The sequence below is a fragment of the Thermosipho africanus Ob7 genome (assembly GCF_003351105.1).
Classification (GTDB): domain Bacteria; phylum Thermotogota; class Thermotogae; order Thermotogales; family Fervidobacteriaceae; genus Thermosipho; species Thermosipho africanus.
The window spans coordinates 1-115,343 of the sequence record NZ_NKRG01000003.1; the positions used below are offsets into that span (position 1 = coordinate 1).

Annotated in this window: 121 protein-coding genes, 1 tRNA gene, 1 other RNA gene and 2 pseudogenes; 55 read left to right on the plus strand and 70 right to left on the minus strand. The window is 30.6% G+C overall.

The window, feature by feature from the left end:
• Window positions 1-243 precede the first annotated feature (243 nt).
• The 3 genes from OB7_RS03660 to OB7_RS03670 are packed head-to-tail and all read left to right on the plus strand — an operon-like array spanning window position 244 to window position 4,078.
• Complete coding sequence (locus tag OB7_RS03660; RefSeq protein WP_114702563.1) at window positions 244-1,662, plus strand: hypothetical protein; 1,419 nt, start codon at window positions 244-246, stop codon at window positions 1,660-1,662.
• A complete protein-coding gene (locus OB7_RS03665) occupies window positions 1,659-2,765 on the plus strand; it encodes a secretin and TonB N-terminal domain-containing protein (protein WP_114702564.1) in 1,107 nt (368 codons plus the stop codon). The genes OB7_RS03660 and OB7_RS03665 overlap by 4 nt, the downstream gene beginning before the upstream one ends.
• The gene (locus OB7_RS03670; RefSeq protein WP_114702565.1) at window positions 2,762-4,078 is read left to right on the plus strand and encodes an STN domain-containing protein; all 1,317 of its coding nucleotides are present in this window, start codon (window positions 2,762-2,764) and stop codon (window positions 4,076-4,078) included. Before OB7_RS03665 ends, OB7_RS03670 begins: the two co-directional genes overlap by 4 nt.
• A 50-nt stretch (window positions 4,079-4,128) precedes the next feature.
• Here the strand turns inward: OB7_RS03670 and OB7_RS03675 are convergent, their stop codons facing one another.
• The 7 genes from OB7_RS03675 to OB7_RS03705 form a co-directional block, all read right to left on the minus strand.
• A complete protein-coding gene (locus OB7_RS03675) occupies window positions 4,129-4,509 on the minus strand; it encodes a desulfoferrodoxin (protein ID WP_004102338.1) in 381 nt (126 codons plus the stop codon).
• Window positions 4,510-4,511: 2 nt separating this feature from the next.
• Window positions 4,512-4,691 (minus strand): HTH domain-containing protein, encoded by a 180-nt coding sequence (locus OB7_RS03680; protein ID WP_004102336.1) that lies wholly within the window; start codon window positions 4,689-4,691, stop codon window positions 4,512-4,514.
• Between the two features lies 1 nt (window position 4,692).
• The gene (locus OB7_RS03685) at window positions 4,693-5,211 is read right to left on the minus strand and encodes a ferritin (protein ID WP_114702566.1); all 519 of its coding nucleotides are present in this window, start codon (window positions 5,209-5,211) and stop codon (window positions 4,693-4,695) included.
• A gap of 14 nt (window positions 5,212-5,225) precedes the next feature.
• Window positions 5,226-6,392, minus strand: coding sequence for an FprA family A-type flavoprotein (locus tag OB7_RS03690; protein WP_114702567.1), 1,167 nt, complete (start codon window positions 6,390-6,392; stop codon window positions 5,226-5,228).
• 3 nt (window positions 6,393-6,395) lie between these two features.
• Window positions 6,396-6,554 (minus strand): rubredoxin, encoded by a 159-nt coding sequence (gene rd, locus OB7_RS03695; protein ID WP_004102330.1) that lies wholly within the window; start codon window positions 6,552-6,554, stop codon window positions 6,396-6,398.
• Window positions 6,555-6,637: 83 nt separating this feature from the next.
• Window positions 6,638-7,282: a peroxiredoxin gene (locus OB7_RS03700; RefSeq protein ID WP_004102328.1), complete on the minus strand. Its 645-nt coding sequence runs from the start codon at window positions 7,280-7,282 to the stop codon at window positions 6,638-6,640.
• A 2-nt stretch (window positions 7,283-7,284) separates the two neighbouring features.
• Window positions 7,285-7,695 (minus strand): Fur family transcriptional regulator, encoded by a 411-nt coding sequence (locus tag OB7_RS03705; protein ID WP_114702568.1) that lies wholly within the window; start codon window positions 7,693-7,695, stop codon window positions 7,285-7,287.
• Between the two features lie 256 nt (window positions 7,696-7,951).
• Between OB7_RS03705 and OB7_RS03710 the strand changes: the two genes are divergently transcribed.
• On the plus strand, window positions 7,952-8,983 hold the full coding sequence (locus OB7_RS03710) for an HD-GYP domain-containing protein (RefSeq protein ID WP_114702569.1): 1,032 nt from the start codon (window positions 7,952-7,954) through the stop codon (window positions 8,981-8,983).
• A gap of 65 nt (window positions 8,984-9,048) precedes the next feature.
• Complete coding sequence (locus OB7_RS03715) at window positions 9,049-10,626, plus strand: bifunctional aspartate carbamoyltransferase catalytic subunit/aspartate carbamoyltransferase regulatory subunit (RefSeq protein WP_114702570.1); 1,578 nt, start codon at window positions 9,049-9,051, stop codon at window positions 10,624-10,626.
• 29 nt (window positions 10,627-10,655) lie between these two features.
• On the opposite strand, the gene OB7_RS03720 is transcribed toward OB7_RS03715, so the two are convergent.
• The 8 genes and pseudogenes from OB7_RS03720 to OB7_RS03755 form a co-directional block, all read right to left on the minus strand.
• Complete coding sequence (locus OB7_RS03720) at window positions 10,656-11,711, minus strand: galactokinase (RefSeq protein ID WP_114702571.1); 1,056 nt, start codon at window positions 11,709-11,711, stop codon at window positions 10,656-10,658.
• Window positions 11,708-12,664, minus strand: a complete 957-nt coding sequence (gene galT / locus OB7_RS03725) for a galactose-1-phosphate uridylyltransferase (RefSeq protein ID WP_114702572.1) — start codon at window positions 12,662-12,664, stop codon at window positions 11,708-11,710. Before galT ends, OB7_RS03720 begins: the two co-directional genes overlap by 4 nt.
• A complete protein-coding gene (locus OB7_RS03730; protein WP_114702573.1) occupies window positions 12,664-13,587 on the minus strand; it encodes an alpha-galactosidase in 924 nt (307 codons plus the stop codon). The genes galT and OB7_RS03730 overlap by 1 nt, the downstream gene beginning before the upstream one ends.
• Before the next feature lie 13 nt (window positions 13,588-13,600).
• Window positions 13,601-16,880, minus strand: a pseudogene (gene lacZ / locus OB7_RS03735) (beta-galactosidase LacZ).
• Between the two features lie 12 nt (window positions 16,881-16,892).
• A complete protein-coding gene (locus OB7_RS03740; RefSeq protein ID WP_114702574.1) occupies window positions 16,893-17,891 on the minus strand; it encodes a LacI family DNA-binding transcriptional regulator in 999 nt (332 codons plus the stop codon).
• Between the two features lie 17 nt (window positions 17,892-17,908).
• Entirely contained in the window at window positions 17,909-18,721 is an 813-nt protein-coding gene (locus OB7_RS03745; protein ID WP_004102309.1) for a carbohydrate ABC transporter permease, read from the minus strand.
• Window positions 18,718-19,611: a carbohydrate ABC transporter permease gene (locus tag OB7_RS03750; protein ID WP_004102308.1), complete on the minus strand. Its 894-nt coding sequence runs from the start codon at window positions 19,609-19,611 to the stop codon at window positions 18,718-18,720. The genes OB7_RS03745 and OB7_RS03750 overlap by 4 nt, the downstream gene beginning before the upstream one ends.
• Window positions 19,612-19,667: 56 nt before the next feature.
• On the minus strand, window positions 19,668-20,918 hold the full coding sequence (locus tag OB7_RS03755; RefSeq protein ID WP_114702575.1) for an ABC transporter substrate-binding protein: 1,251 nt from the start codon (window positions 20,916-20,918) through the stop codon (window positions 19,668-19,670).
• A gap of 282 nt (window positions 20,919-21,200) precedes the next feature.
• On the opposite strand from OB7_RS03755, the gene metG reads away from it, so the two are divergent.
• The 20 genes from metG (at window position 21,201) to nuoF (OB7_RS03855) (ending at window position 39,905) form a co-directional block, all read left to right on the plus strand.
• Window positions 21,201-23,117 (plus strand): methionine--tRNA ligase, encoded by a 1,917-nt coding sequence (metG, locus tag OB7_RS03760; protein WP_114702576.1) that lies wholly within the window; start codon window positions 21,201-21,203, stop codon window positions 23,115-23,117.
• A gap of 13 nt (window positions 23,118-23,130) precedes the next feature.
• On the plus strand, window positions 23,131-25,551 hold the full coding sequence (gyrA, locus tag OB7_RS03765) for a DNA gyrase subunit A (protein ID WP_004102302.1): 2,421 nt from the start codon (window positions 23,131-23,133) through the stop codon (window positions 25,549-25,551).
• A complete protein-coding gene (locus OB7_RS03770; RefSeq protein WP_004102300.1) occupies window positions 25,544-25,921 on the plus strand; it encodes an archease in 378 nt (125 codons plus the stop codon). The genes gyrA and OB7_RS03770 overlap by 8 nt, the downstream gene beginning before the upstream one ends.
• A complete protein-coding gene (gene lexA, locus OB7_RS03775; RefSeq protein ID WP_004102298.1) occupies window positions 25,918-26,514 on the plus strand; it encodes a transcriptional repressor LexA in 597 nt (198 codons plus the stop codon). Before OB7_RS03770 ends, lexA begins: the two co-directional genes overlap by 4 nt.
• 13 nt (window positions 26,515-26,527) lie before the next feature.
• Entirely contained in the window at window positions 26,528-26,866 is a 339-nt protein-coding gene (locus OB7_RS03780; protein ID WP_004102296.1) for an STAS domain-containing protein, read from the plus strand.
• A gap of 13 nt (window positions 26,867-26,879) precedes the next feature.
• Complete coding sequence (gene rpiB, locus OB7_RS03785) at window positions 26,880-27,317, plus strand: ribose 5-phosphate isomerase B (protein WP_004102294.1); 438 nt, start codon at window positions 26,880-26,882, stop codon at window positions 27,315-27,317.
• A gap of 12 nt (window positions 27,318-27,329) precedes the next feature.
• Window positions 27,330-27,767, plus strand: coding sequence for a GatB/YqeY domain-containing protein (locus OB7_RS03790; RefSeq protein WP_004102292.1), 438 nt, complete (start codon window positions 27,330-27,332; stop codon window positions 27,765-27,767).
• Window positions 27,764-28,723, plus strand: a complete 960-nt coding sequence (locus OB7_RS03795) for an elongator complex protein 3 (RefSeq protein ID WP_114702577.1) — start codon at window positions 27,764-27,766, stop codon at window positions 28,721-28,723. The genes OB7_RS03790 and OB7_RS03795 overlap by 4 nt, the downstream gene beginning before the upstream one ends.
• Window positions 28,720-29,379, plus strand: a complete 660-nt coding sequence (locus OB7_RS03800) for an IF-2B domain-containing protein (RefSeq protein ID WP_114702578.1) — start codon at window positions 28,720-28,722, stop codon at window positions 29,377-29,379. The genes OB7_RS03795 and OB7_RS03800 overlap by 4 nt, the downstream gene beginning before the upstream one ends.
• 3 nt (window positions 29,380-29,382) lie before the next feature.
• On the plus strand, window positions 29,383-29,892 hold the full coding sequence (locus OB7_RS03805; protein WP_012580277.1) for a hypothetical protein: 510 nt from the start codon (window positions 29,383-29,385) through the stop codon (window positions 29,890-29,892).
• 12 nt (window positions 29,893-29,904) lie between these two features.
• A complete protein-coding gene (gene gltX, locus OB7_RS03810) occupies window positions 29,905-31,299 on the plus strand; it encodes a glutamate--tRNA ligase (protein WP_114702579.1) in 1,395 nt (464 codons plus the stop codon).
• A complete protein-coding gene (locus OB7_RS03815; RefSeq protein WP_004102246.1) occupies window positions 31,289-32,905 on the plus strand; it encodes a penicillin-binding transpeptidase domain-containing protein in 1,617 nt (538 codons plus the stop codon). The genes gltX and OB7_RS03815 overlap by 11 nt, the downstream gene beginning before the upstream one ends.
• Entirely contained in the window at window positions 32,898-33,665 is a 768-nt protein-coding gene (locus tag OB7_RS03820; protein ID WP_114702580.1) for an inositol monophosphatase family protein, read from the plus strand. The genes OB7_RS03815 and OB7_RS03820 overlap by 8 nt, the downstream gene beginning before the upstream one ends.
• Complete coding sequence (ftcD, locus tag OB7_RS03825; RefSeq protein ID WP_114702581.1) at window positions 33,662-34,567, plus strand: glutamate formimidoyltransferase; 906 nt, start codon at window positions 33,662-33,664, stop codon at window positions 34,565-34,567. Before OB7_RS03820 ends, ftcD begins: the two co-directional genes overlap by 4 nt.
• Before the next feature lie 169 nt (window positions 34,568-34,736).
• Window positions 34,737-35,228, plus strand: coding sequence for an NADH-quinone oxidoreductase subunit NuoE family protein (locus OB7_RS03830; protein ID WP_012580275.1), 492 nt, complete (start codon window positions 34,737-34,739; stop codon window positions 35,226-35,228).
• Between the two features lie 2 nt (window positions 35,229-35,230).
• The gene (locus OB7_RS03835; RefSeq protein WP_004102237.1) at window positions 35,231-35,605 is read left to right on the plus strand and encodes a (2Fe-2S) ferredoxin domain-containing protein; all 375 of its coding nucleotides are present in this window, start codon (window positions 35,231-35,233) and stop codon (window positions 35,603-35,605) included.
• A 13-nt stretch (window positions 35,606-35,618) separates the two neighbouring features.
• A complete protein-coding gene (locus OB7_RS03840; protein ID WP_004102235.1) occupies window positions 35,619-35,903 on the plus strand; it encodes a (2Fe-2S) ferredoxin domain-containing protein in 285 nt (94 codons plus the stop codon).
• 66 nt (window positions 35,904-35,969) lie between these two features.
• Complete coding sequence (gene nuoF / locus OB7_RS03845; protein ID WP_004102233.1) at window positions 35,970-37,778, plus strand: NADH-quinone oxidoreductase subunit NuoF; 1,809 nt, start codon at window positions 35,970-35,972, stop codon at window positions 37,776-37,778.
• A 28-nt stretch (window positions 37,779-37,806) separates the two neighbouring features.
• A complete protein-coding gene (locus tag OB7_RS03850) occupies window positions 37,807-38,295 on the plus strand; it encodes an NADH-quinone oxidoreductase subunit NuoE family protein (protein ID WP_114702582.1) in 489 nt (162 codons plus the stop codon).
• Window positions 38,292-39,905 (plus strand): NADH-quinone oxidoreductase subunit NuoF, encoded by a 1,614-nt coding sequence (gene nuoF / locus OB7_RS03855; RefSeq protein WP_114702583.1) that lies wholly within the window; start codon window positions 38,292-38,294, stop codon window positions 39,903-39,905. The genes OB7_RS03850 and nuoF (OB7_RS03855) overlap by 4 nt, the downstream gene beginning before the upstream one ends.
• A 54-nt stretch (window positions 39,906-39,959) precedes the next feature.
• Here nuoF (OB7_RS03855) and OB7_RS03860 read toward each other — a convergent pair whose 3' ends face one another.
• The 4 genes from OB7_RS03860 to OB7_RS03875 all read right to left on the minus strand — a co-directional run bounded on the left by OB7_RS03860 (window position 39,960) and on the right by OB7_RS03875 (window position 42,732).
• Complete coding sequence (locus OB7_RS03860) at window positions 39,960-40,334, minus strand: S1 RNA-binding domain-containing protein (protein ID WP_004102227.1); 375 nt, start codon at window positions 40,332-40,334, stop codon at window positions 39,960-39,962.
• A gap of 68 nt (window positions 40,335-40,402) precedes the next feature.
• Window positions 40,403-40,612, minus strand: a complete 210-nt coding sequence (gene rpmE, locus OB7_RS03865; protein ID WP_004102224.1) for a 50S ribosomal protein L31 — start codon at window positions 40,610-40,612, stop codon at window positions 40,403-40,405.
• A 73-nt stretch (window positions 40,613-40,685) separates the two neighbouring features.
• The gene (locus OB7_RS03870) at window positions 40,686-41,240 is read right to left on the minus strand and encodes a TetR/AcrR family transcriptional regulator (RefSeq protein WP_114702584.1); all 555 of its coding nucleotides are present in this window, start codon (window positions 41,238-41,240) and stop codon (window positions 40,686-40,688) included.
• A 43-nt stretch (window positions 41,241-41,283) separates the two neighbouring features.
• The gene (locus tag OB7_RS03875) at window positions 41,284-42,732 is read right to left on the minus strand and encodes a radical SAM/SPASM domain-containing protein (protein WP_114702585.1); all 1,449 of its coding nucleotides are present in this window, start codon (window positions 42,730-42,732) and stop codon (window positions 41,284-41,286) included.
• Between the two features lie 144 nt (window positions 42,733-42,876).
• Between OB7_RS03875 and OB7_RS03880 the strand changes: the two genes are divergently transcribed.
• Both OB7_RS03880 and OB7_RS03885 read left to right on the plus strand, forming a co-directional pair.
• Window positions 42,877-43,137: a type II toxin-antitoxin system Phd/YefM family antitoxin gene (locus OB7_RS03880; protein ID WP_004102218.1), complete on the plus strand. Its 261-nt coding sequence runs from the start codon at window positions 42,877-42,879 to the stop codon at window positions 43,135-43,137.
• Between the two features lie 12 nt (window positions 43,138-43,149).
• The gene (locus tag OB7_RS03885) at window positions 43,150-44,253 is read left to right on the plus strand and encodes an ABC transporter ATP-binding protein (protein WP_004102216.1); all 1,104 of its coding nucleotides are present in this window, start codon (window positions 43,150-43,152) and stop codon (window positions 44,251-44,253) included.
• Between the two features lie 47 nt (window positions 44,254-44,300).
• Here OB7_RS03885 and purB read toward each other — a convergent pair whose 3' ends face one another.
• A complete protein-coding gene (gene purB, locus OB7_RS03890) occupies window positions 44,301-45,578 on the minus strand; it encodes an adenylosuccinate lyase (protein WP_004102214.1) in 1,278 nt (425 codons plus the stop codon).
• 161 nt (window positions 45,579-45,739) lie between these two features.
• On the opposite strand from purB, the gene OB7_RS03895 reads away from it, so the two are divergent.
• The 3 genes from OB7_RS03895 (at window position 45,740) to OB7_RS03905 (ending at window position 47,026) form a co-directional block, all read left to right on the plus strand.
• Window positions 45,740-46,042, plus strand: coding sequence for an ArsR/SmtB family transcription factor (locus OB7_RS03895; RefSeq protein WP_004102213.1), 303 nt, complete (start codon window positions 45,740-45,742; stop codon window positions 46,040-46,042).
• Complete coding sequence (locus tag OB7_RS03900) at window positions 46,035-46,925, plus strand: cation diffusion facilitator family transporter (protein ID WP_114702586.1); 891 nt, start codon at window positions 46,035-46,037, stop codon at window positions 46,923-46,925. The genes OB7_RS03895 and OB7_RS03900 overlap by 8 nt, the downstream gene beginning before the upstream one ends.
• A gap of 24 nt (window positions 46,926-46,949) precedes the next feature.
• Window positions 46,950-47,026, plus strand: a tRNA-Pro gene (locus OB7_RS03905).
• A gap of 1,166 nt (window positions 47,027-48,192) precedes the next feature.
• Here the strand turns inward: OB7_RS03905 and OB7_RS10210 are convergent.
• The 3 genes from OB7_RS10210 to OB7_RS09975 form a co-directional block, all read right to left on the minus strand.
• Window positions 48,193-48,489, minus strand: coding sequence for a transposase (locus OB7_RS10210; protein WP_428843308.1), 297 nt, complete (start codon window positions 48,487-48,489; stop codon window positions 48,193-48,195).
• 10 nt (window positions 48,490-48,499) lie between these two features.
• On the minus strand, window positions 48,500-48,787 hold the full coding sequence (locus OB7_RS09970; protein ID WP_249031008.1) for a hypothetical protein: 288 nt from the start codon (window positions 48,785-48,787) through the stop codon (window positions 48,500-48,502).
• A 68-nt stretch (window positions 48,788-48,855) separates the two neighbouring features.
• The gene (locus OB7_RS09975; protein WP_249031009.1) at window positions 48,856-49,077 is read right to left on the minus strand and encodes an IS110 family transposase; all 222 of its coding nucleotides are present in this window, start codon (window positions 49,075-49,077) and stop codon (window positions 48,856-48,858) included.
• Window positions 49,078-49,712: 635 nt separating this feature from the next.
• Between OB7_RS09975 and OB7_RS03915 the strand changes: the two genes are divergently transcribed.
• Window positions 49,713-50,861, plus strand: a complete 1,149-nt coding sequence (locus OB7_RS03915) for an IS110 family RNA-guided transposase (protein WP_114702587.1) — start codon at window positions 49,713-49,715, stop codon at window positions 50,859-50,861.
• 197 nt (window positions 50,862-51,058) lie between these two features.
• On the opposite strand, the gene OB7_RS03920 is transcribed toward OB7_RS03915, so the two are convergent.
• From OB7_RS03920 to OB7_RS03925, 3 genes are all read right to left on the minus strand, one after another.
• Complete coding sequence (locus tag OB7_RS03920; RefSeq protein ID WP_004102089.1) at window positions 51,059-51,637, minus strand: hypothetical protein; 579 nt, start codon at window positions 51,635-51,637, stop codon at window positions 51,059-51,061.
• Window positions 51,638-51,705: 68 nt separating this feature from the next.
• Entirely contained in the window at window positions 51,706-51,873 is a 168-nt protein-coding gene (locus OB7_RS09825; protein ID WP_158301511.1) for a hypothetical protein, read from the minus strand.
• Between the two features lie 290 nt (window positions 51,874-52,163).
• Window positions 52,164-52,526, minus strand: a complete 363-nt coding sequence (locus OB7_RS03925; protein WP_012580267.1) for a hypothetical protein — start codon at window positions 52,524-52,526, stop codon at window positions 52,164-52,166.
• A gap of 563 nt (window positions 52,527-53,089) precedes the next feature.
• Between OB7_RS03925 and OB7_RS03930 the strand changes: the two genes are divergently transcribed.
• A complete protein-coding gene (locus OB7_RS03930; protein ID WP_249031010.1) occupies window positions 53,090-53,482 on the plus strand; it encodes a transposase in 393 nt (130 codons plus the stop codon).
• 333 nt (window positions 53,483-53,815) lie between these two features.
• On the opposite strand, the gene OB7_RS03935 is transcribed toward OB7_RS03930, so the two are convergent.
• From OB7_RS03935 to OB7_RS03980, 11 genes are all read right to left on the minus strand, one after another.
• The gene (locus tag OB7_RS03935) at window positions 53,816-54,067 is read right to left on the minus strand and encodes a hypothetical protein (RefSeq protein WP_004102077.1); all 252 of its coding nucleotides are present in this window, start codon (window positions 54,065-54,067) and stop codon (window positions 53,816-53,818) included.
• Between the two features lie 197 nt (window positions 54,068-54,264).
• Window positions 54,265-54,810 (minus strand): type II toxin-antitoxin system PemK/MazF family toxin, encoded by a 546-nt coding sequence (locus OB7_RS03940; protein WP_004102075.1) that lies wholly within the window; start codon window positions 54,808-54,810, stop codon window positions 54,265-54,267.
• Between the two features lie 311 nt (window positions 54,811-55,121).
• Window positions 55,122-55,283 (minus strand): hypothetical protein, encoded by a 162-nt coding sequence (locus OB7_RS09830; protein WP_004102073.1) that lies wholly within the window; start codon window positions 55,281-55,283, stop codon window positions 55,122-55,124.
• Window positions 55,284-55,326: 43 nt separating this feature from the next.
• Window positions 55,327-55,908 (minus strand): hypothetical protein, encoded by a 582-nt coding sequence (locus OB7_RS03945; RefSeq protein WP_232617912.1) that lies wholly within the window; start codon window positions 55,906-55,908, stop codon window positions 55,327-55,329.
• A gap of 323 nt (window positions 55,909-56,231) precedes the next feature.
• Window positions 56,232-56,420 carry a hypothetical protein gene (locus tag OB7_RS03950; RefSeq protein ID WP_041427221.1) on the minus strand — a complete coding sequence of 63 codons (189 nt, stop codon included), beginning with the start codon at window positions 56,418-56,420 and terminating at the stop codon, window positions 56,232-56,234.
• Between the two features lie 1,164 nt (window positions 56,421-57,584).
• On the minus strand, window positions 57,585-59,213 hold the full coding sequence (locus tag OB7_RS03955; RefSeq protein ID WP_114702589.1) for an ABC transporter permease: 1,629 nt from the start codon (window positions 59,211-59,213) through the stop codon (window positions 57,585-57,587).
• A gap of 13 nt (window positions 59,214-59,226) precedes the next feature.
• Window positions 59,227-60,192, minus strand: coding sequence for an ABC transporter permease (locus OB7_RS03960; protein ID WP_114702590.1), 966 nt, complete (start codon window positions 60,190-60,192; stop codon window positions 59,227-59,229).
• Window positions 60,193-60,261: 69 nt separating this feature from the next.
• Entirely contained in the window at window positions 60,262-62,001 is a 1,740-nt protein-coding gene (locus OB7_RS03965) for an ABC transporter substrate-binding protein (RefSeq protein ID WP_114702591.1), read from the minus strand.
• Between the two features lie 4 nt (window positions 62,002-62,005).
• Window positions 62,006-63,001: an ABC transporter ATP-binding protein gene (locus OB7_RS03970; protein WP_004102060.1), complete on the minus strand. Its 996-nt coding sequence runs from the start codon at window positions 62,999-63,001 to the stop codon at window positions 62,006-62,008.
• Entirely contained in the window at window positions 62,994-64,004 is a 1,011-nt protein-coding gene (locus tag OB7_RS03975) for an ABC transporter ATP-binding protein (RefSeq protein WP_004102059.1), read from the minus strand. Before OB7_RS03975 ends, OB7_RS03970 begins: the two co-directional genes overlap by 8 nt.
• Before the next feature lie 19 nt (window positions 64,005-64,023).
• The gene (locus tag OB7_RS03980) at window positions 64,024-64,629 is read right to left on the minus strand and encodes a hypothetical protein (protein ID WP_114702592.1); all 606 of its coding nucleotides are present in this window, start codon (window positions 64,627-64,629) and stop codon (window positions 64,024-64,026) included.
• Between the two features lie 127 nt (window positions 64,630-64,756).
• Between OB7_RS03980 and ffs the strand changes: the two genes are divergently transcribed.
• Window positions 64,757-65,019, plus strand: an RNA gene (gene ffs, locus OB7_RS03985) — signal recognition particle sRNA large type.
• A gap of 7 nt (window positions 65,020-65,026) precedes the next feature.
• Here the strand turns inward: ffs and OB7_RS03990 are convergent.
• The 21 genes from OB7_RS03990 to OB7_RS04090 all read right to left on the minus strand — a co-directional run bounded on the left by OB7_RS03990 (window position 65,027) and on the right by OB7_RS04090 (window position 83,112).
• Complete coding sequence (locus OB7_RS03990; RefSeq protein ID WP_114702593.1) at window positions 65,027-66,763, minus strand: ABC transporter ATP-binding protein; 1,737 nt, start codon at window positions 66,761-66,763, stop codon at window positions 65,027-65,029.
• A gap of 23 nt (window positions 66,764-66,786) precedes the next feature.
• Window positions 66,787-67,725, minus strand: coding sequence for a GAF domain-containing protein (locus OB7_RS03995; RefSeq protein ID WP_004102056.1), 939 nt, complete (start codon window positions 67,723-67,725; stop codon window positions 66,787-66,789).
• Complete coding sequence (locus OB7_RS04000; RefSeq protein ID WP_004102055.1) at window positions 67,722-67,961, minus strand: S4 domain-containing protein; 240 nt, start codon at window positions 67,959-67,961, stop codon at window positions 67,722-67,724. Before OB7_RS04000 ends, OB7_RS03995 begins: the two co-directional genes overlap by 4 nt.
• 96 nt (window positions 67,962-68,057) lie before the next feature.
• A complete protein-coding gene (locus OB7_RS04005) occupies window positions 68,058-69,686 on the minus strand; it encodes a peptidyl-prolyl cis-trans isomerase (RefSeq protein WP_114702594.1) in 1,629 nt (542 codons plus the stop codon).
• Window positions 69,683-71,191, minus strand: coding sequence for a lysine--tRNA ligase (gene lysS / locus OB7_RS04010; protein WP_004102053.1), 1,509 nt, complete (start codon window positions 71,189-71,191; stop codon window positions 69,683-69,685). Before lysS ends, OB7_RS04005 begins: the two co-directional genes overlap by 4 nt.
• Window positions 71,192-71,217: 26 nt before the next feature.
• On the minus strand, window positions 71,218-71,688 hold the full coding sequence (gene greA, locus OB7_RS04015; protein WP_004102051.1) for a transcription elongation factor GreA: 471 nt from the start codon (window positions 71,686-71,688) through the stop codon (window positions 71,218-71,220).
• 16 nt (window positions 71,689-71,704) lie between these two features.
• Window positions 71,705-72,160, minus strand: coding sequence for a transcriptional regulator NrdR (gene nrdR, locus OB7_RS04020; protein WP_004102050.1), 456 nt, complete (start codon window positions 72,158-72,160; stop codon window positions 71,705-71,707).
• A gap of 5 nt (window positions 72,161-72,165) precedes the next feature.
• Entirely contained in the window at window positions 72,166-73,083 is a 918-nt protein-coding gene (whiA, locus tag OB7_RS04025; RefSeq protein ID WP_114702595.1) for a DNA-binding protein WhiA, read from the minus strand.
• Between the two features lie 4 nt (window positions 73,084-73,087).
• Complete coding sequence (locus OB7_RS04030; RefSeq protein WP_012580263.1) at window positions 73,088-74,026, minus strand: gluconeogenesis factor YvcK family protein; 939 nt, start codon at window positions 74,024-74,026, stop codon at window positions 73,088-73,090.
• Window positions 74,026-74,865 carry an RNase adapter RapZ gene (rapZ, locus tag OB7_RS04035; protein WP_004102048.1) on the minus strand — a complete coding sequence of 280 codons (840 nt, stop codon included), beginning with the start codon at window positions 74,863-74,865 and terminating at the stop codon, window positions 74,026-74,028. The genes OB7_RS04030 and rapZ overlap by 1 nt, the downstream gene beginning before the upstream one ends.
• Complete coding sequence (gene murI / locus OB7_RS04040) at window positions 74,822-75,613, minus strand: glutamate racemase (RefSeq protein ID WP_004102046.1); 792 nt, start codon at window positions 75,611-75,613, stop codon at window positions 74,822-74,824. Before murI ends, rapZ begins: the two co-directional genes overlap by 44 nt.
• A complete protein-coding gene (locus OB7_RS04045; protein ID WP_114702596.1) occupies window positions 75,594-75,854 on the minus strand; it encodes a cell division protein ZapA in 261 nt (86 codons plus the stop codon). Before OB7_RS04045 ends, murI begins: the two co-directional genes overlap by 20 nt.
• Entirely contained in the window at window positions 75,835-76,080 is a 246-nt protein-coding gene (locus OB7_RS04050) for a hypothetical protein (RefSeq protein ID WP_004102043.1), read from the minus strand. Before OB7_RS04050 ends, OB7_RS04045 begins: the two co-directional genes overlap by 20 nt.
• A 4-nt stretch (window positions 76,081-76,084) precedes the next feature.
• Window positions 76,085-76,705, minus strand: a complete 621-nt coding sequence (locus OB7_RS04055; protein WP_004102041.1) for a site-2 protease family protein — start codon at window positions 76,703-76,705, stop codon at window positions 76,085-76,087.
• On the minus strand, window positions 76,689-78,044 hold the full coding sequence (locus OB7_RS04060) for a B12-binding domain-containing radical SAM protein (RefSeq protein ID WP_004102039.1): 1,356 nt from the start codon (window positions 78,042-78,044) through the stop codon (window positions 76,689-76,691). Before OB7_RS04060 ends, OB7_RS04055 begins: the two co-directional genes overlap by 17 nt.
• Window positions 78,025-78,774, minus strand: a complete 750-nt coding sequence (locus OB7_RS04065; RefSeq protein ID WP_004102036.1) for a type III pantothenate kinase — start codon at window positions 78,772-78,774, stop codon at window positions 78,025-78,027. Before OB7_RS04065 ends, OB7_RS04060 begins: the two co-directional genes overlap by 20 nt.
• Before the next feature lies 1 nt (window position 78,775).
• On the minus strand, window positions 78,776-80,284 hold the full coding sequence (locus tag OB7_RS04070) for an HD domain-containing protein (protein WP_114702664.1): 1,509 nt from the start codon (window positions 80,282-80,284) through the stop codon (window positions 78,776-78,778).
• 22 nt (window positions 80,285-80,306) lie between these two features.
• Window positions 80,307-80,921, minus strand: a complete 615-nt coding sequence (udk, locus tag OB7_RS04075) for a uridine kinase (protein ID WP_004102032.1) — start codon at window positions 80,919-80,921, stop codon at window positions 80,307-80,309.
• Between the two features lie 6 nt (window positions 80,922-80,927).
• A complete protein-coding gene (locus OB7_RS04080; protein WP_004102031.1) occupies window positions 80,928-81,476 on the minus strand; it encodes a metal-dependent hydrolase in 549 nt (182 codons plus the stop codon).
• A 2-nt stretch (window positions 81,477-81,478) separates the two neighbouring features.
• A complete protein-coding gene (locus OB7_RS04085) occupies window positions 81,479-82,495 on the minus strand; it encodes a polyprenyl synthetase family protein (RefSeq protein WP_114702597.1) in 1,017 nt (338 codons plus the stop codon).
• 2 nt (window positions 82,496-82,497) lie between these two features.
• Entirely contained in the window at window positions 82,498-83,112 is a 615-nt protein-coding gene (locus OB7_RS04090; RefSeq protein ID WP_114702598.1) for a HEAT repeat domain-containing protein, read from the minus strand.
• Between the two features lie 310 nt (window positions 83,113-83,422).
• Between OB7_RS04090 and hydF the strand changes: the two genes are divergently transcribed.
• The 6 genes from hydF to OB7_RS04120 all read left to right on the plus strand — a co-directional run bounded on the left by hydF (window position 83,423) and on the right by OB7_RS04120 (window position 88,755).
• Complete coding sequence (hydF, locus tag OB7_RS04095) at window positions 83,423-84,622, plus strand: [FeFe] hydrogenase H-cluster maturation GTPase HydF (RefSeq protein ID WP_004102027.1); 1,200 nt, start codon at window positions 83,423-83,425, stop codon at window positions 84,620-84,622.
• Entirely contained in the window at window positions 84,619-85,983 is a 1,365-nt protein-coding gene (locus OB7_RS04100; protein WP_004102025.1) for an aspartate ammonia-lyase, read from the plus strand. Before hydF ends, OB7_RS04100 begins: the two co-directional genes overlap by 4 nt.
• A 103-nt stretch (window positions 85,984-86,086) precedes the next feature.
• The gene (locus OB7_RS04105) at window positions 86,087-87,028 is read left to right on the plus strand and encodes a hypothetical protein (RefSeq protein WP_012580260.1); all 942 of its coding nucleotides are present in this window, start codon (window positions 86,087-86,089) and stop codon (window positions 87,026-87,028) included.
• Window positions 87,029-87,043: 15 nt separating this feature from the next.
• A complete protein-coding gene (locus tag OB7_RS04110) occupies window positions 87,044-87,406 on the plus strand; it encodes a GntR family transcriptional regulator (protein ID WP_012580259.1) in 363 nt (120 codons plus the stop codon).
• Window positions 87,393-87,959, plus strand: coding sequence for a hypothetical protein (locus OB7_RS04115; RefSeq protein ID WP_004102008.1), 567 nt, complete (start codon window positions 87,393-87,395; stop codon window positions 87,957-87,959). The genes OB7_RS04110 and OB7_RS04115 overlap by 14 nt, the downstream gene beginning before the upstream one ends.
• A complete protein-coding gene (locus OB7_RS04120; protein WP_114702599.1) occupies window positions 87,946-88,755 on the plus strand; it encodes an ABC transporter ATP-binding protein in 810 nt (269 codons plus the stop codon). Before OB7_RS04115 ends, OB7_RS04120 begins: the two co-directional genes overlap by 14 nt.
• A gap of 54 nt (window positions 88,756-88,809) precedes the next feature.
• On the opposite strand, the gene OB7_RS04125 is transcribed toward OB7_RS04120, so the two are convergent.
• Together OB7_RS04125 and OB7_RS04130 are read right to left on the minus strand one after the other, a co-directional pair.
• Window positions 88,810-89,652: a DUF4438 domain-containing protein gene (locus OB7_RS04125; protein WP_004102004.1), complete on the minus strand. Its 843-nt coding sequence runs from the start codon at window positions 89,650-89,652 to the stop codon at window positions 88,810-88,812.
• Between the two features lie 13 nt (window positions 89,653-89,665).
• Complete coding sequence (locus OB7_RS04130; protein ID WP_004102002.1) at window positions 89,666-90,979, minus strand: MATE family efflux transporter; 1,314 nt, start codon at window positions 90,977-90,979, stop codon at window positions 89,666-89,668.
• 132 nt (window positions 90,980-91,111) lie between these two features.
• Here OB7_RS04130 and OB7_RS09980 point away from each other — a divergent pair, with 132 nt between their 5' ends.
• From OB7_RS09980 to OB7_RS04155, 4 genes are all read left to right on the plus strand, one after another.
• Window positions 91,112-92,176 (plus strand): lysophospholipid acyltransferase family protein, encoded by a 1,065-nt coding sequence (locus OB7_RS09980; RefSeq protein ID WP_249031012.1) that lies wholly within the window; start codon window positions 91,112-91,114, stop codon window positions 92,174-92,176.
• Window positions 92,157-93,491, plus strand: coding sequence for a sodium/glutamate symporter family protein (locus OB7_RS04145; RefSeq protein ID WP_114702600.1), 1,335 nt, complete (start codon window positions 92,157-92,159; stop codon window positions 93,489-93,491). The genes OB7_RS09980 and OB7_RS04145 overlap by 20 nt, the downstream gene beginning before the upstream one ends.
• Window positions 93,492-93,623: 132 nt before the next feature.
• Window positions 93,624-94,655, plus strand: a complete 1,032-nt coding sequence (gene tdh, locus OB7_RS04150) for an L-threonine 3-dehydrogenase (RefSeq protein ID WP_114702601.1) — start codon at window positions 93,624-93,626, stop codon at window positions 94,653-94,655.
• A gap of 11 nt (window positions 94,656-94,666) precedes the next feature.
• Window positions 94,667-95,842 carry a glycine C-acetyltransferase gene (locus OB7_RS04155; RefSeq protein WP_004101993.1) on the plus strand — a complete coding sequence of 392 codons (1,176 nt, stop codon included), beginning with the start codon at window positions 94,667-94,669 and terminating at the stop codon, window positions 95,840-95,842.
• A 32-nt stretch (window positions 95,843-95,874) separates the two neighbouring features.
• On the opposite strand, the gene OB7_RS04160 is transcribed toward OB7_RS04155, so the two are convergent.
• Window positions 95,875-96,567 (minus strand): glycerophosphodiester phosphodiesterase family protein, encoded by a 693-nt coding sequence (locus OB7_RS04160; protein WP_012580257.1) that lies wholly within the window; start codon window positions 96,565-96,567, stop codon window positions 95,875-95,877.
• A gap of 111 nt (window positions 96,568-96,678) precedes the next feature.
• Between OB7_RS04160 and OB7_RS04165 the strand changes: the two genes are divergently transcribed.
• Window positions 96,679-98,190, plus strand: coding sequence for a GGDEF domain-containing protein (locus OB7_RS04165; protein WP_114702602.1), 1,512 nt, complete (start codon window positions 96,679-96,681; stop codon window positions 98,188-98,190).
• Here the strand turns inward: OB7_RS04165 and OB7_RS04170 are convergent, their stop codons facing one another.
• Window positions 98,191-99,180, minus strand: coding sequence for an alpha/beta hydrolase (locus OB7_RS04170; RefSeq protein ID WP_004101979.1), 990 nt, complete (start codon window positions 99,178-99,180; stop codon window positions 98,191-98,193).
• Window positions 99,173-100,072: an alpha/beta hydrolase family protein gene (locus tag OB7_RS04175; protein ID WP_012580256.1), complete on the minus strand. Its 900-nt coding sequence runs from the start codon at window positions 100,070-100,072 to the stop codon at window positions 99,173-99,175. The genes OB7_RS04170 and OB7_RS04175 overlap by 8 nt, the downstream gene beginning before the upstream one ends.
• 38 nt (window positions 100,073-100,110) lie before the next feature.
• On the opposite strand from OB7_RS04175, the gene OB7_RS04180 reads away from it, so the two are divergent.
• Both OB7_RS04180 and OB7_RS04185 read left to right on the plus strand, forming a co-directional pair.
• Window positions 100,111-100,548, plus strand: a complete 438-nt coding sequence (locus OB7_RS04180; protein ID WP_004101975.1) for a methylated-DNA--[protein]-cysteine S-methyltransferase — start codon at window positions 100,111-100,113, stop codon at window positions 100,546-100,548.
• Window positions 100,503-101,087, plus strand: a complete 585-nt coding sequence (locus tag OB7_RS04185; protein ID WP_004101971.1) for a nucleotidyltransferase family protein — start codon at window positions 100,503-100,505, stop codon at window positions 101,085-101,087. The genes OB7_RS04180 and OB7_RS04185 overlap by 46 nt, the downstream gene beginning before the upstream one ends.
• On the opposite strand, the gene OB7_RS04190 is transcribed toward OB7_RS04185, so the two are convergent.
• From OB7_RS04190 to OB7_RS04200, 3 genes are all read right to left on the minus strand, one after another.
• Complete coding sequence (locus tag OB7_RS04190) at window positions 101,078-102,235, minus strand: MFS transporter (protein WP_249031013.1); 1,158 nt, start codon at window positions 102,233-102,235, stop codon at window positions 101,078-101,080. The two genes, OB7_RS04185 and OB7_RS04190, sit on opposite strands and share 10 nt — an antisense overlap.
• A gap of 118 nt (window positions 102,236-102,353) precedes the next feature.
• Window positions 102,354-103,256: a right-handed parallel beta-helix repeat-containing protein gene (locus tag OB7_RS04195; RefSeq protein WP_004101969.1), complete on the minus strand. Its 903-nt coding sequence runs from the start codon at window positions 103,254-103,256 to the stop codon at window positions 102,354-102,356.
• 15 nt (window positions 103,257-103,271) lie between these two features.
• Window positions 103,272-103,625, minus strand: a complete 354-nt coding sequence (locus OB7_RS04200) for a hypothetical protein (RefSeq protein ID WP_004101967.1) — start codon at window positions 103,623-103,625, stop codon at window positions 103,272-103,274.
• Window positions 103,626-104,314: 689 nt separating this feature from the next.
• On the opposite strand from OB7_RS04200, the pseudogene OB7_RS09985 reads away from it, so the two are divergent.
• A pseudogene (locus tag OB7_RS09985) lies at window positions 104,315-104,860 on the plus strand (transposase); the annotation flags it as partial.
• A 171-nt stretch (window positions 104,861-105,031) separates the two neighbouring features.
• Here the strand turns inward: OB7_RS09985 and OB7_RS04220 are convergent.
• The 3 genes from OB7_RS04220 to OB7_RS04230 are packed head-to-tail and all read right to left on the minus strand — an operon-like array spanning window position 105,032 to window position 106,728.
• Window positions 105,032-105,646, minus strand: coding sequence for a phosphatase PAP2 family protein (locus OB7_RS04220; RefSeq protein ID WP_114702604.1), 615 nt, complete (start codon window positions 105,644-105,646; stop codon window positions 105,032-105,034).
• Between the two features lie 40 nt (window positions 105,647-105,686).
• Window positions 105,687-106,028, minus strand: a complete 342-nt coding sequence (locus tag OB7_RS04225) for a PadR family transcriptional regulator (RefSeq protein ID WP_004101963.1) — start codon at window positions 106,026-106,028, stop codon at window positions 105,687-105,689.
• A 25-nt stretch (window positions 106,029-106,053) separates the two neighbouring features.
• The gene (locus OB7_RS04230) at window positions 106,054-106,728 is read right to left on the minus strand and encodes an MBL fold metallo-hydrolase (protein WP_249031014.1); all 675 of its coding nucleotides are present in this window, start codon (window positions 106,726-106,728) and stop codon (window positions 106,054-106,056) included.
• 165 nt (window positions 106,729-106,893) lie between these two features.
• Here OB7_RS04230 and OB7_RS04235 point away from each other — a divergent pair, with 165 nt between their 5' ends.
• The gene (locus OB7_RS04235; RefSeq protein ID WP_114702605.1) at window positions 106,894-108,693 is read left to right on the plus strand and encodes a beta-N-acetylhexosaminidase; all 1,800 of its coding nucleotides are present in this window, start codon (window positions 106,894-106,896) and stop codon (window positions 108,691-108,693) included.
• On the opposite strand, the gene OB7_RS04240 is transcribed toward OB7_RS04235, so the two are convergent.
• A complete protein-coding gene (locus OB7_RS04240) occupies window positions 108,688-109,617 on the minus strand; it encodes an L-lactate dehydrogenase (protein WP_346252942.1) in 930 nt (309 codons plus the stop codon). The genes OB7_RS04235 and OB7_RS04240 overlap by 6 nt on opposite strands.
• 140 nt (window positions 109,618-109,757) lie before the next feature.
• Here OB7_RS04240 and epsC point away from each other — a divergent pair, with 140 nt between their 5' ends.
• The 7 genes from epsC to purL all read left to right on the plus strand — a co-directional run bounded on the left by epsC (window position 109,758) and on the right by purL (window position 115,209).
• Window positions 109,758-110,327, plus strand: a complete 570-nt coding sequence (gene epsC / locus OB7_RS04245) for a serine O-acetyltransferase EpsC (protein ID WP_114702607.1) — start codon at window positions 109,758-109,760, stop codon at window positions 110,325-110,327.
• Between the two features lie 17 nt (window positions 110,328-110,344).
• Window positions 110,345-111,202: a PLP-dependent cysteine synthase family protein gene (locus tag OB7_RS04250; RefSeq protein ID WP_114702608.1), complete on the plus strand. Its 858-nt coding sequence runs from the start codon at window positions 110,345-110,347 to the stop codon at window positions 111,200-111,202.
• A gap of 210 nt (window positions 111,203-111,412) precedes the next feature.
• Window positions 111,413-111,865, plus strand: coding sequence for a 5-(carboxyamino)imidazole ribonucleotide mutase (gene purE / locus OB7_RS04255; RefSeq protein WP_004101951.1), 453 nt, complete (start codon window positions 111,413-111,415; stop codon window positions 111,863-111,865).
• A gap of 14 nt (window positions 111,866-111,879) precedes the next feature.
• On the plus strand, window positions 111,880-112,566 hold the full coding sequence (locus OB7_RS04260; RefSeq protein ID WP_004101949.1) for a phosphoribosylaminoimidazolesuccinocarboxamide synthase: 687 nt from the start codon (window positions 111,880-111,882) through the stop codon (window positions 112,564-112,566).
• On the plus strand, window positions 112,542-112,790 hold the full coding sequence (purS, locus tag OB7_RS04265) for a phosphoribosylformylglycinamidine synthase subunit PurS (protein ID WP_114702609.1): 249 nt from the start codon (window positions 112,542-112,544) through the stop codon (window positions 112,788-112,790). The genes OB7_RS04260 and purS overlap by 25 nt, the downstream gene beginning before the upstream one ends.
• On the plus strand, window positions 112,787-113,419 hold the full coding sequence (purQ, locus tag OB7_RS04270; protein WP_114702610.1) for a phosphoribosylformylglycinamidine synthase subunit PurQ: 633 nt from the start codon (window positions 112,787-112,789) through the stop codon (window positions 113,417-113,419). The genes purS and purQ overlap by 4 nt, the downstream gene beginning before the upstream one ends.
• Window positions 113,416-115,209, plus strand: a complete 1,794-nt coding sequence (purL, locus tag OB7_RS04275) for a phosphoribosylformylglycinamidine synthase subunit PurL (protein ID WP_114702611.1) — start codon at window positions 113,416-113,418, stop codon at window positions 115,207-115,209. Before purQ ends, purL begins: the two co-directional genes overlap by 4 nt.
• Window positions 115,210-115,343 lie beyond the last annotated feature (134 nt).

A 115,343-nucleotide genomic window follows, 5' to 3' on the forward strand; every position in this document is an offset into this window, starting at 1 on the left:
ATCTTATAGGTTTTACCATCAATAGTATCGATCCTGATTTACCTGCTGGCGATTACCCTGTAGTTCTTAGCCTCACTTTCGTTCCTACCGTTTCTTTCTAGAGGTAAATATCATCTAAATGGGAAATCCCATATACCTTGAGTATATGGGATTTTTTGAACTTAACTTTGATTTAGAATTAACCGCGAAATTGATATAATTAATTATATGATACATTAAAATAAAAACATAGGGGGCATTCAAATGAAAAAAACACTTTTTACCATTTTAATCCTATTTGCTTTATTTTCTTCAATCGGCTTTGCTGTAACTATTTATCCCTTAGTAAACAGGCTAAATGTTGAAGCAAATCAAAGAACCATAGAGCTCACAATTAATGTTGCAAACAATAGTCCTAGTATAGCAGACGTTGACGTCGAAATATCAGATTTTGTAATAGAAGGCTCCAAATATCTCTATGAAATCCCAAATTATGCATTTAGTATTAAAGATTGGATTACAATTGAAAGCACACATTTAATTTTACAACCCGGTCAATCAATTGACTATCCAATAAAGATAAATATCCCTTCAGGCTTTAAAGGAGCACAAGCATTTGGTGCAATACATTTTAAACAAAAAGGAAAGCAATCAGAAGTTTTTGAGACAATTTTTGATTATATTTCACTTATAATATTAGATTTTCCAACTGTTAAAAATATCAAAGCACAAATTCAAGATGTGTCAATATACGATCTAACTACAACTGCTTCAAAAACTCTTATTGACAAGTATGGCAACTTTGGAACAGTTATTGATATCGATGTAAAAAATAATGGTAACGCAGTTTTAGCTCTTAATGGAGAAATGAGGCTTATCTCCAGAGAGATTAACAGAATTATCACTTCCATACCATTAAATAGTAATAATTTTGTTGTTTTTCCAGATAGGGCTAATAATTTTGAATTTTTTATTCCATATGTATTGCCAAAAGGAGATTTTGAAATACAAATGGATGGTATATCTCAAAATGTACGTGTTACAGCTTTTAAAAAGCTAAAAATCGAAGGAAAATCTTCTGATAGAGTTGCAGTAATGATTGATCCTGAAATAATTTTAATAAATGTAAAAAGAACAATTGAAAATTCAAAAATAACAATTCAAAACCTTTCGCCTTTATCAACTCAATTTGGCCTCTCTACAATTTCGAAAGCTATAAATATATTACCTGGTAAAATTAGATTATCTCCTTATTCAAAAATAAACGGTTTTGTAAAATTTGATAGTAGACTTGAAAAACTTAAAGATGGTGATAATGTTTTTAAAATTAATATCGATAGTGAAAATGAAATTAGTCTTTTTAAAAATCCAAAAATAGTCTTAAGATATGGTAACTTAGAACCAAATATTGAATCATTCATTACAGATATTGCAACAAATACGTTTGCTTTAAATGTAAAAAATACGGGAAATACAATATTAATTTTTAAGGTTATAAGAACTGAAAAACTTCAATCAAATGATTTAACAAATGAAATTATACTATTTCCAGGTGAAATTAAAAAAGTTTTTCTTGAAATACCTTACAATGAAATTATAAAGAACAGTACCTTTATAATGTACAAAATTTATGGAGAAACCGATTTCAAATACCAAAAAAATATAGGAGATGTTAAAAAATGAAAAAATATTTAGTAATCTTAATAATATCATTAATTACATTTGCTTTTTCTGTTGATATTTATTTTTATCAAACAGATATAAGAGATGCTTTAAATCAAATGGGAATGCAAGAAGGTGTTTCCATAATATATGATCCTTTAATATCTGGTTTCATAAGTGTTGAAGCTTACAACATAACTTTAGAAAAAGCTCTTGATTTAATGTTATTACCTCTTGGATATTACTGGACCAAAATAGACAATGTGTATTTTGTTGGTACTGCAAACCCTGATAGTCCTAATTTTGCACTAATTTCAAAAAAATATCTTTTAAATCTAAGGTTTATAACCTTTGATGACCTTTACAATGCTTTACCTAAGATAATGACAAATTATATATACAAAACACCCAATAAAAATCAAGTCCTAATATATGCCCCTGCAAAAATAGCATCACAAATTGCTGAAACAATAACTCTAATAGATAAACAAATACCTGTTGCAGAAATCCAAGTTAAAATAATAGAAATAGATGAATCCGATTTTAAAAAATTTGGCGTATCTTGGAACAACGAAGAAAACAATACTACATCTTACAATAATGGCAATTTACAATTATCTTTAAATCCTTTAAATGTAAATTTTAATATTATAATGGATACTTTGATAAGTTCTGGTAATGCAAAGGTTTTAGCAGAAGGAACACTAAAATTAAAATCAAATTCTACGTCACAAATTACAGGATATACAACTGTTGGTTTTACTCTTGGCAAAGATAACACTTATGTTGAAAAAAAGATCAACACTCAAATTATTATTTCTGGATATGTTTTTGCAGATCATGCAAATCTCACACTTAAATCCATTGTTGAATCTTTTATACAAAATTCTTCAACATTTACACCAGTTGGTGCCTCAGTTGAAACAAATTTAGATATAAAATACGAACAACCTTATTATATAGCTGGTCTATCTTTTGACTCAGTTACAAAACAAGATGGCGGAATCCCAGGTTTAAAAGATATTCCCATAATTGGTAATCTTTTTAAAAATAGTACATATACATCGAGAAAGAAAAATATTGTAATATTCATAAAAGCAAGATTGGCAGGTGAAGACCTATGAAAAAGATAATAATTGCTATATTAACATTGTTCTTAACAATTTATGCTTTTTCAATAACTAAGGATGTTTATTTTGAAAATATGGATATAAAAGATGCACTCATGCAATTAGGAACCCTATATAATACATCAATAATTTTTCCTGAAAACTTGAATGGAAAAGTTACAGTGGAACTCTACAATGTTTCAATTGAAACAGCATTAAATGTTATCCTTTCAAATTTTAATTATACATTTGAAAAAATTAATGATATATATTTTATAATAACTGATCAATCGATACTATATTACAAATCACATACATACACTCCAAAATTTAGATCTCCAGATGAATTATCAAAACTAATTCCATTTAAAAACTATATTGTAGGAAACGACATCATTGTTTATTGTCCAGATGATTTGTGGAATAATTACAAAAAACTTTTAGAAAATATCGACAAAGATGCAAAGAATAATACTATTATTTCTTATGCTATTTACTATATTAAAAACTCAGAATTAAAAAATTACAATATAGATACTAAAAAACTATTAGAAGCTCTTCCATATACAAGTAATTTTAATTACATATTGAATACTTTTGGATTTTTTACAGGAAATGATCCAAAAGTATCCGTTAAGGGTTCAATAAAATTAAATGCAAGTGTTAATAATTCAGAGATAATTTTTGAAATTTCCACCGAAAATGATTCAGCAAGTGCAAAATTTTCTGCTAATGAGGGAGAAGTAAGAAAAATTCTAGAAGGAAAATTTGGAAAATTTATTGTTATAACAAATATCAAAAAGATAAATTATGAATCTAGTAGTTATAAAATAGAAAAATTAAAACTCTCCCTTAAAAATTCCTTTAATTTAACATATTTTTCTAACCAAAATCTTTTAATGTCTATTTCAACTGAAAATTTATCAATATTTTTTGAAAAAAACACTTTTTCTTACTTAGGTGCAAAATTTAATCCTATTAACGATTTTTGGTTAGGTGGGAAAATAAATGTTCAAAAGGCTACTGAAACAAGCATCATTTTTGAAGATAAATTTTCAATTAATCCACTTTATTTAGAATTTAATATCGATAAACAGTTAAATCTAGAAAAAATGGAATTGAATAATATTCTTTCAAATTTATACATGAAATTTGGAATTGGATTAAAGTATTACATTGATAAAAATGTATTTATAGATATATCAGCCTTTTATGACTCTCTAGAAATTATTTCTGGAAGATTAAAACTTTTCCACAATAATTTTGGAGCAGTACTTTATATTGACCAAAATCTAAATTATGGTGGAGGTATATACATTAATTGGTAAAACAAAATCCCCCAGCAAATTAGCTGGGGGATAATTTTAATTTTTAAAAACTATTTTTTCCAAAGTCCGTGGACATTACAATATTCTCTTGCGTGTACTTCTTTTCCTTTTGCCACTTTAAACTCAGCCTCAGGTTTGTCACCCGGATTTAAGAACTTTCTATAAACTACTCCATCCACAATTAATTCTATCCATTCTATATAGTGTTTTTCTTCCATAGGATGAAGAGCATTTTCCCCAACTCTTACTCTATATCCATCTTCCAATTCCTCAATAAATGGTACATGTTTTTCTGTTGCTGTATCAGCTGTCTTTTCTTCTAGCAATTTCATAGGTTCTCCACAGCAAACCAATGTTCCTGCACCTTCATGAAGAACTTCTACTATATTACCACATTTTTCACATTTATATACTTGAATCCTTTTAGTCATACTCATCCCTCCTTTGGTGCATAATAACACCTTTTTGGACTTTCTATTTTTCCTTCTTTTTTAAGCTCACTAATGAGCTTACTAACTACTTTTGAATCTACACCCAATTTCTCGGCAATTTCTCCTGCTTTCATTGGTTTACCTTCCTTTTTTAAAACCTCTAATACTTTTTCTTTTTCCATATTATCCCTCCTTGTTCATATTAAGGGGGACATATTGTCTTTGTGCTAATTCTCTATCAAGCACGAATAAAGCATTTTTATCATCACCAACAAATTCCAATCTGGTTAATATATCCCTTGCATTTTCTTCTTCTTCAACCTGTTCATCAATATACCATTGTAAGAAATTAAATGTTGCTCTATCTTTCAACTCTTCAGCTATATCAACTAACTCATTAATTTTACTTGTAATATGTTGCTCGTGTTTGAGTACCTCTTCAAATGTATTTTTTATACTTCCAAATTCAAATGGTGGCTCTTTTATTTCATATAACTTAACTCTTGCACCTTGATTTACTAAATAATTATAAATCTTCATTGCATGATCTCTTTCTTCCATAGCCTGAACCATCATCCAATTTGCAAAACCTTTTAATCCCATGTCTTCAAAATACGCTGACATTGATAAATACAAATATGATGAATATAATTCTTCATTAATTTGCTTATTTAATGCTTCTGTCATTTTCTCTTTTAACATACCTATCTCCCCTTTTAATTTAAGTTTCTTTCAGCAATTTCTTTTGCTAAATGTTCTAATTTTTCATATCCTTCATTATCAACCAAACCCTTGACCGTTACTGGTTCTAATAGTTCAGCCTTTACATTTGATAACATTGACTTTATTTCATCGATAAACTTTCCGCCCCAACCATATGAACCTACTATTGCTAGATATTTTGTTTTTGGCCTTAAAGCATTTACTAAATAAATTGCTCCTGCGACAATTGGATGAACACCAGTTAAAACCATTGGTGTTCCAATGACAACTGTTGATGCTTCCACTAAATCAATTGCTATCTCTCCTATATCTGCATTTACAATGTTGTGTAATTTTACTTTTACTCCTTTGTCCATTAAACTTTCAACCAAATATTCCACCATTTTTCTAGTACTCTCATGCATTGAAACATACAATATAACTACCTCATTCTCAACTTCATCACTTATCCACTTTTTATATGCTTCAATAATCAACTTAGGATTTTTATAGACAGGCCCATGGCTTGGAGCTATCTTTTCAATATCGAGCATTTCGACCTTTTCAATGTTTTGTTTCATTGTAACTCTAAATGGCATCATAATTTCTGCATAATATCTTTTGGCCATCTCCAGCAATTTTTCACTACCAACCTGCTCAATTTCACTAGTTGCGTAATGAGAACCAAACAAATCACAACTAAAAAGTATTTTATCCTCTTTTAAATAAGTAACCATAGTTTCAGGCCAGTGAGTCCAAGGAGTAAATATAAACTTTAAAGTTTTATCTCCCAAAGATATTTCCTGACCATCTTCAATAGTTATCACATCTTCGTCTTTAATGTGAATATGAGTTTTTAAAAAATCTGCACATTTTTTATTTGTAACAACCTTTGCTCCAAATTTTTCTACAACTTTTCCAATTAAGCCAGAATGATCTTGCTCTGCATGGTTTGAAATTACATAGTCTATTTTTTGAATATTCAATTTCTTTAGATTATTCATGAATTCTTCTTCTTTTCTTGGCTCAACTGTATCAATTAGTGCTATTTTTTCAGTTCCTTTGATTATATAAGAATTATAAGTTGTCCCATTTGGTAGAGGTATTAATTCGTCAAAAAGTTCTCTATCCCAATCAATTGCTCCAACAAAGTATACATTTTCTGCTATTTTTCTAACCATATCTTATTCCTCCTCAAATTGATCCTTTGGCACCCCGCAAACTGGACATACCCAATCTTCTGGAAGTTCTTCAAATGGTGTTCCTGGCTCTATTCCATTATCAGGATCTCCAACCTCTGGATCATAAACATAACCACAAACTGTACAAACGTACCTTTTCATAAATATCCACCTCCAAAAATTCTCTAATTTATGGAGCGGGAGACTCCCGCCCCCACAAGTCCTATATATATTATACTACAATTTTACTTATTATTTAACTTTTTATGACAGAACCACCAATCAAAACATTCGTACTCCTTTGTCCTTTGTTCGGCATCTTTAACTGTTGATGCTGGTGGTACAATAGCTTCATCATTAACCAACTCATTATTTGGCCAATTTGCTGGTAAAGCTACTCCATTTTCATCAATTACTTGGAACCCTTTCACCATTCTTAATATTTCATCCATATTTCTACCAAGTTCTTGTGGATAATATAACACTGCTCTTAAAATACCCTTTGGATCAATTATAAAAACTGCTCTAACTGTATTAGTACCTTTTGCTGGATGAATCATACCAAGCATTTCTGCAATCTTCCCTCTATCATCAGCAATAACAGGGAATTTAATTTCAACACCTAGTTTATCTTTTATCCATTCGACCCATTTGATATGAGAAAATACCTGATCAATACTTAAACCAACCAATTCAGTATTTAATTTTTGGAACTCGTCAAATCTCTTTTGAAATGCTACAAATTCAGTTGTACAAACGGGAGTAAAATCCGCAGGATGGCTGAATAAAACAACCCATTTTCCCTTAAAATCGTCAGGAAATTTAATAACTCCTTTCGTAGTAACTGCTTCAAATTCTGGTATTCTTTCACCAATCAATGGTATGCCCATAACTACTCACCTCCGTTTAAACAATCTTTACAAATTCCAACTAAACAATACTGAATATTCATTACTTTATGACCCTCCACTGAGTCAATTTTTGGAACTTCTGGAAGAGATTCAAAAATATCGTAAACCTTCTTGCATTTAGTGCAATAAAAATGATGATGTTCTACAAATTCAAAATCATACCTTATAGATGAAGGAGTAATTATCTCTTTAATAACTTTCTTCTCGCTCAACAGAGAAACTGTATTATAAACAGTAGCTCTTGAGATCGCATGAATCTTTCCTTTCAAATGTTCGTATATTTCATCTGCAGATGGATGCCTTTTACTTTCAACAATAAATTTCAAAATTTCTATTCTTTGAACCGTTGGGCGAATATTTCTTTCCTTAAGCATTTCAGCATATCTTTTCAATGAACTCACTCCCATCTATACCAAGTACATTTTTATTATAAATCTATTTTTAGACATTGTCAAGTTTTTAATTATTTTTTATTAACATTTTGATTTACACTCAAAATTCTCATTAAAATAACTTTATTTGATAATCAAAAAAATTAATTAAAATTTATGTAATAAAAATTTGAAAAAAATGTTCCACAACTTTTAGTCAATTTATCTTTTGTAATCTTAACTTTAGTGTAAAATATTCATCGAAAGGGGGAAAAACGTGGCAATTATTTTAACCATTGTCTCAGTCTACGCCGTAGTAATAACGGCGCTTTTTCTAAAAAAGTCTTTATCTTCAAGTCGCTACAATATCAAAAGCTTAATCTATGATTTTAACGATTCATTGTCTGATAGTAGTAATGATTTTTCAAGCAAAGTCTTATCTTTCATTTCTAAAAATTTTTCTAAAATTGATTCTGGTGCAATTTTTCTTAAAAACGGTAACTCATTTATTGAACTTAACTCATTTGGGAATAAAATAGAAAATAATGACAAAATTTTCTTTTATAAAGACTATTATGTTAAAGAATTTTTCATAGACGAATCATATGCACTTAGAACCGTTTTTCACACTATCAAGAATCTTTCAAAAGAAGAAAAAGAAAAAATTGAAATTTTAACCGGATTAATTTCTTCGTCTGAGATTATCAAAAATTTAATCAAAAAGAATGGAAACTTCCAAATTGACCTTATGCTTTCTATGATAAAAATATTAGAATATTATGACAGATACACCCAAGGACATTCAATGAGAGTTGCAGAGATCTCGAAAAAAATTGCAGAAAAAATGAAACTTTCTCACAAAGAAATTTCTGACGCTTACTGGACAGGACTCGTTCATGATATAGGAAAAATTGCCATACCAACAGGTATTTTAAACAAAGAAGGAAAATTAACTAACGAAGAATTTGCAATAATAAAAAAACATCCAGTGTATGGTTATGAATTTCTATCAACATCTGAAACCCTTAAGGATATAGCAACTTATGTTTTTCATCATCATGAGAGATGGGATGGAAATGGTTATCCTACAGGTCTGAAAGGAGAGATGATCCCCATTATTTCAAGAATAATTGCTGTTGCTGATAGTTGGGATGCAATGATAAGTAAAAGGGCGTATAGAAATGCTTTACCTAAAGATTATGCATTACAAGAGATTATAAACAACTCTGGGAAGCAATTTGATCCTAGAGTGGTTAAGGCTTTCCTGGAAGTTATTGAGGAAGAAGAAGATAATATTTCCATTGCATAAAGAGCCAACTTTTAAAGTTGGCTCTTTTTTTATATTCATTATACATCAGGAGGTGTGGGGGGAAGATGAAAAACGACTTTCTTGGAAGAAGTCTTACAGTGATTGAAGATTTTTCAGTTGATGAACAAATGTTTTTGTATGCTCAAACTAGAAAGCTAAAAAAACTTTGGAAAGAAAAAAGCGACATTTCTGAATTCCAAATCAAAAAAAACGTAGGAATTTACATCGTCTTCGTAGAACCTAGTACAAGAACCAAAGAATCTTTCATTAACGCAGCAAGATTCCACAAAAATGTAAAAGTAAATATTTTTGATTCAGAACATTCATCTTTTAACAAAAAAGAAAGCTACTTAGACACCTTTAACATGTTGACAGGTTATAGTGACTACTCAATTTTTGTTTTAAGAACAAGACTTGAGGGAACATGTAAGTATTTAGATGAAAAAGTATCAGAGTTTGCTGAAAGAAACGGTATAGAAAAACCTGCATTTATTAACGCCGGTGATGGCAAGCACGAACATCCAACTCAAGAATTACTAGATGAATACACTTTTCTTGAACAAATGGATTTTGACAATTCTTTTATTCACATCGCTCTAGTTGGAGATTTACTTCATGGAAGAACTGTTCACTCAAAAGTTAACGGCTTAAAAATTTTTAAAAATGTTTTAGTTGACTTGATTGCACCTGAAGAAATATCAATGCCATCTCATTATATCAAAAAGATGAAAGAAAATGGTTTTGAAGTTAGAATCTTCGATTCCATTGAATCATATCTTAAATCTACTGATAAGGTAGCAAAAATATGGTACTTTACAAGGCTTCAGCTTGAAAGAATGGGAGAAGATATTTTAGAAAAAGAACATGTGCTAAGAAAAAGTGTAACCTTTAGAAAAGAATTTCTAGAAAATATACCACAAGATGTTAAATTTTATCATCCTCTTCCAAGGCATAAAATATACCCAACTATACCCACTTTTTTAGATAACTTACCTCTCAATGGTTGGGAACAACAGGCAATAAATGGATATTGGACTAGAACAGTTCTACTATCAATGCTTGGTGGAGCATTAAAAGCAAATTTTGATACGTCTTTTAACCCCCAAGAAACTGATGAAGATTTTATAATTCCTGCACCAATTGTAAATGGTACCAAAGGAGTTTCAAAAGAAGGAAAAAGAGGAATAAAACCGATTGAAAATGGAACAGTAATAGACCACATTGCGAAAGGAAAAGATAAAGATAAAATTTTTGAAACTATAGTAAAAATAAGAAAAATATTAAAATTATTTGATCTTGATAGTGCTGATGGAATATTCAAGTCAGAAAATGGAGAATTTAAAGGTTACATAAGTCTTCCAAACAGATACCTTTCGAAAAAAGAAATAAAAATGTTGTCCGCAATCTCTCCAAATACTACTGTAAATATAATCAAAAACTCTAGAGTTGTTGAAAAATACAGAATATTCTTACCACCTTTCATCTACGGATTCTCAGAATTAAGATGTAAAAATGAAAATTGTATTACAAATCCTGTAAATGGAGAAAATGCTGAAGCATTTTTTATAAGAAACAACGAGGGAGAGCTTGTATGTAAATACTGTGAAACGCCTCATTCGTTCGAAGAAATTTGGAATATCTAATTAATAAAGTGCCTGGATATCCAGGCACTTTATTTAATCTTTGTAACACCATCTGATGAATTTAATTTATAAAAGGTAGGTCTTATACTAAATCTTGAATAATATTCATTTTCTAATAACTTTTCAATACTTTCAAATGACCCTTCTTTCGAGATAACAATAACTCCTCCGCCAAAACCTCCTCCAACCATTCTTGCACCAATAATTCCGTCTTTTTCCTTTAAAAAGTCAACTATAAAATCTGTTTCGTCACAAGAAACTTCATACAAATATCTCAAACTTTCATGAGATTGATATAGATATTCTCCTATCTTCTCAATTTCATTTTCTTTTAAGGCTTTTACTGTCTTTAAAACCCTTTCATTTTCCTCCAATATATGTTGGACTCTTTTCAAAAGTGTACCATTCAATAATTTGAGATCTTCTCTTGTCACATTTCGAAAACTGTCTTTGCCAATTATTCCAAGAGCACTTTCACATTCTTGCCTTCTAAGGTTATATTCAGAGCTTGAAAGTTCATGCTTTACATTAGAATCAATCACAAAAATCTCATACCCTTTTAAATTAAGCGGGACAAATTGAAAATCTAAAGTCATTGTATCAAGAAATATTGCGTAATCTTTTTTTGAAAATGCTGAAGCAAATTGGTCCATTATTCCACAATTTACTCCAACAAAATTTGCTTCTGCCTCTCTTGAAATTTTAACAATATCTATTTTTGACAAATTCAAACCAAAATACTCAGATATAGCATAAGCAGATGCTACTTCAAGAGCAGCTGAACTTGAAAGCCCTGCACCAATAGGTATATTAGAATCAACCTTTATTTTAACAGGTTGAATTTTATACCCTCTTTTTTCAATTTCTTTAATAACTCCAACAACATAATCTGCCCAACTATTTGTTTTTTGCAAAGATGAAAGTTTAACTTCTTCATTCAAATTATTTGAGTAAAAACAAAACTTATCTGATTCTTCAATCTCAAGTTCTACATACCTATCGATAGCAAAAGGCAGTACAAACCCATCATTGTAATCTGTGTGTTCACCTATAAGATTAACTCTGCCAGGTGCTTTTACTTTCAAAACTCCACCTCCACTTCTCTCAACATTTTTGCAGCTTGTTCTGGCACTATCGGATTTATAAAGCTCCATGTTCCTGTTTCCACACTTGCCATCCACTTTAGTTTATCCTTATCTCTTTTCGGCGGGTTAAATTCAACGTGAAAATGAAAAATATCAGAGTAATCTTTAGTATTAAATGGAGCCTGGAAAAACATCATCATATAAGGAAATTCTTGATCAAATAATTTGTCATATTTTTTTGTAACAACTTTCAATATTCTTGCAAAATCTTTTTTCTCGTTCTCATTAAATTGTAGTAAATTTGAAATATGCCCTTTTGGATAAATGTGAACTTCGAATGGAAACCTTGCATAAAATGGAACTAATGCAACAAAAGTTTCGTTTTCATATACTAATCTTTCATTTGTTTCATTTTCTAAAATCTCACAAATTACACATTTTCCATTTTCATCAAACCATTTTTCCATTGCATTTAATTTAGCTTCTATTCTTTTCGGTATAAATGGAAAAGCATATATCTGGCCATGAGGATGCGGAAGTGATGCACCAACTTCTTTACCTCGATTCTCAAATATGAAAATATTTTTAACAAAATCATTTTTTGACAGTTCATATGTTCTATCAACCCACATATCAACCAATTTTTCTATCTGGAATATAGGCATCTTTGGAAAAGAGGAATCATGTTTTGAAGTATATACTACAACCTCACACACACCGTATGATTTCATTCGTTTAAAAAGCTTATTACTTTCTTTTATTTCTGGTGGATTCTTTCTTAACGAAGGATATCTATTTTCAAAAGCTACAAGATCATATGTTTCATCTCTAAATTCAACTCCTCCAGGACAAATAGGGCAATTATTTTTTGCAGGTTGAACCGGCCTTTTTTGCGTCTCAGCAGATATTATTACCCATTCATCGGTGAGGGGATTATATCTAATCTCCATCATTATAAATCGCCTCCATAAAAATTAAATATTCTTCCATCTTCTCTTATTAATTTTCTAGATTTTAAATTAATAAAATCTTCTTCCACAAATTTAGATACCTTTCTATCAAAATCCAAATAAATTTTTATTTTTCTTTTTTCCTTATTAATTGCTTCAAGAATATATTTACCATTATCGTAAGAAAAACTAACTATTTTTTTATTATTTTTAACATTATCAAACAAAACTTTCCATTCTCCTTCAAATTCTTCCTTTTCATCAAGAACAATAAAATTTCCAACATTACTGAAAAGATAATTTTCTTCAAATGATCCTTCCAAAACAAAACCGTCCAAATACTCAAAATCTTGAAGATAATTTTTTGATCTCGCAAATATTTTGCAATTTAAATCTTTTAAATTTTCAATCAAGTTTTTATCTATCTCCTCAAAATTAGAGTTAAATACAACCAATTTCCCATTTAAATTTTCAAAATTTAGGCCTTCGTTAAAAATTACAACATCTTTCATATTAAACTGACTTTTTTTACTTTTTAATTGACTTTCAATTAAATTTTTATATGTTTTAAGCAAATAACCTCTATCAGTATGTTTTAAAATCACAAAAGAATTTTCACAAGAAAAATCTTCAAATGATTTATGCTCATAATTAATAACAAAAGAAATATTTTCGTCGTCTTCTATAATTTCAATGCTTCCTTCTTTAGCACCTAAAAATCCAAACAAACCTTCGCTATTAATAGCAAAAAACGAATAAGGCTTTAAATCCGGTGCTTTTTTCATCTTAAAAACTTCAAAAATGCCTGCCTCACCCTTAATGCTCCAAGAAAAAATCCATCCAATACTAAAATTTTCTATCTTCCATTTTATTTCAAAGCCCTCTTTTTTCTCATAAAAATAACCATTTGAAAAGTTTGAAAACATTTAGAATCACTCCTTATAGTACATTTATTTTATAAATATTTCCGGAATTATTTACTAATAAATAATCTCCACTTTTTTCTATTTTTAATTCAAAGGTTTCATCTACTCGTGAGTAGGGTTTAATAAAAAACGTTTTTGAATAAACTATCTCATTTTCTAAAGTCAAAAATATATCCTTTTTTAAGGTCACAGGTGAATTATTTTTTAAGAACAACTCTATTTTAAATGGAGTATCTCTTTTTACACTTTTTGGAACGTTTAAATAAAATTCAAAATTTTCTTTAATCATTGGTATATTAATCCATTCCTTTTTTACATTTTGAGAAAAGTTAATTATGAATCTATAACTATATTCTTTAGGCCACAAAATATATTCTTTATGCGGTAATGCACCCCAGCTATCATCACCTCCAACTCCCATTTGTGCAAGATCTATATTTAATGTATAAAAATCCCTCTTTTTTAACTCATTTATATGTTCTGCTTTCTCTAAATCTTCCATTGAAAAAGGCCAAACACTAAAATTAACGTAGTTTTTATAACCTATAACATTTAAATTCATACTCTCATCTTTAAGTGAGAACCATCTAACATCACTTCTATTACCAGTTTCCTGAGGTCTAACATATTTATGATACATATTATCAATTTCTTTTAAATATATTCCAACAATACCACTATTTTTTCTATCACTATATGTCTCATGGGGACCTAACCCATACCATTCTACATGTTTAAATATCTTATTCAATTTTGCTTGCATACCAATTCTTGGAATTTCAACAGAATCTTTAGAAGGCTTCAAATAATAATCAACTAACATATCACCATTGGAAAATACAATATAAGTCAAACTTAGCCATGAGTACTCTGGAATTTCAAAAGTTGTCAGTACCACTACTTTTTCATAATCTTTTAAAATTTTGAAATCATGTAATCTCCTCAAATATGATGCTTTTTTCCATACTTTTAATCTTTCAGGCATTTTATTACCAATATCATTATCCGTCGGTGCTCGCCAGAAATTTGGTTTAAGTGCCTCTTTTAATATTTCTTTTCCATTAAAAATTATTTGTTCAAGCAATCCACTTGTCTTTGAAAAAATATATTCCACGTCATTTGCTAAAATATAAACTTTATTGCCATCTTCTTTAAAATCTAATTTTCCATTAAAACTTTTATTCATCACATATTCTGGATCTTTTAATTTAAACTGTTCATATGCAACTATGTGACCTTTTTGAGCCCACCTTTCATCATTTTCAAGGACAAAATAAATATCCAAATAATATTCACTGTTTTCCTCAAAATTACTTGGTACATTTATTTTTTCAACCTTTTCATCTCCAGGTTCAAGAGAAATTCTAAACTCTCCCTCAAAAATAACCTCTCCATTTTTTCTTAATTTCCAAATTCCTTTATAATTTTCTAAATTTGTAAACATAAATTTGTTTTTAAATAAAAATCTATTATCACCAAGGAACTTTATTTCCACATTTTGATATACTTTTTTTACTTCATGTAAAGAAGGATTGGGAGTTCTATCTGGTAAAAGAAGACCATTACAGCAAAAATTCTTATCGTTAGGATTATCTCCAAAATCTCCCCCATACGCCCAAAAAAGTGTTCCATTTTCATCTTTTTTTTCAATACCTTGATCTACAAAATCCCAAATACAACCTCCACATAAATATGGTTTTGATTCAATTATTTCCCAATAGTCTTTTAAATTGCCTACGCTATTCCCCATAGCATGAGAATATTCACACATAAAATATGGTTTTTCTCTTTTTTTAGATGAATATTCTAATAAATCTTCAACTTTAGGATACATTGCTGACGCCAAATCAAGATAATAAAAATCCGAAAGTCTATCAACACCTAACCCACAAAAATGAACTAATCTAGTATTATCTCTATTTTTAATTAAGAATGATGCTTTTTCAAAGTTTATTCCTGTACCAGCTTCATTTCCAAGTGACCAAAAAATAATACTCGGATGATTTTTATCCCTTTCTAGCATACGCCTTACTCTATCAAGATGAGCTTCTTGCCATTCTTCCTTCTCAGCAAGCGTTACATTTGGATCCCAACCAATTCCATGAGTTTCTATATTAGCTTCATCAATAACCAATAAACCAAAATAATCGCATAAATCATACCACTTTGTCTGATTTGGATAATGAGAAGTTCTCACAGTATTTATATTATGTTGCTTCATTATCTTTATATCTTCAATCATTCTTTCAATTGTAATTGAATGACCTCTTTTAGGATCAAATTCATGCCTATTTACTCCTTTTATATACAACTTTCTACCATTTAAAGTTAAAGTACCATTTTTTTTTCTCAACTTTTCTAAAGCCAAAGTTTACCTTTTTTTGATCTTCTTCTAATTCTACTTTTAATACATACAAATTTGGCGTCTCATGCGACCACTTCAATGGTTTTGATATATCAAAAGAAAAATTCAAGTCGTTTTCACCATAACTTAGGATATATTTCGAATCAATTAATATTTTTTCATCTTTAAACTTATCTAAAAGAGTTATCTTTAAATTTGTATCTTTCAAATTAGAGTTATTCATTATTTTTAAATCCACAAATAACTTACCGTCTCTATACAAATCATCTAAATCTGTTCTGATAAAGATATCTTTTATATACAGCTTTGGTAATGCATATATATATACATCTCTATAAATACCAGAAAGCCACCACATGTCTTGATCTTCCAAATAACTTCCATCACACCATTTTAAAACTTCTACCGAAATTGTATTTTCTCCAATTCTAATGTAATCGTTTATTTTAAATTCAGCATGAGATGCACTATCTTTGTTAAAGCCCACTTCTTTTCCATTAATGTAAAGATGTAAAAAAGATCTTGCACCTTCAAAATTAATAAATACTTCTTTATCATTCCAATCTTGTGGTATAAAAAATTTCCTTCTGTAAACTGCTGTTGGGTTATAATCTTTTGGAACATAAGGTGGAGCAATGTCAAATGGATAAACCACATTTGTATAAATTGGTTTAACTTTTCCAGTAAATTCCAAGTTTGATGGGACTTCTATTTCCTCCCAATCGTTATCGTTAAAATCTTCAGAAAAAAACTCTTTTAAAACTTCAAAAGGATTATTGAAAATCTTTATTTTCCATTTTCCGTTCAATGAAATATAATCATTTGGATATTCAAACTGCCCAGAAAATGGATTAAAATATGGTATGAATGATGAATGCGGCTCTTCTAATCCTTTTGAAACAAGTTTAGGATTTTCCCATACAAGCATTCAAACTACCTCCTATGCTGATTCTCTCTTTATTAGCTCTACATCCAAAATTTTCTGCTTTATGTTTTTTCTTCTACCACAAATTCTATTGTGCAACATTTTAAAAGATTCATACCCAAGTTCAAATTTTTTAATTCTAACTGTAGTAAGAGTAGGACACACAAAAGAAGAAAAGTAAATATCATCGTATCCAATCACAGCTACATCTTCTGGTATTTTTATTCCTTCCTCTTTTAAAGCTTTTATAGCTCCTATGGCAACTAAATCGTTATAGCAAAACAACGCATCAACTTTTTGTCCTTCCTTCAATATTTTTTTTACAGCTTTATATCCACCATTGATATCTATATCAGAGATTACCATATTATCTATTAATCCTACTTCATTCAAGGCTTTTTTGTAACCTTCATACCTCATTTTGGCAGGAGATTTAAACATGCTTCCATTAATCATTAGTATATTTCTTCGTCCCAAATCAATTAAATACTTTGTAGCTATATACCCACCTTTTTTTTCATCATTGTAAATTTCATCAACTTTGATATCTTCGAAATGTCTACCAACTATTACAAATGGAATATTTACTTTCTCATTTAAACGCTTTATATCTTCTGCTCTATCTTGAACAGGTGCGATTAAAAGTCCATCAACCCTTCTTTGAAGCAACGTCTTTATTGCGATTTCTTCATTCTCATACACTCTTTCCGTATTCATCAATATTATCTGATAACCGTATTTACGCGAAGCAGCCTCAATTCCCTTTAAAACTTCTGCATAAAATGGATTAGCACTATCTGCTAATATTACACCAACAATTTTTGTACTATTATTCCTCAGAGTTGATGCGGTTATGTTTTTTACATAACCCAAACTTTTAGCAATATCCAATATTCTCTTCTTTGTTTCGCTATTAATATCTGGTTTATCGTTTAAGGCTCTTGATACAGTATTTACAGACACACCTGCAACTTTTGCAATATCCTTAATTGTGACATACTTTTTTTGTTTCATTTAATCACCTCTTAATCTTATTGTTTTACCGAACCAAGGACACCTTGAACAAAATATTTCTGCAATGCAAAAAATACTATAATCATTGGTAATGTTGCTAATACAACAGCCGTCATTACAAGCGCAAAATCCGGTTTATACCCAGATGCCAAATTTGAAACAAAAAGAGTCATGGTTCTTTTTTCAGAACTTTGAATAATAACTAGCGGCCAAAGATAGGCATTCCAACTTGTCATAAAAGCATAAATAGCAGCTGCTGCATAAGTGGCTTTCATAGATGGAACAACAATTGAGAAAAATATTCTTAATTCACTAGCGCCATCAACCCTTGCAGCCATTATTATTTCCTTAGGATACTGTTGAAAATTTTGTTTAAAAAAGAAGATTAAAAAAACTGATGGAATCATCGGTAAAATAATTCCCCAAAGTGAATCAATTAAATTGAAAACATTCATCAACCTAAAAAGTGGAACCATTAAAGCTGCAAAAGGAATCATTAGAGTCCAAATAAAGATACCATATATTTTATTCCTAACTTTTGATTTATATATCTCAAAACCATAACCAGCCATTGAAGCCACTATTAAAGAACCTATTACAACAAAAACTGATACTTGAACTGAATTTAAAAGTACTCTCCAGAGATCATATTCTTTAAAAAGTTTATTTAAGTTTTCTAAAAGATGGGTTCCAAAAATCAACTTTCCTTTTATAACATCAACAGAAGTATTAGTGCTACCAACAATCATCCAATAGAATGGAAATATTGATAAAAATGCAGAAATAGATAAAAATAAATAGACAAAAAAAGTAGATATTTTTCTTTTCATTTTCTATCACCCGCCACTTTAAATTGAATAATTGCAAGAATAGCAGCAATCAAAACTATTATATAAGAAATTGCGGAAGCATATCCAAAATTTGGTACGTATTTAAAGCAAACGTTATAAATATAAACCGAAGGTGTAAGCAGTGAATTTCCTGGCCCCACACTTGAACCAGTTACAACACCTGCAGCTAAATTCATAGGTTCATCAAACAGTTGCAACGTTCCAATTGTAGACATTATCGTAGTAAATAAAATTATTGGTTTTAATAGCGGAATTGTTATCTTAAAAAACTGTACAGTTTTACTTGCACCGTCTATTTCAGCTGCTTCATAAATTTCTAAAGGAATATTTTGCAATCCTGCAAGATAAAACATCATATTATATCCTGTCCATCTCCAGGTCATTGCAATAATCAGTGTTACCTTTGCCCAAAACGGGTCAAGCAACCACCTTATAGGTTCTTTTATAATATGTAATGATAGCAAAATATTGTTAACAAGTCCCTGAGTTGAAAACATCATTTTAAATACTACACTATACGCCACCAAAGATGTAACTGCAGGCAAAAACAGAGCAGTTCTGTAAAAGCCTCTAAACTTTAATTTTGGATTGTTTAATAAAAAAGCAAAAATAAGAGCTAAAAATAACATAATAGGAACCTGAATAATAAATATTATAAAAATATTCTTTAATGACAGCAAAAAATTAGAATCCTGAAAAAGCCTTTTGTAATTTCCTAAACCAACAAAATGTTTTAAATATCCTCTTGTTGAAAAAGTTGATAAATATAACGAATAAATAATAGGGTATAAGATAAACAATAAAAGACCTGAAAGTGCCAAACTAATAAATACCCAACCCCATATATTTTCACTTTTTCTTATTTTCATTAAATCCCTCCTTGGTGCAGAAAAATGGGTGGGAGCGGCCCACCCAAATTTTAACTTTAATAACCAATTGTATTTAAAAATTGCTTTTCTGCCATCTCAAGTGCTTTTTCAATTGTAAGATTACCATTATAAACATCAGGCATAACACCCATTAATGCAGCATCTGCCTCGTAGGTAAATATTCCATAATCAACTGGTGGGATCTTATCCATCCAATCTGTAAAGTCAAGATAAATTCTTTGATATCCAAAGAATGGGTCAGGTTCTCTATATGCTGGCCCATTTTGTGCAGGAATCCATGAACCCACCGCTCCTCTTTCTATTAATATCTTTTGATAGAAATCGACGTCTTTAGCATAGATTTCTCTTAAAAAGTCTATTGCTACATCTTTATTTTCTGAATGTTCCAAAACATACCAACTTGAACCACCTAGATTTGATGCATTAACTGCACCAGGTAAATTTAACCTTGGAATAGGTAAAACTCCCCATTTACCACTTTGAGATTTTTCTGCTTTAATAGATCCAACAATCCAGACACCTGTAATAACAGAAGCTACATCACCATTGTTAAATGCTGCAACCCATTCGTTCCATCCAGAAACTTCCTTTGAAATACCTGAATCTTGAATTTCTTTATATAACCTTACTGCCTCTTTTAACACTGGATTGTCTTTAATATATGGCTTTCCATTCTTATCAAAATACCATGAACCTGCAGATTGGAGTAATATTCTCATTAATCCTCCATCGTATGGATCTCCTGCCATCATATATTTCCCCGTTTTTTCTTTTACTATCTTACCAAGTTCAATAAACTTATCCCAAGTAATATTTCTTAACTCTGATTCATCAATTCCTGCTTCTTTAAAATAATCTCTTCTATAAAACCAACCAGCAACTCCTGAGTCAAATGGAACACCATAAACTTTTCCATTCAAGGTCATCAACTTTACTTTGTATGGTGAAAATTCTTTAAAGTTAAATTTTTTTGTTAAATCCGCAAAAGATCCAGGATATGATTGAAGATATTTTTGAGCATTGTAATCTTCAATTAATACTATCTCAGGAAGTCCTTTCTTTACTCCAGAAGCCAATATAGTATTCAGCTTTTGTTCTACATCCGCCTTTGCCATACTTACAATTTCAAATTCAACATCAGGATGCATAGCTTTGTATCTCTCCGCAGCTTCTTGCATAATAGCTACATTAAAATTTGGATCCCAACACCAAATGGTTACCTTTGCAGCGACCCCTAAACTAACTAACACACTTAGTATTAATAAAACAAACAACACCTTTCTCATGCATACCCCTCCCTTGGTTTAAGATAACTTTACCGTTATCATTACCGGTAATGTTACCGATGATTATATTATAACACTTCCACATTCTTTAAAATTAATTCACTTATAATGATTTATGGCTAAATATTAACAATGAGAATAATTTTTTGTTATTTTACACTTTAAATCTCAAAATATTATAAACCCAAAAATTACTATACAAATGTTACAGAACAATTAAGATAAACCTTTGTATGGTATAATATTTTAGAATGAAAAGAGAACTTTTTTGGAGGTGAAGATGTGAAAAAATTCTATATTACAACGCCTATATACTATGTCAATTCTGAACCACATATTGGAAGTGCGTATACCACAATTATTGGAGACATTATAGCAAGATATAAAAGATTAATGGGATATGAAGTATTCTATCTAACCGGTACTGATGAGCATGGTCAAAAAATAATGCAAGCTGCTAAAAAACAAGGAAAAACTCCTCAGCAACTTTGTGATGAACTTTCTAAAAAATTCGAGCAACTTTGGAAAGATTTAAAAATTACAAATGATTATTTTATAAGAACTACGGATGAAGAACATATAAAAACCGTGCAATTTTTTGTCTCAAAAATGCTCGAAAACGGAGACATTTACAAAGGAAAATATAAGGGTTGGTATTGTGTACCATGTGAAACATATTGGAGCGAAGATGAAATAGAAAAAGATGAAAATAATAACCCAGTTTGCCCATCTTGTCATCGACCCTTAAATTTTGTAGAAGAAGAAAATTATTTCTTCAGACTTTCAAAATACACCGAACCTCTTTTAAAACATTTTAAAGAAAATCCAGATTTTGTTGAACCAGAATTTAGAAAAAATGAAATGTTAAAAATTCTAGAAGAGGGATTAAAAGATCTGTCTATAACAAGAACAACATTCGACTGGGGTATCCCAATGCCGAATGACCCCAAACATGTTATTTATGTTTGGGTTGATGCTCTTATTAATTATATTTCTGCAATAGGTTACGGCAAAGACGAAGAAACTTTCAAAAAATGGTGGCCTGCCGATTTACACCTTATTGGAAAAGAAATTAATAGATTCCACAGCCTTATATGGCCTGCAATGCTAATGTCCGTGGGACTTCCTTTACCAAAAAAGATATTTGCTCACGGTTGGTTAACAGTTAATGGTCAAAAAATTAGTAAATCACTTGGCAATGCTATTGATCCAAGAGAATTTGTCAAAAAATATGGAAATGATGTAATAAGATATTACCTTGCAAGAGATATTGTCTTTGGAAAAGATGGAGATTTTTCTGAAGAAAACCTAGTTAATAGATTGAACTCAGATCTTGCAAATGACTATGGTAATCTACTCCATAGAACACTTGCAATGGTAGTTAAAAACTTTAACTCAAAAATTCCAACTCCTTCTTCTTTAAATGAATCGGATAAAGAACTTATTGAAAAATTTAAAAACCTAAAAAAAGAATATACCGAATGCATGGAAAGTTATAAATTAACAAATGCCCTAGAAAGTATTTGGAGTTATATAAGAGATGTAAATAAATATTTCGATGAAAACAAACCTTGGGTACTTGCAAAAGAAGGAAATAAAGAAAGATTAGGAACTATTTTATACAATACCCTTGAAGCATTTATTAAAATCGCTTCTTTATTACTTCCATTTATGCCAGATTCTTCAACAGAAGTTTTTAGAAGGTTAGGACAAGAGTTTAATCCTGAATTTGTACTAAACACAGAATGGAACTCTCTTAAATCGGGCGCAAATGTAATACATGAAAAGCCGCTATTCCAAAAGATAGATATAAAAAACATTCAAAAAGTAGGAGAAAAAAAGCCTCAGCAAAAAATGCCTGAAAATACAATAGAACTTATTTCAATTGAAGATTTTAAAAAGGTAGATTTGCGTGTTGCTAAAGTTGTAGAAGCTGAAAAAGTAAAAAAATCAGAAAAGTTATTAAGATTAATTGTCGACCTTGGAGAGCTTGGTAAAAGACAAATAGTAGCAGGTATTTCAAAATTTTATACACCAGAACAGTTAATTGGTAAAAAAATAATAGTTGTTGCAAATTTAAAACCTGCTAAACTAATGGGAATAGAATCTCAAGGAATGTTACTCGCCGCAAAAATAAATGATAACTTAACTGTTTTAACAGTTGACAAAGATATTGATGAAGGCGCGAAAATTTCTTAGTGGAGGGACTTAAATGGAAATATATAGACCTATAGAAGAAGAATTAAAAGAATCCTATTTAAGCTATTCAATGAGCGTAATTATAGGAAGGGCTATTCCGGATGTACGCGACGGCTTAAAACCCGTTCAAAGAAGAATTTTATATAGTATGTACGAACTTGGAGTGACACATAATAAGCCATTTAAAAAATCAGCACGTATTGTCGGTGAAGTAATGGGTAAATATCATCCTCATGGCGATGCTGCAATCTACGATACAATAGTAAGAATGGCACAAGATTGGACGATGCGATATAAACTTATTGATGGTCAAGGAAATTTTGGCTCGATTGATAGGGATCCTCCAGCTGCAATGAGGTACACCGAAGCAAGACTTGCAAAGATTGCAGAAGAATTGCTTGAAGATATTGACAAAGAAACTGTTAATATGACTGATAATTTTGATGGGAGTTTAAAAGAACCTGAAGTATTACCATCAAAATTCCCAAATTTACTTGCCAATGGTTCAACAGGAATTGCAGTTGGAATGACAACAAATATTCCACCTCATAACATAACAGAACTTGTAAATGGATTAATTGCATTAATAAAGAATCCTGAAATTTCTATTGAAGAACTTATGAATTTTATACCTGGACCTGATTTTCCAACCGGTGGAGAAATTATAGGAAAATCTGGAATCAGGGAAATGTACACCACTGGAAAAGGTAGTTTTACAATTCGTGGAAAAGTACACGTAGAAGAAAAAAAGAAAAAGAAAAATATTGTTATAACGGAGATTCCTTTCAATATAAGCAAAGCTGATTTAATAAAGAAAATAGTTGAGTATGCAGAAAAATCGAGTCTTCCAATTAAAGATATTAGAGATGAATCCGACAAAGAAGGGCTTAGAATAGTTATTGAAATACCAAATGATACTAATGAAGAAATTATAATCAACAATTTGTATAAACATACCCAACTACAAAGTTCATTTCATTCACAACTCTTAGTTATAGACAAAGAGAAAAAGCCTGTTCTAATGAATTTAAAAGAATTAATGTGGGCTTTTGTAGAACACAGATTTGAGGTTGTAAGAAGAAGAGCTCAATATTATTACAAACAATACTCCAAAAAAGCCCATATTCTAGAAGGGCTAATTAAAGCTTCAAGATCAATTGACACCATTATTTCGGTGATTAGAAATAGTGAAGATCAAAACAGTGCTATACATGAATTAATAGATATGTTTAACTTTACTGAAACACAAGCAAAAGCAATCGTCGATCTAAGACTTGGAAGATTAACCAAACTTGAAATCTCAAAATTAATCGATGATTACAACGATCTTGTAAATAAGATGAAAGTTGAAAAAGAATTAATAGAAAACGATCAAAAAGTATATGAAAAAATAATCGAAGAACTTGAAGCAATTAAGAGCGAATATGGAGATAGCAGAAAAAGTATAATATTAGATCACGAAGAAAGAAAAATAGAGTTCAATGAATTAGAGCTTATTCCAGATAAAGAAGTAGTTTTATCGCTTACAAAAAAAGGTTACTTAAAAATGATGAGCCTTGACACATTTAAAACACAAAGACGTGGCGGAAAGGGCGTTACAGGCTCAAATTTAATGGATGATGATGCTATTATGGAGATTATTTATACTCATCTGCATGGAAAAACGTTATTCTTTACATCATATGGAAAAGTATATATTTTAAACAACTATCAAATAGAGGAAAATTCAAGAACAAGCCGCGGAAGACAAATAGCAAAATACCTAAATATTGGACAAGATGAAAAAATTCTCACAATGCTTTCTGTAGATAACTTTGAAGGCGAACTATTCTTTGTAACAAAAAATGGTAAAGCCAAAAGAACTTCGCTTAAAGAGTTTGAAAATATAAACTCAAGAGGAATGAAAGCAATAACATTTGATGGTGATGATTTACTTGTTTCTGTACAAAAAATTGATAATCCAGACCAAACTATATTAATTGCAACAAAAAATGGGTTGTGTATTAGATTCCCAATTTCTGAAGTTAGAACAATGGGAAGAAACGCAATGGGTGTTATTGGAATAAGGCTTTCAAATGATGATGCTGTAGTTAGTTCTTCACTTTTAATGGACGATGAACATTATCTTTTAACTGTAACAAGTAAAGGATACGGAAAGTTAACAGAAACTTCTCAGTATAGAATACAAAAGCGTGGTGGCCTTGGTATAAAAAATATTTCGGACATCTCTAAAGCCGGACATATTGTAGGTGTAACCCATGTTTTAGGAAACGAAAACATGATGATCTTTACAAAAAACGGTATGACTTTGAAAATTAATTTAGACAGTTTAAGACCTCTTGGGAGAGTCACAAAGGGAGTAAAATTAGTTAATCTATCCGAAGGTGATGAAATAGCAGACTTTGCTGTTATAAGAGGCGAGGATGATGTATAGGGAAATTGATCACACAGCAGATATTGCATTTGAAATAGTGAATGATACATTTTTAGGCCTTCTGGAAGATATTTTAAAAATAATCCATGATACATACAAGGTAGAAAATATAAATTGTAACATAGCTAAAGTTCAGGAATATGATATAAAAGAAAATGAAGATGGAGTATTTGATATTGTAAATGACTGGATTGCAGCTATAGAATTAGGATATTTTCCAGTAAAGATTGAAAAAGATAAAAAATACAAAACTACTTTTTGCTCATACAGTAAGATAGAAGGTGAAACTTTTAAAGCACTTACGTATCACAATCTAAAAATTGAAAAAAAAGCTAATAAGCTCTCAATAAAGGTGGTGTTTGATATATGAAAGAACTAACAAATCGTCAAAAAATGGTTTTAGATTTTATCACTAGCTACATTCAACAAAATGGTTATTCACCATCAATTAGAGATATTGCAAAACATTTTAAATTAACCCCTAGAGGGGCACATATACATGTTTTAGCTTTAGAAAAAAAAGGCTATATAACAAGGAATCCCAAAAATTCAAGATCAATTTCTCTTGTTAAAAGGCCCGAAACCGTTTCAATACCAGTTAAAGGAAAGATTTCAGCAGGGCAAGGAATTGAAATGTTTGAACTAGTAGATGAAGAAATAGAAATACCAGTCAGGATGATTAATGGATATGGAAATTATTTTGCGCTAAGGGTTGAAGGAACGAGTATGATAGAAGCACATATAATTGATGGAGATTATGTTATCCTTAAAAAGCAATATAGGATACCAAACGGTCAAATAGCAGCTGTCGTTTTCGACAACAAAGTCACTTTAAAAAGGTTTTATCATAAAAATGATAAGGTAGAACTTGTGCCGGAAAACAGCAGCATGTCACCTATAATTTGTGATGCAAAAGATGTTAAAGTAATAGGTAAACTTGTTGGGGTTATAAGAATATATTAAGGGGGTGAATTTCATGTACGAAGTTACTAAGTTAGAAAATATTCCAGTTGTCAAAATAACAGGAGAAATTGATATATCTAATGCTTACAAAATGAAGCAATTTATCCATGAAAATATTTTAAATAACGGAGAAAAGTATTGTATTTTGGATCTTTCACACCTTAAATACATTGATAGCTCTGGACTTGGAATTCTAGTAGGTCTTCACAAGAGTTTCAAACTTCAAGGCGGAGAAATTGTGCTTGTTAATATGAATGAAAATATTAAAAATCTTTTAAGACTTACTAGCCTAGATAGAGTATTAAATATAAAAGAAACAATAAAAGCCGCTATAGATTTTCTAAAAAGTTAATAGGAGGGAAAAAATGAAAATTGCAATAGGTTCGGATCACGCAGGTTTTGAGCTAAAAAATAAACTTGTAGATTATTTATCTAAAAAAGGAATTGAGATTATAGATGTAGGAACAAATAGTACCGAAAGTGTAGATTATCCTGATTATGCAAAAGAAGTTGGAAAACTTGTTGTAAATAAAGATGCTGATTTTGGAATACTCATATGTGGTACAGGCATTGGAATGTCAATTGCTGCAAACAAAATTAAGGGAATAAGAGCAGCTCTCTGTATGATACCTGAAATGGGAAAACTTGCAAGAAATCATAATAATGCAAACATATTGGTCCTTCCTGGAAGATTAATAGGATTTGAACTTGCAACATGGATTGTGGAAGAATTTTTGAATGCAGATTTTGAAGGTGGAAGACACGAAAGAAGAATAAATAAAATAGTAGAACTTGAAAAGTAAGGAGGTATTTTAATGCTAAAAGAAAAGATAATGCAAGACCTAAAACAAGCTATGAAAGAAAAAAACGAGATTAAAGTTAGGGTACTTAGGCTCTTAAATTCCGCTATAAAAAACTTTGAAGTAGAAAAAATAGGAGAAGCTAGTGACGAAGAAATTGAAAAACTAGTCTTAAAAGAAATGAAAAAAAGACAAGAATCAATTGAAGCATATAAAAAGGCAGGCAGGGAAGATTTAGCAAAAGAAGAAGAACAAGAATTAGAAGTTTTAAAAGGATATGCTCCAGAAATGTTAAGTGAAGATGAAATTAGAAAAATGGTAAAAGAAATCATTGAAGAATTAAACGCTACTCAAAAAGAGTTTGGCCTTGTTATGAAAAACTTAATGGCAAAAGTAAAAGGAAAAGCTGATGGCTCAGTTGTAAGTAAGATTGTAAAGGAACTTCTTCAATGATACTTTCAATTTTTTTACCAAACTTTGGTTGTAAAAGCAGATGCATTTTTTGTAATCAATATACTATGACGGGTGAAAAAATGCCAACAAAAAAAGAGTTAATTAATACTCTTTCTTTTTTTCTTGACAAATCACCTGAAGAAATTGCTTTTTATGGAGGGACTTTCACCGCAATCCCCCTTGAAAAGCAAAAAGAATTAATTGCTCTAGTGAGAAAATTTTATCCTGATACTCCAATACGAATTTCTACAAGACCTGATGAGCTAGATTATGAAAACTTAAAGTTTTTAAAGCAAAATAATGTTAAAACTGTTGAAATTGGTATACAAAGCATGTTTGACAATGTGCTCTCTGCAGCAAATAGAGGGCATAGTAGAAAAGATAACTTGAACGCCGTAAATTTGCTAAAAAAATTTGGTTTTGAAATTTCTGCACACTTAATGATAGGACTTTTGAATGACACCATAAAAAAAGATCTACTATCAATACAAGAACTTTTAAATCTTGGAGTAAAAATGTTCAGAATTCATCCTACAATTATATTCAAAAATACAGAACTTGAAAAACTATATTTAGAAGGAAAATACAATCCATTAACACTAGATGAAGCGGTAAACATTGCATCAGAAATGTTATTGTTAATTTATCAATATGAGGCTAAAGTAATTAGACTTGGATATTTTGTACCAGAAAACCAAAAAAATCAAATAGTAGCAGGACCATATCATCCATCTTTTGGAGATATGACAAAATCAAAAGCAATGAATAAAATTATTACAAGATTAAATATTAAAAAAGTCAAATACCCTAAAAAATTTGAAAGTTGGTTTAATTCATACGACAATAAACAATTAGAAATTGAAAAATATTTATCTGAATCTAACGAAATTTTTTTTGATAATCTCTCTTTAAAAGAAGCTTCTAAACGTAGCTTTAGAAGGGAGTTATTGGATTGATTGAAAATTTCAAAAAATTAACAATTCAAGGTTCACACGAAATTGCAGAATGGATACTTGAAAATATTAAAAATATAGAAGATAAAGAATCTATATTAAAGGAAATGATAAAATTAAAACCTGAAATGCAGGTTATTAAATGGATATACAAGATGATTAAAGAAAATAAAGATATAAATAATATAAAAGAAATACTTGATACAACTTTTGAAAATACTATTAAAAATGCCAAAAAATTTTTAAATTTTGACGCAAAAGTAATGACGATAAGTAATAGCAGAACTTTAGAATACTTTTTCAAAACTCACAACAAAAAATTAGAAATCTATATCCCTGAATCAAATCCAGGTGGAGAAGGAAAAATATTATACAAGAATCTATTAAACTACAAGAAAAATGTGTATCTTATTAACGATTTTGAAGTTCACAGATATATAGAAAATTGCGATTATGTAATTATTGGTGCAGACAGTGTAGGAGAAAATGGTGTCATAAATAAAGTGGGATCAAAACTTTTAGCTATACTTTCAAAAAATTTTGATAAACCTTTTTTTGTAATTGCTGATCAAACAAAATTTACCGAAGTTGTCACAGAAAAAGATAGAATGTTTGAAATTGTTCCAAATAATTTAATAACTGCGATTATAAGTGGGTGAAATATGTTTATTTTAAAAAAGAAGAAAAAAGATAAGCTAAACTTTTCAATTGCTTTTGTGAAAAATTTTGAAAATTTAAAGACAATTATAAAATCTATTAAAAAGCAAAAAATTGATGAAGTTTTTTTTATAATAGATAGAAATATAGAAAAGGATCACCTTAAAACCATTAAAAAAATAATAAAAGCTAATTTCAAAAATTATTCTATACTCTCAAAAAACTTTCAAAAATTCTCAAAAAATGTCGCAAAAGTTGAAAGACTAAACGTTTTTGAACTAAGAAGATTGCAAAATAAAAAGAAAATACTTTATTCTCAGCAATCAATACTATCTTGGAAAATTCCTCAGATGTTTCCATTTTATACTATAGCTTTTGAAGATAATACTTTGTATTTTTGTGCTTCTATTCCATTAACAAAAGATTCAAGTGGCTTTTTGTTAAGAAAGAAAATGGTAAGTGATTTTATATTTAATATTACCCTGGACTTAAAAATATTAGATGAACTATTTTAGGAGGATGATTAAATGTTTAGATTAAGATTTGCCCCAAGCCCTACGGGCTATCTTCATGTCGGAGGCGCAAGAACTGCATTATTTAATTGGATGTTTGCTCGAAAAAACAATGGAAAGTTTATAATCAGAATTGAAGATACAGATACAGAACGTTCTAAAAAAGAATTTGAAGAAAAAATATTAAATGCTCTTAAATGGCTTAAGATTGATTGGGATGAAGGTCCAGATGTTGGAGGCAATTTTGGACCTTATCGTCAAAGTGAAAGAATTGATATTTACAAGAAATATGTTGATATCCTTATAAGCGAAAAAAAAGCATATTATGCAGTCTATCACGGCCAAGAAGAAATTGAACAATCTTACGAATTTCCTGAAAAATATGCAAATAAAGAAAATTTTTCAATTGTTGTAAAATTTAAGGTTACAAAACAAGGAACTACAACCTTTAATGATCTGTTAAAAGGTAAAATGATATTTGACAACAATCTTGTAGACGATTTTATTATAATAAAATCCAATGGATTCCCCACATATAATTTCGCCGTTGTAATTGACGACCATTTAATGGAAATATCCCATGTATTTCGAGGTGAAGATCATCTTTCAAATACGCAAAAACAGATAATGATATATAATGCTTTTAATTGGCAACATCCTGTTTTTATGCATATTCCGTTAATTCTTGGAAATGATAGAACTCCTCTTAGTAAAAGGCACGGAGGTACTTCTGTTGATTTCTTTAAAGAAAATGGATTTTTAAATAAAGCTTTGCTAAATTATCTTGCAATTCTTGGATGGAGTACCTCAGAAGAAATATTTGATGTTCATGAAAAAATTAATGAATTCGATCCTTTTAAAATATCAAATAAATCTGTAATTTTTGATTATAAAAAACTCGAATGGGTTAACGGTCAACATCTAAGAAAAATTGATATAGAAATTTTAATAAATGAATTCTTAAATTATCTAAAAGACAAAAATATCTCCTTAGAACATAACAGCAAAAATTATATTAAAGAAGTACTTTTAATATGTAGAGAAAAGGTAAATACATTAGAACAACTAAAAGAAATTTCTATTCCATTCTTTTTTGATGACTATAGCTATGAGGATAGATACATTAAGAAATTTCTATTGAATGAAAACGCAGAAAAAATTTTAAAAAACGCTTTAGAAAGATTTGAAAAACTGCAAAATTACACAATTGAAAATGTAGAGGAAACACTAAGAAATATTTCAAGTGAACTTGAAATAGGAACCAAAAGAGTATTTCAAACTATTCGTGGAGCCCTACTTGGAAAACTAGTAACACCTGGTTTATTTGAATCAATTGTAGTTTTAGGAAAAGAAAAAACTCTCAAAAGACTCAAAAAAACTTTAGAATTAAGGGAGAAATATGAGGTATAAATTAGTTTTTACAATCTTTTTATCCTTTTTTCTAATACTTGTATTTTTTCTTTTCAAAATTCAAGTTATTGAGCATTCACAACATAAAGAATTTATTAATTCACTAATGCAAAAAACTATACTAACAAAAGGAAACCGTGGAACTATTTTTGATAGAAACGGTTTTAAAATTGCATGGAGCAAGAAAATTCCATATATTGAATATAACAGTAATATTGATATAGAATCTTTAAAGCCTTATTTAACAGATAAGCAGATACTTGATCTAATAAGCTCTGGAAAAGCTTATCTAGACAATTATCAAATATATGAGCTTGAAAAACTTGGGTTGTATATACATTACGAGGAAAAAAGATTCTATGTACCTGAAGCCTTCCACATTGTAGGATACGTTAACTCACAAGGAATTGGAAGTTCTGGAATTGAGAAAACATATGACAGCCTACTACAGGGAAAGATCGGTAGTGAATTAATTTTCTCAAGCCCTTCAGGAAAGGTAAAACAAAGAATAATTCAAACTGAACCGGAAAATGGGGAAGATATCACTTTAACTTTAGATCTTAATTTACAAAAATACATTTATGACGAAATGAAAAAAATTAACAATCCAGGTGCTGTAATAGTAGAAAATGTTAAAAATGGTGAAATTCTAGCTTTAGTTTCATACCCAAACTTAGAAGAAAATTTTTACGATATTGACAAATTCACCTGGCAAAAGATAGTAAACGATCCATCAAATCCTCTCTTAAATAGAGCTACAATGGGGCTCTATTCCCCAGGTTCTGCAATAAAACCACTAATTGCAATTGCCTATCTTTTATCAGAAAGTACTTCGGCTACTTTAAATTGTACTGGAAGATATGAATACAAATCAAGTTCTGGAAAAACTATTGCAATCTTCAATGATTGGCTTTTAAGCGGTCATGAGGAAACAGATCTAATCAAAGCTCTCAGAGTCTCCTGTAATGTATATTTTTATACAATTGCATTAGAGATAGGAATTGATAAAATTAAAAGTGTAGCAGATATATTTAAAATTTCTGATTTAACAAAAATTGACATTGAAGAAAAATCTGGAATATTCCCCTCGAGAGAATGGAAAGAAAAGCAGTTTAAAACTATATGGTATCCTGGAGATACAATATTAACAGGTATTGGTCAGGGATATATACTTTTAACACCTTTGGAAATTTTAAATTTCTATACAACAATTGCAAATAATGGTAAAACGCCAAGACCACATTTATTAAAATCAGAAAAAGTAGAATATACTAATGAAGTATCTTTACCCGATAAAATATGGTCTACAATCAAAGAAGGACTTCTTGAAGTTACCACTTACAACGATGGAACCTTGAAAAACCGTGGAACTGCATATTTAAGCTTTAAAGACGCGCCATACAAAATTGCTGGTAAAACAGGGACCGCAGAAGTTAGCAAAAGCAAAAAAGCACATTCATGGTTTGCAGGATTTGGCCCAATAGAGGATCCAACATACTCTGTAGTCGTCATGTTTGAAAATGGAGGAAGTGGTTCCGAAATGGCTGCACCTTTTGCAAGAAAAGTCTTTGATTATTTATTAAAAGGAGTTGAAAGTAATGAATAAGCTTGATTTGGCTATTAATATAGCAAAAAGTGCTGGATATTATATACTTCAATACTGGGGAAATGTCGACAATGTATATGAAAAAGAAAATTTTCAGGACCTTGTTACTGACTATGATAAGAATGCTCAGAATATGATAGTTTCAAAAATAAAAAAGTTTTTTCCAGAAGATGGGTTTATAGCAGAAGAAGGAAACCTTTATGAAAAAAGTAAGAACCTTTGGATAATAGATCCAATAGATGGAACTATAAATTACATACACGGTCTACCAAATTTCGGTGTTTCTATAGCATATTTCGAAAATGAAAAGCCAATTTTTGGAGTAGTTTTTAATCCATTTACTGAAGAGCTATTTGTTGGAATAAAAGATGAAGGTTCATTTTTAAATCACTCAAGACTAAAAATTACAAAAAATATAACTTTAAAAGAAAGTATTGGAAGTACAGGATTTCACAAAAACTTTACCGGTAAATTTATTTCAAATGTCGAAAACAAGGTTCAAAGAATAAGGATAATAGGAAGTGCAGCTTTATCTGCTTGTTATGTTGCTGCAAATAAATTTGATTTTTTTGTTGCAAAAAAAGCAAATTCATGGGATATTGCAGCTGCTTATATAATTGTCAAAGAAGCTGGTGGAAAAATAATTAACTTCAATGGAAATACGCCAAAATTATTTTCTAAAGATAGTTATATCTTTTCAAATCCAAGCATATCTGACGAAATTTTAGAATTAATTAAAAAACAGGAGGGGGAACTATGAAATTAATCGAATCTGTTCCAAATTTTAGTGAAGGAAGAAGAGAAGAAGTTGTAAGACAAATAATCGAAGAAGCTCAAAAGTACGAAAGAGTAAAGATCTTAGATTGGTCAATGGACTTTGATCACAACAGATCTGTTGTAACCCTCGTAGGAGAACCTGAAGAAATTGAAAATGCAATTTTTGACATGGTAAAAAAGGCAACTGAACTTATTGATTTAAGAAGTCATAGTGGAGAACATCCAAGAATGGGGGCAACTGATGTTATACCTTTTATTCCAGTAATGAATACAACCATGGAAGAATGTATAGAACTTTCTAAAAGAGTAGGTGAAAGAATAGGAAAAGAATTGAACATTCCAGTTTATTTATATGAAAAATCTGCAACTTCACCTGATAGAGAAAACCTCGCAAAAATAAGAAAAGGAGAATTTGAAGGATTTTTCGAAAAAATAAAGGATCCAAAATGGAAACCTGATTTTGGGCCAGATCAAGTTCATCCATCAGCCGGTGTTGTAGCAGTCGGTGCAAGAGAATACTTGATCGCCTTTAATGTAAACCTTGGTACAAACGATATAAAAATTGCAGACAAAATTGCAAAAGCAGTGAGACATATAAGTGGTGGATTTAGATATGTAAAGGCTATAGGAATTGAATTAAAAGAAAAAGGTATTGTGCAAGTTTCTATGAATCTTACCAATTACAAAAAATCACCAATATTTAGAGTCTTTGAAACAATAAAGAGAGAAGCACAAAGATATGGAGTACCAGTTTTAAATTCCGAAATAATTGGTATGATACCTTTAAAAGCTGCTATTGAGACAATGAAATGGTATCTCCAACTTGACGATTTTGACGAAGAAAGAGTCATAGAAAACAAAATTTTAAATACATTTTTTGAATAAGCCCAAAATCCCCCGAATTTAACGGGGGATTTTTAATATGTTCAATAAATATGAAAAAATAGCAAATAATTAAAAAATTGTTATTCTAAATATAACATTTTAAAAGTGAAATTTTTTACTTTTAGTGATATAATAATGTTGGGATGGTATTATAAAATAGGAGGTGGCCATGTTGGCGGTTTGTGAAAAACATGTCGAGCTCTACAAAGAGCTAGATGCTTATATTGAAGAACTAAAAGGAAAAAAAGGTATTTTAATTAATGTTCTCCACAAAGCTCAGGAACTTTTCGGCTGGCTTCCCCAAGAAGTTCAAGACCATGTTGCTAAAAAACTCAACATTCCTTCTTCAGTAGTCTACGGTGTTGTAACATTCTATAATTTCTTTTCCACAAAACCAAAGGGAAAAAACCAAATAAAGATTTGTCTTGGAACAGCCTGTTACGTTAAGGGTGCAGACAGAGTCATGGAAAGGTTCTTAAATGAACTTGGCGTTGAAGAATCAGAAGTTACAAAAGACGGTAAATTTTCAGTTCATGGCGTTAGATGCCTTGGTGCATGTAGTATGGCACCTGTTGTACTTGTTGGGGAAAAAGATTTCTATGGAAAAGTTACACCTGATATGGTTCCAGGGATAATTAAAAAGTACAAAGGGGAGGGGTAATAATGGGTAAAATAAAAAGTTTAGAAGAACTTATGAAAATCAAAGAAAATACATTAAAAAATGTAAAAATGCGTGAAGAAGGAAAAAGAGGAAGAATAATAGTTGCAATGGGAACTTGTGGAATTGCTGCCGGTGCTAAAGATACTTTAAAAGCAATTGTCGAAACATTAAGTGAGCTAAATATAGACGACATATCAGTTGTTCAATCTGGTTGTATGGGACTTTGTGAAGTTGAACCAACAATAAAAGTTGAACTTGATGGTGAAATTCCAGTAATATATGGACACGTTACTCCAGAAAATGCAAAGAGAATTATTAAATCACATATTGTAGCAGGAGAGCAGGTTGGAGAATTAATAGTGAAAAGAGGAGAGTAATTGGAGGGATAAAATGTCTCAAAATAAAAAAATCTTGGTTTGCACAGATGGTTGTTGTTCAACTAATGGAAAAATGATTAAAAAAGTGCTTGAAGAAAAAATCAAACAATACAACCTTCAAGAAAAAGTTACTATTGAAGAATCTGGTTGTATGGATGCATGTAATTTTAAACCAGTAATCTCAATTCTCCCTGACAAAATTATTTATAAAGAACTTACTCCTGAAGCAGTTGAAAAAATCGTCAAGGAACACCTTATTAACGGAAAAATTGTAGAAGAGTATTTATTAAAAAGATAATTTTTTGACATAGTAATAGTAAGGACTTGGAGTCATATAAGTAAAAAATAAGGAGGTCTGAAAAAAATGCCTTTAACTACCAATACAATACTTATTTGTGCTGGTGGTGCTTGTATTTCCGCTGGTGAAGAAAGTGTAAAAGATGTTCTCGAAAGAAAAATAAAAGAATACAATCTTCAAGATACAATAAACATTGTTGAAACTGGTTGTATGGGTGCATGTAGTTTAGGCCCAATTATGGTAATTCATCCAGAAGGTGTTTACTATCAAAAATTAACACCTGAAGCAGCTGAAAAAATTGTTGAAGAACACCTACTTAAAGGAAGAGTAGTAGAAGAATATTTATACAAAGGTGATAAGGGAAAAATAGTTCCACAGCCACAAAAAGAGATTCCATTCTTTTCAAGACAGGTTAAAGTTGCTACTCGAAACGTCGGTATTATTGATCCTTTAAGCATTGATGAATACATCGCCCGCGACGGTTATTTTGCGCTTCACAAAGCCTTAAAAGAAATGACACCAGAACAAGTAATTGAAGTTGTAAAAGAAAGTGGTCTTAGAGGTAGAGGTGGAGCTGGATTTCCAACAGGACTAAAATGGGAATTTGCAAGAAAATCACCAGGTGATGAAAAATATATGATCTGTAATGCTGATGAAGGTGACCCTGGTGCATTCATGGATAGGTCAATCCTTGAAGGAGATCCTCATTCAATAATTGAAGCAATGACAATCGCTGCATATGCAATTGGTGCTACAAAGGGATTTGTTTACGTTAGAGCTGAATATCCAATTGCAATTGAAAGACTTACAGTTGCATTAAATCAAGCTAGAGAATATGGCTTTCTAGGTGAAAATATCCTTGGAACAGATTTCTCATTTGATATTGAAATTAGAATTGGTGCTGGTGCTTTTGTTTGTGGTGAAGAAACAGCATTAATGCATTCAATTGAAGGAAAAAGAGGTCAGCCAAGAGTTAAACCACCATTCCCAGCACAAAAAGGACTTTGGGGAAAACCAAGTAATATAAACAACGTTGAAACACTTGCTTGTGTTCCACCAATTATATATCATGGCCCTCAATGGTTTAGACAATGGGGAACTGAAAAATCTCCAGGAACTAAAGTTTTTGCATTAGCAGGTAAAGTTAAAAATACTGGGCTTGTTGAGGTTCCAATGGGGATCACTTTAAGAGAATTAATATATGAAATTGGTGGTGGATCACCAACTGGTAAAAAAATTAAAGCAGTTCAAACTGGTGGGCCAAGCGGTGGTGTTATACCTGAAGAATATTTTGATACTCCAGTAGATTACGAATCACTACAACAACTTGGTGCAATAGTTGGTTCAGGCGGTATGATTGTTCTTGATGAAGATGATTGTATGGTTGACGTCGCAAAGTTTTTCCTCGAGTTTACTGTTGATGAATCATGTGGAAAATGTACCCCATGTAGAGAAGGAACAAAGAAAATGTATGAAATCTTGGACAAAATAACAAAAGGCGAAGGAACGGAAGAAGACATAGAAATATTGGAAAATCTTGCCAATGTAATTAAAGATTCATCACTCTGTGGTCTTGGCCAAACTGCACCAAACCCAGTTCTATCAACTCTTAGGTATTATAGAGATGAATATCTTGCACATGTTAGAGACAAAACTTGTCCGGCAAAGAAGTGTAAAGATTTAATTAGCTATGTCATTAATCCTGAAAAATGTGTTGGTTGTACAGCATGTGCTAGAGTATGTCCAGTAAATGCTATCAACGGAGAAGTCAAAAAAGTTCACGAAATTGATCAAGATGCTTGTGTAAAATGTGGAAGCTGTATTGAAGTATGTAGATTTGGAGCAATTAGTAAAGTAACTCCTGCTGTACAATAAAATCTTGGGATAAAGGGGGTCGCGCTTTATGCTCGCAAAGGAAGAAATTAAAAAAATTGTTCACGAAGCCAAAAATGAACGTTTGGAAGAACAAGATATTTTGATATATATTTTGCATAAAATTCAAGAAAAGGTTGAAAATAATTATATACCAGAATATGCTGCTGAAGTAGTCAGTGAAGAATTAAAAATACCCACTTCAAAAATATATGAGGTATTAACCTTTTATTCAATGTTTTCAACCAAAAAAAGAGGAAAATATGTAATAAGAGTATGTACAAGTCTACCTTGTCATGTTGCAAATGGAAGAGAAATTATAAACACACTAAAAGAAGAATTAAAAATTGATTTTAATCAAACAACGAGTGATGGTCTTTTTACACTAGAAGAATCTGGGTGTTTGGGACTGTGCGGTGTTTCCCCAGTTATTATGATTAACAATGAATACTATGGTGACCTCACCCCCCAAAAAGTCAGAGAAATTATTAACAATCTCAAAGGGGGTGAATCTTTATGAAGCCAATAACAATCCTTGTATCGGTTGACAGTAATAGTATTCTTTTAGGAGCAAAAGAATTTGTTAAAGTTTTTAAAAATCTAATCGAAGAATTTAATCTATCTAATTTGGTCGAAGTTTTAGAAACTGGAACCATGGGAAATTATTCTGGAGTTACAGTTGCAATCATGCCAGATAATGTTTATTACAGTGTTAGTTCAGTAACCGATGTAAAGAAAGTATTTGAAGAACACATATTAAAAGGTAGAAAAGTTCTTGATCTTGAAATATCACCAAATGAACTAATATCTAAAAAGGAAAGTATTACAAAAGAATATAAGATAGTTACTAGAAATATTGGAAAAATTGACCCAAAAAATATTGATGAATATATTGCAAATGATGGATATTTTGCACTCGCAAAGGCATTATCAATGAAACCTGAGGAAATAATCAATGAAATTAAAGAAAGCGGACTTAGAGGAAGGGGAGGAGCAGGTTTTCCAACTGGATTAAAATGGGAATTTGCATACAAAACTGATGCAGATCAAAAGTACATTGTTTGTAATGCCGATGAGGGTGAACCAGGAACGTATAAAGATAGATTAATAATGGAAGGTGACCCTCATAGTGTTATTGAAGCCATGATAATTGCCGGCTATGCTGTTGGCGCAACAAAAGGTTATATTTACATTAGAGGAGAATACTATGGCTCCATTGAAAATATTAAAAAAGCTATAAACGATGCATATGAATATGGATTTTTAGGTGAAAACATACTCAATAGTGGTTTTAATTTTGATCTTTCAATACGTCTAGGTGCAGGGGCATACATTTGCGGAGAAGAAACTGCATTGCTTGAATCAATTGAAGGACATGCTGGAAGACCTAGGTTAAAACCACCATTTCCACCTCAAAAGGGGTTATTTGGAAAACCAACGGTTATTAATAATGTAGAAACTCTTGCCAATGTACCACAAATAATTCTTAATGGTGCTGAATGGTTCAAGCAAATTGGAACAGAAAATTCACCTGGTACTAAGGTGTTCTGTTTTGCAGGTAATTTAAATAATAGAGGAATTGTCGAACTACCGATGGGTGTAACTGTAAAGGAACTTTTAATATATGCTGGTGGAATTTCTGGTGGAAAACTTAAAATGGTTCAAACTGGTGGAATTGCCGGAACCTTCATAGATGAAAGTAAATTAGATGTTCCACTTGATTATGATTCATTCGCAAAATACGGTGTAAGCCTTGGTTCAGGAGTCATACTAGGTGTTAATGATTCACATTGTGTTGTTGATATTGCTAAAAATGTAATGGAATTTTTCAGACATGAATCATGCGGAAAATGTACACCTTGTAGAGAAGGAACAAAAATTGCTGTAGAAATTCTTGAAAAAATGTCAAAATTTGAAGCAACTATGGATGATCTAGAACACTTGATTGAAATATCAAATGTAGCAAAAGAAGCGGCTTTGTGTGGATTGGGTCAAAGCTTCCCAGTACCATTACTTTCATTAATAGATAACTTTAAAGAAGAATTTGAAATGCACATAATTGATAATGTCTGTCCAGCAAACCTATGTAAAAAAGTTGAAAAGAAAAAATCAAGAAAATTAACTATCTAAAATAAAATTAATGTTAATAAAAACAAAACGCCCACTTTAAGTGGGCGTTTTTAATTATCTTCTTTCTTTTTTTCCTCTTTTTTTATCAAGTCTTCTTCTGTATTCAGAAAGCTTTCTATCACTATCTTTCATAAACTTTGCAAGCTTTTTTTCAAAATCATTGTTTACTTTCTTTTCTTCGCTTTTTCCTTCACTGCTGTTAGCTGAAGTATCTTTTAGAGTTAATTCCCATTTCCCATCTCTAGTTTTTCCTACAATTTTACCTTCGATTTCTTGCCCTAGTGATAAGTGATCACTCACTGACTTAACATATGTAGGTGCAATCTTTGAGATATGTACAAACGCCTTTTCTCCATCCTCTAGTTCAATGTTAGCTCCAAACTTTAGTATCTCCACTACTTTTCCCTTTACTACTTGCCCAACTTCCATACACGCAAAACCTCCCTATGGTTTAAAAAAATAATTTGGGAGCTAATGCTCCCCGCATTATAGCCACATTAATCTAAATTATATTTTTTCTTGAATTTTTCAATTCTTCCTTCTGTATCAACTATCATTCCTGCTGCGCCTGCACCTTTGTAGAATGGATGACAACTTGAACACACGTCAATTCTCACATTTTCTTTTGCACTGTAAAATTTGTGTTCTGCTCCACAAGCACATTTTACTGTTATCAATTTCATCTCTGGGTGAATTCCCTTTTTCAATTTACTCACCTCTCCTAATTATTTTATCATTTTTATCATTAGTATTATACCACATAAATCGTTTATGTAAAGTTTACGTATTATCTTTAAGTAAAATTTTTATTAACATATTCTCCACTGATTTTAACAATCCTTTTCTTGGTAACGAATCAACACTTGCAATCATATCTGTAGCAGCTTTTGGGTCTACTTCCTCATTAATTATTTTTTTCTTCTTACCTTCAACTATCAAACTTTCAATCTTTCCCAAAAAACTTTCGTATTTTTCCCTAGCATTTTTCCAATTTTCTTGATCTATAACCTTTGTCTTCTCACGACGCAAAAGATCAGAAATTGCCTTCTTGCTTGTCAAAAAATCAATATACCTTTTCAAAAAATTTTTTATCCTTGCAACATAAGAAGAATCACTCTCGTCGACTCCAAATAATTCGTTTTCCAACTCTTCAATAGATTTAATCCATACCTCTTCAAAAAGTGCTTCTTTACTTGGGAAATAATAATAAATTAAAGATTTTCGCACACCTGCAATCTGTGCGATTTCATCAATGCTTACAGCATCATATCCTTTTTCCGAAAATGCTTTTTTAGCAGCCTCTAAAATCAATATCTTCGTGTTTTTCCTTGCCATTAATACACCTCTTAAAGCGGGGGGAAATAACCCCCCGCGTTAATTATAATTCTAACTTTTTATCAACTTTGAGTGCTTCTTCTCTATTTGCGTATCTCTTCATTCTTGTCTCATAGTTGTAAATTCCTCTATTTACAGGGTATCTTTCGACATAACCATGTTCGTACCACAGTTTATCTGCATATTGTTTCCATTCTTCAGCAAGTTTATCTATCTCAGGTGCTAATTCCGTAATTACTTTTTCTGATCCTTCATGTTGTGGAATTGCATCAAAATGTTTTACCATTGCTCTAAACACTTTTGGATTATCAATAATAGGACATGGTCTGAAAAGATTATTTGAGAATGGAATCATTCTCTTATATGCTTCAAAGAATGGAGATTTAAATATTTCAAGCAATGTTTTTTCTCTTATACTATCTTTTGCAAATTGTTGGAAAACACATGGTTCAACATAACCCTTTGCATTTACGTGGAAATATTTTGAACCAGCTGATAAACATCCGTGTGTTAAGAAACCATGGTTCCAAAAATCTGCAACAAACGCAAACCTTCCACTTAATCTTACTTCATCTGTTTTAAAGAACCTTTCGTATCTCTGCTTTGGAGTAGGCACAAGATCCATTGATGGATTCATTCCCACTGGCATGAATTGGAATACCCAAGTATATGCTACACCATTTTCAGCAAGAAAATCCCAAAATTCATCTTTCATTATAACATCATGGTTCTTTCTAGTAGCAGTAACACTTGCTCCAAATGGTACACCATATCTTCTTAGTCTTTCCCATGTATTTTGAATAGCATTGAATACACCTTTACCTCTTCTCCAATCTGTTTCTTCCTCAAATCCTTCAACTGAAATTGCTATAGTAGCATTCCCAAGTTCTGACAATTTTTTAGCTTTTTCTTCATTAATCAAAATTCCATTGGAGTAAATCATAAAGTAGTGTTGATCAAATTCTTCTAAAATTTCAAGAAGATGTGGCCAATAGAAAGGTTCTCCACCAGTAATAATCCAGAAGAAAATTCCAAGCTCTTCACCTTGTTTTAAAATGCTTCTTACTTCTTCTTTTGAAAGTTCATACTTTCTTCCATAAAGCCCTGCATAACATCCAATACAATTCAAATTACATGCATATGTAGGACTTATAACTCCAAGTTTTGGAAGAACAACTTTCTCCTTTTCCATATTTTTTTGTCTCAAAGGTTCACCAATTGCCCATTCGTTAATAATAAGGTTGTTGATAATCTTTTCAGTACACTTTGGGCTTGACTTTTGGAAAATCTCTATCCACTTTTTGATCATAGGATGTTCTTCTTGAGCCATTAAACCTAATTTCTTCAAACCACTTTTTGCAGGTTCTTTACTCAAAGCTCCAACTGTAAACAATAACTTTGCAAAAGATTGAGTATCTGCTTTTCTCACAAATGAGTTAATCATCTTCCCCGCTTGCCTATAAATCATACCTTTTATTCCGCCTACAGCCATCCTAACACCTCCAATTTTTATTGACCGTTCAGTCAAATTTTACACCTATTTCCTTAATTTTTTGTTTCTTTAAAGTAACAATTTAATTTTGTGTTATTCTTTTCTAAAAAAATGACTATAATTATAGTCAAGGAGGGATTGTATTTGAATTTAAAAAACAAAAATATTTACTATAGCATTGCTGAAGCAAAAGCAAAATTTTCAAAAGTAATAGATGAATCTCGTGAAAATAATGTAATTATAACTAAAAATGGAAAACCTGTTTCTGTAATCATAGACTTTGATAAATTTGAAAAAATAGTAAGTTTTTTAGAAAATGTATGGGAATTATACTTACTTGAAATAGGTGATCCCTCAAAATTTAAAGATTTAAATATAAATGATCTTTTTTCTGATAATGATTAGGAGGTGTAAAAGATGGCAAAGGTTGAGTTAGAACACGTATGGAAAATCTATGATGGAAAGGTAGAAGCTGTAAAGGATGCAACATTCACAATAGAAGACAAGGAATTTGTAGTGCTTCTAGGTCCATCTGGTTGTGGAAAAACTACCACTTTGAGAATGATTGCAGGGCTTGAAGAAATTACAAAAGGTACATTAAAAATTGATGGTAAAGTTATGAACGATGTTGAACCAAAAGATAGAGATATTGCTATGGTTTTCCAAAATTATGCACTTTACCCACACATGACAGTATATGACAATATGGCATTTGGTTTAAAGCTAAGAAAAGTTCCTAAGGATGAAATTGATAGAAGAGTAAAAGAAGCTGCAAAAATTTTGGGAATTGAAGAATATCTTGATAGGAAACCAAGGCAACTTTCTGGTGGTCAAAGACAAAGAGTTGCTGTTGGTAGGGCTATAGTAAGAAATCCAAAAGTTTTCTTATTTGACGAACCTCTATCTAACCTTGATGCAAAATTGAGAACTCAAATGAGATCTGAATTAAAGAAGCTTCACCATAGACTCGAAGCAACTATTGTTTACGTTACTCATGACCAAATTGAAGCTATGACAATGGCTGACAAAATTATAGTTATGAAAGATGGTGTAATTCAACAAATAGGCTCACCACACGAAATTTACAACAAGCCAGCAAACACATTTGTTGCTGGATTTATTGGTAGCCCTGCTATGAATTTTGTTAATGCAAAAATTATTAGAGAAAATGGTTTATGGATTAAATCGAGTGGATTAAAACTCAAAGTACCATCTCAATTCGAAGAAACTCTTGAAAAATATATCGATAAAGACATTATCTTTGGAATTAGACCTGAAAATATTTATGACAAGATGTTTGCTATGCTGCCAAAAGAAGGAGAAAATACTGCCAGAGCTAAAGTTGACGTAGTTGAACCACTTGGTAGCGAAACTATATTACACCTTGTAGCAGGCGAAGATAAGTTGGTTGCAGTTGTTGATCCAAAAACCGAGGCAAAAGAAGAACAAGAAATTGATTTGGTATTCGATATGAATACAATGCATGTATTTGATAAAGAAACAGGTAAAGCGATATTATAATGGCTAATCAAACAACAAAATCCCCGGTGTTAAAACCGGGGATTTTGTTATTTAAATCTTTCATAAATTAAATCTATATTTCTCAGATAATACTCAGGATTAAATATTTCATCAATTTCTTCCTGAGAAAATTTAAAATAGTTTTTTACTTCATCTTTAAATGAACTTTTATTCTCCCAACATTTTAATGCTATTTTTTGTACTTCTTTATATGCTTCTTCTCTTGTATAACCCTTTTCTACTAATTTCAAAAGGACTCTCTGTGAATAGACTAAGCCTTTTGTCTTATCAATATTTTTAACTACATTGTCTTCAAAAACTGTTAAATTTTCAATTAGATAAGTCGCCTTTTTTATCATATAAAACAAGGTCATTGTAATATCAGGAAACATGTATCTTTCAACAGATGAGTGAGAAATATCTCTCTCATGCCATAGGACAATATTTTCCAACGCACTATTTACATAACTCCTAATCACTCTTGACATCCCCGTAAGCCTTTCACAGAGTATTGGGTTCTTCTTATGCGGCATAGCTGATGAACCTCTCTGACCTTTTTTGAAAGGTTCTTGTACCTCTAATGTTTCTGTCTTTTGTAGATGTCTAATTTCTACTGCAATTCTTTCTATAGCACTTGCAATTAATGCGAATACATTTATTAAATTTGCATGAATATCTCTTGGTATTACTTGAGTTGCAACTTTAACAGGCTTTAGGGAAAGATAAGAAAGCGCAAGTTTTTCAACTTCGGGATCAATATTTGCATAATTTCCTACAGCACCTGATAACTTACCTACTGAAATTTCATCCATAGCATTTTTAAGTCTTTCTATATTTCTTTCAATCTCTGCTGCCCAGGAGAGATATTTCAAACCAAAAGAAGTTGGTTCGGCATGAACTCCATGAGTTCTTCCTATTGTAGGCAGCTTTTTATATTCAAAAGCTTTCTTTAATAAAACTTCATGCAGATTTTCAAGTTCATCGTATATATACCTTGTAGCCCTTAAAAGTGCTAAACTATTTGCAGTATCAACTACATCTGACGATGTAAGTCCAAAATGAAAATACCTTGATTCATCGCCCATTTTTGATGTTGCAACTTTAATAAAAGCTATTACATCATGATCAACTACCTTTTCAGTTTCAAGTATTTCTTCTACATTTAGATATGAATTTTTTTTGGCTCTTTCATATGTGCCCTTTGGCGCTACTTCAAGCTCCTCGTATGCTCTAATAACAGCAAGTTCAACCTCGAGCCATCTTTTGTACTGACTTTCCAACGTCCAATGACTTTTAAGTGGCTCTAGCGCGTATCTTTCAACCATTTTTTCACCCCCACACAGCTTTTTACACCTAAAGTATACCATTCAAATTCAAAAAAAATGAAAAATGGAAGTTAATCTTTACAAAAATTATTGTTTAGTATATAATATATATGTACAATTATACATATATGCAATAAATTATAATTCAAGGAGGAATCTTTATGGATGAATCTATATACCAACTTTCTGAATTTTTTAAAATTTTATCTGACCAAACAAGATTAAAAATCTTGATTGCGCTTTCAAAAAAAGAATGTAGTGTTTCAGAACTTCAAGAGTTTTTGAACACTACACAATCTACGGTTTCTCATCAATTACGTATTTTAAGGCAAACCAACCTAGTAAAATATTCAAAAGTTGGAAGGAGAGTATACTACAAACTTTATGATGAACATGTAAAAACAATCATCAATTTTGCACTTGAACATCTTGAAGAATTTAGAGGAGGTAGCAAGAATGCATAGTCATGACCATCATGGAAATTCAGACATTGTTGGAGTAAAATTACTGTTTTCAGTTTTTTTTAATCTTGCAATTACACTATCGGAAATAATAGGAGGAATAATCTCAGGAAGTCTTGCTCTAGTCTCAGATGCTTTACATAACTTAAGTGATACAGGTGCACTTTTAACAAGTTACTTTGCAAGAAAAATTTCTAAAAAACCAAGAGATTTAAAATTCACATATGGTTATAAACGTGCCGAAACAATTGCTGCAATAATTAATACCACAGTACTTCTTGCCATTTCTTTTTCATTAATTGTTGAAGGTATCAGAAAAATCATTCAACCTAATGAAATTAATACAGACATAATGCTTATTATTGCATATATTGGACTTGCCGGAAATTTACTTACTGCAATTTTACTCTTTTCACATAGTAAAGAAAACCTAAATCTAAAATCTTCTTTTCTCCATATTTTAAGCGATCTATTATCTTCAATTGCCATAATAATAACTGGTCATATAATGCAATTTTATAATTTGTATATCTTAGATCCTATAATAACTTTCTTAATCTCTGCCTATATAATTATAGAATCAATTAATATTTTAAAAGATGCTATAACAATAACTATGCAGGCTGTACCAGATGGTGTTAATTTTGAAATTATTAAAGATAAAATTGAATCCTTACCATTTGTCAAAGATATGCATCATACTCATATATGGTCTCTTGACGGCAATAATCTTTTTATTGAATCTCACATAAAAGTTATAGGAAAAGACTATGATAACTACTTAAAAGAAATTAAAGCTATTCTAAATAAAAATGGTATTTCACATTCTACTATACAAATAGAATCTGAATATTGCGATGATTTTTGTATTGAAGAAAAAGATTAACTATGTTAAAATATCAAGTAGAATCTGGGCGTAGTTCAGTTGGCTAGAACGCCAGAATCGGGATCTGGAGGTCGTGGGTTCAAGTCCCACCGCCCAGACCACCTCTAGTTCCCAGGGGGTATTTATAACCCCTTTATTTATTAGCCTTTAGAACGTTACGATTTTGTTACATATAGGCAGACACAAAAACCCTCCGTTTTTGGAGGGCTTTCGTTTTACTTAACTATTGTATTTTCTTTTATTTTAAGCATCCCAATTCAAGAAATTCAAATTAATATATACAACTATATTATTTCTTGGCTTTATTCTACTATTACACTTTTACTTCACGTGCTATGAGTTAGTTGATGTTGTTCATATTATCAGTACCTGGTGTAATATTTAAACAGTTGCTCTTTCATATTTCATTTATTATTACCTACTGCTTTGTATAGCCTACCATTCCGCTTTGTCCTTCTTTATATTGCACACTTGATACCTTAAATATCTTATATTCCTCAACGTAAACTCTTTAGATCTTGTATGTTCATAAGGTTTTATACCTAAAAAATTAAGGCAGTTAACAATCATTTGATCTGTCATCTTATATTCTTCCACAAGACTGCGTATTAAACTGCATATATCATAACGCAGTGGAACATACTATGTGTCTATAACAATATTTCTATTTGGCATGAATATAAAACAGAAGGGATATTTCTAAGTGATATGCCTGAATTTATCAAACGGGTGGTAATCATCAAATATAGCAATTGCGCGCGGTTCATAATAGATGCAATCTTCATATATATACTCCCATGTGGTTTCCTACAGCTCGTTCCAATTAAATATCTTTCTCAACCTATAGTAAAGCCATGTTAAGCTGCCTTTCATAACTAGTATATTCAGGCGTTTAATGCGTTTTGGATTCATTCAAATCTCCTCCTCTTCAAAGAAATATTTTTAATTAGCTTTCTGAAACTTGTTTTTTCTTAATTTTTTGAAAATATCATTCTTTCCCTTTTATTTTTAAAAAGAGTTAATTAGTTACTTTCTTTTTTCAGCTGTTTTTTTACCTATCTTTAGTTAACCTTTATGTTAAATCAAATACCTCCTTACCATTTGTATTTTTTAATACTATCTCACCATTTTCCCCTCAAACTAACCCTCTTATGTCCATCAGGATCGTTTACCGTCCTAACATTCCTTCGTCCTATTTGAGGTATGGTGAGTTTGCTTGTTCTCGTATCCTGGATTTTCTCCTAATGGAGAGATACTGCCTTCTCACCTATACATAAACTTTCTCTGGTTCGTACTTTATCTTACTTTTTGCTAGTTTAAATACTATCCTTATCATTTTCAGCCCTATTGCTATTAACGCTTGTACTACTTTTAATGGATTCTTTTCTCTTCTCCTAAGTTGTTCATATTTTTTCCTTATTTCATGATTATGTTTTAATGTTGTTTGTGCCATCAGATATATTATTTTTCTGAGTAATGGTCTTCCTCTTTTTGTTATTCGTGTTTTACCCTTATGTTCTCCCGAACTTATTTCATACAGATTTAATCCAGCTAATTTTCTTATTTCTTTCCAGCTATCTTTTTATATCTCCTACCTCTCCTAATATTATTGCTGTCATTATTGCTCCAATTCCAGGCACGCTTTTTATATATTCCCCTTCTTCCGTTTCTTCCACCAATTTCTCCATCTCTTTTTCTAACTCTTCTATTTGACTTGTTAAAAACTCTATTTCTTCTAATAACATCCTCAATTTGATTTTTGCACTTTTTTGAACTTTTCTTACTCCTATTGATTTTTTCGATGCTTCATATATCTTCTGTGCTCTATTTTTCCAATCTTTTCCATTTGTAGATTCTTTCAAAACTTTTTCTATTTTTTCTATCCCAACTTCTATTATTTCTTTTGGAAATGGGTGGGTTTTTAAAAACTTTATTGACCCTTCCGAGAAGTGGTTATTACCCTCAACTCTCCATATACATCTTTTGGCAAATATATGTCAAAATATCTTCCATCCCTTATTAATCTACCTATTACTCCTGCATCTTTTCTGTCACTTTTACCTGGAGAGTTATCATCAAATTCTTTACTCTTCTTTACATGATATGTGTTCCTACAAGATAATCTATTTCTTTGCTTATTTTCATCTGCCATGCTAATACTTTCCAGTAATGTCCAGAAGGTTCTATACCCAAGATTACTTTATTTAATTTAATTTGTTTTCTGCCTTTACACTTTTAATTTTTTCTTCTAGCATTTTTATACCATCTATGGTATTATTGATTTTGAAAGGCTTAATCAAATCAATTCCATGAAAGTCCATCATTCTGACCCAATGAGTTCTTTTTGCAAATCAATACCTACAATTAATGTATCTTGAGAAATTCTTGAAATTTTTTTGTTAATAGATTTCTGTTTCATCCGTATCGCCTCCTGGTTTTTGTTTGTGGTTAACTCTATATTATCAGGAGGCGATACTTTTTTCAAAATCTATTTTTCCTTACAGGAATTCTCGTATAATTAGTTTAGTAAAAAGTATAAATTGGTCATTGAAAAGTAAATAGTGTTATGTAATTTTAAATAGTTAAAAATAGTTAATTTTTAACTATTTTGTTCATTATCAAGCACTTCTGGTAAAATAGTTTCAGGTTTCTCCTCCTTGAGACTTAGGTCTCTTAAATAAGATTGCCTAACTAGAGTACATCTTTTTACTTGCCGGAAAATGTTTCACCTCGTATTCTTATATACCGCGAGGTTGTAAGGGTGTACTCAATACCGAGGTGATTTCTATGGCTATTTTAGCTATTGATGTTTCAAAGAGCTCTCTGTCTTTTTACTCTGATTTTATCGGTAAAGGTTTTGTTGATAACTCTCCTCAAGGCATTTTTGACTTATTTAACAAAGCATCTGATTCCTCTTCTGACTTTATTCTTGTTCTTGAATCTACTGGTATTTATTCTTTTGATGTTGCAAATTATTTCTTTCAAAATCATATTCCAGTCTTTTGGGTTAAAACTGACAACATGAAGCTTTATCGTAAAATTCTCAATCGTCCTAAAACTGACAAAATTGATGCTAAACTTATTTTTGATATTGCTTCTAAATTCCCTGATTCTTTAGTTCCTTTTGTTAATAACTCATATATCATCAGTGAACTACGTAACCTTACAAGACTTTATTTAAAACTTAACGAAGATATTGCCAGACTAAAACTCAGACTTTATTCATATGTTTCTTTTTACTTTCCAAAACTTGATTTTAAATTGAACAAAACATATGAATCATTACTTAAAGATTTTACAGTAGAAGAAATTGCTACTATGCCTCTTGAAGAATTATTTGAGTATATAGCCAAAGTTTCTAGACACATTGTTTCTTCTAAAGATTTAGCTGAAAAGATTCAATCTCTTGCCAAAAATGCCTTGAGGTTATCTCCTAATCCATCTAATACTTTAAGACTTTCTATTGTGTCCACTATCGAATTAATCCAACATTATGAAAAGCAAATCAATTTAGTAAAGAAAGAAATAAGTAAATTGATTAAAAGAATTCCAAATACTCTAACTACAGTCAAAGGAATAGGTGATATTACTGCTGCCGGTATAATTGCTGAAATAGGTGATATCAACCGTTTTAGAAATGCTTCAGCTTTAGCTTCATATGCTGGCCTTGTATGGAACATTAAACAAAGTGGTAACTACAAATCAGAGAACACTCAACTAACCAAAAAAGGAAATAAGTACCTCAGAACATACCTTGTTATGGCAGCAAATTCACTGAGAATATATGATCCAATTTTCAAAGACTATTATCAAAGAAAATATACTCAAACAACTACACACAAACATATGAGAGCTCTTATTTTAAGTGCAAGAAAGTTGGTAAATTTAGTGTATTACTTACTTAAAAACAACGTACCTTATGTACCTAATAGATAGATGTAAATAGTTTAAAAGAGAAAGTTACATATGAATATGAATAATTAATTCTCAAAAGCCATATTATATGACTAAATATTTTTGTTTTTCTCTTTATCTCTTGCTTGACTCATTACCGGAAATCTTAATGTTTTGCTAAATTCTTGAATGATGATAATAATTTTATATACTTTTAAATAGTTTTGAATGAATTGTATTTACAAGTTCCCTTCTCTATCTAGTTTTATTATGTATAAGTCTTCATTCCCTTCTCCAAATGAATTTGTGAATCCAGCAATAACATATCCTCCATCCGTTGTTTGTTGAATTGAAACTCCATTATCTCTATAAATTCCACCAAATGTTTTCTCCAATTCTGTATTTCCATTAGTATCTAATTTTATTAAATAAACATCCGTGTAACCAGATCCAAATGATTCTGTACTTCCAAGGACAATGTATCCACCATCTGTTGTTTGTTGAATTGAATATGCTTGTTCTGAATCATAACCACCAAATGCTTTTTCCCATTCTTTATTTCCATATTTATCAAGTTTTATTATGTAAGCATCGTTACTTCCAGTTGCAAATGAATTTGATTGACCTGCAACAATATATCCACCTTCTGCTGTTTTTTGTACAGAAAATTCCCAATCATTGGCACTACCTCCATATGTCTTTTCATTCATTGTAATTTCATCACCGTCTAGTGTTAATATATAAACATCTGTATGACCTCCACCATATGGAAAAGTACTTCCCACAACAATACAACTTCCATCTGCTTTTAGTTGCATTGAATTTCCGTATTCATTATTGCTACTGCTACCATATGTCTTCTCCCATATTTTATTTCCATCACTATCTAGTTTTGATCATATACGTCGTAATCACCTGCTCCAAACGAATTCGTATAACCAGCAACTATATATCCTCCATCACTTGTTTGTTGAATAGAATATGCGTAGTCATAACCAGTACCTCCAAATGTTTTCTCCCAAGTGATCCGCCGAATTGTAGTAAAATTCCACAAAGGGCTCTCAGTTTCTCCACCATTACCATCTTTTGCAACTACCTTCCAATAATAATAAGTAGTGTTGTATTCAAGAGTGTCTAGTTGATAACTTGTAGTTGCAATATTACTTACCTTTAGAGGAGGATTAGGCCTTGTACCAAAGTATAAATCATATGTAAGTGTATCACCATCTGAATCACTACAATTTTAACTGAGCCTTGGAGTTAATTCAACTCCCGTTCTTCATTATTAGGTTGTGGACTATTCGGTACAATCGGCGGATCATTTACATCTTCAGTAGTAAAGCGTCATACGGGACTTTCAGATGTTCCTCCTTTATTGTCTTGTGCGACTACTTTCCAATAGTACGTGGTGTTTTTTTCCAATGTTCCAGGATTATATGTGTTCGCTGTAAGATTAGTTGCTGCTAAACAAGGAGTTGCATCTGTGCTAAAGTAAACATCATATGTAAGTGTATCTCCGTTTGGATCTGTGCATGTCCATGAAAGCGTTGGATTTAGCACTACTCCAGTTGCTACATCTAAAGGTTGTGGATTATTTGGTATACTAGGTGGATGATTAATAATCTTTGGACTTGGATTTGTGCATGAAAAAATCAAAATCATAAGTAAAAATACTAATATAGCTAATAATGTACTGCTCCTTTTCATAGTATATTTCCATCCTTTTATTTTTATTAACAAATACCATAATAATTTTACAATATTTTTAAATTGAAAGTCAAATTAATTGCTTTTTAATAGACCCTAGCCAAAGTAAAAAGTAGGTTAAATTAGAATATAAAAAAAGGGCTATACCTGCTAAAATTGTTTTTGTACTAAATATAACACAACACAAGGAGGTGTAGCCCCTGAAAAATATTCACTTCAATATTATTTACCACAAAAATTACTCAACAAAATATCTAATCTCGTCTTTGACAAATCTAAAAGAATGTATCTAAGAAAGTATCCTGAGCATATCTTTGTTTTGATTTTATCTCTTATGTATTTAACTAAAATTCAATCTATGAGAAGACTATATGCTTATCTTTTAGACGGAAGAATAAAAATAAGTAATCTACCTTCTAGGCAAACAATACACTATAGATTGAAAAGATTATCAAAAAAGAAAGTAAGTAAGAAATTAAAAATAGCACACTGCTAGTTATTGAAGCAGTGAAATTAGAGGAAAGAAAAAGAGACTTCATCTATTATATGAAGCAAATGCAAAAGTGTTATTAGATTTTGAGATAGGAAATAATAGAGAAGTAGAACATGCAGAAAATATGTTAGAAGATATAGAAGGTTCGATATTGTTCGCAGATAGAGGGTACTGGCAATGGGAGTTTATTGAAAAAATGAAAGAAAAGATGAAGTTATATGTAAGACCTAGGGGAAGAAAAGGGAAAGAATTTATGGAGAGAGAAATAAATAGGTTGATATATAGCAAGAGATGGGAAATAGAATGGTATATAGAAAGGCTGAAGCAGAGGATAAAGATGAGAGGAATGAATGAAAGGACACTAAAGGCACAGATTACATATATGTTACTAGGGCAGCAGTTAACAATGTTAATAGACACACTCTCTGCTCATCCTAAAATGATTAGATTGATTGAAAAATAATTTTTACATTGGCCAAGGTGTCTTTTTCTAAAAGAAAGTCCTGCAATAAAAGCAAGAACTGCCAAGATTAACCACCAGAAGTTCTTTAAGAATTTAAATATTTTCTTTACATTCTCACCTCATTTTCACATGAATATCTGTGGCCTGCAACTATAAGAAATTGAACCCTTTTTTATAACCATAATTGATCTTTTTCAAAGCCACTTTGATTGTTGCCAGCTTGATTCATAAGGAAATCCAAAGTCCTCACATAATAATTCAACAGGATCTAAACCAACAGTATGCTTAATTCTTGTTTCGTGATTCCCATTTACAACCACCAAAATTCTTTCCTTATACTTTCGTAGAAACTCGGCTAATAATCTTGTGCAATCTGTGGGGTTTCAATTTGTTCATATACATTGCCACGGAATCTTTTATTGCATAATCCAACATATCTCCTACTAAGATAATTTTTGAATTTTTATCTATATCTAAGTATTTAACTAATTCATCAAAACGACTTTCAAAACTACCAAGATGCGAATCAGCAATACCTTCAATCGATACTGAATGTTTAAATTCATATTCAATAAGTTTTTGCATTTGAACGCCCCTTTCAGCATAAAAAAAGCCCTCGTTATGAGGGCTTATTTATCTTTATTCAATTTTCTAAGCATAACAAAAACGGCTGGGTATTTCCCAGCCGCTGGGCCCCTATGGGCAATTTTCAACGAATTTTGGGCCGCTATGGGCACAGTTCTTGTTATTCTAATTTTATTTTACTACAAAAATTAATTTTGTCAAGTATTAATTTTGGTAAAAAGTTTAATTAATTTTTGATCTATTTCATCTAAAATTTCATTTGGTAACTTTCCTTGTATTATTTTATTATTCTGTCTATAAATACGCATTTTACTAATACTTCTAATATGTTTAAGATCGACATAACTATGTTTTGTTAAAATTTCATGTTTGCCGACATAAACTAATCCTTCAAATATTTTTTTAGGACCTTTTGAATTATAACTTCTTATTGGAGCAATTACAATGTTTTTATCTTTTTTATTATTTTCTGCTTCTAATATAACTACTGGTCGGCGCCCTCTAAGTTTAGAACCAATATTATGTCCTAAATTTACCCAAACTATATCACCTCTTTTAAAGCTAGGTAGTTTTCCAGGTTCATATGAATGTTCGTAATTAAGTTTTTCGATAAAATAATTTAACCATTTAAATAAAGAGATAAGTTGTTTGTCACTATAAACATTAAATAAGTTCTTAACTTGTTTCCAGAATTCTAAAATATATTTTTTTAATTCATTTGAAAGAGTTTGTATAAAAATCACTCCTTGCAATCTTTATCAATAATCATTATATAACACATCATTTGTTTCGCCAGCCAGGCGTTATGATAGATTTTATCTATTCAGAATTACACATCATGCCTTATGAAACATGTCTTAAAATCGATTTAAAAAGGTCAATGTTATTCTATTTCTTTGGGAATTTCTATTCGAGTTAATTTTAAATTATGCTCCAACAGTGGTATTTCAGCCTGATAATAATGTTCTAATATCTGCGGAATTATTGGTTTGTGTAACAGCAGGAATGTTTGTTCTTTTATAACCTCTTCGTATTGCCAACCATTTATTGTTTGTTATATTTGTTCTCCAGTTTCTTCGTTGTATGCCATTTCGATATGTGTTGCTTCAGTTATGCCAAAACGGAATTCATTTTTTACCGTTACATTCCCTTTGTTCATATCATTTCTAGTTGAATGAATTGCAATTCTTGATGGTATTTGTGTCGAAAATACCATAAGAAACTCCACCTTTTTGATTATTTAATTTATTAGTATGTTTTTACGGTACTGTTATTTTACCGTTTGCTGAAGCTATATTTAACGATTTATCAATGCATTTGATTTCCCAATTCCAAACACCTCTATGTGGTAATGCATAATTTATTGACCAATGATTAGGATATTTATAATTCATGTTAAATTTATAATATTCTAAGCCATTGGTAATAACTATATAAACCTCTTTAATTCCAGATGGAACGTCAATGACATCAACTTGAGCTTGTACTGTTGAAACATTAATATTTGTAAGCGTTGGTGGAACCGTATCATTTAATCTAGGAGTGGTTAAATACATTGCAGTCGATGCTATACTTTCATTGACAGCAGAAAAAATTAAAAAATATTTGTCTCCAGGATTTAGATTTTCAATTGCTAAAGTATCGGTAGCATAAAAAGTAGTCAAATATTCATTTTCATGCGTTTTTAATGTTATCTTTGTAAGCCGAAAAATATTATCTGAATATGTCCATGTTAAAGTTACCGAATTATAATTAATATTTTGAATGCTAACTTTAACTTCTGGGTGTTCAGAATATAAAACACAGCTATTAAATATTATTACAATTGCTAAGATTGCCAATATAATTTTAAATTTCAATTTATCACCTCCAAAAACAATTATAACATTGATTAAACAGTATGAATTATAAAATATGTTTTCGGAACTTGTATTGACCAAATTAAATAAATATCATTAGATGACGAATATGGGTAATAATAAAATCCTATAAATAACGTTTTCCCCGGCAATGGTGTTACCATAGAATAAAAGTCAAATTATCATTAAAATTTAAATAATCATTAAAATCATTTGGATTTACCCAAGTAAGTGGAACGAATAAAAAAGTTAATAATTTATTTTTCAAACAGCATGGCTTTGGTATTCCACCAGATCCAGGTTTTTTAATCTTGCTTGATATCTTTCTTCGTTGTGAATTTTATGTATTCTTCTTTTGTTTTTTCTTTGTATATTTTTACCATTTCTTCTTTAAAATGACTAAAGAAGCTTTCTGCTGGTTTGTTGTCTTGTGGTGTACCTTTTCTTGACATACTTTGTATTATTACTTTTTTTAACAATCTTGCTGTATACATGTGTGTGAATTGAAATTCTCTATCTGTGTATCTGTGTGTAATATACTTCTATGTTGCTTCTCTGAAAAATTTTCAGAGAAAAAGAAAAAGTGAAAGATATGAGAAGAAAGTTTTCTGCTTAAAAAAATTGTAGTTGTTCTTGAAGGAGTAAGAAGTCATAGAACTATATCTGAATTTTGATAGAATACGTTATTTCTAAAAAGCAGTATTACAGTGTCGGGATATGTTTCTCGAAGTGTAAAGTCTACACTTGAAACTTCTTCCATCCTTCTCAAGTAATATAATATAAAAATGTAAGATATTAAGAATACATCAAATATTTACAAGTTACAACAATCCAAAGTTGAATTTAAACACTAAAAGGAATTTTAGAACTTATAAAGAAGTAGTATGGTGATTCAAGAAATTAGTTATTCCGAGTTACTAATATGAACAAAGAAATACAAAATTCTTAAGGAAAAATAAAGGTTGAAAAAACATCGCCTCCTGATAATATATAGTTAACCACATCTCTATCCTTACTCTTTAATATAAGGTAAAACGTACTCTTTGAAATACCAGCTATCTTACACAACAATTCAATATGAAATCTTTTGCTAGTTTATTTATTATCTCAAGTTTTGTTTTTTTACTTCTCTTTCTTCAAGTATCTTTTCTATAAAAAGTTTTAAGTAAGCATTCTCAGCTTTTAATCTTTCCATTTCATCCTTAGTAGATTCTTTTTTTGGTCTACTACTTTTAAGTTCAATATTACCGTACGTTAGATAATTCTTTATCCATGTTCAAACTTTACTTTCAGTGACTCCTAAGAGAGAAGCAATAGTCTTCTTAATTTTCCTACATGTATAGCTTAATGACTTCTTGTTTTATATCCAAAGTATATTTTTTAAACTTTTGCCCTTTCTTAACCAAATATAAACACCCCCTTGTTGGTTTCATTGTACCATTTCGGGGGTGTTTTTCATTTCTTTTTTCTTGTCTCATTTCTTGGGTTCTGTGCAGAAATATTAGTTTCACATAACTTGTATAATAATTTACTAATAATATCAACTTATACTTAAATATTATAATTTCATAAAAAAACCCGTTTCTAGTCAACTTTTATACTAGAAACGGGTCTATTTATAAATCCAAAATGAATATAAAAAATTATATATGCACTAATTATCCTAATGCTCTTGGGTCAAATGCATCTCTTAATCCATCACCAACAAAGTTAAATGCCAAGACGGTAACGAATATGAATATACCAGGAATTAAGAGCCATGGTGCATTTTGTAATACATATATATCTTGTGCTCTTGCCATCATTAATCCCCATGATGCAGACGGTTCTCTAATTCCTAAACCTAAGAATGAAAGACCTGCTTCACCTAATATATAGCCAGGAATAGACAATGTTGCTGTAACTATCATGTATGTCATTGTATTTGGAATAACATGTTTCCAAAGTATTTTACTATCTGGATATCCTAATGCGTATGCTGCTTCAACAAATTCATTTCTCTTAATCGACAACACCATACCTCTTATAATCCTAGCACGTCCAGCCCATCCTATAAAGGAAAGTATAAATACTAACATAATATATACTTGAGATGATGGAATATCTAATGGTAACAATGACCTCAAAAGTATCAAGAGATAAAATCCTGGAATTGACATAATAATTTCTGTAAACCTCATTAATAATTCATCTGCTACTCCACCGTAATAACCTGCAATTCCTCCAAAAAACAGTGATAATGTTAATGTTATTGCAAGTCCTATAAATCCTATTGACAATGAAATTCTTGAAGCAAATATTAATCTTGACCAAACATCTCTTCCAAACTCATCAGAACCCATTATGTATAATCTTACAAATGGATTGTTGTCATAATTGTCTACACCATATAAATGGTATTTTAATGGAATAATCCAGAATACATAACCTACTCTTCCATAATCTTTTTTCTTTGGTCCCCAACTTTCAACAAACCACTTTATTGGATAGTATTTATAATCAAAATCTTTTATTACCAAATCTTTTCCAAACAAAATTGTCTTCTTTCCATTTTCATCAGTGTATTTTATGTAATTAATTGTATATTTTAAACCAACTTTTTCAATTTCATTTTCACTTGCTACTCCAAGTTTAAAACCATATTTTCCAAAAATAACATTTTTTGCAGTTGCAGTATCATTTTCTATAAACGCTTCTCCTTCTGTTAAAACACTATCATTTACTCCAGCTACAAAATATTTTGTCTTCTCACTTGAAGATGATACTTTTTTCCATTCATTATTTACCATAGCATATTCTTCTTTTTTGAGCGTAAATTCCAAATCACTTACATTAATAACTTTTCCTGGAAAATCAGTTCTAACAAAATATTTTGCGTCATTCATTACTAGTGTTATTAATTCACCTTTGTATTCAACTGTTACCCTACTTGGAAAATATAATTGTCTAGTTTTTCTTGTATAGTCTAATTTATCTACATAACTTGTGTAGGGTAAAACATAAGAGCCAATTTTTTTCTCAAAATCACCGACCTTGTATACCTTATCTACTTTCGTAGGAGGTGCATATGAATGTTTAAGACTTTGCTCAAATGGATTATATGGCGCCAAAAAATCAGCAGCAAACATCATAATATAAAGTACAATCAGCACCCATAATCCTACCATGGCGAGTTTATTTTTCTTAAAAGCTCTCCACATCAATTGTCCACGTGTAAGATATACTTCTTCAAAATCTATATTTTCATTACTATTATTTTTTTTCTTAACTTGTTCTTTTTTTGCCATCAACTACTACCTCCTATTCCAACCTAATTCTTGGATCAACTGCTGCAAGTAAAATATCACCGACCAAATTACCAGCAATTAACATGATAACACTTATAATTGTACTAGCCATAACCACATATATATCTTGTTGTACTAATGCTTGATAAACAAGTCTTCCAAGTCCTGGCCAAGAAAAGATCGTTTCGGTAATAACAGCTCCACCCAACAAGCTTGACAAACTAAAACCAAACATTGTAATCAATGGATTTATAGCATTTCTCATTGCATGCTTAAATATAACTACTCTTTCAGGCATACCTTTTGCTCTTGCAAATTCAACATAATCTTCATTCAACACGTCCAATAAGCTTCCTCTCATGTACCTCATCAATCCTGCAAAACCACCAAATGTCAAAGTAAATGCCGGAAGTTGCATGTGCCAGAATATATCTTTAAAACCTTGCCAAACTGTCATCTTTGAGTGATTAACATCATACATACCAGCCACTGGGAATGTACCAGTTTTTGCTGCAAAATACAATAACAATAAGGCTAAAAAGAAACCTGGAATTGCTATACCAGTAAATGCAACCACAGTCAAAAACTTATCCCAAAAACTATACTTTTTCAGAGCAGATACGACACCTAAAATAACACCAACTATCCATGAAATTACAAACGAGTAAAGTGACAATATCAAAGTCGCAAGAACCCTTTCACCAATTAGATCTACAACTGGTCTTCTATAGTAAAATGAATAGCCCAAATCACCGGTTAAAACTCCTTTAATCCATTTAAAATACTGTACCATCACTGGTTGATCCAAACCGTATTGTTTTTCAAGTGCTTTAAGAAAATCTTCTGAGACTGATGGATCAAGTCTGTACTGATCCAGAAAATCTCCAGGCGCAGCTTGCATTATCAAAAACACTATTAACGTTATTATAAAAAGCTCGGGAATCAAAATTATTAATCTACGTGCTATATACCTTAGCAATCTCAGTCACCTCACTTTTAATTTTTAAAATGGGCGCGGGGCTAACACCTCACGCGCCCACATAATTTTTTATTGCTCTTTCCACTCTTCATAAATATTCCATGTTGTTCCACCAAGTGGCCCTATCTTTACATTTCTAAGTGTTGCTTTGTAAGCATAAAGTCTTAAGGAGTTTACGGTATAAATCAATGGTAAGTGTTCAGATACTAATTGTTGGAATCTTGAGAAGTAATCTTTTACGATATTTTCATCAAGTATTCTTACATTTTCTCTAAATATCTTGTCAATTTCTACTTCCCAATCTGGTAAGTAGTAGTCGTTAGGATCTACAAAATCTGCAACTTCTGGTGAATAATTCCAGAAGTGTAATGATGCGTCTGTTCTCCATACGTTTGCTCCACCTTGTGGTTCATCTCCACCAGTTAATCCTATGATTATTGATTCCCAATCGCCAGTATTCAACAATTTTTGAACCAATGTATTGAAATCGATTTGGGTAAATGTTACGTCCATACCAAGCTGTTTTAATGCATCTTGAATTATATTTGCTACTCCTTCTCTAAGTCTGTTTCCTGAATTTGTTGTAAGTAAGAATTTAACAACATTTCCATCTTCGTCAACTAATTCTCCTTTATCATTCCAGCTAAATCCACCCATTTCTAACATTGCCCTTGCAAGGTCCAAGTCGTATTCATATTTTACTACAACATCTTCGTTGTAATATGGTGAGCTCATTGATACTGGTGACCATTGTGCAATTCCAAGTCCATTGTAAAGTGTATCAATAATAGATTCTTTATCTATTGCATATGCAACTGCTTTTCTAAAGTATTCATTTCTGAACCATTTTCTCTTAACTGGATCTGGCGCATTCCAGTTGAATGTAATAAATGTTGTTCCATATGCTGGCCCTGCTGTCGTAACTACTATGTTGAGTTCTTTTTCTTTTTCTTTTAATTCTGCAAATTCTGTTCCTCTTGGACCATAAATATCAATCTCTCCATTTTCAAATGCAAGTCTCATTGCATCTTGGTTTGAAATTATCTTAAAGAGTACTTCATCAAAGTATGGAAGTTGTTGTCCATTTGCATCTTTCTTCCAGTAATATGGGTTCTTTACAAATCTGACATATTGGTCAGGAACATATTCTACTGGAATGTATGGACCAAGACCTACTACTTCTCCTTTATTTATTGCATCTACTGTCCAGAATTCTTCAAAGTTTCCATTCTTTACATATTCTTCTGCTAAATGTTTTGGATAAATATACATTCCACCAAGGTATCTAAATGCAAGCCTGAATGGTTCAGGATAATACATTCTAACTGTATAATCATCAATCTTTTCTGCTTTTGGTAAATATCCATTTGTACTCATCAAGACATCTTGCATTGAACTTGGAATATCTGGGTTTGTATAAATATCGTTCAATGTAAATACAATATCGTCAGCTGTCAATGGTTGCCCATCGCTAAACTTTACTCCTTTTCTGATATGCCAAATAATTTCCATTCCACCATCTGCAGTTAGCCTTGGACCTTCCCAGCTTTCTGCAATTGCTGGATAGAATTCCATATCTACACCATGTCTTTCAATGAGAGTTCCACCATACCCCATGAACATATCAATAACATCGGTTGAACTAGTTTCTTTTGCTGTAACATCGTTTACTGTCTTTGGACCATTAAGAGTTCCTATAACAAACTGACCTCCCGGCTTTCCCTGTGCATCTGCTCCAATATATGGAAGTTGAGCAGCGTAGGCAAACACTACTGCTAATACTGCAAGTAATACCATGAGTTTTTTCATAAACTCACACCCCCTCTTTTTCTACCAGGTGACAAGAGACCTGGTGATTTTCAGAAATTTTATACATCTGTGGATATTCTTTTTCACATTTTTCCATTTTAAATGGACATCTTGGGTGGAAGAAACATCCGCTTGGTCTTGCAATTGGGTTTGGAACATTTCCTGTTAAAATAATTCTCTTTCTTTGTTTTTCTACTTTTGGATCAGGAATTGGAGAAGCTGATAATAATGCCTTCGTATATGGGTGAATTGGATTTTCAAAGACTTCATCAACATCACCCATTTCAACAATTCTTCCAAGATACATAACAGCAACCTTATCACTAATAAATCTAACAAGTGATAAATCGTGTGAAATAAAAATATATGTTAAATCAAGTTCTTCTTGGAATTTTAAAAATAGATTAATAATCTGGGCTTGAACTGACACGTCAAGAGCTGATGTAGGTTCATCCAAGAAAATTATCTCAGGTCCAACAGACAAAGCCCTTGCAATTGCTATCCTCTGTTTTTGACCTCCACTGAATTGGTGAGGATATCTATCCATATGGTAAGGTTTAAGTCCAACCATCCTCAATATTTCAACTGCTTTATCATATGCCTCTTTCTTATCTTTAACAATTTTATGGAACAACAATGGCTCTGTCAATATCTGACCAATCGTCATACGTGGATTTAATGAACCAATAGGATTTTGGAAAACTATCTGCATTTTTCTTCTAAATGGTAATAACTCTTTTCTATTTAAGTTAGAAATATCTTGGCCAAATATCTCAATTTTCCCATCTGTCGGATCTATTAATCTTAACATTGTCCTTGCAGCAGTTGTCTTTCCACATCCTGACTCTCCAACTAAAGCAAATGTTTCTTTCTTTTTTACCTCAAAAGATATATCATCTACTGCTTTTACATCTCCGACATGTTTTTTAACAAGAAAACCTTTTGTAATCGGAAAGTATTTTTTTAGATTTTGTACTTTTATTATTGTTTCATTATTCATTCTTCATCGCCTCCGATTCTTTCTTGTCTAGTACTGGATTGAAGCACCTTACAAAGTGTCCTGGTTCCAACTCTACCAATTCAGGTAATTCTTTCGTACATTTATCAAGTTTTCTCGGACATCTTGGTGCAAATGGACATACGTTTGGCACATCAATCATTCTCGGAGGTTGTCCTGGAATTGCCTCAAGCTTATCTTGCTTCTTATCAAGCCTTGGTATCGCCCTAAGCAACATATGTGTATATGGATGGAGTGGGTTATAGAAAATATCTTCTGCTGTTGCAATTTCCATTTGCCTACTTCCATACATAACTATAATTCTATCCGCCATCGATGCAATTACGCCTAAATCGTGAGTTATAAACAACAAACCGGTCTTAAATTCCTTTTGCAAATCCTTCATCAATTCCAATATTTGAGCCTGGATAGTAACATCCAAAGCAGTTGTAGGTTCATCCGCAATCAAGACTTTTGGATTACAAGAAAGAGCAATTGCTATAACAGCACGCTGCCTCATACCACCGCTAAATTCAAATGGGTATGCAAACATTCTCTTTTCAGGCGCAGGAATCTGAACCTTTCTAAGCATTTCAGTACCTATTTCCCACGCTGTCTTTCTATCAACATTTTGGTGCCTTATAATAGTCTCAGTCAATTGATCACCAATTGTATAAAGAGGATTTAAGGAAGTTAGTGGGTCCTGGAAAATCATACTAATTTCTTTTCCTCTTATCTCTGCAATTTCATCTTTTGACAACTTTAACAAATCTTCCTCTTTCCCTCTACCTCTGTAAATAATCTGCCCATTAACGATCTTTCCAGGCTTGTGTATAAGCCTCATAATAGACTTTACAGTTACACTTTTTCCGGAACCTGTTTCACCAACAATTCCTACAACTTCGTTTTCATGAAGGTCAAAACTGACATCGTTTACAGCCTTTACTACCCCTTCTTCCATATAAAACCATGTGCTCAGGTTTCTAACTGATAATATGGGTTCCAAAAGATTTCACCTCTCTTAACTAGTTTTTTTCATCGGCTATTAACTCCAAAATTTCTAGAGTCGGTTCATAAGTAGCAATTAATACCCAATTATCATACCGTCTATAAATATACATTTTGTTAACAAAATATTCATTTTCAAAGCCTTGATAATTACCTTTTAAGATATTTAAAATTGTTCGGAAAACTAATTTTTCTAAATTTTCATACATTTCTGGGAGTATCATTATATTTATACCACAAGATGTTTCAAATGTAAAGTGTTTGTAAAAATACTGATTTTTAAGGTAAAAGTCGTCATTTTTACTTAAAACTTTACAATTACGGTTTTCAATTAATGATATTACCTTATTTATCAATTTTTCACTATATTTTATATTAAAATGCATTCCATTATACAAAGAAACTTCTAAGTTATCTAAATCAATAACAACATTTGCTTTTTTTATATCTACAATTTTGAATTTATATCCATTTAAGTTCAAATAATCTATTAATTTACCAACATAATAGTTATCTCCTTTTACATATATTTTTTTTGCAGAATTAAAATTAAAATACAATGCTACAATTATAAAAGCAGAAATTATAAATATAAAAAACCAGTTCCTACTTATTTTTATCACCTCAACATAATATATTTTTCACAAGTTAATAGGTTACCATATTGAAAAAATTTTTCAAGTCTTATTAAACTTTGTAATTTTGATTTTTTGACAATTATACAGAATAATGTTAAAATAATTCATGGTGCCGTGCTAAGCGGGGGGTTGGTGGTCCCCTGTACCCGAAATCCACCTAGCGGGGCTTAATTCCCTTGCCAAGGTTTGTGGGGTCTGAAAACGGTCCTCGGTAGGGCGCTGAAGGTTGAGTCCTACGCAACAACTACCTGTGAACCGGGTCAGGTCCGGAAGGAAGCAGCCCTAAGCAGGCAAGTGTGTGCCGTAGGGGTGCTCAGCCGGAGCCCGATTCGAGAATACGCTCAGGTCCCGCGTAATCGAAGCAAGGGTGCACGGCACCTTTTTATTTTGAAAATTGCACTTCATAGAGCTTGTAATAAATTCCTTTTTTGTTTAATAATTCTTTATGTGATCCTTCCTCAACAACTTCTCCTTTGTGAACTACATATATTTTATCTGCATTTACTACTGTAGCAAGCCTATGTGCTATCATTATAACCGTTTTATTTTCAGAAAGTTTTCTAACAGCCTTTTGAATCCTTTCTTCAGTTTGAACATCAATATTACTTGTAGCCTCATCAAGAATAAATATCTTTGCATCAAAAAGAACAGATCTTGCAAGTGCAATCAACTGCCTTTCTCCTGCCGATATACCTTTTCCACGTTCAATAACTTCTGTATATAAACCATTTGGCAATCTTTCAATCAAGTCCCAAACATATACTTTTTTTAATGCATCTATTACCTGATCTTCCGAAATTTCTTCATGAAAAAGTCTAACATTATCTAAAAGTGTCCCGGAAAATAAAACTACATCTTGTGGAACAGTTGATATCTGCTTTCTAAGTTCATGGATATTGTATTTTTCAAGTTCTGTACCATCTATCAAAATTTTACCCTTTTGAATTCTATACATGCCATTTACAAGATTCATTAACGATGTTTTTCCTGCGCCGGTTTCACCTACAACGGCTATTAATTGCCCTGGTTCAAACTTTAAATTAATATTTTTTAATATCCATCTATCCTCGTTATATCTAAACCATACATTTTTAAACTCTACAACACCTTTTTCAATTTCTACTTTTCCATTTTCGTCTCCAAAATGTTCTTCAGTCTCATCCATTAATGTAAATATCTTTTCCGCACTTGCCACAGTATTCTGAATTATATCGTACTTTTCAGACAAGTCCTCAAGTGGCCTCATAAACAATTCTAGATATGCAACAAAGGCATATAGATCACCAAAATTGAGAGTTTTAGAAACTATGTATTTTGCACCCATCCATATAATTGCGGCAATTGCAAGTCTGTAAAGTGTACTAACAGTCGGTCTAAAAATTGCAAAAACATACATCTGCTGTATTCTAGACTTATACAATTCTTTATTTACTTTGTCGAAATTCTTCCTTTCAAAATCTTCAGCATTAAATAATTTAACAACTGGCATACCAGCAATATGTTCTGCAAGGTACGCATTAACCTTAGAAATATTAGTTCTGACCGCTCTATATGCTTTTAAATCAAAGTACCTAAACAAAATCATTGACACTATTAAAACTGGAAATACAAATGAAATATTTGCAAACAACCTTGGGCTAACTCTTAACATCATAATAATTACGCCTGTAAGTAAAAAAACGTCATTAAAAATACTCGTTATTACAGACGTAAAAAATTCCATTATATTCTGGGTATCATTTGCAATTCTTGTAGTTATTTGACCACTTGGATGCTTATCAAAAAAAGACATTGGAAGTTTTAAAACATGGTCAAAAAGCTCTTTTCTAATATCGTATACAATTTTTCCACCAAGATACGTTGTAATATATATTGAAATATATTCAAATACAAAAATCATAGAAGTAGTTAATAAGAAATAAAGAGACATTTTAAAAATACCAGAAAACCTTTCATTTAAAGGCAATGAATCGTTAGTTATATAATTATTTACTGTATTTCTTACTATCTGAGGTGGAAGAAGAGTTACAAAAGTAAGAGAAATAACAACTAAAATTGCAAGGACGAATAATAGCGTATACGGTTTAGCATATTTTAACAATCTTTTCAAAAGCTTCATCAAATCTCCCCTTTTAAAAAAGTTTATCTTTCTTCAAGCAACTTCTCATCCCATATTTTTGGAATATCTTCACAAACTTTCTCTAAAAATTTTCTGTCTCTCTCATCAAAAGGAGTTATATAATGGCTGTCAATATCCAATTCGCCTATTACCTCTTTATTTTTAAATATTGGTACTACTATCTCACTTTTTACTTTAGGACTACACGATAAATAATTTGTTTCTTTAGAAACATCCTGAACTATAAATACATCCTTTAACATTGCTGCTTGTCCACAAATCCCCTCTCCAATATTTATTTTCACATGCTCGGTAGGTTCACCAACAAATTCAAACAACTCTAAAACATTGTCTTTGTTAATCATGTAAAATCCTACCCAATCATAATATGGAATTTCATCATAAAGATACTGACAAATCTTTCTCATATATTTTACAGGATCATCTTTAGATTCTTTTTCTAATTTATCAAGCAATTTATCAAATAATTCATCTTTATCATAATAAATCCCATTCATTTCTCCATTTCTAAAATGAATTATCGCCTGATAAACTGCTTCACTTAGTTTAGAAAGTTTTCCTTTCTTCCACAGCGAATATACATTGTAAAAAAGTATATAATTTCCATTAAAATCAACAACTATCCAATCAAAATCTTTTGGATACACTCCTAAAAATACTATAAAATCTTCTTTATTAAGTTCTAACTCTTTTGCATTTTTACGAATCTTTGTTGTTACATTATCCTTATTTTCTTTTGCAAATTCTCTAAAATCATTTAATAACTTATCTAATTCTCTTCTTTCAACACTATCAAAATTTATTTCTCCTAATTTTTCCTCAATTTCTTTGAAAAATTTATATTTATTTGTAGTCTTACTCCAAAATTCTCCCCAATGGGACTTGTCATATCTTAATATTTCTAAAAATTCTTCAACATGGTTTTCTACAATGTTTCTCATAGCTGTCCCTCCTCAATCTTTTTTTCTTCAAGTATTTCATACTCTACATCAGAAATAACTTTTACCTTTAAATATCTGTTTTTTAAAAAAATTTCTAATATATCACCTGATTTTATTTCACTAGAGGGTTTTAAAGCTATTTGATTTCTAAAAATCCTCTTATTTTTAGCCAACTCTTGGGCTATAGTACGCCTTTTAATAATTCTAGTAGATTTTAAAAACTTATCTAATCTCAAAATACCACCCCTAAAAGATTATAACACAAATTGTTCGTATTGCTAAAAAATTTAAGCGGCCGAAAAGGCCGCTTAAATTAGATGTAAAAGTAAGTTTTAGTTGCTAGTTGATGTTGAATTTTTCATCATCTCAAGTTCATTGAAAGCTGCCTCAAAATCCATATAAGTTGGTGTTGCTTCTCTTAATTTTTCAAGATATTGTTCAGCAGTTGTTGCATCTTTCAACATTTTATTTATTTCGTATAAATCATATAAAACTTCTGCTTTCCAATCTAAAGAAATATCTGTTGCTTCAGAAAGGGTATTTAATCCTCCGTATAGGTCTATAAAGTCATTTACAACGCTTTGGAGCATTCCATACTCAACATAAGGTTTTATCTTTAAATACAATTTTGTATAGTAATTATATAATACATCCGTTCTTTTTGGATATAACGTTTTCATTTTCTTTGCAGCAATAAATGATTCTGGATAATCATTGTAAATACTTTCCAAAACTAATTTTGATTCTTTACTTGCATCATCCAAAATTTGTTTGTACACTGCATCGTTTGTTAATTCAGTAGCTGACTGCATTTTTTCAACAAGTGTAACAAATGCTGCTTTAATTTCAACAGGTGCATCCAGTTTGACAGTAACCTTCGTAGATTCATCAAAAACCATTTCATTTAACTTTTTATATACATTTAACAAGCTAGTTCCAGAATTTGTTAAAACTTGGTTCCATGTCTTGTATACAGGATCAATAATTTCGGAAGAAACATTTTCACTTTTCTTAAACTCATCAATAGCTTTTCTAAATTTATCACTCTTTAATTGATTTAAAACATCTTGATATCCCTGAGAAAGGGTAAATTTTTCAAATGTATCTACAGTTTTCACATCTTTTACATTGAATACGAAAAAGTTACTGCCAAGAGGAATAGGTCCAACAATGGTATTTGTAGAACCAAAAATGCTATCTTCAAACTTTTTGTCAATTATGCCTCTTTTAAAGCCATCGTAATTTTGAACTGATAAGCTCATATTTGTTGCAGCTTGATAAAATCCAGTATTCATAGCTTCATTGATAAAGTCGTTTGCACTCGCTTGTGATGAGAAACTTACAAAATCAACATTTGCTTGATCATATTTATTCATTAAATCTTCTCTATTTTCACTATAATAATTTTTCATCTCATCATCACTTACACTAGCTATAGTATCTCTAACCTTTGCAATTGTAAGATACTTTACTACCTCTGGCTCAATTGTCTTTTTGTAATTTTCAACACTTCCATATTTTTGCTTAATATAATTTAACAATTGTTCGTTCTTTTCAATATCTGCAACCTGCTTATCAAGTTCTTGATTTATTTCATCTTTAGTAGGTGAAATTTTATTTACTTGAGCATAATATAGTATTGTCTTAGTTTCAATTAAATCATTTAGTATTGAAGTCTTTAACATTGGTTCCTCAAAAACAGGATCAACATCTGAAATTTGATAGTAACTTAAAGCCTTACTATATGAATCTTCAACTTCCCATGGGAAAATCCAATATTCTTCACTAAGTGCTGTGCCATCTTTTGTTAAATAAGCAACTGAATCCTCTAAATTATACTTTACACTGCCTTTTCTCGAAGATACATATGAAGAAATTGACCATACAACAATACCTGCGACAAATGCAATAGCAATCGTCCAAATTATAGCACCATGTGCTTTTTCAAACCATTTTCTCATTCTTGCGATCCCCCTTCTAAGTTCATTTCTTCCTCTTCAAATGAAATTGGTCTTACCAGTGGAAATGCAATTACATCTCTGATAGTAGGCGAATTAGTTAAAAGCATAACCAATCTATCAATTCCTATACCAAGACCACCAGTAGGTGGCATACCGTATTCGAGAGCTCTAACAAAATCTTTATCCATCATCTGGGCTTCCTCATCTCCAGCTTCACGAAGTTTAGCTTGCCTTAAAAATCTTTCGTATTGATCAACAGGATCATTCAATTCACTAAATGCATTTGCCATTTCTCTACCATAAATTATAAGCTCAAATCTTTCAGTAACTCTTGGATCCTCTCTATGTTTCTTTGCAAGAGGAGATATTTCCACTGGATGTTCTAACAAGAATGTTGGTTGAACAACTTTGTCCTCTACTAAATCCCAGAGTTTTTCAATTAAATGCCCCTTATCTTTTATCTCAACTTCAACATCGTGTTGCTTTAATACTTCTAACATCTTTTCTTCTGTATCTTCAAGGATATCAACACCTAAATGTTCTTTAATGAAGTCTCTCATTTTAACTCTTCTCCATGGCCTTGAAAAATCAATTTCTATATCTTGATATTTGACTTTTGTTGTTCCAAAAAGTTTTTCAACAATAAACACAAAAAGTTCTTCAGTTAAGTTCATCATATCTTCATAGTCGGCATATGCCTGATAAATTTCAATTGAAGTAAATTCAGGGTGATGCTTGTAAGAAAGACCTTCATTTCTAAAATTTTTTCCTAATTCATATACTTTTTCAAATCCACCCACTATGAATCTCTTCAAATAAAGTTCTGTAGCAATTCTCATGTACATATCAATATCAAACACATTCAAGTGTGTTATAAATGGCCTTGCTGATGCCCCGCCTGTAACATATTCTAATATTGGTGTTTCAACCTCAATGAATCCTTTTGAATTCAAAAATTCTCTAATAAGCTTTATTATCTCAAATCTTATTCTAAATCTATTTAGTGTTTCATCGTTAGCAATCATATCAACATATCTTTGTCTATACAAAACTTCCTTATCTTTAATTCCATGCCATTTTTCTGGCATCGGCCTTAAAGGCTTATTAAGAAGCTCAATTTCTTTTACCAAAATTGTCACTTCTCCAGTTTTACTTTTAAAGACACTTCCCTTTACACCAACTATATCTCCAATTGCAATATGTTCTTTAAAAAATTCGTATACATCTTTTCCAACTATATCTTGCCTAATATATGCCTGAATTCTACCAAAGAAATCTTTAATATGGAAAAATGCACTTTTACCATGATGCCTTAAAGACATTATTCTTCCAGCAGTAGACACACTTGCATCTTCTTTAACTTCTCCAGGGTTTAAGTTCTCAAATTGAGCTTTTATATCCTGGCTACTATGTGTTTTTTCAAATTTGTATGGATATGGATTAACACCTTTTGCACTTATCTGCTTAATTTCATTTATCCTCTGTTCCCTAAACTCCTTTAACAACTTAATCCCTCCTAAATCTCCAAATCTTATATTTTGATACCTAAAATTTGATACTTAAATACCCCTTTCGGTGCTTTAATTTTGACAACTTCTCCTACCTTTTTACCTACTAAAACTCTCCCAATCGGAGACTCAAAGCTTATCTTATTGTTAAAAACATCTGCTTCATGAGGTGTTACAATCTGAATTGTTTTTTCTTCTCCCGTATCCAAATTCTTAATTAACACCCAATTACCAATGTTAATAACATTGGTATCCAATCCTTCAATAACTTCTGCTTTTGAAAGCATATTTTCAAGTTCATTAATTCTTGCTGCAATTCTTCCTTGTTCATTTTTTGCTTCCTGATATTCTGAATTTTCCGATAAATCACCTAGTTCTCTAGCTTCTTTAATTCTTTGAGCTATTTCAAACATAAGCTTTTGCTTTAACTGATCAAGCTCTGCTTTTAATTTTTCATACCCTTCTTTTGTTAAATAAATACTCTCTTTTTTCATTCAAACACCTCCAACACTATTTTTCATTTTTCAATTCTTTTACAACTTCTAAAAATTGATCAATTTCTCTAAAATCTTTATACACCGAAGCAAATCTAACATATGCAACTTCGTTGATCTTTTTTAATCCCTCCATAACAAGCTTTCCTATCTCAAGACTTGAAATTTCCAAATTACCGGTTTTCTGGATTTGATTTACCACATCATCAACTAACTTTTCCATCTCTTCAAGAGTTACATTAGTCTTTTCACAAGCCTTCATGATACCACTCAAAATCTTTGACCTATCAAATTTTTCTCTACGCCCATCTTTTTTTATTACAAAAACTGGCCCAAATTCATATCTTTCATACGTAGTAAAACGACCTTTACATTTCAAACATTCTCTGCGACGTCTTATTGTCATTCCTGATGAATCGACTCTTGAATCAAGTACTCTAGTTTCATCATTGCCACAATATGGACATTTCATATTCATCACTCCATATTCTTTGATTCAAGTTCCTCATATATCTTAAATATCTTTTTTATTCTGTTATAAACCATACTCTTTGAAAGAGGAGGATCAAAAAGCTTTCCAAGATCACTTAAACTCAAATCTTCATTTTCCAATCTCAAAAGTGCTATTTTCTTTAACTCATCATTTAGAATATCTTCACCATATTTTTCAAATAAATTTTTTATAATCCTGATCTGTTTTGCGTTACTTTCACCAACTCTTTTAGCATTGGCCGTTAGAAAATTCATAGATCTATTAAAATCACTTTTAATTTCTCTTGAGCTTACTATTTTTTCCATCTTGTCAGCGTTTCTTTGAGCTCCCATATAATAGAGAATTTCAATTATATCTTTTGCCCTTTTTAGATAGAATCTGTAATTTTTCTGACCAAAACTTGCAATTTTACCAAGTATACCTAAATTATCGAAAAGATATTTTTGTATCTCATTTAGAAATTTATAATTATGTGAAATAATTTCAAAGTGGTAATTTTTAGTAGGATCAGTTACAGAACCAGTCGATATAAAAACTCCACGCAAAAATGCACCAAATAGCCCAAGATCCTCAAATATATATGCTGGAATCTCAAGAATATCCAACTCTAGCTTAGATAATATTGAAAAAGGAATAAAAATTTGCACTCTCTTCTTTTTCAACTTATTTTTAATCATTGTCAACCTTTTTTTATCAGTACCTACTATAGCCATTAAATTCATTATCCTTCTTGCAGCAGGTATAAAACCCACTTCAATTTTTACAACAACATCATTAAAAGACCTTATTATTACTCCCCTTGATTTTAAAAATCCAGCCAATTCAGATTTTGCTTCCAATTCGGAGTTAACAACCGTATGACACAATTCACCTTTTACATCTTCAGAAAATGTATATAACATTATATCACCTTATAAGTTTAATTATTAAACTTGCTAGTTTCATAGAATTATGTCTTATCTTCTCTTTGCCATCACTGTCAACCTTTACTTCTAATAAATCCTCAAAAATTAGTCTTTCATCATTTTCGATATCTACTTTCACTGGAATTGATCCTTCATTTTCATATCTTTCTAATATATATTCAGGTATATTCGATCTCGATGCAATAATCATATCAACTTTCCTTTCAAGATATCTTTCTATCACACTCACATGATCAAATAATGTAAAATTGTATGACTCGGAAGCTTGAGTCATTAAATTGGAAATATATATTATTTTTGCGTTTGAATAATTAACTGCCTCTTTGAATCCATCAACCAAAAAATTCGTAATTATACTAGTATATATACTACCAGGCCCTAAGATAATATAATCAGAATTTACTAAAGCTTTTTGAGCATCTAAATTTATCTTAGCATCTCTATTTAAATAAACTTTTTTTATTCTTTTTTTTGTTATTTTCATTATTTCACTTTCGCCAAAAGCTTTTGTGCCATCTTCATATTCTGCAACTAACCTGATTAAGTCCTCAGAAATGGGAATTACTTTACCGTTAATTGCTAAAACTTCAGATGCATACTCTATTGCCTTTGTAAAGCTCCCTAAAATTTTTGTAAGTGCTGTCAAAATGATATTTCCTACACTATGACCTGCCAAAAATCCATCTTTAAACCTGTAAGAAAAAAGTTGTCCTAAAATTTCCTCATCTTTTGCAAGCGCAACCAAGTTATTTCTAACATCACCCGGTGGAAGAACGTTATATTCTTTTCTTAAAACCCCAGAACTTCCTCCCTCATCGGTTACAGCAATTATAGCTTTTAAATCTATATTATTGAAATATTTCAATCCTCTTAAAAGCGTTGAGACTCCAGTTCCACCACCAACTACTGTTAGATTCATTACTTCACATCCCTATGTTCCAAAAGAACTTCATACCTTTGCCTATAAATACTTGCAAGCTCTTCAGCAAAGAAAACTGATCGGTGTTGGCCTCCAGTACAGCCTATACCAATACTGAGTTCCATTCTTCCCTCATTTTCATATCTTTTCAGCGCAAAATCAACAACGTTTTTTATCATTTCTATATATTCCTTAACTCCTTGAGTATTATACAAAAACTCTTTTACTTTTTCATCTCTTCCACTTTTTTCTCTCAAGTCTTTTATATAAAAGGGATTAGGAAAAAATCGAACATCAAAAATAAAATCTACATCTAAAGGCAATCCATATTTAAATCCAAAACTTAAAATTCTTACCAAAAATTTCTTTTTAACACTACCTAATATTTCCACTAATTTTTCTCTAAGCTGATGTGGATTCAAATTAGAAGTATCGATTACTATGTCGGAAAATTCTAAAGCTTTTGTTAAAATTTCCCTTTCAAGCTGTATTGCTTTTTCAAGAGAATTTACTCTCTTAAGAAGAGGATGATTCCTTCTAGTGTGGGCAAACCTGTTAATTATAATCGCATCTTTTGCAGTTAAAAAAATGACCTTCAGATTACTAGCATATTTCTTCTTTAAATTATTTAAAATCTCATCAATACGTTCAAAATTTTCGCTTCTAGCATCTAAGACAAAAGCAATGTTGTCTACATTCATAGATATTACTGGTAAAATTGTTTCAACCAAATTTATGGGAAGATTATCTATACAATAAAATCCCATATCTTCAAGTAAACCTAAAGCTGTACTTTTACCAGCGCCCGACAACCCTGTCAGAATAATTAGGTTTTTCAATTTGTATCACCTTTTTTGTTTTAAATTTGTTTATAGTATACGGTACTCTGAAATTAATCCTTTTTAATTTTTTCTCAAATACCTTTGGATCACCAGTAACATAAAACTCAACAAATGCTTTTTTAGAGTTATTTTTTGCCAGTTTTTTTGACAACTCTTCAGCTGGGTCAATTATTCGAACCTTCGGTAATACTCTGGATATAACTCCTTTTAAAAATGGAAAATGAGTGCATCCTAAAATCAACTCTTCAATATTTTTCTTCTTTAATGGAAGCAAATAATAATTTGCTATTGCTTCAACCATTCTACCGTAAAAAATACCCTCTTCTACCAAAGAAACAAAAAGCTGAGTTGATTTTTGATATACTTCTTTATTTTCCATTTCAAGGTATTTTTTATAAATCCCATTACTAACTGTAATATTTGTTCCAATAACTCCCACCTTTTCACTTTTTGGTGCCTGAATCGCAGCTTTAATTATGCTATTATATTTAATGCCTAAATCCAAATTTTTCTCTAGTATAATTGAATCTGTTGTATTACAGGCTGCAAAAATTTCATTAACTCCTTTTTTGTGAAAAAACTCTGCAAATTCAAAAATAAAGCTCTCCAGAACTTCTGGAGTTTTAATACCATAAGGAGCTCTTTCGGTATCTGCAATATAAATATAATGTGCTCCATTAATGTAAGTGAGCTTCTTTAATACAGAAATACCACCTATCCCCGAATCAAATAGACCTATCTTCAAGGCTTCTTTCCTCCAGATCATTCAACCTTTTCAAAATTTCGTTAATCTTTTCCGTTAAATAATACTCTCTCTCAATTAATTCACACAACATTACCAAAAGTCTTTCATCGGTAGATGAAAGCTCTTCATATTTTTCATTTAGCTCTTTAATTCTTTTTTCAATGTAATCTAAAATTTTTTCATCTGAATCAGATTCAACAATATAGTTTCTTCCGTTAATATTAAACCTTTTCTTGATCATTTATCTCCGTTGAACTCTCCATTAAATTTTTTAATTTTCCAAGCAATTTATCAAAAGTTCCGTTGATCTCCTCTTTTAAAGTTCTGTTTTCTTGTTCAAGTTGATTAGCCCTCTCTATTGCTGCATTTAATTCTTTCCAAAGTTCCTTATTTTCTTTCTGGAGCTCTTGATATTTATTTATCAAATCTTCAAAAGCCTGTTCTAATTCCTTAATTTTCTCTTCCATCACCTCATCCCCCTTTTCCTATAATCAAAATGTCTGTAATATGATTTATGAAATTAACAAATGGTTCCATAATCATAGGAAGTATCCATATCAATAACATACCCAATAAAAATAATATACCATAAACTTCGTATTTTATATACCAATCCCAGTATTCATCAGGCAAAAAAGCACCTAAAAGCTTTGAACCATCCAATGGAGGAATAGGAAACAAAGAAAAAATAGCATAAGTTAAACTCCATTTACATGCTTTATAAAAAGTAACGTATACAAATTTATTATCAACTTCTTTTGCTATTATACCATACAGAATAAATAATCCAACACCTAAAATCGAACCAATCAGTGAAGAAAAAATTAAAACTTTTCTTATTCTTCTATTTTTCATTGGAACAACCGGTATTGGTCTTGACCACCCAAAATCAAATAATATAAAAGCTGTTGTTCCTATAGGATCAAGGTGTACGAACGGATTCAGCGAAGTCCTTTTTAACTTTTTTGGAGTACTATCTCCTGCTAACACAACAAGATGTGCTTTTAACAATTCTCTAGGATAAACAACCAGTATAACTGCTAAAAATCCTGTAAGAAGATTAATAATTACTTTTTCAATCGTAACAATCACCTTCTTTAATCTCACGAGCAAGCATTTTTAAATTTTGTACTGTTTGCTCATCCATACCATGCTTCCACCAGAAAGGTAACACTGTATTATTCAATAACACTGGATCTTCTTTTCCGCTTAGTTTTCCTTCACTGACAAGTTTTAACCAATCTTCAGTTCCCACAATTGGTGTAAACTCATTAATTGAAAAACTTATACCTTCACTTTTACATATCTTCATCGCATTTATAACATCTTCAACCTTTTGTCCCGGTATATTTACCATAATATAAGCAGAGATCTCTTCTTCAGTAAAACCTGCATTTCTTAAAATTCTTGCTGCGTTAACTAAATCCTTATCAACTACCTTTCCACCAGTTTTTAATTGTAATTCTCCAGATGTTTCATATCCTAATTTTATAGTTTTAAAATTAAGTTCTTTCATTAAAAATGCAAGCTCTTCATCTATGAGTCTAGCATGTATACCATTTGGGAGATGAAATCTAATATCCTTACTAAAATTTTTCTCTAAAAGTTTTTTTAATATAACCTTTGCATGTTTATTTGAATTTACCAAAAATGCGTCATCAAAAAATACTACATCTTTTACTTTAAATTTTTCAACATACCTTTCAATATCACTAACAACCCTTTCAGGATCTCTAAACTTTATTCCATCCCATAATTTATGAGCAACACAATACGAACATTTAAATGGGCATCCCAAAGTAGTTAAAAATACTAGATAACCAATATTTTCATATACATCATACAATGGCGAAAGCTCCATAAACCAATCTATGCCTATCCTTTTAACACTTTTACCAGTCAAATCTTCCAACATCTTTGGAATTCTATTTAAATCACTAAATGGAAAAATTATTGCATTAGTTTTCCTTGCATGTTGTGGTAAATTTCTTACATAAAATCCTCCAAAAAATATTGGAACTTTATTACCGTAGTAGCCTCTTAAAAAATTAATCGTATCCCAATATCCTGGATACCAGTAAGTTAATGTTGAAGTTACAAAAATAGCATCAACATTTCCAACTTCCTTAAGTTTATCATAAAAGTACTGTTCTGGAGCACCATAACGTTTGTATTTTCTTGGAACAAATGCCAAAACATCAGGTTTTTTTATCTCTACAAATGGAAACTTTCCTGTACCATAAAACTTATCTTTGGGGACTTTTGTAAATTTTTGTAAAGACTTATCATGCCTATTCATTAAATCTATAAAATGTATTTCAATTCCTAACTTTTTCAAATATGAAGCAATATATAAAAGCCCAATTGGCTTTAACCAGAAATCATATGCTGCAAAATCTTCTATCCATGGATTAACAAGCAATATTTTCATAAAAGTAATAAATCCCCCTAAGTCCGAGTTCTAAGTCGTAAATTATATCTTTTTTCAAATATTCCCTTATAAGTTTTGATTGACCTCCTGTGTATATTATAGGAGCGCTTTTCAAATCATAATCACTTTTTATTCTTTCAATAGTATAATCTATACCTCCAAGAATTGTATTTATAACCCCGATTCTAATATTTGATCCGGTATCTTTTCCAACAAAAGTATCTGAAGGTTTTAATTCAACCTTTGGTAATTTAGCGGTTCCTTTAAAAAGCGCATTAACCATCATATTAAATCCTGGAATTATTACTCCACCTTCATATCTGTTCTCTTTTAATACTTCTATTGTAATTGCTGTCCCAAAATCAACAACTATTGCATCTTTTCCATAATCTCTGCTAGCAGCAATTACATCAACAACTCTATCTGCTCCTATCTCCTCTGGAGTATTTACATTCCAAATAATTTCATTATACTCTTTAGCACTAACAAATATAGCCTTTTTATTTAAATATTTTTCTGCAAAAAATTCAAATATATAGTTTATATTCGGTACTACCGAAGAAACCACTATATCTTTAAAATCATTTCTATAAAACATCTTTAAAAATACATACAATTCATCCTCTGTTTGGATGGAATGTGTAGAAACCCTTTTAATATCAAATGATTTTCCATCCTTTGTTAAGGCAATTGTTGTATGTGTATTTCCCACATCAAAAAGTAAGAGCACATTACCACCTCGTAGTAAGAGATGTATCCACTTTTGGGATAATATTATATTTCTCAAGTAAATTTCTTACATCTTTTGTTACATAAAACCTTACAATTTGAATCAAATTACTAGTCATTAATTTATAAGCAGGATATTCCCTTACATATTCGTCAAAAGAAAGTACGTGTTCTTTCCAAGAATCATAAATATAAATATTGCTCTTTAAAAATTCATCAGGATGAACAAGAGATAATTTATACGGTGTATCAACCTTAAATATTTCATCAAAATTTGAAAGTATTTTTAACAACTCTTCTCTATCTGATTCATCAGATATTTCAACAGCCTTTTCTAGCCTTAGCCTTATCTTTTGTAAAATATCCATTGCAAATCCTTGACTTGCCGCTGATGGATCTATACCCTCAACTGAAAATGGAGTTTCAAGGATTGTCTTCCAAAAATCTCTATTCTTCAACCTTTCTACAATTTCATAAGCCATAACTATATCTAACTCTACTGGTTGCAAATCTATCTCAAAATTTAAGATCTTTTCTTTTGTATCTTCAAAAGAACTTATGTTATACTCTTCCACTATCTGATTAAAGCATATTTCAACTTCATTAATTATCCTTTGATCTGTTAATTCCATAAATGTTTCAAGATTTTCCACTCTCTCTTTTAATTTTAAAGGTCTATAACAAAGCTCCAATAAATCTTGAATCATTAAATCCGCTGCACGTGACGTCTTATGGAAATAAACATTCTTGTACATCATGAACCTACCAAACAATGTAGTATAAATCTCATCAATCACCTTGATATTATATGCCAGAAATTTTTTACCATCTTTTTCAACAACCATGGAATTTCTTACAAGCCTATCTAAAGAACCTGTTCCGAATCCTCTTGTTCCTGCAAAATATGAATCTCTTAAAACAAAATCCATTCTATCGGCACCAAGGGGTCCTTGTATCACAGCAAATTCTATTGTACCTTCATTTTCACCTTTATAAGTTTCTACGACCTTTTCCATGACTTTTCTAAAGTCATCTTCTAAATCGTCAACTTCTCCCAATACCATATTGAGATCTTCTAAAACAGCGTTCTTTAATTTTTCAGGTGCTCTTTCAAAGACTTTATACATTGCCTTAGGCATATACTCAAGCAAAATTTTTTCACGGTACTCATCATGACCGTCTTCTAACCCCATATTTTTGTAAACTACCTCGTCAAATTGATGACTGAAAGGTCCATGACCAATGTCATGTAAGAGCCCTGCAAGTCTTAAAATCCTAACTTTTGCTGGATCATCTCCAAACAAATGGCTAGCATACATTCCAGAAATATGCATTACTCCAAGAGAATGTGCAAAACGTGTATGAGTTGCACATGGATAAACATATTCTGAACCTACAAGTTGTGATAAATATCTCAACCTTTGCATTGCTTTCGTATCTGATGCTATTATTTCAAGTGGATACATAAAAATTTCAGCATGAATAGGATCCCTCGATACTTTATAATACATAAAATACACCTCTTTTCTAAGTTCAATTTTGAGACATTTTCTTAAATATAAATTCAACAACTACATTAATTGCCTTTTCATTAAAACCACCACGTGGAATTATTAAATCTGCATATTTTTTACTTGGTTCAACGTATGCATCATGCATTGGTTTTACCATGTTTAAGTATTGATTTATTACACTATCTATAGTTCTTCCCCTCTCCTTTATATCTCTTTCAAGCCTTCTTATAAACCTTACATCACTTTCTGCATCAACAAAAATGGAAAGATCATAAAACTTTCTTAATTCTTCGTAGTACAACGCAAATATACCCTCAATTATTATCACCGGTTTTGGATCTAATAATGTAAAATTTCCGGTTCTAGTATACTGTGCAAAATCATACTCGGGCAATTTTATGCTTTTTCCATCCAAAAGTTCTTTTAAATGATCTACAAGCAAAGAAAATTCAATCATATCAGGGTGGTCATAATTATACTTTTTCCTTTCTTCAAAAGGCACATGACTCATATCTTTATAATAGTTATCCATTGGCAAAATAACACTATTTGACTCCCCTATAATCTCATTTATCTTCTGAGCTACAGTTGTCTTTCCCGAACCTGTTCCTCCTCCAATCCCAATTATAAACATAACCTATCACCTTATTCCTAATTTTCCATCTTTTTCTACAAAATAACGATCAAGTATTAAATGCAGTACATACCCAGATACTGAAATTATACCAAGAAATAGTGCATTATTTAAATTAGAAGTGATATAAAATGTTCCATACCCAATAATACCACCATATATTAAAGATGCCCATACTGTATGTAAAGGGCCTCTATGACGTGGTATAATTAGCTCATACAAAATGCCTATTAATATTCCAAAAAGAAAAGAAAACAAAAATCTTAAAAACACATCTTCAACATTTAAATTAAAATAAGAAATTATAATTTCTCCAGTAAACTCAAAATAAATTGCCGCTGAAATAGTAAGTAATTTTACAAATCTGTGTAAAAGAGAATGATTGTGATCAATATCTGGCATATCGGAAGAAAGAACAAATATCAAAAAACCTATAGCAATAATTTTATCTTCGGGCATTGAAAAATTCAAAAATTGAGAAGCTATCTTGTAAATAAGCAAGACAAAGGGGTAAAAATAAATTCCAAAATTTACATGCGTATTAAAATTGGGCAAAACTAATCACTCCTTAATCTGGATATTAGATCTATTAGAATATCTTTAGAAGTATCATTTAAATCTAACTTTCTTATTTTTGAGATTGATTCTTCAAACAAAGTATACATAGCATTCTTAGCTTTTTTAATTGCTCCACTTTTTAAAATCTGATCTAAAATATATTGTATTTCTTCGGAAGATTTTTCTTGTTTTGAATAAACTTCAAAAAATTTTTCATCATACTCTCCAAAATCAATTAATGCAGTTAATTTACCTTCCAAAATATCTGTAACATTAGATTTTCCAGATTTTTCATCGAATGTACTTATAATATCATCTCTAATTTGAAAGGCTATTCCTGCTGGAATAATTGCATCTTCAATCTTTTTCTTATCAATATTCTCATTTGAAAGTAACACCCCTAGATAAAATGGATAAAAAAATGTATAATATGCCGTTTTCAATCTAGCAATCTCAAGAGAAATTTTATCTTCATCTGGTTTATATTTTCCTAGAGAATATAAAACATCAAGTGTTTGACCATAACCTGTGTTTATATAGCAATTTGAAAACTCCTCTAAAAATTTTGATGATAAATTCAATTTACTTAGCTGTCTGATAGCAATAAAAAATAGTATGTCACCAAATACCAAAGCCAAATCTTCACCAATTTTTTCATTGTTATTTTTTTCTTTAAATTCTTCATAAAAAACTACATGCAATGATGGAAGTCCCCGTCTTAAAGTAGACCGATCCATTATATCATCGTGAATTAAAAGAAAACAATGCATAATTTCTATTACCGCAGCTATCTTATATAATTTTTCATAATCTAATTCTTTTTTTGCATATGAAGTTGCACCTAATAAAAATAAAAGAGGGCGTATTCTTTTGCCTGGTCTTAAACAATACTCTACCATCCTCTTAATTAACGACTCTATTTGTTTTGGTGGGTTGACTTTATTTTCCAAAATAACTTTTTCAATGTACTCTTCCACTTTTTTTTGATGCATTTTTTTAAATTCATTAAAATCCATTTTTATCCTCCCAAGTAATCTTCATCTTTATCTCCAACTAACTTTTTAAGTATTTCATAGTACATAGAGTTTCTTGTCACAATATTTGAAAGAGCCTTTTTTATTATCTCTAGATCTTCACCAGAAAAATCACCACTATCTATTGCTTGAACCAAATCTTTAACAACTTCGGGCATTTCTATGTAAGAAAGCGCAATTGCAGCTTGCGCGCCATATTTTTTTCTATCAGCATCCTCCAGGAGAAAATATCTCAATATTTTATAAACTTTTTCACCATCTCCAAGTTTTGAAAGCGCTTCATAAATTATTAATTCTGCTTCTTCAAAATCAAAAAGCGATAACACATTATAGAGATCCTTTTTTATCCTTTCATCTCCAAGATCAGCAAGTAAATCTATAATATAAAGAAGCGTTATATCATTCCTATTACCTTCATGGAGTCTTTTTTTAAATTCCCTGTATAAAGGATCTTTTGAAGCTTCTCCCAATTTAAATAAAGTTTCTGATGCAATCTCTTTAACCTGAGAATCTTCATCCTCCAAAAGCTTTATTAAATCATCTATTGCTTGTTCTCCTTTTTCCTCTATTATCCTTTTTATAAGTTCTTCTCTTTCCATATTAGCCCTCCAAAATATTTTATTCTTGTTAATTATTATACCATAATTGCTTATTCTGCACTATTATAACTCTATATGATCTACACAAAAAATGGATGTTGTCTCATCATTTTCTCCTAAACTATATTACCCCATCACCAAATGCCGTTTCTTTTTTAACATTTGAATAATGCGATAACGCATCTTTCTGCCTTTTATGTCTATAAATTATTCTATTCTAATTTAATTTGTTTTGCCTATTCATTGTTTTAGCATTTTCTGATATAATTATTAACGACAATAGCTGTTAGTTTAAAAAAGGGGTGAACAAATGATAGCAAGTGGAGGATTTAGAAAATATATAGCAATTACAGGAAGAAGAAATGTTGGAAAATCATCTTTTATGAACGCACTTATTGGACAAGATGTTTCAATAGTTAGCAACGTAGCAGGGACAACTACCGATCCTGTATTTAAAAGCATGGAACTTTCTCCAATTGGCCCTGTTACTTTAATAGATACTCCTGGACTTGACGATATTGGAGAACTTGGTCAAAAAAGAATTGAAAAAGCAAAAAAAACTTTATATAGAGCAGATTGTGGAATACTAATAGTTGACAGTCAACCAAAAGAATATGAACACCAAATAGTAGAAATTTTCAAACAATTAGAAATCCCATATATTATTGTTATTAATAAAATAGACACAATAAACAGTGATGAAGTTGAAGAAACGTATAAAAAATTTAATGTACCAATAGTTAAAGTTTCCGCCTTAAAAAAGATAGGTTTTGAAAATATTGGAAATGTAATAGATTCTGTAATTCCTAAAGATGATGAAATTCCATATCTTTCTGATTTAATAGATGGGGGAGATCTTGTAGTTTTGGTAGTTCCAATAGATCTGGGAGCACCAAAGGGAAGGTTAATTATGCCACAAGTGCACGCAATAAGAGAAGGTTTGGATAAGGAAGCATTAGTTCTTGTTGTCAAAGAAAGAGAATTAAGATATGCACTTGAAAACATAGGAATGAAGCCAAAGATTGTGGTAACTGATTCTCAAAGTGTAATGAAAGTAGTTTCTGATGTACCTGAAGAAATAAAACTTACAACGTTTTCTATACTTGAATCAAGATACAGAGGTGATCTAAATTATTTTGTAGAAAGTGTAAAGCATATTGAAAACTTAAAAGACGGAGATAAAGTAATAATTATGGAAGGTTGTACCCATAGACCACTTACAGAAGATATTGGAAGAGTTAAGATCCCAAGATGGCTTACAAATCATACCGGCGCAGCACTTGAATTTAAAGTGTGGGCTGGTGTTGATATGCCTGAATTAAATGAAATAGAAGATGCAAAGCTTGTTATACACTGCGGAGGATGTGTAATGAACAGGAATTCAATGATGAGAAGAGTTAGGATGTTTAAAAGGTTAGGTATTCCAATGACAAATTATGGTGTTGCAATTTCATACCTTCACGGTGTTTTAGAAAGGGCTTTAAGTCCATTTAAGGATGTGGAAATATGAGAGAAGAAAAAGACTATCTTGGCAAAGTCGAAATTGAAGATGACAAACTATACGGTATAAGCTCCTACAGAGCACATAAACTTTTTCCAGAAACGGGCGAAAAATTTGATGAAAGATTCATCTGGGCATATTTTATGATAAAAAAGGCAGCTGCAACATTAAATAAAGAATTAGGATACTTAGATTCAAATATTGCAGATGCAATAATTTCAACATGTGATGAATGGAAAACTTTAAAAGATCATATTATTGTTGATCCTCTTTCAGGTGGCGCTGGTACATCGGTTAACATGAATATCAATGAAGTAATTGCAAACAGAGCTTCACAACTTTTAAATAAAGAAATTGGTTATGTAAAACCAATTGAACATGTTAACCTTCACCAATCAACCAATGATACATTTGTAACAGCGGGTAAAATTGCCATAATTGTAAGACTTAGGGAATTAATAGATCAAATAATTAAGCTTCAAGAAATAATTCAAGCAAAAGAAAAAGAATTCTACAGAATAAGAAAAGTTGGAAGAACACAATTAATGGATGGCCCACCAATAATGCTTGGTCAGGAATTTGGAGCATGGGCAGATGCACTTGCAAGAGATAGGTGGAGATTAAACAAAGTGGAAGAAAGAATAAGAAACGTAAATATTGGAGGCACTGCAATAGGTACTGGAATAGGAGCTCCAAAAAATTACGTATTAAAAATAGTTAATGTACTCAGAGAAATATGTAATGTGAAAATTGCAAAAGCTGATAATCTAATCGATGCAACTCAAAATATGGATGTTTTTTCTGAAATTCACGGTCTTTTAAAGGCTCTTTCAGTAAACCTATACAAAATTTCTAATGATATTAGGTTACTTAGTAGTGGGCCAAATACTTCAATAGGAGAATTAATTCTTCCAAAAGTTCAAATTGGAAGTTCTATAATGCCGGGAAAAAATAATCCGGTAGTACCTGAATATGTTATGCAAATTTCATTAGTTGTTTTCTCACACGATAGTATGATAAACCACGCAAGTGCGCTTGGAAATCTTGAACTCAATCAATTTTCACCTTTAATTGTTCACTATACATTAAAATCAATTAATTTGTTAAAAAATGCATGTTATTCTCTTTCAAATTACATTGAAAACATTAAGGCAAACGAAGAAAGATGCAGAGAAAATCTTGAAAAATCTATATCAAACCTTACCCCACTTATAAATATATTTGGGTATAATGAAGTTTCACAGGCAGTAAAAGAATCAAATTACGATGTTGATAAAGCAATAAAATTATTATCAGAAAAATTTTCTATTTCAGTTGAAGATATTAAAAAGAAAATAAATCCAGATAACCTCACAAAATTAGGGTTTTAAAATTTTTAAATCAAATTTTTAATAAATTATTTGATTTTTTTGTTTTGTGTGTTATACTTTTATAGAACACTATATATTTATAACAAAAAAGGGGGTTAAATGTATGAAGTTTTTTAATAGCTATCCTACTTTTTCCAAATTAATTCTAGTCTTAGTTATTGGGCTACTATCATTTTTAATACCACTTTGGACCATTAAGATAATTTTGTTCATAGTGGGATTATTTATTTTTTCTACTATCTTAAAAAAAGGAAAGATTGTATTTTTTATATTAGTCTTCATATTTTCTATACCCTTTATATCGGCAAAAAGATTTTCAACTAATTTTTTTGAATTCTACAACTTTTTTGGAAATTTTGAAGTAAGTTCAAATGAAAAATATATTATTCAACCTGATAAGAAGCAATTCCCAATATACAGTGATATAACAATAAACATTAAAAATCAAAATGGAGTAATTATTGAGCTAGTAGATGGAGATTCTATAGAATTTCCATCAAAGCTTAATTTAATAACAGACAATAAAAAAATTGAAATTAACAATTATGGGTATTTTTCAAAAAATTATTATTTTGTAATCAAAATAGGAACTAAAGACCTTAAAAACTTAAAAATTTCTGCAACAAAAATTGAAATAAACGGAAAAGCAAAACTTGATAATCTAATTTTGAATGGTACTGCCATTAACATGAAAAACTGTTCAATAGAAAGTGAATATCTGCACGTATCTGGTACAGCTATTAATTTATCCGATTTTTTCATAGGAAATTACGCTTATATCGATGGAACAGCTCTTAATTTTTCTGGAACATTTGATTTTCAACAAATAAAAATAGATGGTACAAGTATAAATATAAATTTAAATATTGGCAAATTAAATAAAGAAACAATAATAGATGGTACTGCTATTAATGCAACTATAAATTTTCTTTCAGATAATCCAAAAATTCTAAATATTGATGGTACAAGCGGCACTGTAAAAGTGAAAAATTATGAAAGTGCAACTATAAACGTTGATGGTCCAAAAATTATCTTAGAAAAATAGTATGGAGTGATTCTTATGCTAAGACCTGTTGATAAACACAGTGGGATACCATCTTACATTCAAATTGTTAATATGATTAAGGCTGAAATACTTCTTGGAAAAATAAATCCAGGCGAGCAACTATTGCCTGTTAGAAAATTAAAAGAAATTTTTCAGGTAAATATAAATACAGTTTTAAAAGCACTTGAAAAACTTAAACTTGAAGGGTACATAACTTCTGAACAAGGAATTGGCTATTTTGTAAGTAAAGAGCTTCAAATTGCTCCAACTATAATGGCAGAGGTAAAAGAGGCTATAAAAAAACTTAAAAGCACAAAAATAGACCTTAATACTTTGTTTATAATCCTCGAGGAGGTGTGGAAAGATGAAAAAGATTGAAAATCTCTTTGAAATTACTCTAAAAGAAAAAAGTGGCGGATGGTTTTTCTGGTTTTTTCTTCTATTTATACCACATTTAAATCTTTTTTCAATATTTTTCATATCCAATTTGCTACTTGCATCAAAAATAAAGAATAAGAAAGACAAATCTTTTTATTACCTTCCATTTACAAAAAAAGACGTTTTCTTTATTTTATACTTTTTCTTAATTCTTTTAATTTTTTCAACTTCATTTTTTAATTCACTATTGATTTCCAGATACTCATTAAAATATATATTAAGTCCACTAATATTTTCCACAGCAATTTATTCTATAGGTATAATAGCATCGTCTCTAAATGGAGATAATTTTGCAATTACTATACTTTTCATTATCTTTGATGCAATACTTTCAAATCTAGGTTCATCACATCTAGGTGCTAATTTCAATCCTTACATTTTAATTAGTCCAATAAGGCAAGAAAGTTTAATAGGCTCAATATTATTTTCTTTGGCATTATTATTTATTGCATTTAAATTATATGTAGGTGGTGAAAGCTATGTTAAAAATTGAAAATTTAAAAAAGTCTTTCAAAAATAAATTCGTTCTAAATAACGTTTCTTTAGAAGTAGAAGAAGGTGAAATTCTTGCACTAATAGGTCCAAATGGTGTTGGAAAAACAACAACACTAAATTGTATTTCGTTTGTTATAAAAAAAGATGGTGGAAAAATAATATTAGACGATCAAGAATTTACTGAAGAAGAAAAATATAAAATATCATACGTTCCAGAAGATAGAGTCTTTTTTCAAAATTTAACAGGAAAAGATTATCAAAAAATTTGGTCATCTATTTATCCTGAATGGAACGAAAATGTATTTCAAAAATTTATTACAAAATACAATCTTGATTTAAATCAAAAGGTTGAAAAATATTCACAAGGAATGAAAACATTATTTCTTGTGGGACTTTCTGTGTCAACTAATGCAGATATATTACTTTTAGATGAACCAACCCAACATCTTGACCCTACAATAAGACTTGAAATAATGAAAATAATTCGAAATTATGCTGACCTTGGAAAATATGTTATTATTTCATCACATGAAATCTTTGAAATAGAAGAGTACGCAGATAAAATTGCTATTATTAAATCCGGTGAGGTTATTTACAAAGATTACATCGATGATGCTAAAGAAAAACACAAAATAATAGATTCAGAAGAAAAAATAACCTCTGGAGAAGTTATAGGACTTGTAGGTGACAAAATTCTTATAAAAACAGATGAAGAAATTGGTAGGTATCCAAAATTAAATGAAATAGTTGTAGGGTATTTAAACAGTAAAAATAAAGTTGATATTTTCAAATAAAACAATGCAAAGACTTCTGAGATATTTAAGTTATCTCAGAAGTCTTTTTTATATCTAAAATAATTCTTTAATATTCATGTGAGTTACCTTTTTTGGAACAATTAAATCCTTAGCAGATGTCATAATAACAACTATACCAGGCCCATGTCCTGTTTGTACACAATTTGAATGTACAACTACTCCAATAGATATTGCTCCTTTTCTAAAACCTCCAACCCCAAAACCGCTATAATGATCTTTGATTGCTACTATATCTCCAATTTTTACCTTATCAATTCCATACCTTTTTATTTCTTCCATATCATGAGTATTTATATCATAGTCGGTTCCTGCAGGATTTGAAGAGCCTATTCCTGAACCGGTAAGATGCGCTGGAATTTCTGCAGTAACAGGAACTATTAATTTCCCATCTTTTTCTTCAATTGGTAATTTTTCAAATAGCTCTGGATCAATATTAAATACTTTTACTTCAGGATAATCTAAAAGTTCTAAACCTTGACCCCAAGCTTTGATTTGGATCTTATCTCCTACTCTCAGCTTTTCTTTTTCTGGAAAATAGACTAAAATATGGTTAATTCCACCATGCTTACCTATCACAAATCCTTTCATTCCTTTAGCATCACCAGAAATAACCTCTGCTTCATTTCCTATACAAGCCAAGGTCATACAAGTTGAATTAAGCTTGTCGTTACTATTTTTAGTTGAAACATCCGGTTCAATATGATCACCATGCATTTTAAATGCATTATCACCCAATCCAAAATTATAGGTTATACCACCAACGCCAGGAAAATAAAATGCATTCCCTTCGCCATCGAGAACAGGCGTTCTAACTACAGGATGCGCTACTTCAACCATTATCGAAAGCTTAACTACTTTTTCTTTATTAGTAATCATTTTTGCCACCTCCCTACACTCTTTTATATTTCCAATCACCTTTCTTGTAGAAATAGATCGCTATTAAAAATTCTGCTATATCTCCAAATGTAAATGATAGCCATAACCATATAATTGATAATTTTAGTATATATGAAAAAATGTACATAAGTGGGATCTGAACAATCCATCTTGAGAAAAGACTCATGAAAAAATATGGCATATTATATCCTGAACCAGTAAAAACAATGCTTATACCAATACCATATCCAAGAAAAACTAATCCTATTACACTATATCTTAAAAACAATACCCCTATATCTATTATCTCACTTTCTTTTGTAAACAATTGCATCATTTCTGGGGCAAATACAACTATGAGAATTACAAAAATAAATGTCAAAGTAGCTGTAAGCCATCCGGACACTTTAGCAACTTTTTCTGCACGTTCTACCTTCTCAGCACCAAGTGTTTGACCAATTATTGCAGATCCTCCCATTAAAAGTCCCATCAGTGGCATGAATAAAAATCCAAAAATTCTCCCACCAATTGTATATGCTGAAACTGCTGTTGTACCATACCTGGAAACAAAATAAAGTATTATCGCTCCAGACATATTTCTCATAAAAACCTCAAACCCATTTGGCAAACCTATAGTTATAAGCTTTTTATCAATCTCCCAATTAAGTTTAAATAAACCTTTTATTGAAGGTTTAATATTTTCAATGCCACTAAACAAGAAATAAAAACCTATCAAAAATGCAACCGTTTGAGAAACAATAGTTGCCCATGCAGCACCAGAAACACCTAAATTCAAACCTTTTAATCCTAAAATCGGAACCTTTTCAAACATAAAAATAGGGTCCAAAATTATATTCAATATACTCGACAAAATCATCAGATTCATCGGTGTCTTTGAATCTCCAATACTCCTTAAAGCAGTATTCACAGAATATGATGAAAACATAATAGGCAAGAAAAATATTCTTATATATCCGTATTCAATTCCTAGACTTATAACTTCATTTTCTTCTGAAAATAATCCCAATATTGGCTTTAAAAAAACATAAAGGAAAAAACTCCCTAATAGTGCTACTAAAAATTTAAATGTTATAGTCTGTTCTATAGCCAAATTAGTCCTCTTGTAGTCTTTTTTTCCAAAACTTTGTGAAATCAGAGAAATTGAACTTACTCCAATAACTTCATTTAATGCTTCAACAACCCAAAAAACTGTCGAGAAAATCCCTACACCTGCAATTGCCTCTGATGATATTTTTCCAATCCAAAAAAGATCAACAACATCATAAAACATCTGGAAAGAAAAGCCAATTGCAGTGGGAAGTCCCATAACTAAAATTTGTTTTAATATATTTCCCCTTGTTAGGTCTTTTGCTGGAATATTTTCACCTCCTGCAAATGATTATAACATTTAATATGATATAATTCTAAATGCTAACAAAATATATAGGAGGAAAAATATATGCATCCTATATGGTATTTAAGAATTCCTCTCGGATATTTAATTAAAAAACGATACAATCTTGAAATACTTGGAAGCTTTCCAAAACCTCCATTTTTATTAATTGCAAATCACACGCACAACTTTGATCCTTTATTTATAAGCACATTTCTAAAGAACCCTATATATTGGATAGTTGCAAAAGGTACGTTTGAAAAACCAATACTTGGTCCTCTATTTAAATCCATGAACTTTATTCCTAAACAAAAAGGAGAACCTGATGTAAGTACAATACGAAAAATACTCAAAAATCTAAAAGAAAATAAGATTGTGGGAATATTTCCCGAAGGTTCAATAACATGGGATGGAAACTTTCAGGAAATGCCACCTGGCACAGACAAACTATTAAACATAGTAAAAGTTCCAATTGTTGCTGTAAAAATAATGGGAGGATATCTAACAAAACCCAGATGGGCAAATTTTGAGAGAAAAGGTAAAATAATACTTAATGTGCAAACCTTTGACGACAGCCGTGCCCTAGATTTTATTAAACACAACGAATGGGAATGGCAAAAGGTACAAAAAATAAAATTTAAAGGTAAAAGCCTAGCAAGTGGAATTGAAAGAATTCTATGGTTTTGCCCAAAATGTCATGCTTTCAAAAGTATTAGTTCAAATGGTAATAAAGCAATTTGTAAAAACTGTAATAGTTCATTTATAGTAGATGAGTTTGGCTATATAAACAACCAAACTGTTGAAAAAATACTTAAAGAACAAGTTGAAATATTAGACAAACGTTTTAAAGAAATAAATACTATTAAAAATGTAAAAATAATTATTAGAGACAAAAAAACAAACAAATTGCACGCAATTAAAAAGGGAGACTTACTCATTTCAAATGCAGAATTATCTATAAAGGATTTATATTTAGAATTTTCTCATATTAAAGGTGTAACAACTTTCTTAAAAAAATTTACAGAATTTATTTATAATTCAAATTATGTGGTAAGGATAAAAAGTGAAAACGAAAGCCTATTATTATACCACATACTAAGGAGGTATCTACATGTTTACAGCAACGGTTAATACATTTTTCATAATTTCTATATTATATGCAATTGCTATACTTTTAAAAAGATTTATTCCCCTTTTAAGAAAAATCATCATTCCAAATTCAATTTTAGCAGGTTTTTTGGGATTTTTACTAGGTCCAAATTTGCTTAATATAGTAAAAATTGATGTAGATTTTCTTGGAAAAATCATATATCACCTTATGGCCATTGGATTTATAGCGTTAGCTCTTAGAAAAGTTGAAAAAAACGGTCAAAAAGGTTATTTAGGTGCTGGGTTAATAATAGTAGGAACATACCTTTTCCAAGGTATTTTAGGAGTTTCATTAGGTTTTCTAATCAATTTATTTGACAAAGATTTTTCTCCTGCAATTGGATATCTAATACCATTGGGTTTTGGACAAGGCCCAGGACAAGCTTATTCAATAGGAATGCAATGGGAAACTCTTGGTCTCCACAGTGGAAGTTCGATAGGTCTTGCAATTGCAGCTGCCGGCTTTGGATGGGCCACAGTAGGTGGATTGGTTATACTTAACATTTTATTAGTAAAATGGAAAAAATCGCATCAAAGAACTTTAATTGAAAAGAAGGCTATAGAAGTAAGGGACTATGAATTTTCAGATATGGATGGAATGACAATTCAAATGGTAATTATAGGAATTGTATATTTTATTACATTCATACTTTTGAAAATAATAGAAGGTGTATTATCTCCACTTGGAAATACAGGACGAACTTTTTCAACTGTTCTTTGGGGTTTCCACTTTGTTATTGGTGCAATTGTTGCAATGGTTTTTAGAAAACTATACGATAAATTGAAAGCTAAAAATATTGCAAAAGAAAACTATCTAAATAATTTTCTTTTGCAAAGAATAGCCGGTGTAGTTTTTGATTTTATGGTTACCGCTTCAATTAGTGCCGTAGTTTTAGCAAAAATCCAAAAAGAATTTTGGGGAATTTTTATACTAACATTTGCTGCAGGTATTTTAACTTATTTCTTTGTAATGATGCTGACAAAGAAAGTCTTTACAAAAAATGAAGTAGAAAACAGAATTGCATTTTTTGGTATGCTTACTGGAACAATTTCTACAGGTATGGCCCTTTTAAGAGAAGTAGACCCTGCGTTAGAATCAGGTGCATCAGAAAATTTAGTTTTTGGAAGTGGCTTTTCAATGTTAGTTGGAGTTCCTCTAATTGCTATACTTAACTTCCCTGCTTTTGCTATCTCAAATCAAAAAAATATCTTAAATCTTTACGGTTTAATTGCAATGATTTTATATGGTCTTTTATTACTAGTCATAGGAAAGCTATTTTTAAGGTCCAAAAACTAAATAAACTAAGTAAAAACAGCGACATATTTAATTTAAAAAGAATAATTTCACATAACAACCTACCATGTTTATTTACTTTATTTAACATAAGTTATATAATTTAACTGGATGTTAATTGAAAGGAGGATAAATATGAAAGCCATTTTAAAAGAAACAGCAGGTCCTGGTTTTGTAATGAAAGAAGTTCCAAAGCCAGATAAATTAGGTCCAAGAGAAGTTTTAGTGAAAATTAGGCGTGCTTCTATATGTGGAACTGATGTCCATATATACAAATGGGATGAATGGTCTCAATCGAGAATAAATCCACCACTAATAGTTGGTCACGAAATGGCAGGTGAAGTTGTTGCAATTGGTGAAGCTGTAACTCAAGTAAAGGTTGGAGATCTAGTATCTGCAGAAACCCACATTCCTTGCGAGCATTGCGTGCAATGTAAAACTGGAAGAATGCATGTATGTAAAAACCTAGAAATTTTAGGTGTTGATAGAAATGGGGTTTTTACAGAATATGCGATCATTCCCGAAACAGTACTCTGGAGATTTTCAAAAGAAATTCCATTAGATTATGCATCGGTTATGGAACCATTCGGGAATGCAATTCATACAGCCCTTGTAACAGATCTTACAGGAAAAAAAGTTTTGATTACCGGTGCTGGACCAATAGGTTTAATGGCAATACAGGTAGCAAAGGCATCAGGTGCAAGTCTTGTTATAACCAGTGAAGTTGATCCAAATAGAATTCAAATGGCAAAGGAAAACGGTGCAGATATTGTAATTAATCCAGCAGAGCAAGATTTAGTAAAAAGTATATATACAATAACAGATGATGGAGTAGACATATTACTTGAAATGAGCGGAAATAAAAAGGCTTTAGAGGATGGATTAAAATGTGTAACGATGGGAGGAGAAGCTTCATTACTTGGAATTTTTGGTGGTAGCATCGATATCAATCTAGATTCTCTTGTCATAATGAGAGGAATCACTATTTATGGAATCACAGGAAGAAAAATGTTTGATACATGGAAGGTTGCAGATGAGCTTTTAAGAAGTAAAAAGGTTGACCTTTCAAAAGTTGTTACTCATGTTCTTCCATTTGAAGATTGGGAAAAAGGCTTTGAATTAATGTTAAACAAACAATGTGGAAAAGTTGTTTTAAATCTTGATTAGGGGGTGTAAGTATGTTTGATTACTCTATTTTTTCAAAAGAGCTTGAAAATTTAAAAGAACAAGGTCTTTATACATACATTAAAACTCTTGAGTCACCACAGGGTGCATGGTTAACAATAAATGGCAAAAAAGTACTAAATTTGTGCTCAAACAACTATTTAGGATTTGCAAACGAAGAACGTCTTAAAAAGGCAGCAATAGAAGCAATTGAAAAGTGGGGCGTTGGTCCTGGTGCAGTAAGAACCATTGCAGGTACTTTCTCCTTGCACAACGAACTTGAAAAAACTCTTGCCGAGTTTAAAAAAGTAGAAGCTACAATATTCTTACAATCAGGATTTGTTGCAAACCAAGCTGTTATTCCTGCAATTACTAATGAAGAAGATGCAATATTGTCAGATGAACTTAACCATGCAAGTATAATAGATGGAGTAAGACTTTCCAAGGCAAAAAGATACGTATGGAAGCACAGAGACGTTAAAGACCTCGAGGAAAAATTAAAAGAAGCAAAGGACGCAAGAAGAAAGCTAATTATTACCGATGGTGTATTTAGTATGGATGGAGATCTTGCTCCACTTCCAGAAATTGTTGAGCTTGCTGAAAAGTACAATGCAATGGTCATGGTAGATGATGCCCACGGTGAAGGAGTGCTTGGAAGCCACGGAAGAGGAATTGTGGATCACTTTGGACTTCATGGACGTGTTGATATAGAAATCGGAACATTATCAAAGGCATTTGGTGTACTAGGAGGATACGTAGCAGGTAAAAAGGAACTTATTGATTATCTTAAACAAAAAGCAAGACCATTCTTGTTCAGTAGTCCACTATCACCTGCCGATACAGCAGCAGCACTTGAAGCTACAAAAATCCTTCAAGAATCAGATGACAGGGTAAAAAGACTTTGGGATAATGCAAAATATTTCAAAGAAGAAATGAAAAAATTAGGATTTGACACAGGAGAAAGTGAAACACCTATAACACCAGTTATGTTGTACGATGCAAAATTATCCACTAACTTTAGTAAAGAACTTTTTGAAGAAGGAATCTTTGCACAATCAATAGGATATCCAACTGTTCCTAAAGGAAAAGCAAGAATAAGAGTAATGATAAGTGCTGTTCACACAAAAGAAGATCTTGACTTTGCACTTGAAAAATTTGAAAAAGTTGGAAAAAAATTAGGTGTTATATAAAGTAGAAAACCTCCGAAGGAAACTTCGGAGGTTTATTTTTTTATATATCCAACCATTTTTTCAACTGAATTTGTAATTATAATATCAGCAAAGTCTTTGATTACCTCTACCTCTTCTATCTTATTCACCGTCCAAAAGACAATCTTTTTTTCTATTTTCTTTAGATATTTTACCAATGAAAAAAATTTCTCTTTATCAATATATAATAAGTCAATTGGAAGATGAGCACTATATATATTATGATTTTCAAAAAGCTCTCTTATATCTTCAAAACTCAAATTTTGGTGTCTTTCGTCAAATAAAAGCCCGAATTTCTCATCTTTATACTTTTCAACACATTTTAATATAATTTCATGTTCAAATGAACTAAAGATTATATCATGTTTTTTATTTTCAATAACGTATTCTACTATTTTTTCTCCCTTTTCTTTATCCTTTATTTCTACATTTATTAATTTTTCTTTCGGCAAAACATTGAATACTTCAATAAGCTCAGGTACTGGTGCTACTTCCTTAATTTCTTTCAAAAAAGATTTTGTTACCTCTAAATCAACATTAAATACCCTTCTTAGATTAGAATCATGCGTTACAACAATTTTCTCATCCAACGTCATATATACATCAAGTTCCACACCATCTGCTCCATAATCAATTGCAGCTTTAAATGAATCAATAGTATTCTCAACATACTTTTCAGGATAACCTCTATGTCCCAAAATCTTCATCCATCTCACCTCTCAATAATAGTTAAAAAAATAAAAAAATACTGTTAAAATAACTACGTAATAAGGGGGTAAGAAAAAATTAAAACATTAATAAAAATTATCTTAACTTTAGTGTTTTCATTTATTTTTGTTTTAGTTTTAATAAATTTATACAATTATTCATTAAAAGTCGAAGGGCTAAAAATCGAAAGTTTTTCCGTTGTCGAAAACTCTAAAAAATACGGTGGAAATTTAAAAATTCCCTTTTTCTTTTTGCTTAAAAAGCCCTCGAAAATTTCTTTAGTAACAAAATTAGATAATGTACCTAAAAATTCATTTCTATATATCCCTCAGATTGATGCTTCTTATATTGAAATATATATTAATGACGTATTAATTAAAAAAATAGGGTATAAAAGCAAAATAGGACACTTTTTTTATTCACCATTTTTAATAACTTTGCCGGATGAATCTAGAGAATTAAAAATAAAAATGTCAGGAACATATGAGCTAGGTATAGACTTTCCAATATTTATAATCCAAGAAAATCAAATTCCAAAATATTGGACATTAAAAATCATAACATTTTATCTAGTAATATTTTTGATGGGAACTCTATTATCACTTTCAATTATATTACTCTTATTCTCTATTAACTCAAAAAGAAACGAAAAGAAATTATTCTTACATTTTACCTTAGCTTCTTTTCTTGGATCAATATGGCTCTTTGATACATTACCACTTCCAATTTTTGATTCATTAGAAAATTTTACTTTATTTAAAAAAATAACTTTAGTTAGTCTTTACCTATCTTTTTCATTTCTTTCAAAAGGTAGTTATATATACTTTAACTACAATGGATTATCTGGTAAGATCTTAACTTTTCTTTATTATCTTTCATGCATTATCTTAATGTTTTCACCTTCAGTCTACCACACTCACATATTCCATAACTACCTTTCTGTAATTTTTGTCCTTAATGCAGTATTTTTGATTTATCTTTTCTTTAAGTCAAATACAAAAAAATCACTTATTTTACTCTTTATTTTATCATCATTTATTTTGACGGCAATACATGATGTAATTGTTCTAATCTTTGATATCGAAACAAAATTTTTAAGCCCTTTAGGCGTTCTTATACTATTTTTTGTATTTTCGTATATAATTATCTCAAGCTATAAAGAAACTGTAAAAGAAAAACATATATACTATAAAAAAAGTGTTTTTGATAATCTAACCAAAGCATATAATAGAAATATATTTGACTTTGAAAAATTTCATGAATCTGATCTTTTTATATACATCGATATCAACAAACTAAAAGAAATAAATGATACTCTCGGCCATAAATATGGTGATAAAATACTTAAAAAATTCTCGCAAATTGCTTTGAATAACATAAGAAAAGATGATCTACTAATCAGACTTGGTGGTGACGAATTCCTTATTGTCCTTAAAAACTGTTCTAAGAGAAAAGGAAAATTAACAATTAATAGAATACTAAATGAATTTAGAAATAGCGATGAAACTTCACCAACCTTTTCGTGGGGTATAATTCGATACAAAGATTCGCTTGAAAAAACCCTTGAATCCGGAGATCTACTTATGTACAAAATGAAAAATAAATATAAATACAGGAATTAATTATTTTTCTTCAAATTTAATCTTTTCCATTAGACGTGCTTGTCTTCTAAATTCATTTGCATCCATTTCCTTTAAAATAAATCTTGCAAGAAAATATTGAAAAGGCAGCCACGTAACATGTCCGGAGAATATGACATGCCTTCTTGGTTTTCCAAGCATCTCCCACAACATTTTTCTAGTCGATTTTGGCAAAGCTTTATCAAACAAGGCTTCAATAAATATTATTCTTTCAGTTTTTACAAATTTTGCGTATGCAATTGGATCTATTTTCAAAAATGGATGAATATCACTTTGCTGCATTTGCTTTACATTTTCAAATTTTTTCAATTTTTCTATATCTTTTTTAAACCTTTCCAAGAATTCTTCTTTGTGTATTATATCTCCGCCAAATCCTTTTTTCATTTCTCTTCTCATAAAAGCAAGCGTTGGTGAGTACCAAATCAACGTTCCAACATCACCACCGGTTGTCATCAAAATAGTCTTTTTAAAATCATCTGTCAATGAATTTAGTATTACACTTAACATTCCACCAAGGCAAAATCCAAGCAAACAATTATTTTCATGCCACAAATTTAAATTTTTTGCAAAATTTAAAACACTTAATGTATCAACAACAGCATGTTCCCAAAATCTGGTAGCACGTTCAACATCGGTTGAAAAATAATCTTTCCCACTTACCGATTTATCTGCTACTCTTGTAAAATTACCCGGAAGTATTGGAACAATTGTTCTAACTCCTGCATTAGCAAGATGTGTTCCCATCCAAAGTAAAAATGGAATATTACTTGTTCCCAGTCCATGCAGGATCATTAAACTTCCGGCAATATCTTTTTTAGGTTCAAACAAGTAAGTCTCAACTACCTCTGTTCCCTTTTCTGCAAATTTATATTGAGTTGGAAATTTAATAAATGACACTCGAAAATTTTTTGATTTTAGTATATAACCAGATGTATATTCTGGCATTGAAAAATCAAAATCAAAACTAATCATATCCATCACCCTTTAAAAAATCAACTGTTTTTAGTAAAATACTTTTTGTTTTTTCATCTTTCAAAATAAACTCAAATCCATGATCTCCAAATGGATGAAGTAGTAACTTTGCTTTATTTGAAAAACTCCGCAACTTTTTGTACATTTTTACTGAGGAGATATAAGGTACAACCTTATCCTTCATACCGTGGACTAATAATATTGGTACAACACCTTTTTCCACGTAAGAAATAGGCGAATAATATTTGTAAACATCTTTTGATTTGGACGGAAGTCTTTTTAAAGTTGTAGAAACTGCAAATCTCGCAAATAAAGATTCACTCTTCCATATATCTAGTAAATCACAGGGAGAATAATATGAAACTATATTCTCCAGTTTTACTTTATGTTTCAATCCAAAGTATAAAGCAAGATGTCCTCCAGCCGAAAGTCCCATTAAGCTTATTTTTTTAACATTTATATTATTCTTTACAAAATTATATGCATCTGATAAATCTTCCACAAGTTGTTCAATTTCATTTAAAAAACCGTATCTATAATCAATTGTGGCAACTATAAAGCCTTTTGAGACAAGAAATCTATACCATGATACGTTATTAGGTTGCCTTCTATATCCACTAATCCAGCCACCACCATGTGCAAATAAAATAAGATGTTCAGATTTTTCCTTTGGAAAATAAACATCAAGCCACAAATTTTTTTTATATTCAAAAGTTTCTTTCTTGCTCCATGGCTCCTTTTCAAGCTTAAAAGGTAATCTACCAAGTATAGACTTTCTAATAACTGGTATTTGTAATATAAAAATTATTAACAATGTAAGTCCAAAATTTATGAATGATAAAATTATCAAAAAAATGTACACAATATACTTAAAAAAAATTTTTAAATTCATTATATCACCTGGTATAATTATACCAAAGGAGTGAAAAAATGGAAAAAGGAATTGTAAATACTGAAATTGGTTCAATAATTGTATATGTTAAAGACAACAAAGCAATTAAAATTGAATTTAAAAATGAATTTTTAAAAGAAATAGAATTAGGTATATTCACAAGTCAAATAAAAGAATACTTTGAAGGTAAAAGAAAAAAACTTTTGTTTAATGTAGAAATTAATACAGGAAAAACATTTAAAAAAATATGGGATTTTGTAAGAGAAATTCCATATGGTCAAACCATGACATATGGCCAAATAGCAAAAATATTAAATGTAAACCCAAGAGTTGTAGGTTTTGCAATGTCAAAAAATCCATTGCCTATTTACATTCCATGCCATAGAGTTGTTGGGAAAAACGATATACATGGTTTTACTGGAGGAAGAAAATGGAAAGAATATCTTTTGAATTTAGAATCTTCTCAGCAATATTAGCAGCTGGTCAAGGGAAAAGATTCCAAAACAACGTAAAAATTTTACATAATATAAACGGAAAACCTATGCTTCAACACGTCATTGACGTAGTAAAATCTATAAACTTTGAAAAGAACTTTTTAGTAGTTAATCCTCTTTGGAATAAGATTAATCCTCACTTTATAATTCCAAAAAGTTTTACAATTTTAATTAATAAAGAATATGAAAAAGGAATTTCAACTTCTCTAAAATTGTTGATTAAAAACATTATCCCTTTTGAGCCTGATTACATTGCTATCTTTCTAGCAGATATGCCTTATATAAGTACTGATATAGTATATAACATCTTGTCAAAAATTGAAAAAGAAGATAAAATAATTGCCCCTTACTATAAAGATATTAAAGGTTTTCCAACAATAGTTCACAAAAGTTTATTTCAAAATATTTTAAATCTTCAAGGTGATAGTGGTATAAAACAAATAATTTATAAAAATCCAAACTTAGTAAAAAAGATAGAATTTAAAACAGACAAAGTTATAAAAGATATAGATCAACCATAAAATTCTGAATCTTTACCCTTCATTATCCGGTAGAAAACATAAATTACCAATGCATTTACAAAATAAAATATTGAACTTATTAAAAAAATAATAGAATATCCACTTGAGCTTGTGGCTAGCACAGAAAACAACATTGCAGCAAAAGCTCTACTAGTGTTATTTGCAAAGCTTCTTATTCCAGCAGTTGATGCAAGTATACTTTTAGGTAAGTATGATAAAACCAGAGTATTAAATATTGGATTTACCATATTCATTATTGTAAATCTTGCAACATATATAGCTGTAAAGCTTATAGGTTCTCTAACAAAGGAAAGCATTAGTATTAAGATTGGAACAGCAAGATTAGAAAGCATCAATACTTTGGATGCTCCAAATTTCTTTCCTAACTTGTGTGAAAAAGTTGAACCTATACTTGTTCCAAATTGTGCAAGCGCCAATATAAAACCAATTACTGTTGCACTTAAAGCAAATAAATCATAGAATATGACATTTCCAAAGTGAATGAATAGACCTGCACCAAAGCCTACACTAGCAGTTGAAAAAATATAAAATGCAAATATCTTTTTTTGAAATTCATCCATCTTTATTTTTTCTTTTAGAACTACTACTTCATTTATTTTAAGAATTGGAATAAGCGCAAAAATTCTCAATACCATAGACCAAATCATTACATTTCTAAATCCAAAAACATCTCCCAAAAATCCTCCCAATGCATTCCCAAAAACACCTGTCAACATCCTTACTCCAAAATTCATTCCAAAAAATTTAGCTCTATTTTTGTTATGCGTACTTTCAACCAAAAATACATCAGTCAATATCATTATTGCAGAATTAAAGCCACCAAATAAAAAAGAAGTAGCATAAAGCCAAGTCAAATTAACTGGAAATAATCTCATTATCGCAAATAATGCTCCAAGTGGTTGAACAAATAAAAGCATCTTTTTTCTACCGAGTTTATCTGAAAGAATTCCTAAAAACACTGCAAGTATTGCTGAACCCCAAAGATTAAAAGACATTATTTTTCCAATAATGGAGTTATCATAACCAAAATTTTTCAAATATAAATTGAATAGGACTTGATATACATTTCTTGATATACCATTTAAGAATGTATAAAAAACAATTCTTACTGGTGCACTCAAAAACATCAACTCCTAAAGATTAATTCGGTTTACAAACTAATTATACAATAAATATTAAAATTATCAACAAAAAAAGTCGCTATGGAATATCCCATAGCGACTTTCTAAAAATTCTTTTTATTTACTATTTCCAAAAGTATTTTCCAAAACTTTCATTTAAAATTTCTGGAGACTGTAAAATATTTGAAAAGCCTATAATCTTTCCAGAAAAATGCCTAAAGTTTTGATAAGAATCATAATCATCCTTTTTAATTACAAAATTATATGAGTTATCTTTAAATACATTTCCTACTAACTCTACTTCAGGAGAATTTGCAACTTTAAATGTCTCAACATTTAATTCAAATCTGTTGTTTATGAATTTTTGTTGTCCACTTAATATAATTGCTACATTTTCATTTTCTAAAAAGTCTGAATTGTATATATATGACATTTTGTTATTTAAAATTAATCCATTTTTCATTCCTTTCATCTCAATATTATTTGCTACAAACATTGAATCCCCAGAAAGCATTATTCCAACACTGTTAAAATTTAGACTTACATTTTTACCTGAACTACTTTTATAATTTACATCTTCAACGCTCAAATTTGAAACTTCTAAGAACGATTCTTTTTCTTCATCAGCTACACATACTACTCCATACGCATTATCAAGATTCATATTTACATTGCTCAATGAAATCTTAGAATTTAAAAGTCCAATTCCAATTGAGTTTACTGAGCCAATTTCCAAATTTTTTATTATAACATTTGAATTTTCAATATAAATTGTTGGACTCGAATTAAAAATATTTTTTGGATCTTTACCAACATAGCTTATATAAGCTCCTTCTTCACCAACTAAAGTTAAATTTTTAGATACTATCGACAAATTTTCTTTGTAAGTACCAGCTTTCAGATAAATTATGTCACCATCTTTTGCCTTATCGATAGCTTGTTGAATATTTTCCTCAACTATTATAGTTTCTGAAACAAGAATAATACTAAATACAAGTAAAAATATGAAAATTAAACTTTTTTTCACAAATATCCCCCCTTTTTAATATCCCCAATTACACGGATAAACTCTTATTACGTCCCAATCAAGACATTTCTTGCTTTCAGGTTTCCAACAAGCTCCATAACAACCTACAGAACAAGCAAGTACAGCAATTTTATTAGGAAGTACTTGACAAGCAGTTTGACAAATATTTAAACAAGTATTATCTAAATATCCTGGTTTTTCTTCCCATTTTTTACATATTGCATATGTAACAGGTTCTGTTAAACTTTCATCACATTCTCTATCAAGCTTTGGAAACGACCTAGATACTATCATTTCAAAATCATAATATTGAGAAAAGATTGTCACAGATAACACTAAAAACAATAAAATCCCCCAAAATTTCTTCATAGTCTCACCTCCCATGTAATAATAGCTATTAAAATTTTTATATAATTTTACAATCTTCAATTAAAGGAAATACAAGTCTAATATATATTATTTTTATCTTAAATCCAAGCTTTAATTTTGCTAATATTTTCAAATTATCTTAAAAAAAAAAATAACAAACCGTTTTTTATCCCGCTCATAATATTTCAATATTATCAACAAATGACTAATTTTAGTTGTTTATTGACATATTAAATATATTATTGAATATATAACAATCATTATAAACAAACAATATAATTATATTTAAAAACAATCAAAAGAAAAATAATTTATATTTAATTAATTTTAAAATATTTTATAGTTAAATTTTTTATTAATTTAACCAATAAAAACTCAATCAAATCATTTCGTCGACTTCAAAAAATGAAACAGAATAAAAATTAATAAAAAAACACTCCCAAAGTGGTATAATAAAACCAACAATGGGGTGTTTTTCTTTGGTTAAGGAAGGGAAAAAGCAATGTATCCTTTGGATATAAAACAAGAAGCCATTAAGCTTTACACAGACGAAAAACTTCCTAAGAAAGCTATTGCTTCTCTCTTAGGGGGCCTGAAAGTAGAGTACAATTGTGGATAAATAATTATCTAACATATGGCAGCACTGAACTTACAAAAAAAGAGATTAGAAAACTATATTGGAATACATAAAGAAAGCAAAAAGAAGTTTTCAAAGAAAGATAGTTCCAACCAGGCCAAGACAGGTACTGGGAATAGACATGACGAAAGTAATGACAAAAGACGCAAGATGGTAAATTACATAGCAGTAATAGACTGGTATACAAGGGAAGTACTTGGCTCACAAATAAGTCTCAGAGGAAGAACAGAAGAATGGAAAAAGCATTAAATGAAGGGTGTAAAGACGGAGAGTATGAGGAAAGAAAGTAATACAGACAAGTGATAATGGTAGTCAGCCTACAAGCAGGAGATTTATGCAAGAATGTAAGATATTAGGAATACAGCAAATATTTACAAGTTACAACAATGAACGTGGAAATGCAAATATAGAAAGGTATTTTAGAACGTATAAAGAAGAAGTAGTATGGCCGGTTGAAGAAATGAGCTGTTCAGAGTTAGTAGTAAAAACAAAAAGATACGAGATATTTTACAATAGTAGATATCCACACAGTGCATTGAAATACAGAAGCCCACGAGAGGTATACGAAGAATACTTAAACTACACAAAAGTTTCTTGATTTCTGTCCAATTTTTCGGGATGCTTTACAATAACGAAATAATAGAATATACAGTAAGTGAAAGTAACAATATGGAGTTAGTGACAAACTCAATAAAAAATGGCTTCAATGGATTACCAAAGCCATTCTGTTTAAATTACAGAGTAAATCTACACTATAGAACGATTTATTCTAATTATAATAAAAGCATTTTGAAATAGTATAACCAATAAATGCCCCAAAAATGACATCGCTAAGCCAGTGATAATTTCCTACAACCCTTGATATTGAAAATAAAATAGGAAAAATATATAATCCTTTATTATACCTTTCAGCAAGCGGAGTAAATAGGGCCCAGGCAAATGAACTATGTCCGGAAGGGAAGGAAAAATTTTTATCTTCAAAAGAAAAAGGTTTAAAAACAAAAGGACTATCGTATGCATAAGGCCTTCCTCTACCAATTGAAATTTTCATTGCATACGTTACCACCGAAGTAAAAAAAGTACTTTCAAGTATAGTGTATGAAAGTGCAGGATCATCAAAATAAGTAATTCCTGCAGCAAGTGCAGTTAAAATTAAAAAATCTTTCTCATCTAAATTGTTAATTGTTTCAAAACAAAAATTATCAAACTTAGAAAGCTCTAATCTTTTAACTTTTCCATCAACCAAGAATGTAGTTGAAAATAGCAATGGCTCTTTAATATCGAACTGTAATGCACTTATGTCTTTTTGTGTTTCATCTAAAATGTTAAATGTAAAAGAAAAAACTTGAAAAAACAGTAAAACAAATAAAAATAACTTTTTCATTTATAACACCCCTGAAATGTTATAAAAATACTAATATCAGTTACATATCTATTAACTTTTTAGCCTCAATAATAAATCTGGATATAGTATTATTTATTTTTTCAAGTTCTTCAACACTTTTTGCTAAATATTCAAGGCCTTTAGGTGTGATATAATATACTTTTTTAGAAGGTCCTTGATTTGTATTATCCCATTCAAACCTCAAAAGCCCTTCTTCTTCAAGCTTTGAAAGAATTCTATAAAGGTTCCCCATCTGTCCAAGTCCTGTAAGTTCTATACCAAATTCTAAAAGTTTATTTGCTATTTCATATCCATGCAAAGGACTTTGTGCTATTATTAACAAAACAAAAGGTTCAATAAACGTTTTCCTAAAGCGTCCCATTCCTCTTCTTCGCATTCCGTTAATTTTATCTCCTCCATTCATCACCAGAATTTAAAATAATGCACTTATCCTTTAATCTATTTTTCATAAATTTTATTGCATTTTCACCAGTACAATGTAGAGGTATCACTTTTAAATCATATTTTTCAAAAAGCTCAGTAATTTTTCTTATCCTTTCACTTGATGCATTTACTAAGTGAAATCCTCCTACTACATATTCTATATTATACCTTTTTATCACCTGCTCTACAATATTTTCAATACCTCTATGCGCACAACCAGTAAACAAAAAATTTTCAATTACTATGTTTATTTCATCTTCAAAAAAATCCTTTCTTCCATCTGATAATCTAAATTTCTCATCAATAATATCTTCTCTCATTTTAATATTTGTTATTATTCTAACTTCGTCAGTTGAAATATCACTATCTATAAAGTTTACTTTTAGTTCAATTTTGTTCCAATCATACGGTACTCCTGCAAATTTACTAGCACTATATCTTTCAACCAACGCTTTTTTGTGAATAAACACCTCAGGATTTGCTACATTTTGTAAAAAAATCAACCCACCAATATGATCATAATGCCCATGTGAAATTATAACTTTTTCAATCTTAGAAAAATTAATTCCAAGCTTTTCTCCGTTTTTTATAAATACATCTGTTTGCCCTGTGTCAAATAATACCCTATCATTTATCAATATAGAAAGTCCATGTTCTTTTAAAAAAGCATCTCTAGAAGTATCATTGCATAAAACTGTAATTTTAATTTTTAATCCCCTTCCAAATAATATTCTACCTATTTAAATTATACATCATTTTTGTTATATAATAGAAATAAGAAAATCAGAAGAGGTGATCACTATATGATTTTTATCCCTGCTCCAAAGAAACTAAAAATAAACCAAGGTGAATTCAACTTTCCAAGTAAACTTTTCATATCTATTCCTACAAAGTCACTACTTACAAGTGCCAAAATGCTAAAAAAAGAACTTGAAAATATTGGTATTGAATCATTCATCAGTCTTCATAATGGTGAAAAAACAGTTATTGAAAGTAAAATAAACCGCTCAAAAATTAAAAAAAATTCTGGATATATATTAACAATTTCAAATAAAAAGATAGAAATAACGGCAAATAATGTAGCTGGTGTACATTATGCCTTTATGACATTAATCCAAATTATCAAAAATTTTGGTCTAAAAATTCCTCAACTTGAAATTTTCGATTTTCCTAGCATAAAAAATAGAGGATATTTGTTAGATATTAGTAGAGATAAAGTACCAAAGCTCGAGACGTTATTTTACATTGTAGATTTACTAGCCCAACTAAAATTCAATCAACTCCAACTTTATATCGAACATACCTTTTCATATCAAGAACATGAAAAGGTTTGGAAAGACTATTCACCACTAAGTGGAGAAGATATCATTCTTCTAGACAATTACTGTAAAGAAAGATTCATAGAACTTGTTCCAAACCAGGCTTCCTTTGGACATATGGAAAAATGGTTAACACACAATGAATATAGCTATCTAGCTGAGACTTTTGAATTTGATACACCTTGGGGAGAGCATTACAATACACCATTTTCTCTCTCTCCAGTTATTGAAGATTCTATAAAATTTCTGGATAACTTATATAAAGAGTTACTTCCTCATTTTTCAAGCAAATATTTCAATATAAATGGTGATGAAACATTTGATTTGTGCCAGGGAAAATCCAAAAAATTGTGTGAAAAGATGGGAAAAGGCAAAGTCTATCTTGATTTCATTCTTAAAATTTATAATTTACTAAAAAAATACAACAAAAAGATGATGATGTGGGCAGATATAATTAAAAATTATCCTGAACTTGTAAATGAAATTCCAAATGATATAACTTTTTTAATATGGGGATATGAAAAAAATCATCCATTCGAAGATGAATGCAAATTGTTCAAAAGCAAAAAATTCTATGTATGTCCAGGAACATCATCATGGAATTCATTAATTGGAAGGTTAGAAAATTTTATTTTAAACGTTAAAAATGCAGCTGAAAACGCCGTAAAATTCAAAGCTTCTGGTTTACTTTTAACTGATTGGGGAGACAACGGCCATTGGCAACACCTTCCGATCTCACTACCGGCAATATTTTATTCAGCAGGAGTTTTTTGGGGATTTGAAGAAAACAAAGATGTTAACTTAGAAAATGCTATTAGTCTTTATTTTGAAAAAGAGGTGGCTGAAATTTTAATTGCATTAGGCAATGCATATAAATTAACAGGTATTGAATTTTCTAATTCTGCACTTTTTGCACTTGTATATATATACCCAGATAAAATAAATAAAGATTTTCTTGAAAAAATAAACGTTGAAAACTTATTATTAACAAAGCAATTCTTGGAAGAACAATTGCAAAAGGCTAATAATATTGATGACTCATTAATAAAAGAAGAAATTAAAAATAATATAGAACTTTCAATTTTGGCAACTGAGCTTCTTATTTCCACAAAAAAGGCTAATGTTAACAGTATTTCCAAGCTGCCCAGTGTTACAAAAGAAGAATTTTCAATTAGATTAGAAAAACTTATTGAAAATTATAAAAAAATATGGCTTTCCAGGAATAGACCCGGAGGACTTAAGTTCAGTATTGAAAAATTAAGCAAAATAAAAAAATTGTTATAGTTCTATTTCTTCTATTTGCTTTCTTATTATATTTTTTGAATTTTCAAACAAACTAATTTCGAATTCATCCATTTCAATTGGAATAATTCTTTCTATTCCATTTTTACCTACAATTGCGGGAAAACCTATGAAAATACCATCAATATATGTTGATGGAGTTAAGACTTTTTTCTCATCTTTAAAAATACTCTCAACAAGTTGAGCTGTAACTACTCCTATAGCAAAGTTTGTAGCTCCTTTTTTCTCAATAATTGTATAAGCTGCATTTTTAGTTTCCTCAAATATGTCTCTCAAATTTCTACAATTTTTTCTATTACATACCTTGCAAAAATCTTTTATATTTACACCACCAATAGTTGCACTACTCCAAACCATTAGTTCACTATCGCCATGTTCACCCACAATATATGCATGAACACTTGCCGGTGAAACTCCACACTGCTTTGAAACCAAAGCTCTAAATCTTGCTGTATCAAGTATTGTCCCTGTACCAATCACTTTATTTTTTGGAAAGTCTAGTTCTTTCCAAAGAAAATAAGTAAGCACATCAACTGGATTAGTTACGTTTATTATAATACTTTCATTAGCGCATTTTTTTATTTCTTTAGATATTTCTTTTATTATCTCATAGTTTCTTTTTGTTAAATCTAACCTTGTTTCACCAACTTTTTGAGCTGCACCAGCGGTAATAATAACAATATCACTGTTTTTTAAATCTTGGAAATTTCCAGCATAAATATTACATCGCTTGAGTAAAGAAGTACCATGATAAAGATCTAATGCTTCACCATAAGCCTTTTCATAATTTTTATCAATAATTACTATCTCATTAGCTATCTTTCTATGAAGCAAAGAATATGCTATGCTTGTACCTACTCTTCCTGCACCAATTATTGAAATTTTCATATTATCACTCCTTTCCAAAAAAATTTTACCACATTTTTATAAGGTAAGACTAATTAATTTATTCTGAAATAATTTTTTTACAAATAATTAATTTATATTCCACATGAATCTGTTATAATAAAAACAACAAACTAGACAGGAAGGTGATATTTTATGGGGTGCGCAAATTTTTTAAAGACTTAAAAAATACTTTTATTGCTATCAAAAAAGATAAGGAAGAAATACTAAAAAAAGATCCTTCCATTGAAAATTCATATCAAGTTCTATTCCATGTTGGATTTATCTCTTTAACATTTTATAGAATCTCCCACCTATTTTATATTAATAACCTTAAGTTTATTTCATTCTTAATTCATTTTCTATCAAGAATATTGTTTTCAATCGATATTCACCCTGCAGCTAAAATTGAACCAGGAGTAGTTATAGATCACGGAATAGGAACTGTAATAGGCTCTACTGCGTCAGTTGGTGAAGGTACAATAATCTATCATGGAGTTACTTTGGGGGCAAGAAATATTCAAAAAGGAAAAAGACATCCAGATGTTGGAAAAAACGTACTTATAGGTGCCGGCGCAAAAATTCTTGGGCCAGTCAAAATAGGAAATAATGCAAAAATAGGTGCAAACTCAGTAGTTTTAGACGATGTTCCAGAAAATTCAGTGTTTGTAGGGATTCCCGCAAAAAATATAAATGAAATAAAAAAAGAAGAAATAGAATGGATTATATAAAAGGGAGGTAAATTAATATGATTGGAAATACTCCAGTATACTTTATTGAAGAATTAGGCATATATGCAAAATTTGAACGAAACAATCCTTCAGGTAGTGTGAAGGATCGTGCAGCTTATTTTATGATAAAAGCTGCTATTAACAACAACTTAATCAAAAATGGAATTATCGTGGAACCAACTAGTGGCAACACAGGAATCTCTCTTTCATGGATTGGTAAAAAATTAGGACTTAAAACAATCTTAACAATGCCTGAAAGTATGAGTAAAGAAAGAATTGAAATTATGAAAGCATTCGGTGCTGACGTTGTACTAACTCCTGCTGATAAGGGAATGAAAGGTGCAATTGAAAAAGCAAAAGAAATAGTTGCTGAAAAAGATGCTTTTATGCCAAATCAATTTGAAAATCCTTTCAACGTTTTAGCTCACGAGCTTACAACTGGACCTGAAATACTAAGACAAACCAATTTTGAATTAGATGTTTTTGTTGCAGGAGTTGGGACGGGTGGAACAATTAGTGGTGTTGGTAGAGTTTTAAAAAAATTCTTTAACAAAAAAGTTAAAATTGTAGCTGTCGAACCTGAAAATTCAGCCGTTTTATCAGGAAAAAATCCTGGAAAACACAAAATTCAAGGTATTGGTGCAGGATTTATTCCAAAAATTTTGGATCAAACAGTTATCGATAAAATAGAAACTGTAAAAGATGAAGAAGTCCTGGATATGTTCGTATATCTCAACAAAAAGCTTGGTCTCAACGTTGGAATTTCAGCTGCAGCAAACGCACTTGTTGCTACTAAATACAAAAATTTTGGAAAAGTCCTAACCGTTTTTCCCGATGATGTTACTAAATACATGTCAATTTTAGAATCAATTTAACTTTTTTACAATCTTTTAACCATATATGAGTTGACCTAATCATAAAATACATGTTATACTTAAGTTGTACCTTTAATTTGGTCCCGTGAGGCCAAAAAGGAGTGAGAAAAATGAGTAAATTGCGCTCAATACTTTTGTTATTTAAATATTTTAGAAAAATCCCTGCCATCTATGATGGCGGGGATTTTTTGCTTTATAGGGGGTGATGAGGTGATAAGTATTATTGCAGGCAGCAAAAGTGATTCAAACATAGTAGAAAAAGTAGAAAAAGTCCTAGAAGAATTTTCAGTACCATATGAAACAAAATATCTTTCAGCACACAGAACACCAGATTTGTTGGATGAATACATTCAAAGCTGCGAAAAGAAAGGTACCAAAGTATTTATTGCAATCGCAGGTGGAGCAGCTCATCTTCCAGGGGTAATTGCTTCAAAAACATTAAAACCAGTCATTGGGGTACCTGTAAAATCTAACGACTTAGGGGGATTAGATTCTTTATTATCTATTGTTCAAATGCCAAATGACATTCCAGTTGCTACCGTGGGGATCGATAGGGGGAAAAATGCCGCATTACTTGCAATTGAAATACTTGCGTTAAGTGATGAAAGTTTATCAAAAAAACTAAAAGATTACCGCTCAAAGCTTGTGGGGAAGTATCTTTAAGGGGGGATGTATTTATGGAAGGAAAAACAAAGATTGTTGAAAATTTTGGGGATTACGTTATTTTAAATTTTAAAGATGATATCACTGCCGGGGATGGGGAAAAACATAACGTTTTAGAAGGGAAAGGTGCTATTTGCGCAGAAATTACCGCAATTTCAATGAAATATTTAAACTCAATGGGGATATATACACAATTTTTAGATTTCATTTCACCTAACAAAATAAAAGCAGTATCATTAAAAATGTTACCACTTGAAGTTGTAGTAAGGTTAAAAAAAGCGGGATCTTTTATAAGAAGATACGGGGGTAATGAGGGAGAAGAATTTAAAGAACCTCTAGTTGAATTTTTTATAAAAGATGATGAAAGACATGATCCTATGGTATGTAAAAACCATCTTGTATTATTTGAAATCTGTAATGAAAAACAAGCAGAAGAAATAGAAAAAAGTGCTAAAAAAACAGCAATTGAACTTAAAAACTTTTTTGAAAAACTTGGATTTGATCTATGGGATATGAAGTTTGAATATGGTATTGACAATGAAGGAAAAGTCTGTTTAGGTGATGAAATTTCACCTGATACTCTGAGACTTAGAAAAAAAGATGGTATATTTGATAAGGATGTATATAGAAAAGATTTAGGAGATCCACTTGAAAAATATAGGGAGGTTCTCTCAGCATGCAGAAGTTTAAATTTGTTATAGACATTCAATACAAAAGCAACGTCAGAGATCCAAGAGGAGAAACTATTGCAAGAGTTTTAAGAGAAGAAGGTAACATACCAATAGAAAGCATACGAATTGGTAAATCCATACATGGGGAAGTTCAAGCTGAAAGCAAAGAACAAGCAGAAAAATTAGTTATAAAAGCTTGTGAGGAATTACTGGTTAACCCTGTTACAGAGGAGTTTAAGGTGGAGATAAAATGAAAGCTGGAGTTATAGTATACCCAGGTTCAAATTGCGATCGAGATGCATTTTATGCATTAAAACTTTCAGGTTTTAAACCATATTTTGTTTCCACAAAGGACAATCTAGATGATTTTGAGCTTGTAATTCTTCCTGGAGGATTTTCATACGGTGACTATCTAAGACCTGGTGCTGTATCAGCAAGAGAATCATCTAATGTAAAAAAATTTGCAGAAAATGGCGGACTCGTACTTGGAATTTGCAATGGATTTCAAATACTTGTAGAAATGGGACTCCTTCCAGGTGGATTACTTCAAAATAAAAACGGAAAATTTATTTGTGAAACTGTTGAACTTGAAGTTGTTAATAACGAAACACCTTTTACATTAATGTATAAAAAAGGAGAGGTAATAAAATTACCAATTGCTCATGGCTTTGGAAGATATGTTATAGATAAGCAACCAAATGTTGTATTCAAATACAAAGAAGATGTAAATGGTTCCGATCAAAACATAGCAGGAATAATAAATGGAAATATTTTAGGAATGATGCCACATCCAGAAAGAGCCGTTGAAAAAATAATGGGGAGTGACGATGGGATAAAACTTTTTAAATCACTTTATGAATACATAAGAGGTGGTAAAAAATGAAATACTTAGACATACTCGAAGAAAGCCTTGGTAGAAAAGCCACCACAAACGAAATAGAAGCTTTTACAGTAATGTGGAGCGAACACTGTGGATACTCTCATACCAAAAAGTATATAAAAAGACTTCCACTTGTAAGTGAGGAATCGGGAAACGCAGGTCTTGTACCTCTAAATGATAAGTATTATATATCGTTTAAAATTGAAAGTCATAACCATCCAAGCGCAATTGAGCCTTACAACGGAGCTGCAACTGGTGTTGGAGGGATAATAAGAGATATACTTGCAATGGGAGCAAGGCCTACTGCTATTCTTGATTCTTTACATATGCACAAGATAATAGACGGAATAATTGAAGGAATTGCCGATTATGGAAATTCAATAGGCGTTCCAACTGTTGGCGGAGAACTAAGAATCAGTGACGCCTATAAATATAATCCACTTGTTAACGTTATGGCAGCAGGTATAGTAAAAAAAGAAAATATCATTACTTCTAAAGCAACAAGAAAAGGACAGGTAATTGTAATTTTTGGTGGAGCAACCGGAAGAGATGGAATTCATGGAGCTTCATTTGCTTCAGAAGACCTTACGGGTGAAAAAGCAAACAAACTTTCTATTCAAGTTGGTGACCCATTTGCAGAAAAACAACTCATTGAAGCATTTTTAAAAATGGTAGAAGAGGGCCTGGTAGAAGGAGCACAAGATCTTGGTGCTGGGGGTGTTCTTTCTGCTACTTCTGAGCTTGTAGCAAAAGGAGGTTTTGGAGCAATAATAGACCTAGAAAATCTTCCACTAAGGGAACCTGACATGAAACCAATAGAAATATTAATAAGTGAAAGCCAGGAAAGAATGGCAGTAATAACATCAAAAGAAAAAGCAGAAAAAATATTAAAAATAGCTAAAGATCACTTACTATTTGGAGCAATTGTCGGAGTAGTTACGGATGATGGTATATACCATGTAAGACACAATGGCAAGACCATTTTGAAAGTTCCTGCAAAATTACTTTCAAATGCTCCTGAAGAAGAAATATATGAATTTGAAAAAGATGCACTCCCAGAAAATATAGATCTTACATTTTCACCTGTTGATGCAAGCTATGTTTACACTCAATATGATTATATGGTTGGAACTGATACAATAATTAAACCAGGATATGGAGCTGCTCTCATGAGAATAAAAGATGAAGATATATACTATTCTCTTCTTACACATAGCAGAGCAGACATTGGAAAAGTTAGTCCATATTGGGGTTCTTTTATTGCTGTTATTGAAAGCGTTAGAAAAACAATAGCTGTAGGTGCCGAGCCACTTGCAATAACCGATTGTATAAATTATGGAGATCCTGATGAAGAGCCTGAAGGACTAGCTGCTATGATGCAAGGGTTGAAAGATGCCTGTGAATTTTCTAATATAAAAGTTGCAAGTGGAAATGCTTCACTTTACAATACAAACAACAAAATTCCAATTCCACCAACAATGGTAATTGGCATGGTAGGAAAAGCTACCAAGGCATTATTACCTAAATCTGGAGATGTATATATTATTGGTTGGAAAGATTTTGATCTTGAAAGAGAAAAAATTCTTTGGAATGAAATCAAAAAACAAACATCAAAAGGAAATTTTGTACTTGCTTTATCAAACTACAAAGAAAATCCAACGTACACAAAAAATTTAGGTTTAAAGATCTCCGATATCCAACACTCTCCAATTCACCAGCTAATTTTAGTAATAGGAAACGATGTAAAGAGTGACTTGCCTATAAAAAAGATAGGAAAAGCTACCCTACAGTAGTTAACTTTTTATCCTTTTTAAATTTTAAGGCTCCATTTCAAATAAATGGAGCCTTTTTATTAAAATTCACAAATAATTAACCTATTGTTCCAATCATTAATCTTTTCTCTATCCACTCCAAGTTAATATTCCTC

Excerpts from the sequence above, each read along its gene's own strand:
- OB7_RS03660 (WP_114702563.1), top strand. The coding sequence starts at position 244 with ATGAAAAAAACACTTTTTACCATTTTAATCCTATTTGCTTTATTTTCT.
- OB7_RS03665 (WP_114702564.1), top strand. The coding sequence starts at position 1,659 with ATGAAAAAATATTTAGTAATCTTAATAATATCATTAATTACATTTGCT.
- OB7_RS03670 (WP_114702565.1), top strand. The coding sequence starts at position 2,762 with ATGAAAAAGATAATAATTGCTATATTAACATTGTTCTTAACAATTTAT.
- OB7_RS03675 (WP_004102338.1), bottom strand. The coding sequence starts at position 4,509 with ATGACTAAAAGGATTCAAGTATATAAATGTGAAAAATGTGGTAATATA.
- OB7_RS03680 (WP_004102336.1), bottom strand. The coding sequence starts at position 4,691 with ATGGAAAAAGAAAAAGTATTAGAGGTTTTAAAAAAGGAAGGTAAACCA.
- OB7_RS03685 (WP_114702566.1), bottom strand. The coding sequence starts at position 5,211 with ATGTTAAAAGAGAAAATGACAGAAGCATTAAATAAGCAAATTAATGAA.
- OB7_RS03690 (WP_114702567.1), bottom strand. The coding sequence starts at position 6,392 with ATGGTTAGAAAAATAGCAGAAAATGTATACTTTGTTGGAGCAATTGAT.
- rd (WP_004102330.1), bottom strand. The coding sequence starts at position 6,554 with ATGAAAAGGTACGTTTGTACAGTTTGTGGTTATGTTTATGATCCAGAG.
- OB7_RS03700 (WP_004102328.1), bottom strand. The coding sequence starts at position 7,282 with ATGGGCATACCATTGATTGGTGAAAGAATACCAGAATTTGAAGCAGTT.
- OB7_RS03715 (WP_114702570.1), top strand. The coding sequence starts at position 9,049 with ATGAAAAACGACTTTCTTGGAAGAAGTCTTACAGTGATTGAAGATTTT.
- galT (WP_114702572.1), bottom strand. The coding sequence starts at position 12,664 with ATGATGGAGATTAGATATAATCCCCTCACCGATGAATGGGTAATAATA.
- OB7_RS03730 (WP_114702573.1), bottom strand. The coding sequence starts at position 13,587 with ATGTTTTCAAACTTTTCAAATGGTTATTTTTATGAGAAAAAAGAGGGC.
- OB7_RS03740 (WP_114702574.1), bottom strand. The coding sequence starts at position 17,891 with ATGAAACAAAAAAAGTATGTCACAATTAAGGATATTGCAAAAGTTGCA.
- OB7_RS03745 (WP_004102309.1), bottom strand. The coding sequence starts at position 18,721 with ATGAAAAGAAAAATATCTACTTTTTTTGTCTATTTATTTTTATCTATT.
- OB7_RS03750 (WP_004102308.1), bottom strand. The coding sequence starts at position 19,611 with ATGAAAATAAGAAAAAGTGAAAATATATGGGGTTGGGTATTTATTAGT.
- OB7_RS03755 (WP_114702575.1), bottom strand. The coding sequence starts at position 20,918 with ATGAGAAAGGTGTTGTTTGTTTTATTAATACTAAGTGTGTTAGTTAGT.
- gyrA (WP_004102302.1), top strand. The coding sequence starts at position 23,131 with ATGGAAATATATAGACCTATAGAAGAAGAATTAAAAGAATCCTATTTA.
- OB7_RS03770 (WP_004102300.1), top strand. The coding sequence starts at position 25,544 with ATGTATAGGGAAATTGATCACACAGCAGATATTGCATTTGAAATAGTG.
- lexA (WP_004102298.1), top strand. The coding sequence starts at position 25,918 with ATGAAAGAACTAACAAATCGTCAAAAAATGGTTTTAGATTTTATCACT.
- OB7_RS03780 (WP_004102296.1), top strand. The coding sequence starts at position 26,528 with ATGTACGAAGTTACTAAGTTAGAAAATATTCCAGTTGTCAAAATAACA.
- rpiB (WP_004102294.1), top strand. The coding sequence starts at position 26,880 with ATGAAAATTGCAATAGGTTCGGATCACGCAGGTTTTGAGCTAAAAAAT.
- OB7_RS03790 (WP_004102292.1), top strand. The coding sequence starts at position 27,330 with ATGCTAAAAGAAAAGATAATGCAAGACCTAAAACAAGCTATGAAAGAA.
- OB7_RS03795 (WP_114702577.1), top strand. The coding sequence starts at position 27,764 with ATGATACTTTCAATTTTTTTACCAAACTTTGGTTGTAAAAGCAGATGC.
- OB7_RS03805 (WP_012580277.1), top strand. The coding sequence starts at position 29,383 with ATGTTTATTTTAAAAAAGAAGAAAAAAGATAAGCTAAACTTTTCAATT.
- gltX (WP_114702579.1), top strand. The coding sequence starts at position 29,905 with ATGTTTAGATTAAGATTTGCCCCAAGCCCTACGGGCTATCTTCATGTC.
- OB7_RS03815 (WP_004102246.1), top strand. The coding sequence starts at position 31,289 with ATGAGGTATAAATTAGTTTTTACAATCTTTTTATCCTTTTTTCTAATA.
- OB7_RS03820 (WP_114702580.1), top strand. The coding sequence starts at position 32,898 with ATGAATAAGCTTGATTTGGCTATTAATATAGCAAAAAGTGCTGGATAT.
- ftcD (WP_114702581.1), top strand. The coding sequence starts at position 33,662 with ATGAAATTAATCGAATCTGTTCCAAATTTTAGTGAAGGAAGAAGAGAA.
- OB7_RS03830 (WP_012580275.1), top strand. The coding sequence starts at position 34,737 with ATGTTGGCGGTTTGTGAAAAACATGTCGAGCTCTACAAAGAGCTAGAT.
- OB7_RS03835 (WP_004102237.1), top strand. The coding sequence starts at position 35,231 with ATGGGTAAAATAAAAAGTTTAGAAGAACTTATGAAAATCAAAGAAAAT.
- OB7_RS03840 (WP_004102235.1), top strand. The coding sequence starts at position 35,619 with ATGTCTCAAAATAAAAAAATCTTGGTTTGCACAGATGGTTGTTGTTCA.
- nuoF (WP_004102233.1), top strand. The coding sequence starts at position 35,970 with ATGCCTTTAACTACCAATACAATACTTATTTGTGCTGGTGGTGCTTGT.
- OB7_RS03850 (WP_114702582.1), top strand. The coding sequence starts at position 37,807 with ATGCTCGCAAAGGAAGAAATTAAAAAAATTGTTCACGAAGCCAAAAAT.
- nuoF (WP_114702583.1), top strand. The coding sequence starts at position 38,292 with ATGAAGCCAATAACAATCCTTGTATCGGTTGACAGTAATAGTATTCTT.
- OB7_RS03860 (WP_004102227.1), bottom strand. The coding sequence starts at position 40,334 with ATGGAAGTTGGGCAAGTAGTAAAGGGAAAAGTAGTGGAGATACTAAAG.
- OB7_RS03870 (WP_114702584.1), bottom strand. The coding sequence starts at position 41,240 with ATGGCAAGGAAAAACACGAAGATATTGATTTTAGAGGCTGCTAAAAAA.
- OB7_RS03875 (WP_114702585.1), bottom strand. The coding sequence starts at position 42,732 with ATGGCTGTAGGCGGAATAAAAGGTATGATTTATAGGCAAGCGGGGAAG.
- OB7_RS03885 (WP_004102216.1), top strand. The coding sequence starts at position 43,150 with ATGGCAAAGGTTGAGTTAGAACACGTATGGAAAATCTATGATGGAAAG.
- purB (WP_004102214.1), bottom strand. The coding sequence starts at position 45,578 with ATGGTTGAAAGATACGCGCTAGAGCCACTTAAAAGTCATTGGACGTTG.
- OB7_RS03895 (WP_004102213.1), top strand. The coding sequence starts at position 45,740 with ATGGATGAATCTATATACCAACTTTCTGAATTTTTTAAAATTTTATCT.
- OB7_RS03900 (WP_114702586.1), top strand. The coding sequence starts at position 46,035 with ATGCATAGTCATGACCATCATGGAAATTCAGACATTGTTGGAGTAAAA.
- OB7_RS09975 (WP_249031009.1), bottom strand. The coding sequence starts at position 49,077 with ATGGCAGATGAAAATAAGCAAAGAAATAGATTATCTTGTAGGAACACA.
- OB7_RS03915 (WP_114702587.1), top strand. The coding sequence starts at position 49,713 with ATGGCTATTTTAGCTATTGATGTTTCAAAGAGCTCTCTGTCTTTTTAC.
- OB7_RS03920 (WP_004102089.1), bottom strand. The coding sequence starts at position 51,637 with ATGCAACTAAAAGCAGATGGAAGTTGTATTGTTGTGGGAAGTACTTTT.
- OB7_RS03925 (WP_012580267.1), bottom strand. The coding sequence starts at position 52,526 with ATGAAAAGGAGCAGTACATTATTAGCTATATTAGTATTTTTACTTATG.
- OB7_RS03935 (WP_004102077.1), bottom strand. The coding sequence starts at position 54,067 with ATGCAAAAACTTATTGAATATGAATTTAAACATTCAGTATCGATTGAA.
- OB7_RS09830 (WP_004102073.1), bottom strand. The coding sequence starts at position 55,283 with ATGGTATTTTCGACACAAATACCATCAAGAATTGCAATTCATTCAACT.
- OB7_RS03950 (WP_041427221.1), bottom strand. The coding sequence starts at position 56,420 with ATGTATACAGCAAGATTGTTAAAAAAAGTAATAATACAAAGTATGTCA.
- OB7_RS03955 (WP_114702589.1), bottom strand. The coding sequence starts at position 59,213 with ATGGCAAAAAAAGAACAAGTTAAGAAAAAAAATAATAGTAATGAAAAT.
- OB7_RS03965 (WP_114702591.1), bottom strand. The coding sequence starts at position 62,001 with ATGAAAAAACTCATGGTATTACTTGCAGTATTAGCAGTAGTGTTTGCC.
- OB7_RS03970 (WP_004102060.1), bottom strand. The coding sequence starts at position 63,001 with ATGAATAATGAAACAATAATAAAAGTACAAAATCTAAAAAAATACTTT.
- OB7_RS03990 (WP_114702593.1), bottom strand. The coding sequence starts at position 66,763 with ATGAAGCTTTTGAAAAGATTGTTAAAATATGCTAAACCGTATACGCTA.
- OB7_RS03995 (WP_004102056.1), bottom strand. The coding sequence starts at position 67,725 with ATGAGAAACATTGTAGAAAACCATGTTGAAGAATTTTTAGAAATATTA.
- OB7_RS04005 (WP_114702594.1), bottom strand. The coding sequence starts at position 69,686 with ATGAGAAAATGGTTTGAAAAAGCACATGGTGCTATAATTTGGACGATT.
- greA (WP_004102051.1), bottom strand. The coding sequence starts at position 71,688 with ATGAAAAAAGAGAGTATTTATTTAACAAAAGAAGGGTATGAAAAATTA.
- nrdR (WP_004102050.1), bottom strand. The coding sequence starts at position 72,160 with ATGAAATGTCCATATTGTGGCAATGATGAAACTAGAGTACTTGATTCA.
- whiA (WP_114702595.1), bottom strand. The coding sequence starts at position 73,083 with ATGTTATATACATTTTCTGAAGATGTAAAAGGTGAATTGTGTCATACG.
- OB7_RS04030 (WP_012580263.1), bottom strand. The coding sequence starts at position 74,026 with ATGAATCTAACAGTAGTTGGTGGTGGAACTGGAGTCTCAACGCTTTTA.
- OB7_RS04045 (WP_114702596.1), bottom strand. The coding sequence starts at position 75,854 with ATGATCAAGAAAAGGTTTAATATTAACGGAAGAAACTATATTGTTGAA.
- OB7_RS04050 (WP_004102043.1), bottom strand. The coding sequence starts at position 76,080 with ATGGAAGAGAAAATTAAGGAATTAGAACAGGCTTTTGAAGATTTGATA.
- OB7_RS04060 (WP_004102039.1), bottom strand. The coding sequence starts at position 78,044 with ATGAAAATATTGCTTGTTAATCCATGGATAGAAGATTTTGCAGCATAT.
- OB7_RS04070 (WP_114702664.1), bottom strand. The coding sequence starts at position 80,284 with ATGTATTATAAAGTATCGAGGGATCCTATTCATGCTGAAATTTTTATG.
- udk (WP_004102032.1), bottom strand. The coding sequence starts at position 80,921 with ATGTTTATAATTGGGATTGGAGGAGGAACAGGTTCGGGAAAGACAACT.
- OB7_RS04085 (WP_114702597.1), bottom strand. The coding sequence starts at position 82,495 with ATGGATTTTAATGAATTTAAAAAAATGCATCAAAAAAAAGTGGAAGAG.
- OB7_RS04090 (WP_114702598.1), bottom strand. The coding sequence starts at position 83,112 with ATGGAAAGAGAAGAACTTATAAAAAGGATAATAGAGGAAAAAGGAGAA.
- hydF (WP_004102027.1), top strand. The coding sequence starts at position 83,423 with ATGATAGCAAGTGGAGGATTTAGAAAATATATAGCAATTACAGGAAGA.
- OB7_RS04100 (WP_004102025.1), top strand. The coding sequence starts at position 84,619 with ATGAGAGAAGAAAAAGACTATCTTGGCAAAGTCGAAATTGAAGATGAC.
- OB7_RS04105 (WP_012580260.1), top strand. The coding sequence starts at position 86,087 with ATGAAGTTTTTTAATAGCTATCCTACTTTTTCCAAATTAATTCTAGTC.
- OB7_RS04110 (WP_012580259.1), top strand. The coding sequence starts at position 87,044 with ATGCTAAGACCTGTTGATAAACACAGTGGGATACCATCTTACATTCAA.
- OB7_RS04115 (WP_004102008.1), top strand. The coding sequence starts at position 87,393 with ATGAAAAAGATTGAAAATCTCTTTGAAATTACTCTAAAAGAAAAAAGT.
- OB7_RS04120 (WP_114702599.1), top strand. The coding sequence starts at position 87,946 with ATGTTAAAAATTGAAAATTTAAAAAAGTCTTTCAAAAATAAATTCGTT.
- OB7_RS04125 (WP_004102004.1), bottom strand. The coding sequence starts at position 89,652 with ATGATTACTAATAAAGAAAAAGTAGTTAAGCTTTCGATAATGGTTGAA.
- OB7_RS04130 (WP_004102002.1), bottom strand. The coding sequence starts at position 90,979 with ATGGGACTTCCCACTGCAATTGGCTTTTCTTTCCAGATGTTTTATGAT.
- OB7_RS09980 (WP_249031012.1), top strand. The coding sequence starts at position 91,112 with ATGCATCCTATATGGTATTTAAGAATTCCTCTCGGATATTTAATTAAA.
- OB7_RS04145 (WP_114702600.1), top strand. The coding sequence starts at position 92,157 with ATGTTTACAGCAACGGTTAATACATTTTTCATAATTTCTATATTATAT.
- tdh (WP_114702601.1), top strand. The coding sequence starts at position 93,624 with ATGAAAGCCATTTTAAAAGAAACAGCAGGTCCTGGTTTTGTAATGAAA.
- OB7_RS04155 (WP_004101993.1), top strand. The coding sequence starts at position 94,667 with ATGTTTGATTACTCTATTTTTTCAAAAGAGCTTGAAAATTTAAAAGAA.
- OB7_RS04160 (WP_012580257.1), bottom strand. The coding sequence starts at position 96,567 with ATGAAGATTTTGGGACATAGAGGTTATCCTGAAAAGTATGTTGAGAAT.
- OB7_RS04170 (WP_004101979.1), bottom strand. The coding sequence starts at position 99,180 with ATGATTAGTTTTGATTTTGATTTTTCAATGCCAGAATATACATCTGGT.
- OB7_RS04175 (WP_012580256.1), bottom strand. The coding sequence starts at position 100,072 with ATGAATTTAAAAATTTTTTTTAAGTATATTGTGTACATTTTTTTGATA.
- OB7_RS04180 (WP_004101975.1), top strand. The coding sequence starts at position 100,111 with ATGGAAAAAGGAATTGTAAATACTGAAATTGGTTCAATAATTGTATAT.
- OB7_RS04185 (WP_004101971.1), top strand. The coding sequence starts at position 100,503 with ATGGAAAGAATATCTTTTGAATTTAGAATCTTCTCAGCAATATTAGCA.
- OB7_RS04190 (WP_249031013.1), bottom strand. The coding sequence starts at position 102,235 with ATGTTTTTGAGTGCACCAGTAAGAATTGTTTTTTATACATTCTTAAAT.
- OB7_RS04200 (WP_004101967.1), bottom strand. The coding sequence starts at position 103,625 with ATGAAGAAATTTTGGGGGATTTTATTGTTTTTAGTGTTATCTGTGACA.
- OB7_RS04220 (WP_114702604.1), bottom strand. The coding sequence starts at position 105,646 with ATGAAAAAGTTATTTTTATTTGTTTTACTGTTTTTTCAAGTTTTTTCT.
- OB7_RS04225 (WP_004101963.1), bottom strand. The coding sequence starts at position 106,028 with ATGGGACGCTTTAGGAAAACGTTTATTGAACCTTTTGTTTTGTTAATA.
- OB7_RS04235 (WP_114702605.1), top strand. The coding sequence starts at position 106,894 with ATGATTTTTATCCCTGCTCCAAAGAAACTAAAAATAAACCAAGGTGAA.
- OB7_RS04250 (WP_114702608.1), top strand. The coding sequence starts at position 110,345 with ATGATTGGAAATACTCCAGTATACTTTATTGAAGAATTAGGCATATAT.
- OB7_RS04260 (WP_004101949.1), top strand. The coding sequence starts at position 111,880 with ATGGAAGGAAAAACAAAGATTGTTGAAAATTTTGGGGATTACGTTATT.
- purS (WP_114702609.1), top strand. The coding sequence starts at position 112,542 with ATGCAGAAGTTTAAATTTGTTATAGACATTCAATACAAAAGCAACGTC.
- purQ (WP_114702610.1), top strand. The coding sequence starts at position 112,787 with ATGAAAGCTGGAGTTATAGTATACCCAGGTTCAAATTGCGATCGAGAT.
- purL (WP_114702611.1), top strand. The coding sequence starts at position 113,416 with ATGAAATACTTAGACATACTCGAAGAAAGCCTTGGTAGAAAAGCCACC.